The organism is Candidatus Pelagibacter ubique HIMB140 (assembly GCF_025558165.1).
In the GTDB taxonomy this organism is placed as follows: domain Bacteria; phylum Pseudomonadota; class Alphaproteobacteria; order Pelagibacterales; family Pelagibacteraceae; genus Pelagibacter; species Pelagibacter ubique_T.
In genome coordinates this window covers 1,207,844-1,323,186 of record NZ_LAMZ01000001.1, presented here as the reverse complement: position 1 = coordinate 1,323,186, position 115,343 = coordinate 1,207,844, and the positions used below count along the sequence as shown (strand labels likewise).

Here is a 115,343-nt window from a genome sequence, read left to right as displayed (position 1 = left end):
AATGTGATCATCAATATGATTTTGGTCTTTAAAAGCACCACGTTCTATAAGTCTATCTTTTCTAAAAATAATTAAGTTAATCATCTTGTTGTAAGTAATTTCTGGATGATACTGAAGGCCCCACACATCACAATTTCCAATTTTAAAATTTAAACCTTGAACGTTATTAATTGGGTTCGAAGCGAGCAGTGTTGAATTTTCTGGAAGAGTTACAACTTCATCAAAATTAAATGCTGGAGTATTAAACTTTTTATTTTTGTTTTTATATAATGGATGATTTAAACCATTTTCATTAATCTCAATATCTCTCGCAATCCCTCGGTGTGACCCCTTCTCAGCTTTTTTTACCTCACCACCAGCGGCAGTTACTGCAACTTGCATTCCCCAACAAATCGCTAGAACTTTTTTAATTTTTTTCTGACACTCTTTCATAAATTCTATTTGTCTTAAAATTTCAGGTGTCTTGTTATAAATATTTAAACTACTTCCACCCCAAATAAGACCATCATAACTTTCTAATGGATCAATATTCTCGCTTATATTTTCATCTGAAGATGGATTAACTACATCTATATTTAGTTGATCAGTAAAATGAGAAAGACTATGTTTTAAGCTTTCAGTATGAGTTTGAATACCTGCTTCTGTAAAACTTTGATTTTCCTCTTGTAAATTACCTTCTACTACCAAAATTTTCTTCATTAAAATAATTCTCCTGAAATACTTTTTTTATACATCTCTTTTAAATCATCTTGTGTTATTTTTTTTGGATTGCCTCCTGTAGATGGATCTTCAAATGCCATTAAAGAAAGTTTTTCTAAATCAATTTCATTACAATCCATAACATCTGAAAGTTTATGAGGAATATTTAATTCTTTACGCAAATTTAATATCCATTCTAAAAAGTTTTCAAATGTACTATTTAGATTAAGATAATTACAAATAGACTTAATTCTGTTTTCAATAACTGATTTATTAAAAGTTAGAACATAAGGCATAAATATAGCGTTACTTAAACCATGATGTACATCAAACTGTGCATTTATTGGATGACTTAAAGAATGTATTGCACCAAGACCTTTTTGAAAAGCAGTAGAACCCATGCTAGATGCCGCTAACATTTCAGATCTAGCTTCTATGTTCTTACCATTTTTATAAACTTCTATTAAAGAATTTTTAATTAATCTCATACCCTCAAGTGCAATTCCATCTGCCATTGGATGAAATCCAGGTGCACAAAAAGCCTCGAGATTATGAGCAAGTGCATCCATTCCTGTTGCAGCTGTTATTCTTGGAGGAAGATCTTTGGTTAAATTTGGATCTAAAATTACAATAGAAGGTAAAATTTTTGGATGAAAAATTATTTTTTTTATTCCTGTTTCTTCATTAATGATGGCTGAAGCTCTTCCTGTTTCTGAGCCTGTTCCTGCGGTAGTTGGAACCGCTATAATTGGAGAAATTTTATTTCCATCAGCTCTTGTCCAATAATCACCTATATCTTCAAAATCCCATATAGGTCTTTTTTGACCGCACATAAAAGCTATTCCCTTTCCAACATCTAATGCACTACCTCCACCAAAGGCAATTACTCCATCACATTTTTTTTCTATATATAAAGAGACCCCATCTATTACGTTTTTTCCAGTTGGGTTTCCTGAAAATTGTGAAAATACTTGTAAATGATCAAAGTCATTTTTTAATTTTTCAATTACTTTTGAAGTCATTGAAAGATTTAAAAGATCCTTGTCAGTTACAAAAAGTGGACATTTAATTTTTAAGTTCAAACAGGCGTTTGCAAGATCTTCTATTTTACCTGCTCCACACCAAATAGTAGTAGGATAATTCCAATTCATAATATTTATTTAAAAAGAATATATTTATTTGATTAATTAATCACTTAAAAATTAATCATTTATTAAATCTAAATATAATGCAGCAGACCAAGAAAAATTATTAGCTCCATAAGGAGTTCCTGATTTACAACTGTAGTATTCATGAAAATCCTTTTCATGCATTAAATCCAATGTATGTGATTTTATTTTATTGGCAAGTTCAGGATCTTTTTCTAACAATCCTTTGTATAAAATCCAATTACAGTTAATCCAAACAGGTCCTCTCCAATATCTTATCTCCTCAAAATATTTGTTATCAGGCTTTATTGACGAAAAGAAATATTTTTCATTAGAATTATACATTTTTAAACTTTGAATTATCGAATTATTAATTTCTTTATTTTGAATATCTGCAAACAAAATAAAATAATTTGTAATAGAAGGGATTTCTAATGTTTGCTTATTTAAAACATCATATGAGTAAAATGAATTATCACCTTTGTTATATAAACTAATTAATTTATTCTCAGTTTGTGTTATTTTTTTTTGTATAAATGTGCATTCAATATTATTTTTTGTTGCAATATAGACTAGATCTTTGCAAGCTTTCAAAAATAAAGAGTTAAAACCTATATCAGCAACATTAAACATTGAAATATCATAGAGTTTTTCAGGATTATATTTTTCATTTCTGAACTGATTTAAAAGAGTAATGTAACAATCATAGTCCCTTTTAAGTGGTCTTACATCACTACTTGAAACATCTAAATCTCTTCTTTTGTATTCAAGATTTTCTTCAATTAAAATTTTACTTAAAGGAAAATCCCATAAAGGTGAATTATCTGTGCCACTTTCCCATGGATGCAATATAGAAACTAAACCAGTATCATTTGGGTCTCTATATTTATAAAACCATTCTAAATAATTTTTTGTTTTTTTTACTAAATTCAAAATTCTTTCCATTTCACTAGAACTAAATTCATGCTTATCCAACATTAATTTTAAAATACTTGAGACAATCGGTGGCTGAGTAATTCCAGATGATGGAATTTTTTCACCACACTGCCAAGTATTATGATTTGGAAAATAATTTTCATCCTTATGATGAAATAAAATATGAGGAACCATACCATCAGACCATTGTCCCTCGAACAACTTTTCTAGCTCAACTATTGCGTATTCTTTATTAAAATAAGAATAACCTAGTGCTATATATGCTGAGTCCCAATTCCATTGTGCTGGGTATAACTTGTTATTTGTAGGCAGAGTATATCCCTCACGCCTATTATTTAATAAAATATTTTCAGCTTCTCTTTTTAACAAACTCATTAACCCTTAACGCTCCCTGATGTTAATCCACTAACTAAATATTTTTCAAAATAAACAAAAATAAATAAAATTGGCAAGGTTACAACAACTGAACCAGCCATCAAATATTGTCTAGGCGTTTCAGCTCCTACATTTAAAAACTGTATTGCTCTTGATAATGTAAATGAGCTAGGGCTATCTAAAAACATTAGTGAAAATAAAAATTCATTCCAAGCAATCATAAATACATATAATGCTACAGAGGCAATTGCTGGTAAGCTTAAGGGTAAAATGATTTTAACAATAATTCCAAACCAATTTTGTCCATCCATTATACCCGCTTCTTCAAGTTCTTTTGGTATACTTTTGAAATATCCTTGGAGCATATAAATTGCAACTGGCAGTGTTGTAGCCGTATAAATAATCAATAATCCAAATACTGAATTACGTAGACCTAATTGACTAAAAACGGTGTACAGTGGAATCACGAGCACTATCGCAGGAAACATATATATTATTAAAATAGAGGTAGACAAAAAGTGTTTTCCAAAAAAGTTCAATCTTGCAACCGCATAAGCTGCTGGGATCCCAAGTAATAAAGTAATTATAACCGTACCTACTGAAACAATTGAACTATTAAGCATGTACCTGCCAAAATTATATTCAGTAAAAACTATAATATAGGATTTGAATAAAGATTTTATATTTTGTGTAAAATCGATACTGAAATCTAAAGGATTAATTAATAAAAGAGCTTGAGTTTTGAAACTTGTTACTAACATCAAGTAAAATGGGAATAAAATTACAAAAGAAAAAAAGATTATTCCAAATAAGGTTAAAAAATCAAAAAATATAATTTGTGCAGAAAAATCATAACTAAAATGTTTCTTGTTATAATTAAATAGCTTATTAACAAAAAATAATAGTATAAGAAATGTACCTATATAATGCCAAATAGGTAAAGAACTATTAATAAAATAATCAACTAAAACAAACACAGATGCTAATAAAATTACTTTAAATAACTTGTTTAATTTTTCACTTAAGAAAATTGAAATAATAGAAATTATAATTCCACTTAAAAAATAAAAATTGAAATTTAAAGTTTTAAGTTCAATTCCTTGTAATGTGGATAAAATTTTCCAAATAGAAATTAGAGAAAATAAAAAAAATGAAGAAATTAAACTGAAAGTAATAATTGATTTAACTCTCATTGGCTCTCTTTCCTATCAGTTTAAAATAAATTAACATGAAAAATAAAAGTAATATTACAATCACAATTGATACTGCCGATCCCATACCAATATTTCCTATTGAAAATCCCTGTTCATAAACATTAATTGGAAGTGTTCTGGTACCTGATGCACCACCTGTTAATAGAAAAATATCCTCAAACTTGTTAAAATTCCAAATAAATCTAATCATAAATAAAATTGAAATCACTGCTGTAATCTGCGGCAATGTTATATTCATAAATTTGGTGTAAGGACCTGCTCCATCAATATCTGCCGCCTCATAAAGTTCTTTAGGAACTGCTTGAAGTCTTGCTAAAATAAAAAGGAAAGCCAAAGGAAAATATCTCCAGATTTCAAAAATAATAACAGTTGTTAACGCTAATCTTAATTTAAATTCAAAACCGAAAATAAAAATAGATACATACTTTTGACCTAACAAATTTATTGGCTTATCTATAATATTATAATTCAGTAGCAGGTTGTTTAAAGTACCACTATTAGGATCTAATAGAAGTTCCCATGTAAATGCCAAGGCCACAACTGGAGCTACATAGGGAAACAATAACGTACTTCTAACAAAGCTTCGACCTCTAAACTTTTGATTTACCATTTGGGCTGACAAAATTCCAAAAACAATTGCACCCACTGTTCCAAAAAAAGTATAATAAAATGTTGTTAATAATAAATTTTTAAATTCATAGTTTGTGATTACTTTTTTAAAATTTGACAAAGTAAAATCACTTGTCAAAAGAATGTTATCTGCTTTTCCTTTTAAATTAGGTTTATTTAATTTAAATTGTTTTTTATCAATTTTTTCACCATTTTTTGTTTCAAAAAAAATTACAAATTGCTCTCTGTATTTTTTTGACCAATTACCAAAATCACACTGAACTTTATTTGAAGTGAACTTACATCTCTCATCTAAATCAATTGGTTTAACATTGCTTGGGAATTTATCGTGGAATTTAACATTTCTAATATCTTGAATTAAGGAACTATTTCTTAATTTATAGATAATCTTAATTTTTGTATCTTCGTTTTTAATTGATTTGACTATTTTTTTTGCTCTTGGCTCTGGAATTCTTATATCTTTTAATTGAACTTCTTTAAAACTAATCCAAACGTTTGAAAATATTGGAAATAATACTATTGCAAATACAATTAGAACTGCTGGCAAAGTTAAAGCATAAGCAGTTCTTTTTTCTATTTTTGAAAGTGAATTACTCATAAAAAAAGCGGATAATTAATATTATCCGCTTTTTTATAAAATTAAAATTAATTGAACTGTGCTAATGCAGTATTGATCATATCAACTGCCTCATCAACATCAATTTGATCATCAATATATAATCTTGTTATTCTATTAATGAATTGAGAATTGATAACTTTAGAAGCTCTAGAAAGTTCACCTTCTTTAACTCCCCATCTGCTAGCAGTATCTAAACCAGCTACAATGTTATCTATAACATCTGCTGAATAAAGATCAGTTAATGGAGCCTTTCTATCCACTCCTACTGGAAGTTTTGACCAAGCTTTAGTATATGCAGCTGGATCACTTGCATTACCTCTTCTTACAGGAAATTTCCCTTCAGGAGCAATTGCTAAAGTTGAAGTATATCCTTCATCCATTGAATAAAGGATAAACTGTTTAGCTTCATCCGTATCTGCATCGGCTGTTATACCAAAGTATCTTACGTCTGCCCAAGCAGCACCTTTTTTATTGTTCGGTCCACTAAAGTTTGTAATGAAACCAGTTTTTGATGCTAACTCACTTGAAGTTGGATCGTCATTTATTGTTGGAGGAGCTGAATCTCTTAATCCCGCTAACTCATCCATAATAAATGGAGACCAGATAATCATTGGAGTTTTACCTGCAAAATAAAGTTCTCTAGATTGCTTCCAGTATAATTCTCCTTCTGGACTAGCTTTTGCAATTGTTTTGTAAAACTCTAAAGCTTTTTTAAGTTTGTTTCCTTGTTTTTTGATACCACCTTTTTTAACTACGTTAACTCCATTAGCCAATAATACATGTTCTAAAACCTGACTCATAAAGTTTTCATCTGTTTTTGTAGCAGCAACAAATCCAAACATATCATTTGAAGATAGTGTTTCTATTGCTTTGGTGATATTTGCATAACTAGTTGGTGGCTCTAAACCAGCTTTCTCAAAAAGATCTTTTCTATAAACGATCATTTGAGTCCAACCATCAACTGGAACAGCAGCAATTTTTGATCCTTGCTTAGCCATATTTAAAGCACCAGGTGCAAAAGTTTTTTTACCTAATTCTTTAACAACATCATTGTTAGCATCAACATCTAAAATTCCTGCTTCAGCCCATGGCAATACATATTGTAGTGTATGATAAATTACATCAGGTAAATCACCTGCTGCAGCTGCAGCTGTTGCTCTTTTACCTAGTTCTTTTTCGTCGATTGGAATAACTTCAACTGCAATACCAGTTTTTGCTTCGAAGGCTTTAGCCATATCTTCTTGCTTCGCCATTCTTGCTGGTTGAGTTTCAGTTGTCCAAAACTTGATATCTGCAAAAGCAACATTGTTTATAAAAAATGTTACAGCAGATAATAATATTAAAGTTTTTTTAAACATAATTACCTCTTGTTAATTATTTTTTTTTTAAACCTTAATATTTTTTATAAAAAATTTCTTATGCAATAGTGTCATCCCTGCAATGGGTTAATTTCAAGAATTTTTAAAAAAACCTTTATTTAAAGGCTAAATTATTGCTGTCGAATAAATGGCATTTGCTTAGATCAAATCCCAAACTAAGACTATCTCCAACGTTGACTTTACTAGCACCATCAGTTTGGACTACTAATGGCTCTCCCTCTTTTTCTAGATATAAAAAAGTAGATGAACCTAATTTTTCAATCACAAATACCTTACTCTCCCAACATTTTTCACCACTATTTATTAAGATATGTTCAGGTCTGATACCAATCTTTACATTATCTCCAGGTGAAACTTTATCTGAAGTTTTTGGAACGATAATTTTTCCTTGTCCTGAAATTTCAACTTCAGTTCCAGAATTATTAGAACTTATAACTTTAGAATTAATAAAGTTCATCTTTGGTGAACCAATAAACCCACCTACAAATAAATTTTCAGGTTCATTGTAAAGTTTTAAAGGCGATCCTTTTTGAGAAACAATACCTTGATCTAATACAACTATATCATCTGCAAGTGTCATTGCTTCTGTTTGGTCGTGTGTAACATAAATCATTGTTGCATTTAATTGATCATGCAATTTAGCTAATTCTACTCTCATCTGAACTCTTAAAGCTGCATCTAAATTAGATAAAGGTTCATCAAACAAAAATACTTTTGGTTTTCTTGTAATGGCTCTTCCTATTGCAACTCTTTGTCTTTGTCCACCTGACAATTGTTTTGGTTTTCTCTCTAAGTATTCTTCAATTTGAAGAATTTTAGCAGCCTCCATAACTCTTTCTGTAATTTCTTCTTTAGATTTTTTTTCAATCTTTAATCCAAAAGCCATGTTATCAAAAACAGTCATGTGTGGATACAATGCATAAGATTGAAATACCATTGCGATATTTCTTTCTTTAGGAGGAAGATCATTCACAACTTGTCCATCTATTGAAATTGTTCCTGAGTTGATCTCCTCTAAGCCTGCAATCATTCTTAACATTGTTGATTTACCACATCCGCTTGGTCCAACTAATACAGTGAAAGATTCACTCTTAATATCTAGAGACACATCTTTGATCACATGTGTAGATCCAAAAGATTTATTTATGTTCGAAATATTTATCTCAGCCATCTTAAATTAATATTTATATTGTATTTTCAGTTTATTTTTGATTATATTTATTTAGCATATTTATAAACTGGAGAAAACACAATGAGCAAAATTGCAATTATTGGAGCAGGACCCTGCGGTCTATCAATGTTAAGAGCATTCGAACACTTAGAAAATAAAGGTGAAAAAATTCCTGAAATAGTTTGTTTTGAAAAACAAGAAGATTGGGGAGGTTTGTGGAACTATAATTGGAGAACAGGTAGTGACCAATATGGAGATCCAGTTCATAATAGTATGTATAGATATTTATGGTCAAATGGGCCTAAAGAATGTTTAGAGTTTGCTGATTATTCTTTTGATGAACATTTTGGACAACCAATTCCTTCTTTTCCGCCAAGAGAAGTTTTGCAAGATTATATTCTTGGAAGAGTAAGCAAAGGCAAAATTAAAAATAAAATAAAACTAAACACAAGAGTTACAAATGTAACTTTCAGCAATGAAAAATTTGAAATAACCTACCAAGACAAAGTTAAAGATGAAATTTCAAAAGATACATTTGATTATTTAGTTGTTTCTACTGGTCATTTCTCAGTTCCTTTCATTCCTGAATATAAAGGAATGAATTCTTTTCCAGGAAGAATAATGCACTCACATGATTTTAGAGATGCCGAGGAATTTAGAGGAAAAGATGTGATAGTTTTGGGAAGTAGTTATTCAGCTGAAGATGTTGCTTTACAGTGTAATAAATATGGAGCTAAAAGTGTAACTATTGGATATCGGAATGCACCTATGGGATTTAAATGGCCTGAAGGTATGAAGGAAGTTCATTATCTGGATAGATTGGAAGGAAAAAAAGCAATTTTTAAAGATGGTACTGAACAGGATGCAGATGCAATAATATTGTGTACTGGTTACCTGCATCATTTTCCATTTTTAGATGAAAGCATAAAGTTAAAAACACATAACAGATTATATCCGCCAAAATTATATAAAGGAGTTATCTGGCAAGATAATCACAAACTTTTATATCTTGGCATGCAAGACCAATTCCATACTTTTAATATGTTTGATTGCCAAGCTTGGTTTGCAAGAGATGTAATTATGGGAAAAATTAAAATGCCAAGTGCTGATGAAATCAATAAAGATATCAATAAATGGGTTGCTATGGAGGAAAAATTAGAAAACCCAGATCAAATGATTGATTTTCAAACTGAATATACAAAAGAACTTCATGATATGTCTGATTATCCAAAAATAGATTTTGAACTAATCAGAAAACATTTCAAAGAGTGGGAACATCATAAAGTAGAAGATATCTTAACTTACAGAAACAAATCGTTCTCATCACCTGTTACAGGTTCTGTTGCACCTATACACCACACTCCATGGGAAACTGCAATGGACGACTCGATGAAGACATTTTTAAATAAATAATTAATAGTTAACTTTTAATTTTTTATTTTTTGTGATTGCACTTAATAGTACATTCATAAGTGGTATTTTATTTTTATTAATTTTTTTCAATATATAGGGTGCTATCTCTCTAGCAAGATCTGCGCCCTCAACTGTATCATTTTTCATAAATTTATTTTTTGCAACTTTAAAAGTAAAACCTTTTCCTAAATATTCACCCATTTTACTGTTTCTACCTCCAACTGCACTAACATATAAGTCACCCACTCCAGCTAACCCATGAACTGTTTCTTTTTTACCTCTAAAATATTTTATTAAGTATTCCATTTCATCTAATGATTTTCTAAATAAAGCTGAAGCAGTATTTTCACCTTCACCTGATCCAATAATCATTGAATATATATTTTTAATTGCAGATGAAAATTCAACGCCTTTTACATCGCTTGAATATTCTGTTTTGTAATATTTAGTTGAGATTAATTTTCCTATGTTTTTTGCGATATTAATATTCTTATTTGCTATCACAGTGTAACTTTTGATTTTTTTTGCCAATTCTTTTGCTAAACAAGGTCCTTTTAATACTGAAATATTTAAATTTTGATTTCCTTTGCTTAGTTGTTCCGACATAGTAATAATTTTTTTATTATTTCGATCATATTTAAGACCTTTGGTCAAAACGAGAATAGAAACTTTTCTTTTTATATTTTTTAAATGCTGTCTAACCATATCAATTCCAATAGAACTTACTGCAACAACAACTAAGTCCCATTTTTCATTAAATAGTTCTGATGAAAATTTTTTGATAGAAACTTTTTTTGATAATTTAAGTTTTAATCCTGGATGAAATTTTTTTTTTGTTATTAATTTATTTAAGAGATCTTTGCTGTAAGGCTCGGTTAAAGTTACTCTATGATTATTGTCAGCAAGGGGAAAAGTAAATGCAGCACCCATTGCGCCCGCTCCTATTATTAAAACTTTTTTCATGAGACTAATTACGCTAAAGTTTTTTTAATTGCTAGTTTCCACCCCGCCAAAAGTTCGTTTCTTAATGTTTTTTTAATATTTGGAGAGAAAACACGATCTTTTTTCCACATATTTTTGATTTGATTTAAAGATTTATATTCTCCTATTTGAAGTCCAGCTAATAAAGCTACACCCAAAGCAGTTGTCTCTAATATTTTTGGTCTAACTACTTTTAAATTAATAATGTCAGCTAAAAATTGTGTGAACCAATTATTTGCAACCATTCCACCATCTACCTTAACTATTCTTGGTTTCAAACCATCCTTGTTCATTGAATCAAACAAATCAAAACTTTGATAACCAACAGACTCTACCGTTGCTCTTACTATACTTTTCCAATCACTGTCTCTTGTTAGTCCTGTGATTACTCCTCTTGCATCTGGTCTCCAATAAGGTGCTCCCATTCCGCTAAAAGCTGGTACAACAAAAACACCGTCATTAATTTTAGATGATTTTGAAATTTTTTCAGTTTCAGGTGCTTTTTTGATCAATTTTACTTTATCTCTTAACCATTGTACTCCTGCGCCAGCTATAAAAATTGAACCTTCTAAGGCGTAAGTATTTTTATTATTTAATCGATAGCAAATAGTAGTCAGTAATTTATTTTTTGAATTAATTTTCTTTGGACCGGTATTCATTATAACAAACGCACCAGTACCATACGTGCTTTTTATAGATCCTTTTTCAAAACAAGTTTGTCCAAATGCTGCAGCCTGCTGATCACCAAGAACTGCAGAAATTGAAATTTCAACCCCTGTAATTTTTTTATCTGTTTTTCCAAAATTATCTGCTGAGTTTTTGACTTCTGGTAAAATCTTAAGTGGAATATTTAGTTTTTTTAAAATTTCTTTGTCCCATTTATTGTTATTAATATTATACAGCATTGTCCGACTTGCATTAGATGCTTCAGTTAAATGCTGCTTACCTTTTGTTAATTTCCAAATTAAAAATGTATCTACAGTCCCAAACAATAAATCATTTGAACTAAGAAGTTTTTTGGAAATTTTAACATTGTCTAAAATCCATTTAATTTTTGTTGCTGAAAAATATGGATCTATAAATAATCCAGTTTTATTTCTAAATAGATTTTCATAATTTTTTTTCTTAAGCAATTTACAGTAATCTTGGGTTCTTCTATCTTGCCATACAATTGCATTATAAATTGGCTTTCCTGTTTTTTTATTCCATAGAATTGTTGTTTCCCTTTGATTTGTAATTCCAATTGTAAGTATGTGACCTTTTAATTTTTTGGCTTTATTTATTACTTGTTTTAAAGCTTTAAGTGTTGTGGACCAGATCTCATTTGGATTATGTTCTACCCAACCATTTTTTGGAAAATATTGTTTAAACTCATATTGTGAAACAAAAACAATATTACCTTTTGTGTCAAATAAAATTACTCTTGAAGATGTTGTACCTTGATCAATAGAAATAATAAATTTTTTCAATGGACTAAGCTATGCCTAAGTGTTTTTTTCTTTTCTCAACCCAAGTTCTGATTAAATTATCAAAAATCAATCCTATGAAAGCAACACAGATACCTAGAGTTAGACCTATTCCAGCTCCATTTTTATCTGACAATGCCTTTAAAATGTACTGGCCCAGATCTTCTGTTCCAATAAAGGCTCCAATAATGACCATAAATAAAGCAAATACGATTGTTTGATTTATTCCAAGCATCATATGTGGGAAAGCTAATGGAAATTCAATCTTAGTTAATCTTTGAAATTTATTAACACCAGACATAGTTGCTGCCTCATGCAAACCAGCAGGTACACTTCTTAACCCTTCAATAGTATATCTGGTTGCTGGAATTGTTGCGTAAACAATTACTGCAATTAAAACTGAAGTATCTGTAATTCCAAATAGCATCATTACTGGAATTAAGTATACAAACGATGGGAATGTTTGAAAAATATCACAAACCCCTAACATAAATGCTGCAGACTTTTTGTTTTGAAAACATAAAGTTCCAACCGTAAAGCCTATTAAACAAGAAACGACTACTCCAAAAGTTGCCATGTACAATGTAACCAATGCTCTATCCCACCATGGGCTTAATGCTATAAATAAAGTTAAAGCAGCAACAACTAATGCTGATCTAATTCCTCCAATTAGATAACCAGCTCCTACAGCTAATACTAAAGTGGCAACAGCTGGCATTCTTAAATATAAAGCTCTCATTGGTTGAAGCACTTCTGTAATTAACCATGTATTAAATGCTTTTATGTAAACAAAGAATGTATCAAAAATCCAATCAACACCCTTGTTCCAAAAATCAGCTGTTGAAAATCCTTTGTTGTGTGGAACTTCAAATAAATAATTAAACGTATCTTTAAAAATAAATGTTCCGATATAAGCAAGAATAGCTCCAACAACTACTGATCCACCAAAAAATATAATATTTTTATTTCTTTGGAAAAAAGTAAGATTGCCGAAATAATCTTGTTGTTGATTTGCCCACGCTAATGACATTTTATCTAATAGAATTGCAATCAAACTAATACATAAACCTGCCTCAAGAGCTAACCCAATGTTAAGTTGGTTTAAAGCAAGCAATAGATTAAATCCTAATCCTTTAGCACCAATAAAAGCAGAGATCACTGCCATAGAAAAACAAACCATAATAACTTGGTTAACACCAATTAAAATATCTCTTCTTGCGGTTGGGATAAGTACTTTCGTCATTAACTGCCAGTTTGTGCAACCACTCATTCTTCCTGCTTCTATGACTTCTGGAGGAACTGCTCGTAGTCCAAGAATGGTTAATAAAATCATTGGAGGAACTGCAACTACCATTGTAATTATTACAGCTGCATGATCACCAACGCCAAATAAAACAAGTGCAGGAACTAATACTGCATATTGAGGCATAGTTTGCATCACTAAAAGAATTGGATACAAAGCATTTTCAACTCTTTTACTTTTGTAAGCAGCAATACCTAAACTGATACCGAATGCAAATGATAGAGGAACAGCTACTAATATAAAAGAAAGTGTTTGCATTGAAGGTTTCCACTGACCAAAGATTGAAATATAGACCATTGTTAAACCTGCAAACAAAGCAAGTCCTATACCACTCAGTTTATACGCAAGTATTGTCGCTCCGGCTGCAACGATAGTCCAAGGTAAACCTGGTAATTCTAACCAAGGATAAGCATCAATAAAATCCCAGCTAGTGAATGCTACTATAGTTTCTAATCCACCAAGCAAAATTTCTCTAATCAACTCAATCAAAAACGTCATAAAAGACGTTAAATTTCTACTAATCTCTAATAAAAGCGGTCTTGTTTTAAACTCTTGAGTATCTTCATTCCAAAACTCCATTGGCATCCACTCGTTCATTAAGAAAAATAAAGAGTCGTTTATCCAAATAGGCAACCAACCAAGTAAAGGTGGTAATCTCCAAAACACATCAAACGCATAATATCTGACTTCTTTACCTAGAAAAAAATAAACACTTTGGTTAGGATCTTTTACAAATTCTGCTTGGCCTCTTATAAATTTATAAGTTTCAGGAACATCTATTGCAAAACAGAGAGCAAAAAATACAACCAGCAAAAATATCCATTGAAACAACTTTGGGTATTTTTTTAAATATTCCATGGTCTAGCTACTATTTTTTCTTCCTCCAAAAACTGTATCAATGATTGTTGAAGGTTTTATTGAACCAATAATATTGTTATTGGAGTCAACTACACCTACAATTTTTTCTTGAGTAAGAATTTTTTCTGCAACATTTTCGATAATGTCATCTTTTGAAACTTTTAAATCTCCTAAATTATTTTTATTTGAACTATCCATTACATCCTCAATCACTAAAACTTTTTCTCTTGGAACTTCTTCAGTAAATTTTCTTACATATTCTGTAGCTGGATTTAAAACAATGTTAGCAGGTGTATCTAACTGTTCTATAACACCATCTTTCATGATCGCAATTCGATCTGCTAATTTTAAAGCTTCATCAAAATCATGAGTAATAAACATAATTGTTTTTTGTAATTTTTCTTGCAATCTTAAAAACTCGTCTTGCATTTCTTTTCTTATTAGTGGGTCTAATGCTGAAAACGGTTCGTCTAAAAACCAAATATCAGGTTCGACTGCTAAAGATCGAGCAATCCCAACTCTTTGTTGTTGACCTCCTGAAAGCTCTCTTGGAAAATAATTTTCTCTTCCATCAAGTCCAACTAGCTTAACCATTTCCATTGCTCTACTAATACTATCTTCAGTCTTAATACCCTTTATCTGAAGTGGGAAAGCAATATTTTCTACGACTGTTTTATGAGGCAACAAGGCAAAGCTTTGAAAAACCATTCCCATTTTGTTTCTTCTAAGCTCAATTAATTCTTTATTATTCAATTGAAGTAGATCTTGACCTTCTATGAAAATTTTTCCTCCAGTTGCGTCTGTTAATCTTGAAATACATCTTAGTAATGTTGATTTACCTGAACCAGATAAACCCATTACTACTAGCATTTCTCCTTTTGCAACTTCAAACGAAGCGTTGTTAACTCCAACTATGCATCCGTTTTCTTGAAATGTTTTTGCGTCTACATTCCCGTTAGATTCCTCAAGCATTTTTTTGGAATTCTCACCAAAAATTTTATAAACTGACTCACACTTAATAACGGTCTCAGACATAAATCTTTTCAAAGTTATATGAAATTTAATAAAATTTAAATGTTAATTATTGTAACCTTTCATCATTAAAAATTCTTAATATAGTAAACTCTTGTATCAATACCTGTACTTAAAAAACTCAAAGCTTCGCCACTAACTGTAATAGTTTCATCTACCCCAACATTGTTTCCGCTTACTGTAAAACCTGCATAACACTTGCCTTTTTCTTGATCCCATTTGACAAAAGTTTCATCAATTTTATTTCCGTTTATTGTGTAAATCTCATGTGCTCTAAAATTTAAAAAATTGGCACCCATAATTGCTCGTTGTGGAATTAATTTCGTAGCTTTACATACTTGCTCATATACCTCATCAGTTAATCTATAGTGGTCAGTTCCATCGAAGGATACTAAAATTCCTGAAGGTAATTTAGATATCAACTCACTTAGTTTTCTCTCTTCAGCAATTCTTTGTTCTTCCAATTTCATTTTTTCTACAAGCTCGTCTCCCCCTCCAAATATTCCATTTAAAACAGCAAAAAAAGCTATCACTATTGCAGTAACAATAACTAAACCAATAAATTGCTTCGTTGAGTTTGAATTGTCTTCAGTTTTATTTAAACTATTTTCTTTTGACATTACTCTTGTAACTTTCCGTTTACCCAAGTGCCTGATTTTTGTTTTCCATCTGCCCAAGTAAATGTTCCTTGTCCATTCATAAAACCTTTGGACCATTCACCGTCATAAGTAGATCCATCTGGAAAAGTTAAAACTCCTTTTCCGCTCCATTGACTATTTTTAAATTCACCTTTGTAAATATATCCGTTTGGCCATGTCTCAACTCCTTGACCTTCTTTTTTAGTTGCAACCCACTCACCTTCATAAGTTGTCTTATCGGTATAAATCCATTTACCAAAACCATTTTCACAGTTTCCTTCTTTACATCCTGTACTTCGGCCAAATGCAGATGAGTTAATTAAAGAAATTAAAAATATGAAAATTAGAAATTTTTTCATTTTGTCACTTTACACAAATTAGAATAAAAAAAAATCCCCCCCAAACAAGTTGGGGGAGATTTTAATTTTTTAACTTTTACCCTTATTTAGTAAAAGGTTTCCAAACTGACTCATTATCAGCTAACCATTTTTTAGCTGCATCTTCGTGAGTCATTTTATCAACATCAACTAAAGCTGCCATCGCACCAATGTGACTTGTTGAGAATGACATCTTTTTAAATGCTGCTGCTGCGTCTGGGTGAGTTTTTGGGAAATCCTCATGAACTGCTTTTTTCAAGTATCCATCAGGAGAACCACATTTACCATCACCACCATCTTCTGGTCTGCAACCTGCTGTGTATGGAGGGAAGTCAATAAATGTAAAACCAGCACCATCTGTAAAGTTTGGTGTCCAGTTAAAGATTATAGTTCCTCTTCCTTCTTTTTCAGCCGCTGCTAATTCAGCCCAAAGTGCATCTGCACCTCCAGCAAATTTAACCCACCAAAGATCACCTAAACCTAAAGCTTCAACTCTTTGCGGTATTAAATCACCATGCCAACTTTGAGGTCCTTCCAACATTCTTCCTTTTCCATCTGGTGAGTCAGGTGTTGTAAAGTTTTTAGCACAGTCTGGATTTTTTAAAGCTGTCCAATCTGGTAGACCTGGGCATAAACCTTTTTCAACAACCCAGTTTGGGTAACCCATATCTTCAAGAGTTCTTGCCTCATGATCACCCCAGTCAAGTAAACCACCTTTGTCTAAAGCAGTAGTAAATGACTTACCGAATGCAGACTCCCATACTTCGTGAGAAATAGTTACGTCTCCAATTCTGATTGATTCATAAACTGCTTGTGAGTCAGCGTTTACATATTTTACGTTGTTACCCATGCTTTCAAAAATTCCACCAATAACGTAAGCCATTACAATTTGAGATGACCAGTTATGAGTTGGGATTACGATGGGCTTTTTGCTATCAGCGTTAGAAATTCCTGAGAAACTTACTACAGAAATAACTAGAGCAGATAATAATGACATTATTTTTTTCATTTTTTTCCCCTCTATTAATATTAATAACAACACTCTATGTTAAAACGAATAGCTAGGTAAAGAATTATTAGTTCTAAAAAATATATATATATTTAATCAATAAAAATGGTGATAAAAAATATATCAATATTAAAAAATTTTAAAAATGTTTGGAACAAGTAAAGACATTAAAAATCCTGGACTAAATATTTTACCACCTGGAGTTGAACGACATATTGTAAATGGCGGTGCTCTTACTGCTTTTCAAATTTTTCCAGATGATGAAATAGAAATAATCAACGATGAAGGAAATCAAATTTGTGAAATAATTTGTTTTAATAAAGATGGAAAGTCAGAATTAGGAATTTTAAATTTAAAAGAAAATAGTCAAAAAAATTTCATAAGAGATATTTTAAGTGGAAAAGATGAAACAATCTTAGCAACAAATTATCAATTAAAAAAAAGAAACTTAAATATAAAAGAGTCTAAATCATCAATAGTTTTTGATCTTGATACAAAAGCTGAAGAAAAGATAAAACTTAAATCAAAAGATAAATGTTATGCAATCTTTGCTGCACCAGGTGAAGATATGGATGTTACCAAACAAAATCCACCAACAGATTTAACAATATTTATTAAAAGAGCGAAGGTAATAAATGATAAAGAGTTAAGTGTTATCCCTGATCCAGTTTTTGAACCACTTTATGAAGAAAACATAGATAAAGAAACTTCAACATCTTACCAAGTTAAAGAAGGAGATTATATTCAAGTTATAAGTCCAACTGGAAGACAATGTTCAGACTTTGTAGCATTTGATACAAAAAAATTAGAAAAAGGAATAGAAAAAGGATTGGATTGGCAAACAACTAGAACTTTTATGGGAAATACTTTTCCTGGTCCTGGATTGCATTCAAAATTTTATGATACTGATCATGAACCCTTGGTAGAGGTAATAAGAGATACAGTTGGTAAGCATGATACTTTTAATCTTGCATGTACTTCAAAATATTATGAAGATGCTGGTTACTTTGGTCATCCTAATTGCTCTGACAATTTAACTGAGAGTATGTCTAAATATGGAGTTCAAAAACAAAAAGGATGGCATGCAATTAATCTATTTTTTAATACATCTGCTGCTGGATTAAACTCAGTAATATCAGATGAATCTTATTCTAGACCAGGTGACTATGTAATGTTTAGAGCGTTAAAAGATTTAACAATTGGTACTACGGCTTGTCCTAGCGATATTGATGCTTGTAATTCATGGAATCCTACTGAAATTTTTGTTAGAACTTATGACAAAAATAAAGAATTTAGAAAGTCATTTGCTTTTCGGATGAAAACAGATTCAGAAAAAAAACTAACTAGAAATTCAGGTTTCCACGAACGAACATCTCAACTAACTAGAAATTATGTTGATGCAAGAGGTTTTTGGCTTCCAAATGATTATACAAAACACGGTATAGTAAATGAATATAATGCCTGCAGAAACGATGCGGTATTAATTGATTTATCTTCACTTAGAAAATTTGAAATAATAGGTCCAGATGCTGAAGAATTATTAAACTACACACTTACTAGAAACATTAAAAAATTATCAGTTGGTCAAGTTGTATATTCTGCAATGTGTTATGAAAATGGAATGATGTTTGATGATGGAACATTATTAAGATTAAGTGAAACAGGATTTAGATGGATATGTGGTGATGAGTATGCTGGAGAATGGTTAAAAGAAATAGCGAAGAAAAAAAATTTTAATGCAAATGTTAAAAATTCAACCGACCAAATTAGTAATGTTTCTATACAAGGTCCAAAAAGTAGAGACATTTTAAAAAAGATAATTTTTACACCACCCACTCAACCATCTATTGATGAGCTTGGTTGGTTTAGATTTACAATTTGTAGAATTGAAGAATTGCAAGGTATTCCGCTAATCGTTTCTAGAACAGGTTATACAGGTGAGCTTGGTTATGAAGTATGGTGTCATCCAAATCATGCTCCTGAAGTTTGGGATAAATTAATGGAAGCAGGAAAAGATGATGGTTTAATTCCTGCTGGTTTTGCAGCTCTTGATAAACTTAGAATAGAAGCTGGGTTAATTTTATTTGGAAATGAATTTGATGGTCAACAAGACCCCTTTGAAGCAGGGATCGGTTTTGCGGTTCCCTTAAAAACAAAAGAAGAGGATTTCATAGGTAAAGAAGAATTAATAAAAAGAAAAAACAATCCACAGAAAAAATTAGTTGGATTAGAATTAATTGGAAAAGAAATTGCAGGTCATGGTGATTGTGTTCATATTGGTAGAGCTCAAGTGGGTATTGTTACAAGTGGATGTCTATCATCAACTCTAAATAAAAATGTAGCTCTTTGTAGAATTGATTCTCAATATTCAGAAATTGGAACAGAAGTTGAAATTGGAAAAATAGATGGTCACCAAAAAAGAATTGATGCAAAAGTCGTAGAATTTCCATTCTATGATCCAACTAAATCAAGAGTAAGATCTTAAAAAATGCCAAAAGAAAAAAAAACCCTATTAGATTTCTGGGAAGAACAAATGAAACAATCCCATACTTCTAGTAATTATTTTTTCAGAAAGTCACCTTCTCATTATCACATGATGTTATTAGTTATGTCAGCTTTTAAAGAAGGTACAAAATTATCTGTTGAAGAATTAAAAACAAAATTATTTAAAACATCTAGGCCAAAATCAGCTTTGATAATTACAGAGGCTTGTGAAAAAGGATTCTTTAAACTGGAAAAAACTTCAACTGACCAGCGAATTAAAAATATAGTCCCAAGCGAGTCATTTATTAAAGAGTTTAATGACTATTTAGATACGCTCAAAAACATAAGTTATTAAATAAATTTTGATAACTGAAAATAATATCTAATTTTTATATATAAAATTTACTTCTATAAATAATTATATTAATTGCTCGCATCAAAAAATAGTGTTTTGGTATGACGACATTACCTTCAAAAGCAAAAGTAGTGATAATCGGTGGTGGAATACACGGTTTAAGTACTGCATGGAAACTTTCAGAAACTTACAAGAATCCTGGTGACATAGTTGTATTAGAAAAAAAAGATACAGCTGCTGGTGCAAGTGGAATTGCATGTGGAGTTGTAAGAAATAATTATTTTCAGCCGGCAATGAGAGAATTGATGGCACATTCAGTTTCAGTTTGGGAAAGTGATCCTAAAGCATTTAAATATAATCCAGTTGGATACTTACAAATATCTCCAGAAGTAATGCACGAAGATGTTGCAAGTATATATGAACAACAAAAAGCAATTGGATATGAATCAGTTTTTATTGAAGGTGAAAAAGATTGCACAAATTACATGAAGGGAATTTTTGATGATTGGCAAGCTCAAGGTATCACTTCTGTACTTCATGAAAAAAAAGGTGGATACGCATTTAATAAAGATTCAATTAAAGCCCTAGAGAACAAATCTACATCTAATGGTGTCCAAGTCATGAAAGGTGTAAGAGTGACTGGTTTTAAAAAAGGAAGTAACAGTCAAGCAGTAACTGGTGTTGAAACTGACAAAGGAACTATTGAGTGTGAACAAGTAGTTGTTGGTGCAGGACCATGGGCAAGAGATTTTTGGAATATGTTAGAGTTACCAAAGACAGCTCACATAAAAGGTAAAGATGGTAAGATGCATGAAACTGATATGTGGACTTACTGGATGCTTCAAGAAGGAGTTATCGGTGTTGAGCCAGATTTCTTAAAAACAAATGATGGTAAGCAACCACCTGTAGTTCACGTTGACTCAACAGCACCTCTATACTCTGACAAAACAAAAAAATTATTAACAGATAAAATTTGGGGAATTTATTATAAACCTGATATCGAAGGTTTAGGTGTACAAGGTGGAACTTCTCCTTACATTGTTAAAAAACATTTTGATCAAGTAAATGTTGATCCTTATGGAATTGAATCTCCAGAGTATCAAACAACAGATGCTTTTAGTGAAATGTGGTGTTCAGCACTTGCGCACTGCCAAAAAAGATTTGAAGGAAAATCAGATTTATACAGAAAAGGACCATCAGGTGGTTTAGGATGTATGACACCTGACTCTTTTCCTATCTTCGATAGATTTTTTGAAAACGTTTACATGATTGCTGATGCTAATCACGGATATAAAATGATTGGTGTTGGTGAACTTGTTGCAAAAGAAATTCTTGGTACTGAAAGTGATTTATTGAAGCCGTTTAGATTCAACCGTTACGAGAAGGGTGAACTTCATCCTACTTCTAACAGTCCGTTCCCTTGGAGTTAAACTCTAAGCCTAGACACAAATAAAGTTTTCAGCTACGCTTGAATAATTAATAATTCATTGAGGGGTGAAAATGACGGATCTAGAAAAACATGTTAACCAACCAGGTAGAGCAAAACTAGTAAAAAAAGTTCGAGAAAAAATTAACGAACTTGGAATAACTTATATTTATTATCAATTTATTTCTGTAACAGGAAGAGTTGTAGGTAAAGGTATACCCGCAGATCACTGGGAAAGAACAGCAGAAAAAGGATTTCAATTAGTTTATGGAGCAACAGCAAACTTATTTTTAGATCGCCACAATAATTACATTGGTTATGGTCCAGAAGCTATGGAGCTTGTTGGAATACCTGATCCAGAAACTTTTGTGCAACTACCTTGGGACAAAAGAGTTGGAAGAGTTTTTGTAACATGTTTTAGAAACAGAGAAGAAAGACAAAATCCAGGCGGTCACTTAACTTCAGACTGTAGAGGAAATCTAAGAATTTTCATGGATGAATTTAAGAAAAAACATGGTCTAGAATTAAGAGTTGGTACTGAGCCTGAAATGATGTGGTTAACAAAAAATGAAGATGGTACCCCTACAGGTAAAGGTTTTTCTAAACCATTCTGTTATCACATTGATCAATTTGAGTCGTTAAGACCAGTATTTATGAAGGTAATTGAATACGCAAAAGCAATGGGACTTGATATGATTCAAGGAGACCACGAAGATGCACCAGGTCAATTAGAATTAAACTGGACTTATGATAACGTCTTAAGAAACGCAGATAGATTATCAACATATAGACAAATTTGTGCTCAAGTTGCAAGAGAGCATAATTTGATAGCCTGCTTTATGACTAAACCTTTCATGGGAGTTTCTGCAAGTGGATGTCATACAAATATGTCTTTATGGAAAGGTGGAAAAGTTAAAGTAAACAAACTTGGAAACAAAAAACTTCCAGGTGTTGAAGAAGTGTTTAGTTACGTTGAAGGTGGAACGAATACTTTTATGCCTGATACTAAAGATATGCAGTTACCAGGTAAAATTGGTTTACAATCAATTGCAGGTATCATGGAACACTTACCAGCACTAACAGCATTAGGATCTTCTACAGTTAACTCTTATAGAAGATTATGGGATCAAGGTTTCTGGGCACCAGTTTATGCTGACTGGGGATACCAAAATAGAACATGTGGATTAAGAGTTTCTGCACCAGGTAGATTTGAATACCGATCAGTAGACTCTATGCATAATCCATACTTATTAGGTGCAGCGTTACTAAAAGCATGTGATCATGGAATTAGTAAAAAATTAAAACCAGCTGCTCCTGAGTCTAGAAATATTTACGAAGCTCAAAAGGCTGGTAAAGATGTTAAAAAACTTCCATTAAGTCTTGGTGAAGCTTTGGCTAGACTTGCAGAGGATGAAGTAATTAAATCTGCAATGCCAGATGAAATGTATAAAGTTTTCCATTGGTACAAAAACGATGAGTGGGAAAGATTCTTGGGTGCTACAACTCAATGGGATCTGGATACTTATCTTGATTGCTTACCGTAGGTCATAAAATAATAGAAAGGGTATAAAAATATGTGTGGGATAGCAGGATTAATTCATAGAGGAAAATCCTCAAACGTTGGAAGCGAATTACAAGGAATGCTTCAGGCGTTAAAACATAGAGGTGAAGACTCAACTGGATATGCTTTGTATGGAGATACAGATGGCAAAAATTTCATCATGCGTTTTAAAGTTGGTGAGAACGTTGGAGAAGGAAGTTCGTCTGTTATGGAAGATGTTTCTGTATATGATGAAAGAAAAAAAGTTGTAGATCAAACTCTAGCTGAGATGGGAGCAAAAGTTATTAAAGAAGAAAGAACGCTTCCCTATTCTTTAAGATATGAGATTGATTATAACACAAAAGATTTGTTAGATTTTTCTCAAAGAATAGAAAGTATTCCAGGTGTAGAAATTTTATCTATGGGTAAATCATTAGAAGTTATTAAAGATTTAGGTAACGCAAAAATGGTTTGTGATAGATATAGTCTAGATAAAGTTGTGGGAACTCACGCAATAGGTCATGCTAGAATGGCAACTGAATCTGGTGTTGATATCAAATCTGCCCACCCTTTCTGGGGCTATCCTTTTAGTGACGTTTCTGTAGTTCACAATGGTCAGTTAACAAACTATTGGAACAATAGAAGAGTATTAGAAAACAAAGGAATGAGATTTATGTCTGAGTGTGACTCAGAATTAATCGCAGTTTATCTTGCAGAAAAAATGAGAGATGGTGCAACTTTAGAAGAAGGCATGAAAGAGAGTTTAACTGGTTTAGACGGTGTATTTACTTACTTCGTAGCTACAAAAGACTCTTTGGGAATGGCTAAAGACACTATGGCTGCAAAACCTTTAGTTTTATATGAGTCAGATGATTTAGTTGCAATGGGATCAGAGGAGATAGCTATTAGATCTGTGTTACCACAAGAAATAGACACATATGATCCATTTGATGGGGAGGTTAAAGTATGGCAAATCTAAAAACAGTATCAAAAAAATCTAAAGCCCAATCAATGGGTATGCATACCGAAGTTCTAACAGGAAGAACTCAACAAAAATTCTTTAACCCAGATGAGGCAGAGAATTTTTATTACTTCGGTACTTATGACGTAGACTTTAACAAAAGAACTGACCTTGATGTTAAAGATATGACTGCTGCAGAAGCTAATAAAGAAATTGATAATTTAATGAGCCAAGGTTACGGAACAATTGTAATCAAAAACCCACAAGGAAAACATAGTTTGGGTGTCGGTATCCTTAATAAATTAAATTTAATTTTTGAAGGAAGTTTGGGTTATTTTGGAATTGGTTCGTGTGATGGACCAATTGTTAGAATCAATGGAAGAGTTGGTTGGTCTTGTGCAGAAAACTTGATGGCCGGTAAAGTTGTAATTGAGAAAAACGCTGGATCATGTTTTGGTGCAGCAATCAGAGGTGGAGATTTAATCTGCAAAGGTAGCGTTGGCGCTAGAACTGGTATTGATATGAAAGGTGGAACTATCATCATTGGTGGTGATGCTGGTGCTTTTACTGGTTTTATGATGCAAAGAGGAAGAATAATAATTCTTGGAGATGTAGGAATTAACCTGGGCGACTCAATGTACGATGGGACAATATTCGTAGGAGGAGAAATTGGATCTTATGGTAGTGATGCTGTAGACGCTGAATTAACAGCAAGCGACCAAGATTGGCTAAAAAGAAAATTAAAAGTTGCTGAAATTGGTGAAAATTTTGACGTAAGTAAAATGAAAAAAATTGTAGCTGGTAAAAAACTTTGGAATTACGATAATTTAGAACCTACAGAGAAGAAGGGAGCAATTTAATGCCTAAGAAAAAAAGTAAAAAGAATGGTAAAGGCGTTGGTGGAAAAGCTGACGTTCATGTTCATGAAGAAGGTAAAAGAAATAAAAGTCTACTAGGACATAATGCTATTTTTACTCCTGAAGTAATAGACGACATTCACATCAAATCTCAATTAGGAAGATACAGAATGCGTGGAATGGCATTAATGAAAAAAATTCCAACATTTGATGATTTGGTATTTTTACCTGGAACACTTACAAGATTTGTAATCGAAGGTTACAGAGAAAAATGTGAAACTAAAACTGTAATTGGTCCAAGATGTGAAAACCCAATTGAGTTAGATATACCTGTTTACATTACAGGAATGAGTTTTGGTGCACTTTCATATGAAGCAAAAACTGCTTTAGCAAGAGGAGCTACTATGGCAGGAAGCGCTACTTGTTCAGGTGAAGGTGGAATGATACCAGATGAAAGAAGATATTCAGAGAAGTGGTATTACCAATGTATTCAATCAAGATATGGTTTTAATCCTCATCACGCTCAATTAGCTGATGGAATTGAAGTATTTATTGGACAAGGACAAAAAGTAGGTATGGGTGGACACTTAATGGGTCAAAAAGTAACCGACCAAGTTGCAGAAATGAGATCACTACCATCTGGTATTGACCAAAGATCACCTGCAAGACATCCTGACTGGTTAGGTCCAGATGATTTGGCTCTAAAAGTTGAAGAGTTAAGACAATTAACGAAAAATAAAGTTCCAATTCAGTTAAAACTTGGTGCATCTAAAGTTTATGATGATGTGCGTATGGCTGCAAAATGCGACCCTGACTCTATTTATTTAGATGGTATGGAAGGATCTACTGGAGCAGGACCACACATTGCTGCTGCAAATACTGGAATTCCAGGAATTGCTGCTATTAGAGAAGCAAGAAGAGCAATTGATGATGTAGGTAAAACTGGAAAAGTAACGTTAATCTACGCTGGTGGTGTAAGAGATGGTGCTGATATGGCTAAAGCTTTAGCTCTTGGAGCTGATGCAATTGCTATTGGTACTGGATCGATGATTGCACTTAACTGCAACAAAGATATTCCAGAAGCTGATTTCGAAAAAGAAATGGGTGTAAAAGCTGGGGAGTGTTATCACTGCCATACTGGAAGATGTCCAGTTGGTGTTGCTACTCAGGATCCAAAATTAAGAGCAAGATTAAATCCTGATGATGCAGCATTGAGAGTATATAACTATCTACACTCAATGACTTTGGAGGCTCAATTATTAGCTAGAGCTTGTGGTAAGACGAATATTCATTCGTTAGAACCAGAAGATTTAGCGGCTTTAACTTCTGAAGCTTCTGCATTAGCGAAAGTTCCACTTGCAGGTACAAACTACACTGTTGGTGTTGATAACTATCATAAAATATAAGAGGTAACGATGGCTAAAAAGAAAACTAAAAAAACTAAATCGAAAGCTAAAGTTTCAAAAGTTAAGTTTGGAGTAAAAAAACAAACTGCTAGAGAAAAAATGATAGGCCAGTCGATTGGTTATAGATATGACGTTAACCTGTTGCCTGATTATAAAAAAATAACTCCATTCTTAAAAAAATATATTGAGGCAATGGGATGGGATGATTTAAATTGGTTGGAAGATGTACACATGGGTTACGAAGAAGGAAGACCTGCTGTATTTTGCAGAAATGCAAATGGATGGGTGACAATTCCAAAATCAATTAAACTACCTAACAATCAACAAGACAGAGACATGATTGCAAGAGAGCTTTTAGTTAAATTTCAAATGTCTCCAAAACATCCTCTTGTTGATTTGAAAAAAGCATACCTAAAATTTTAAATAACAATCAATAGTTGATTTCAATTCTAAAAACCTAGTGACCACACTAGGTTTTTAGTCTCTCTTTATATTTGTAACTAACCTAATAATTTTATAGGGTTTAGGATAACAAATATGGAGAGAGAATATGACTGATCAGTTAGCTGCTCTTACTACCATATTTACAGAGTTCTACTACTGGGTAACAGTGGTGCTGATGTTTTTAATTCACGTTGGATTCTGTATGTATGAAGTTGGAGCTTCTCGATACAAACACCATCAACATACTCTTATGAAAAACACAATGCTGATACCTTTGGTAACAGTAACTTGGTTTTTATTTGGTTGGTGGATTTACTGGGCTTTTCCAACAGGACCTGGATTAGCACCTTCAATAATGAATGAGAGTACTGCTCTAATCACAGACGAGTCTGCGTTTAGTGCTACTTGGTATACAGCTACAAGTGAACTTATGGCTATCAATCTAGGAGATCATATTTCTGGTGTCTTCTGGGCTGCTTTCCTTCTGTTTTCTTGGACAGCTGCTTCTATCGTTTCAGGAGCAATCATTGAAAGAATTACAACTTTTGCATTTGGTATTCTAGCAATTGCAATCGGATCTGTATTTTGGACAATTGATGCTGCTTGGGGATGGCACTTTGATGGATGGATGTTAAAACTTTTAGGATATCATGATGCATATGCATCAGGAGTAATTCACGCAATTGCAGGTGGATTTGCTTTAGGTGTTCTTGTGGTTTTAGGTCCAAGAATTGGAAAATTCTCATCAAGTGGTGAACCTAGAAACATAGGGCCTAGAAATCCTTGGTTAGTAACAGTTGGATTGTTTTTAATTTATACTGGTTTCTGGGGATTTTATGCTGCATGTAACATTCCAATTTTCGACTTAGGTCCAGAATATGGAATGGAAGGTATATCTTATTGGACAGCTACAAACATTTACGTAACTCCTACTACACTTAGTGGTATTACCTTTAACTTCTTGATGTCATTATCAGGAGGATTACTGGCTGGATATTGGATTGCTAAAGGTGATCCTTTCTGGACTTACTCTAGTGGACTAGCAGGTGTTATCTGTGCTTCAGCTGGAAATGACTTATATCATCCAATTCAATCAATGATCATTGGTATGATCGGTGTTGTGATTGCATACAAACTACATTACTGGGTTGAACGTAAGTTCAAAATCGATGATGCGGTTGGTGCAGTAGCAGTTCACGGTTATGCAGGATTTGTTGGTCTTGTAATTTGTGGTTTTGTTTTATGGGGATACCCTTCATCTGGTTACAGTGTAGGTGCTATGTGGGATGGAACTACTTATGCAACAATCAATCCTCTTGGACAGTTCATCGGAGCAATAATTATGTTTGTTGTTCTTGGACTAATACCAGGCTATGTCATAGCTAAAGTGCTTCACGGTATGGGTAAATTAAGAATCCCTCGAGAAGTAGAAATAGCTGGACTAGATTATGAAATGATGGAGGCTGCTAAAGAAGATGAAAAAGCAGTTTCATCTGCAACCAGGTAAAGGAGAAATATATGGCTACAGTAACAAACTGGATAGATCACCTTAACAAACCAGCTGAAGAAGTAGTTGGTGCTGTTTACCCTGGTGCTGGATCTAGTGAAGGAATACTAGTAATCATTGCTGTAATCTTATGGATTGGTTGGCATGTCTTAACTGCAAAATCTGAAAGTGAAGAACTTTCAAGATTAGCAAAGAAGAGACATAGTGCTAATGACCATAAAAGCAATATTACCGATTGGTAATTAAACTTTAAATTTGGGCGCTATTTTAATTAATAGTGCCCTTTTTAATTTAAACTTTTATGACAGATGAAAATGAAGAATTAAGACCCTCAAAAATGAGGGGAGTTGCATTTCCTAAAGCTAAATACGGTGTAATTTTAGCAATAATAATTATTATAGTTGTAAATCTAATTTATTATAAAGAAACTATCTTATCTTTTTTTAAATAATTATGTTAAGCTAAGCAATGGCTAAAGACTTATTTAAAATTGCAAAACAAAAAAAAATTAAATATTTTTTAATTAGCTTTGTCGATCTTTTTGGAGTTTTAAGATCAAAACTTGTTCCAGCTCATGCGATCAAAGAAATGCAAAGTGCAGGCGCTGGTTTTGCTGGTTTTGCAGCATGGCTAGATATGACACCAGCAGACTCTGATATGTTTGGAATCCCCGATCCTGATAGCTTAATTCAATTACCTTGGAATAAAGAAGTTGGATGGTTAGCATCTGATTTATGGATGGACGGTAGACCAGTAGAAGCATCGCCAAGAGTAATGTTAAAAAATCAAATCAAAAAACTTAAGAAACAAAATTTAACAATGAAGTCGGGTGTTGAATGTGAATATTTTTTAATATCACCTGATGGAGATTCAATTGCAGACCCAAGAGATACACAATCAAAACCTTGTTACGACCAATCTGCGCTGATGAGAAGATATGATTTAATAAAAGAAATTTGCGACTGTATGATTGAAATGGGATGGGGCCCATATCAAAATGATCATGAGGATGCAAACGGACAGTTTGAAATGAATTGGGATTATTCTGATTGCTTAGAAACTGCAGATAGACACACATTTTTTAAATACATGGTGAAAACAATTGCTGAAAAACACGGATTAAGAGCAACCTTCATGCCTAAGCCATTTAATAATTTAACAGGTAATGGATGTCATGCTCACGTATCAGTTTGGCAAGGTAAAAAAAATATATTCTTAGATAAGTCTGATAAACTTGGATTAAGTAAAATTGCTTATAATTTTTTAGGTGGAGTAATTAAAAATGCATCATCGTTATCAGCATTTTTTAACCCAACAATTAATAGCTATAGAAGAATAAATGCACCACCTACGAAATCTGGAGCATCATGGTCACCAAGTAGTATTTCTTACACTGGAAACAACCGAACACATATGATTAGAATTCCTGATCCAGGAAGGTTTGAATTAAGATTAATGGATGGATCAGCAAATCCATATTTATTACAAGCTAGTATTTTAGCGGCTGGCTTAGATGGTTTAAAAAATAAAATCGATCCAGGTAATCCTTTGCATTGTAATATGTATGAAGACTTTGCAAAATATCCTGACTTACCAAAATTACCAGATGAACTAGATCAATCACTTTCTCAATTAAAAGATAATAAAAGTATGAATGAAGCTTTTGGATCAGATGTTATTTCAAGTTATATAAAATTAAGAGATACAGAAATCAAAGAATTTAAATCAAAAGAAAGTTTTGATAAAGCCAAAGCAGTTACTAAATGGGAAAAAGATAACACATTAGATTGTTAGTTTATGAGTATTTTATCTAACGGTCATCAATGGAAATTGACTGAATTTGCTGATAATAAAAAATATTCATTTGATAGAGATCAAATCTTAAGCTCATTAACCTCAAAAGATCTAGATGATGCTTATAATTCTATCTCAAAGTGGGAAGGATACTCCCCTACACCATTAATTAAATTAAACAAATTAACTAAAGAATTAAATTTAAAAAATATTTTTTATAAAGACGAAAACAAAAGATTTAATTTAAAATCCTTCAAAGCTTTAGGAGGAGCATATGCTGTCGAAAAAGTTACCAAAGGAAATAAAGAAATAGTCGTAGCGACTGCTACAGCTGGAAACCATGGTAGATCTGTTGCTTGGGGTGCAAAAAGATTAGGTTTAAAATGCAAAATTTTCATAAGTGAATTTGTAAGTGATGCAAGAGGTAAAGCTATGGAAGCACTTGGTGCAGAAGTTATAAAAGTTAAAGGCAATTACGAAAATTCTTTGATTGAATGCATAAAACAATCTACAGAAAATAATTGGCAAATTGTTCAGGATGTTGCTTGGAAAGATTATATGCTGGTTCCTAAATATACAATGGCTGGTTATTCAGTAATGATGAGAGAAATAGCTGAACAAATTAGTGATGAAAAAATTTCTCATATTATTCTACAAGCTGGAGTCGGTGGTATGGCTGGTGCAATGGTAGCTGGAATAGCAAGATATCTAAATAATATTCCTACGATAATTGTAGTAGAACCAGATAGTGCAGCTTGCGTAATGGAAAGTATTAAAACTGGAAAAATTGAAAAAATTGATATTAAACGAGAAAGTTTAATGGGTGGGATGTCGTGTGGAGAAGTGTCACTTGTGCCATGGGAAATCTTAAAAAACTCAGTTAAACACTGTATAAGTTTACCTGACGATGATATTGCAAAAACTATGAAATTACTTGGAAATGCAAGCTTTAGTGAAGAGAGTATAATTGCAGGTGAAAATGCTGCACCAGGTGTAATTAGTTTAATTGCAAGCTGTGAAGATGAAACAATTAAGACAAAAATTGATCTTAATGAAAATTCTAATGTATTAATTTTTGGTTGTGAGGGTGATACCGATCAAGAAATGTATCAAAAATTAGTAAATCAAAAATAATTATAATGAAAAGCACTGGAATATTTTGGATTAGAGAAGATTTTAGAATTGATAATAATCCAGCTCTTTCCTTTGCAACTAATAATCATGAGAATGTGATTGCGTTATATATTTATAACAATAATGAATTTGACAACAAAAGAGAAGCTCAGAAATGGTGGTTATTTAAATCATTAGAGTCAATAAAAACAGAACTTTCAAAATTTAAAATCAATCTAGAAATTTTAAAAGGTGATGAGTTAGATATTTTTTCAAAGCTTAAAAAAAAAGATAATGTATGTATCTATTGGAATAAAATTTATGAACCAGATGTTATATCTAAAGGAAAAAAAATAAGAGATCTATTTATAAAAAACGAAATAGAATACAAATATTTTAAAGGAAATATTTTAAATGAATTTCAAGAAGTAACTAAAAATGATGGTACACCATTTAAAGTATTTACACCTTTCTGGAGGACTGCTGAAAAAATTTATCTAAATCAACCTCCAACTAAAAATTATACTATAAAAAAGAAAACTAAAGCCATCAATTATTTTAAGAATTCTATAGATCTCAAAAATATTTTACCTAATAAAAAATGGTATGAAAAATTTGATAAATATTGGAAAGTTTCAGAAAATGATTCTCAAAAAATTCTAAAAGATTTATTAGAAAATAAAATTAAAGATTATGGGACTAATAGAGATATCCCTTCTATAAATGGTACTTCTAGGTTGTCCCCATATTTAAAATTTGGTCAAATTCATGTAAATACAATTTGGAAAAAGTGTAGTGAGCTAAAATCAAAAGGAATAGGATATAGAAAATATATAAATGAACTTGGTTGGAGAGAATTTTCTCATAGTCTAATTAATTATTTTCCTGAGTTTTTAAAAGGCAACTTTAGAAAAGAATTTGATAAATTCCCATGGGCTAAAAATGAAAAATTTTTGAAAGCATGGAAAAAAGGTATGACAGGGTATCCGATAGTTGATGCTGGTATGAGAGAATTATACGAAACTGGATGGATGCATAATAGAATTAGAATGGTTGTAGGATCCTTTTTGGTAAAACATTTGAGAATTAATTGGATAGAGGGAGAGAAGCATTTTAGAAATTGCTTACTTGATTTTAATAAAGCTAATAATGTAGCACAATGGCAATGGGTTGCAGGTTGTGGAGCAGATGCTGCGCCATACTTTAGAATTTTTAATCCTATTCTTCAGGGTGAAAAATTTGATAAGGAAGGAATTTATGTAAAAAAATGGGTTCCTGAATTAAATAAAGTTCCTGCAAAATTTATTCACAAACCTTGGGAAATGGAAGTCAAATATCAAGAAGCTATTAAAACAATTATAGGTAAAGACTATCCACAACCAATAGTTGTTCATGAAAAAGCAAGAGCTGCTGCATTGGATGCATTTCAATCTCTGAAGAAAAAATAACTTATTCTCCCAAAAAATGGTGAATTATAGATCTTTTTTGAGACACTAATCTATGTTCAAACAGATAGAGACCTTGCCAAGTTCCCAGTAATAATTCTTTATTTTTAATACTAAGAGAAATTTGATTATTTGTTAAAGCAGATTTTATATGAGCTGGCATATCATCTTTACCTTCAGTTGTATGAATATAAAGCGAATTATCCATTGGTGCTAACTTATCAAAATATTTAATCAAATCAGTTTGTACATCTGGGTCGGCATTCTCCTGTACAATTAAAGAAGCACTTGTATGCTGAATACTTAAATTTAAAATTCCATTCTTAAAATTATTTTCATTTATCCAATTAAGAGTTTGATCTGTAAATTCATATAACTTTTGACCATTTGTGTTTATTTGAAGATTAAAAAATTCTTGTTTCATGAATTCATCACATTAGATGTTAATTCGTATAATCTACTGATTGTTCTCTCAAATGGTTTTTTTAATAGTTTTGATGATGTAAATTTATCCAAACTTTGATTAGCTGTTACTGCAATTGGAACACTATTATCATAAATTATATCTAATAAAGTTATAAATCTTTGTTGTTGGTTAGAATTAAAATTATCAAACTGTGGTATTTGATCGATTACTATAAAAACACAATTTTTAATAATTTCTAAATAATCTTCTGCACCTAAATTCTGGTCACATAATGTTTTAAAATCAAATCTAGCCACTCCTTCATAAAAATTTTCTATTTTAAAATTTCTTCCTTTTACATTAATTATTTTCTCAGTTTTATTTTTATCTTTAGTAATAGTTCTAAAAAATTTATTTATTTTAAAATTGGTTTCTTCATCAAGTGGAAAAAAGTATCTATCTTGAGAATTATTAGATTTTCTATAGTCATCTTCTATTACAAGTTCGTATTGAAAAGATTGATCCTCCATTATTTTTATAAATGGTTTGAACTGATCTCTTTGAAGACCATCTTTGTAAAGCTCAGAGATTTTAGTATTGGAAGTTACAATTATTTTTATATCTTCTTTGAAGATTTGATCAAATAATTTTCCTAAAATCATAGCATCAACAATGTTGGTTACTTGAAACTCATCAAAGTAAATTATCAATGCTTTTGATTTTAAATCTTTAACAAATTCATTAATAATATTTTCTTGATTACCACCTTTTCTTTCGTGAACAAAATTATGAAAACTCAACATAAACTCATTAAAATGTGACCTTAGTTTCTTATGATCTAATTGATCAAAAAAGAAATCTAAAATCATTGTTTTGCCTACACCAACATCACCATATAAATAAAATCCTTTTTTAAAAGATTGGCTTTGAAAAATTTTTGATATTAATGATTGAAAATTACCCTCGTAGTATTCTTGTAATTTTTTTACTAAATCTATCTGACTAGGATTAATTTCTAAATTTTTTTTTTTACAGTGAGATATAAATTCTTTTTCAAAAGGTAAGGCCATTAACTTCTTTTAGTTTTAAAATCGATACCATATTCTGATCGTGGTCCTTTTCGTAAACCAAATGGTCCTGGAATAAATATTGTCATTGGTTTTGTGCCTGGTTCTAAATCAACTCTATGAAAAGCATTTGCCGATCTAAAACCAATGTATCCAGGCTTTCGCCAAAATCTTCCATTTTTTGTTGTTTCCCAGTACCCTCCTCTTAATATTATAGTAATGTATGGGCATAAATGATTATGCACCCCATCACCATGATCATCATCTAACATTTCATGAATCAATATATTAAACGGAAACCATTTAGGTCTATTTCTGAATATCACATAATATCTATTCATCCACGGTTTTGCTTGATCAAATTTTGGGTGTGACGGTCCTCTATCTAGAACTACTTTTTTTCTTCCGATCTTTTCTAAAAATTTCAAGATCATATTTAATTGTACTGTACGATAGAACCGTTTCTAACTACATACAAATTATTATTAAATATAAATGGTTCTGAAACAATATCTCCAGAAACTTTTTCTACGTTTAAAACTTTTCCTTCACTTAAATCAGCAATTATTATTTTTCCATCAGAATTTGTTAAATATAGATTGGTATTACCTATAACAAGACCAACTGGTTCAATTTCTTTTCTTTTTTTAATTTTATAATTTTTAAAAAGATCTGTAATTCTAAGAATGTTGCCTTTGTTTTTTTCAACTACATACAAATATCCATCATTAGAAACTGTAAAAATCAAATTACCAGTAATTATAGGAGTAATGTTAGAATTTAAATCATTTATCCAATTAACTACTCCTGTTTTAACATCTACTGAATAAAATTCATTTTTATTGTTTGAAAAAAAGATAGATTTTCCATCTGATACTAGTTTTGATATTTTAAAATTATAAGTTTCATTAATAATACTGCTGCTTTGAGTTGGTAGCTGCCAAGTGATTAATCCAGTCTCAACATCAACTGCCGTGATATCTCCAATTGAGTTACTAAACACCACCATTTCATCAATTACAATTAATGAATATTTTGCATTTGATATTGTAAAAGAATCTTCTGTTTGTAAATTCCAACATTCAGATCCATCTTCAATTTTATAACATCTCAAAGTATTTTTATAATCAACTACAAAAATTTTGTTTTTATAACTTTTGATATCTGAATTAAATGGATAGGTGTTATTTTTTGTCCAATTCAATTCACCTGTTTCAAGATTAATCGAATAATATTTAGCAATACTGTCCGTTACTAAAATATTGTTTTCTTTAATTGCAAAATTTAACTTAGGTCTTAATTTTTTTTCTGACTTAGTGTAATGATTTTTTTTCCATAACACTTTTTTATTATTATCGTATCTAATAATTGTACCCTTTTTATCAAAGAAAATTAATCCATCTGATAGGAAAATTGGCTTGTAATTAAGATTATTTATTTCATCTAACTTTGAAAATTTAAAACTACCAATTTTTTCTAATTGACCCTCATAGCTTTGAGCGCCGTAGTTATTGGTATTATCTATTATTTTGTTGGTTGTTCTTAATCCAGATAAATCAAGTTTAACTTCTTGATTAAATTCAGAGGCTTTTACCTCTTCCTCTGCAAATATTTTTTTTACATTTTCTTTTTCTGATAAATCTTTTTCCTTGTCTTTCCAAATTCTTGAATTTTCATTGAAAGAACAATTATTTAGAAGAAAAAATGTAATAAATAATGCTAATAGTCTAATCACTCAAATCTCTGTTTAATCTTTTCTCTGATTCTATTCTTATATCTGGATTTGGATTTTCTAAAGTCGTTATTTGTTGAAAAAATTCTTTTGCTTTTTGTTTTTGATCTTGTGCATAAAAATATTCGGCCATTAAGTATAATGCGTGCGATTTCCATACACTTTCTGAATTAATTAATGGATTTAGCATATTTAGTAAATCAGCTTCATTTGCCTGATCTGCATTAAATAGTGCTTTTTTATAGATAACTAAATTTTTAATTTCTTTATCTAGTGATGTTTCATCGATTATGACATCAAATAATTTATTAACCTCGCTTTGATCTGAAAGGAGATTGTTATCAATTATAAAATAAAGAGAGAGCGGAGAATAAGTTGGATCTTTTTGATTAATTATCTCTAACAATTTATTTAAAGTTGTGTCTTTAGAATTTTCAGAATGATCGATCGTAATTGCATTAAAATTATCAGATATCTGTTTTTTTTTATCAGTTGTATATTTATCGTAACTGTAAACACCTATTACAACCAAAACTAAAACAATAACTGAAGAAATTAGAACCTTTTTGTTATTTACAAAAAAGTTCTTAATTTTTTCGTTTCTAGTATTTGCATTTATTATTGATAAATCTTCATCCATATCAAATCATGTTCCTTAGCACATATTGGAGAATTCCTCCATTTTTATAGTACTCCATTTCATTTTTAGTATCTATTCTAGATAAAGTCTTCACTTTTTTAATTTCTCCAGAGATATATTTGATCTCTATAACAACTTCATCAGAAGGATTTATGCCTTTTTCAATATCAACTACACTTATTAGTTCTGAACCAACTAAATTTAAGCTTTTTCTGTTTTCTCCATCTTTAAATTGCAGTGGTAAAATTCCCATTCCAATTAAATTTGATCTATGAATTCTTTCAAAGCTTTCAGCAATAACTGCTTTTACTCCTAAAAGTTTAGTTCCTTTAGCAGCCCAATCTCTCGAAGAGCCAGTTCCATATTCTTTACCACCTATTACTACTAAATCAGTTCCTCTTTTTTTATACTCAACAACTGCATCATAAACAGGCATTACTTTTTCTTCAGGATATAATTTTGTAAATCCACCTTCAGTTCCTGGTGCCATTTCATTTCTAATTCTAATATTTGCAAAAGTTCCTCTCATCATAACTTCATGATTTCCCCTTCTTGAACCGTAAGAATTATAATCTTTAGGTAAAATTTGATGTTCCATAAAATATTCTCCAGTCGGACTATCTTTTTGTATGCTTCCAGCTGGTGAAATGTGATCTGTTGTTATCATATCACCTAATATTAATAACGGTCTTGCATCTTTAATTTCTTTAAATCCTTCTGGCTCATCAGACAAACCTTCAAAGAATGGAGGTTTTTTTACATAAGTTGAACCTTCATCCCATTTATAAATACTGCTTTTTTCAGTTTTAATTTGTTGCCATTGAGTAGGACCGTCGGAAACATTTGAGTATCTTTGGATAAACATATCAGCATTCAAAGATTGTTTTAAAGTATCCTCTATTTCTTGATTTGATGGCCAAATATCTTTCAAAAATATATCTTTCCCATCTTTACTTTTTCCAAGAGGGTCTTTGTATAAATCAAACTCCATATGTCCAGCAATTGCGTAAGCAACCACTAATGGTGGAGAAGCTAAATAGTTTGCTTTAATATGTGGGGAAATTCTTCCTTCAAAATTTCTATTTCCTGATAGTACAGAAACGGCGTGAATATTTTCTTTTTGGATTGCCTCTACTATATTTTCAGGTAATGGTCCTGAGTTTCCAATACAAGTAGTGCATCCGTATCCAACTAAATTAAAACCTAATTGATCTAAATAAGTATTTAAACCAGCTTTTTCTAAATAGTCAGTCACTACTTGAGATCCAGGTGCTAATGATGTTTTAACCCAAGGCTTAACTTCTAATCCATGCTCAACAGCTTTTTTAGCAAGCAAACCTGCTCCAATTAAAACATTTGGATTTGAAGTATTGGTACATGAAGTTATAGCAGCAATTAAAATTGAACCATCTTGAATTTCATAATCAGTATTTGAAACTTTTGATATTGATTTTTTATCTTTATTAGTTGCTTCAGATAAAACTTTTTTAAATGAAGTTGGTGCATCAGTTAACAAAACTTTATCTTGAGGTCTTTTTGGACCAGAAATAGTTGGTACAACTGTGGACATGTCCAAAGAAATTACATCAGTAAACTCTAAATCGTTACTTGCCCACAAACCTTGTTCTTTTGCATATTTTTCAACTACTTCAACAGTGTGCTGATCTCTTCCTGAAAATTTTAAATATTTTAAAGTTTCATCATCTATTGGAAAAAAACCACAAGTAGCACCGTATTCTGGAGCCATATTTGCAATAGTTGCTCTATCTGCAAGAGTTAGATTTTTTAAACCATCTCCATAAAATTCTACAAATTTTCCAACAACACCTTTATCTCTTAACATTTTAACCACTGTCAAAACAAGATCTGTTGCCGTTGTACCTTCGGGCATTTTATTTTTAACTTCAAAACCAATCACTTCAGGTATCAACATAGATATAGGTTGGCCTAACATTCCTGCTTCTGCTTCAATACCACCTACTCCCCAGCCTAAAACAGAAAGTCCATTAACCATCGTTGTATGGCTGTCTGTGCCGACAAGTGTATCTGGAAATATATATTTCTCACCTTTAAATTCTTCAGACCAAACTACTTTAGATAAGTATTCTAAATTTACCTGATGACAAATTCCTGTTCCTGGAGGGACAATTCTAAAATTATCAAAAGCTTGTTGTCCCCATTTTAAAAATGAATATCTCTCACCATTTCTATTGAATTCAATATCTACGTTTTTTTCAAATGAATCTGCTTTTGCAGATTGATCAACTTGAACAGAATGATCAATTACAAGATCAACTGCTGATAATGGATTGATTGTATTGGGATCTTTATTTTTTTCTTTAACAGCCTCTCTCATTGCAGCTAAATCTGCAACAGCAGGAATTCCTGTGTAATCTTGAAGCAAAACTCTAGCAGGTCTATATGCAATTTCAGTTTTTGATTTTTTTGTTTTCAGCCAATTTTTAATTGCTTCTATTTGAGATTTTGTAACACTCAAATCATCTTCGTATCTTAATAAATTTTCTAATAAAACTTTTAGAGATTTTGGAAGTTTATTAATTCCATCTAGCCCATTTTTTTCTGCTTCGCTTAATGAATAATAATTATACTCTTTCTTGTTGATGTTAATTTTTTTAAGAGAATTATAAGAATTTTTGTTTCCTGGTGTCATATTTTATAAATAAAAAGTTATTATGCTTGTTAAAAGAAGCAGTGACATAGCATAATTAAAATAATTAATAAATTTCTGATTTGTCGCAAATTTCCTAAAGAATTTACCCAAAAATGTCCAAAGAGTTATACTCGTTACAGAAACTAGTAAAGCCATAACAAGAATTTGAGTCGTATAACTCATAAATGTTTCTCCTGGGTTTATATAAGTAGATACAAGAATTATAGATGCAATTACACCTTTTGGATTTAGAAACTGAAAGATAAAAGTTTCATGAAATTTAATCGGATTTTTATTTTTATTTTCTTGATTTGATGGACCTGAAAAAGAAATTTTATAAGCTAAATAAATCAAAAATAGAGTTCCTAAATATTTTAATATTTCTTGAATTAAAGGATAAAGCTTAAATATATTAATCAATCCTAAAGCTAGGCATAATAACAAAAATGGAAAACCTAGTGTAACCCCGATTATATGTGGAAGTGTTCTAACTATACCAAAGTTAAAACCAGAATAAAAAGCTACAAAGTTATTAGGACCAGGTGTAAATGCAGCAACAATTCCAAATAAAGTTATCGAGAGAATTTCAGGATGCATTACTAAGCAATTGGTAAACCATTCTCAGCTTTTTGTGATGGGTGTACTAAAGTAACTTTCCCTTCAGCATCTATTGCTCCTAAAACCAATACTTGTGAAACTACACCAGCAATATTTTTCTCAGGAAAATTACAAACTGCCATGACCTGCTTTCCTTTTAAATTCTCCTCATTGTAATAATGAGTAATTTGAGCTGATGATTGTTTGATGCCAATTTCACTTCCAAAATCTACTTCAACTACTAAAGATGGTTTTCTAGCCTTTTCATTTTTTTTAACTGAAATTACAGTGCCAACTCTAATATCTACTTTGTCAAAAATGTCATAGGTAATTTGCTCTTTAATCATAATATAATATAGTGTTTTAAGTATATGAGTATAGATAACAATTTATATGAAAAATCAATCAAGATTTTAACTGACTTAATTGCATTTAAAACTATCTCAGGCCAAGATAATAGTAATTTGATTGATTATTGTGAAAACATTTTAAATAACATCGGAATAGATACTTTCAAAGTTTACGATGATGATAAAAAAAGAGTTAATCTTTTTGGAACTTTAAAAGCAAAAAATCAAAGTACAAAAAAACCAATCATTCTATCAGGACACACTGATGTAGTTCCAGTTTCTAAAGGTTGGAGCACCGATCCATTCGTTGCAACAATTAAAAAAGATAAACTTTATGGAAGAGGCTCATGTGACATGAAAGGTTTTATTGCATGTACACTTGCTTATGCGCCAATCTTTAAAGAAAGTAATTTAGATAGAGACTTACATTTCTGTTACACTTTTGATGAAGAGACTGCATGTATTGGTGCTCCTCTGTTGATAGAGGAGTTAAAAAAAAGAGATATCAAAAATGGAATTTGTATAATTGGAGAACCAACTACAATGAAAATAATAGATGCTCACAAAGGCATGAATGAATATACAGTTCACTTTGGAGGACTAGCAGGACACAGTTCAAAACCACATTTAGGAGTAAATGCTGCAGAATATGCCACTAGGTATGTAGGAAAACTTTTAGAGATAAGAGAAGAGCTAAAAAAAAGAGTTAAAGAAAATAGTATTTTTGATCCTCCACATTCAACTTTATCAATTGGAGGCATTAAAGGTGGTATTGCTCATAATGTCATTGCAGACAAATGTAGTGTTGAATGGGAAACAAGACCAGTTGTCAAAGAAGATGGAGAATTTGTAACAAATGAAATTGATAAATATGCAAATGAAGTACTTCTACCAGAAATGAAAAAAGTATTTCCAGATTCTTATATTAAAAAAGAAACAATTGGTGAAGTGGTTGGTTTTAATAGATTAGATGAATCTGAAGCATGCGAATTTGTATCAAATATAACTGGTGATAATTCCAGAGAGGTAGTTTCTTTTGGAACGGAGGCTGGTTTATTCCAAGAATTAGGAATCAGTACTGTTGTTTGTGGACCTGGATCTATAGAACAAGCTCACAAAATTGATGAGTTCATAGAATTAAATGAAATGAAAAAATGCCTTAAATTTTTAGAAGGTGTAAAAGATAAATCGGTAAATTAACTCCAACCACCTACAGCTTTTACCTCTAAAAATTCTTCTAAACCGTGTTCACCTGCTTCTCTACCAATACCAGAGTGTTTAAAACCTCCAAAGGGTGCATCAACTGCAATACCGGCTCCATTAACATCCACCATTCCAGATCTTAATTTTCTAGCAACTCTTTGAACTTTTTCAGAGTCTTGGGTTTGAATATAGTTTGTTAATCCATAAGAAGTATCATTTGCAATTTTAATTGCCTCTTCTTCTGTTTCAAATGGGATAACAGATAGAACAGGTCCAAAAATTTCAGTTCTTGCAACATCCATATCATTATTTACATCTGCAAATACAGTTGGTTTAACAAAGTAACCTTTGTCTAATCCATCAGGTTTGCCTGTTCCTCCAGCAACTAATTTTGCTCCTTCATCAATACCTTTTTGAATTAAAGTTTGAATTTTATTGTATTGAGTTTCTGAAATAACTGGACCTATGTGCTCTCCTTCTTTTTTAGGATCACCCACTTCAAAATTTTCAGTATATTTTTTTAATCTCTCTATAGCTTCATCATACATTGATTTTTCAACCAACATTCTTGTTGGGGCATTACAAGATTGTCCAGAATTTCTAAAACATCTTAAAGCACCTCTTTCAATTGCTTCTGGATCAGCATCTTTAAAAATTATATTTGCGCCTTTACCACCTAATTCTAAGCTTACTCTTTTAAAATCTTTAGCAGCATTTTGAGAAATCAAAGCTCCAGCTCTTGTTGAGCCTGTAAAAGAAATCATATTAATATCTGGATGGCTTGTGAGAGCATCACCTGTTGTTGCTCCATCTCCATTAACTAAATTAAACACACCTTTTGGAAATTTTACTTCATCAATAATTTCAGCAAGTATCATTGATGAAAGTGGCGCTAATTCTGATGGCTTTAATACCATTGTGCAACCTGCAGCAATTGCTGGCATTACTTTTAAACAAACTTGGTTCATTGGCCAATTCCAAGGTGTTATTAATGCACAAACACCTTTAGGTTCATAAATTAATCTTTGGTTAGGAGCGTGTTCTCCCAATGGTTTTTCAAATTCGAAATTTTTCAAATATCTGATAAATGATTTAATATGACTTGCTCCTGTTCCTGCTTGTAATTTTGTAGCAAAATCTTTTGGTGCACCCATTTCAAGAGTTATGGCTTCTGCAATATCTGCCCATCTTTTTTTATAATTTTCATAAAGTTTTTCTAATAATGCAATTCTTTCTTCTTTAGAGGAAAAGGCCCAAGATTCGTAAGCATCTTTTGCTGCAGCAACTGCTAAATCAACATCTGCTTTATTTCCCAAAGTAATTACAGCACAGTTATCTTCTGTAGCTGGATCGATTACTTTAATTTCTTCAGTACTGTTTGGTTTAACCCAAGCACCATTAATATAAAAATTCTTTTTATCTAACATGATTTAAAATTATCCTTTCCTTATGATTTTGCAAATAAATTTGTTAATTCGTAAACTATTGTTGCAGCTGCAAGAGATGTAACTTCAGCATGATCATATGCTGGTGAAACCTCTACTACATCAGCTGAAACTAAATTTAATCCAGACAACCCCCTTAAAACATTTACCATTTCTCGTGTGGTCATTCCCGCTATCTCTGGTGTTCCTGTACCAGGTGCAAAAGCTGGATCTAACACATCAATATCTATAGATAGATAAAGTGGATTATCTCCTACTCTTTTTCTAATCCTTTCTGCAATTTTATCTGTTCCTTCAGTTTGAAATTCATCACAGTGAATTATTTTAAAACCAAAACTTTCATCATTTTTTATATCATCTCTACTGTAAAGAGGTCCTCTTATTCCCACATGCATTGAGGCATCATCTAAAAATAGACCTTCTTCTCTTGCTCTTCTAAAAGGAGTTCCATGTGTATATGGAGCACCGAAATAAGTATCCCAAGTATCTAAATGAGCATCAAAATGAACTAAAGAAACTGGTCCTTTATTTTTTTTATTAATTGCTCTTAACAATGGTACTGCAATTGTATGATCGCCACCTAAACTAATTATTCCACCTACTTTGTTTAATAGATCAGTTGCTCCCTCTTCTATTTGTTTAATAGCTTCATCAATGCTAAACGGATTACACGGAATATCTCCTGCATCTGCAACTTGTTGAATTTTAAAAGGTTCCACATCATAACTTGGATGATAATTTGTTCTTAAATGTCTAGATGCTTGTCTTATACTCTGAGGACCAAATCTCGCTCCTGGTCTATAACTGGTTCCAGCATCAAACGGAACACCAACAATCGCTACATCACAGCTCTCAACATCTCTTAATTCTGGTAATCTTGCAAAAGTACTTGGGCCAGCATATCGAGGTACTTTTGTTCCACTTACTGGTTGAATAGGATTTTTGTTTCTTTCTTTTGTCATTTTTTAATAATCTAAGATAATATTATCTAATCTAATTCGTCTATAATAAATTAATGAAAATTATTATTTTATTCATCTTAATATTTCAGTTTTCACAGGTAAATGCTGATGAAATATATAATCTAATCAAAATTCCGAACTTGGAAATCTATAAACTAAAAAATGAGAACAATATACGTTATTTAAATGCAAAAGGAGATTTTAAAATAGGAGTAGATGACAACATTACTTGCAATAAGACAAATCAAGAAAATCTTAATACAAAATTTCCAGTCATTGAGAGAAATATTAAAAGATATAATTCTAAATTTCTTAAAAAAATAGATTTAAAATATGTTGTATTTTGTGAAGGGTTATTTATTTCGAACATCAATACTGGCGGAATACCAGACAACAAAAATAGAACTTTAATATTAGATATAAACTTTAACGAAAAATATTTTGAAAGAATGATTCATCATGAGATTTTTCACATGATTCAAAATAGTTATGAGGATGATTTTAATGATCAAAAATTTTCTTTATTTAATAATTCTGATTTTGAATATGCTGAATGTTCCACTTGCTCAGATAGATTAAATTTAGATTTATATAAAAATACTAATGGTTTTTTAACAGAATACTCTAAATCAATTCCATCAGAAGATATGGCTGAAATCTTTTCTTTTTTAATGGTTAATAAAAATTTGATTGAAGAGAAAATAAAAAACGACCCTGTATTAAATAATAAGGTTAATTTTATTAAATTAAATATATCTAAAATTGATGAAAATATTTTATGATTAAAACAATTAAAGCATCAAAATCAGAAAAAATTTTATTTATTTTTTTAATAGTTTTGGCCGTTTCTGCTTTTTCATCTTTTTTTTTATTAAAAAGTAAATGTCTATTTATAGACAGCAATGATTTAAAAACATTAAACTTTAAAAACCCAGATAATATTGCGGTAATGAATTTAGAATGTGGAAATGTTATTATTGAGTTATATCCTGAAATCTCTCCTAAAGCTGTTAAAAGATTTAAAATATTAATTGAAAAAAAAATGTATGATGGCTCAGCTTTCTATAAGGTAGTTGAAAATACTTTAGTACAAGCTGGTGATATTGAATTTGGGAACATTAAATATTTAGATTACTCAAAAATTGGAAGTGGAAAATCAGGATTAGGATTATTAAAATCAGAACTTAGTGATGATTTTGAATTTACTGAAGGTAGTGTTGGTTTTGCAAGATCAACGGAATTTGACTCTGAAGATAGTGAATTTTTTATTACCTTGAAAGATATCCCAATTTATCAAGGAGAATATACTCCGATTGGAAAGGTAAAGTTTGGTCTAGATATTCTTAAGAAAATTAAAACAGGGAATAAAGCAATCTATGTACTAAGACCTGATTATATAAACACTTTTAGAATGTTAGAGACTAATTAACTAAAGGTTTTCCAGTTGAAAGAGTGTGTTTAATTCTTTCTTGAGTTTGCTTGGTTTCTATCAATCTCATAAAAGAATCTAACTCTAATTTATATAGATCATCTTCTGATAAAGTTTTATCTAAATTTGTATCACCACCACTTAAAACATTTGCTAGTTCAGTTCCAACATGCATTCCATGATCTAATATTATTTTATCATTATATAATTTCTCTAAAACTTTAATCATCTTTTCTTTCAAAGGTTTTCCAGATAAATTAAATTTGCACTCTTCTGGAGGAACAAAATCATTGTTTTGATGAATAAGTTTTTTCGCCTCTTCAAAAAGACTGTTTCTATTCATGATTTTTTTATCCTCAGGTTTTAAGTATTTTAAAGGCTCAGCTTCTACAGGAGAAGTTGCCGTTTTTGCGTATCCAATAATATCAAATACTTTTAAAGGAGCATAATCAGGATCAGATTTTGCCTCATTAGTTTGTGACCATCTCCATAACATTTCTTTACATCCACCTCCAGCTGGCACCAATCCAACAATTGTTTCTACAAGACCAACCACAATATTTGTGTGTGATGCGACAAAGTTACTTTGAACTAAAACTTCAAAACCACCGCCTAAAGTAAGACCTGAAGGTGCAGAAACTACTGGGTACTTAGAATATTTTAATGTTTTGCAGGTATCCTGAAAGTATTTAATAAATTTTTCTATAGATTTGAAATCATTCTTGTCTGCAAAATTCATCGTATAACTCAAATTCACACCTGCAGAAAATTGCATACTTTCATTCATAACAATAAGCGGTTTGTCAGTTGCATTTTTTAATGCATCCATTGAGTCGTAATCTAATGCACAAGCTTTTGTAGTAAATTCGACAATATTAAAATCTTTAAAACGATGAATTTCAGCAGAATTATTTTTATCTACTTTTATTGCTGTTGGTCTAATTTTTCCTAGTGTTTCAATATCAGTATATAATTGTCTTTCTCCATAAAAGTTTTCATCTTTTGACTTAGATAAATTTTGTAAAAATTTATTATTTTCAAAATTATCTATCCTTGAAAAAAAGTTTTCTACTCCAATTGATTTTAACATTTCAAAAGGACCCAATGCCCAATTGAAACCAAGTCTCATTGCTTCATCTATATCGTTGAACTTATCTGTAATTCCTGGAACAAGAGAAGACGCATATTTAATTATTTTAGAAATTACTTCCCAAGCATATTCTCCATATTTATCTTTTTGATTAATTAAATTATTAATATCTACAGTCTCAATTCCTAAATCTATTTTTTTTGAGGTTGTATATTCTCCTGTTTCTAAATTGATAGCTTCTAATACTTTTTGGTTTCCGCTTTTATTCATTCTATAAAAACCACCTTTTCCTTTACGTCCAGTGTAACCAGTATCGATCAATTTTTTTACTAAGGGAATTTCTTTTGCAACAATTTGAAATTCATCATTATCAGAAAGCTCTTTAATAAAGCTTTTTAAAACATCAGCCATCAAATCAATTCCAATTAAGTCATATAAGCCAAAAACTCCTGTTTTAGGTATGCCCATTGGTCTCCCAAAAACTGCATCGGCTTCTTCAATTGATAGTTTCATCTTGAATGCCTCAGTCATTGCTACCTGCATTGCATAAACACCTATTCGATTTCCTAAGAAACCAGGTGTATCATTACAAACGATAGCACCTTTACCTAATTCAATTTCACAAAATTTTTTGAGAGAATTGATTTTATTTAAATCATTATTTTCATTTTTTACAATTTCAAGTAACCCCATGTATCTAACTGGATTAAAAAAATGAGTAATACAAAAATCTTTTTTTTCCTCATCAGTTAATTTTTCTGATAAAACTTTAATTGGGATAGATGATGTGTTTGATGAAACAATTGCTCCCTGTTTTCTATTCTTAAATATTTTTTCATAAATATTGTGCTTTATATCAATTCTTTCAACAACAGCCTCAACAACCCAATCAGCTTCTTTTACTACATCAAAATTATCATTAATATTTCCAACTTTAATGTTTTCAATTTTGGTTTTATCTAAAAGTAATGGAGGTCTTGATTTATGAATTCTGTCTCTAGCTTTTTCGGATATTTCTGTTGTTAAATCTAAAAGAGTTACAGGTACATTTGCGTTACACAGGTGTGCTGCAATTCCACTACCCATCGTACCGGATCCAATAACAACTACTTTTTTTATATCCATATATGACAAACTTTTATTGAATTAATCAAAAACTTGAAATAAGACAAATTTCCTGATTAATTAAATTGGTAAGCTATATAAATTAACACAATATTAAAGAGAAAAATGTACAATTCAGTAATAGTTGGTTATTCCAGATCACCTTTTGCAATGGCAAATAAAGGGAAATTAATAGATGTAAAACCAGTTAATCTGCTAGCTGAAGTAATTAAAAATCTTGTTTCACAATCAAAAATTAATCCAAAAGAAATTGATGATGTTGTTGTTGGGTGCGCTTTTCAAGTTGGTGAACAGTGTTTCAATATTGGAAGATTAGTAACTTTTTTATCAGATCTAGATATGAGAATTCCAGGTATGTCTGTAGATAGATGGTGCGGATCTTCAATGGAAGCAATTCATATCGCAGCCGGGAAAATAGCAATGGGATCAGGTAAGATATTTATTTGTGGAGGTGTTGAAAGCATGACAAGAGTTAGAACTGGCTTTGATCCTTTGCCCTACCCTTATTCTAATGGAGCAAAACAAAATCCACATTTATATTTATCAATGGGAATTACTGCTGAAAATGTTGCAAAAAAATATAATATTTCAAGGACAGAGCAACAAGAGTTCTCATTGGAAAGTCATAGAAAAGCAAATGAAGCCCAACAAAAAGATAAATTTAAAAGTGAAATTACTAAGATAGGTGATTGTGAAACAGACGAAAATATTAGACCCAATAGTACAATGGAAAAACTAGATAGTTTAAAGTTAGTATTTGATCAAAATGGAACAGTAACAGCTGCAACTTCATCTCCTCTAACTGATGGAGCTGCTGCAACTCTGATATGCGAAGAAAATTTTGCTAAAGAGAATGATTTAGAAATTCTTGGGAGAATAAAATCTACTGCTGTTGAAGGATGTGATCCAAATTTTATGGGATTAGGACCAATTTCAGCGACTAAAAAAGCTTTGGAGAGAGCTAAACTTTCAATAAAAGACATTGATATTGTGGAGTTAAATGAAGCTTTCGCATCTCAATCACTAGCTTGTATCAAAGATTTAGAAATAGATATTAATAAAGTAAATTTAGATGGTGGTGCAATTGCTTTAGGACATCCTTTGGGTGCAACAGGTGCAAGGATAGCAGGTAAAGCTGCACAACTTTTAAAAAGAGAGAATAAAAAATACGCTCTTGCTACTCAATGTATTGGTTTAGGAATGGGGATTGCAACTATAATTGAAGCAGTTTAATTTTATCTATTAATTCCTCTTAATCTTTCAGATCTTCTTCTTAATAATTCTGCACTAATTAATATTAAAGTTGAAAGAATAATTAAACATGTTGCAACAGCTAAAATTGTTGGACTAAGCTGCTCTCTTAAACCAGTCCACATTTGTACTGGAATTGTAGTATTTTCTAAACCAGCAAGAAACAAAACTACAACTACTTCATCAAATGAAGTTACAAATGCAAATAAACCACCAGAAATTACACCTGGTAATATCAATGGAAGAGTAATTTTCATGAACGTATTTACAGGGTTACTACCTAAGCTAGATGCCGCTCTTGTTACACTATGATCAAATCCTGATAATGTTGCAGTTACTGTAATTACAACAAATGGAGTTCCTAGGATTATATGAGCAAAAACTATTCCTGTATGTGTTGCTGCTAAACCAACTTTTGCCATGAAAAAAAATATCGCAACACCTGATATAATTAAAGGAACAATCATTGGTGAAATTAAAGTAGCCATTATAATTCCCTTATAAGGCATGTGCCTACTGCTTAAACCTAGCGCAGCCAATGTTCCAAGTATTATCGATCCTATCGTTGCAAATATTGCAATTATAAAACTATTTTTTGCAGCTAGTCCCCATGGGTTTTTGGTTCCATAGACCATATCCTTGTACCATCTTAGAGAAAAGGCATCAGGATCAAGATTTTTCATTCCTTCAGAAAAAACTAAAAATTCTTCAGCATTAAATGATAATGGAAATATTACGAATAAAGGCGCAACTAAAAAGAAAAATACAAATGCACAAATAGCTAAATAAACATAATGCCAAATTCTATAACGCGTTTCTGTATAACTTGGTAATGCCATCTTTATCCTAATTTAATATTATCAACTCCAACTAATTTGTTATAAATCCAATACACAACTAAAACTCCAGTTAACAACATCAATCCCATTGCAGATGCAAAGCTCCAGTCTAAAGTTGTTTTCATATGATATGCGATCTGGTTACTTATCAAAGTTCCAGAAGCACCTCCTACCAATGCTGGGGTAATGTAATATCCAATTGCCAATATAAATACTAATAAACATCCTGCTCCTATACCTGGAATAGTTAATGGGAAATAAACTTTCCAAAATGCAACAAAAGGTGTTCCTCCTAAAGATTTTCCAGCTCTCATTAAGCTTGGAGAGATTGTTTTCATAACACTGTAAAGTGGAAGAACCATAAATGGTAATAATATTTGTGTCATTGCTACATATGTTCCAACTTTATTGTACATCATTTCAGGCCTGTTATTGTCAGCGACTAATCCTATCATCACAAAGAAGTCATTAACGACACCTTGTTGCTGTAATAAAATCATCCAGCTCGCTGTTCTGACTAATAATGAAGTCCAAAATGGTAGAAGAACACAGATCATTAATAGATTTGAGTACTTCATTGGTAATGTAGCTAATAAATGAGCAATAGGATAACCCATTGCAAAACAAAATAGAGTTACAAAAAAAGCAATTTCAAGCGTTCTTAGCCACAAAATTCTATGAATTCTTCGATCCTCATCTACTTGGGCAATACTTCCATCGGCCGCATAATACATATCCATACCTTTTAAATACTTAGCCAATGTATATGGTGGAGCTGTTCTTTTAATGGCTTGCCAGTACTCAACTTTTCCCCAATTTTTATGGACCTTCATCATCTGCTCTTTAATACTTGCGCTTTCTTCAATCTTTTTTCTTTTAATATTTCTAAACAACCTTTTGGTTGTTGAATTAAAACCATTTTTTTCTTTATTTAATCTTTGACCTAGTTTTCCATGTTCTTGTTTTTCAACAAGAGCTTTGTAGTCATAATAAAAAGCAGAAAAAACTTCCTCAGGAGGTAGTTCTTGTCCGTCCCAGTTTTCCATTTCCTTAAATGTTTTAGGAAGCATATTTGTAATCATTTTGTCATCAATACTTCTCGTAAACATTTCTCCAATTGGAAATATATAAGTGATGACTAAAAATAATAATAAAGGAGCTACTAGAAGGAAGGCTTTAACTTTATTCTTCCGTTCTGCTTTCTTCAAACTGACTTCTAGTGGTATTCCATCAGTTGTTAAAATTTGTTTTGTTTCAGAGCTCATAAAAAAATAGGGCGGTTAATTAATAACCGCCCTAAATATATTATATAAATTCAGTGATTAAAACTGAAATTATAGGCCTGCTTTGAAAGCTTCCCACTTTTCACCAATCTCTGTTCCATAGTCAGCCCAGAAGAATGGGTCTACTAAGAAATAGTTTTTAGTGTTAGCAGGAGCTGTTGGCATTTGAGGCATCATTTCTGTTTTACCATCTTTGTACCATGGCTCACCAGCAGTGATTACATCAAGAGAAGATTTTCTCCATGGAGCATATGCAATGTACTTTGCGCTACCAGCTAACATTTCAGTGTTAGTCATCATAGCTAAAGCTTTTTTAGCATTTGCTTCATCTGGACCACCCTTAACTAAAGCAAAGTATTCGTAGTCAAGACCTTGACCATCCCATACTTGTTTAATTGGAGCACCTTCACCAACTTCAGCATTAAAGAATCTTCCGTTCCAACCAGTTGCCATTACAACTTCACCAGCAACTAATAATTCAGGTGGTTGAGCACCTGCAGACCAGAATACACATCCACCATTTGGATCTGTACATAGTGTTTTAATTTTAGCTAACGCTCTGTCGATTCCACCATCTGATAAAAGTTTTCTATAAACTCTTTCACCGCCGTCACCTAACTTCACGCCATCCGCAGCCAAAGCAATTTCTAAATTAGTTAAAGCACTAGTGTAGATTGCTCTTTTTCCTGGGAATTTTTTAGTGTTAAAGAAGTCTTTAATAGTTTTAGGCTCTTTACCACCGAATGCTCTTGTATCAAAAGCATAGTTCCAAGAATACAAGATGTTTCCTACAGCACATTCACTTGGCATTTCTGTGAAAAAGTCTTCACTTGCAGGAGTTCCATCTGGTGCAGCTGGGAAGTCTTTGTCAAAATCAAATTTAACAAATAAACCTTCATCACATCCGTTAATTGTATCGAATGCAAATAAGTCTATGATATCCCAAGTAATAGCACCCGCTTCTTTTTGTGCTTTAATTTCTGATAAACCACCAGAGTAATCAACCCAGTTGATTTCTACTCCTAGTGCTTTAGCAGTTGGATCACCATACCCTAACTTTTGAGATTCTGTATAAGCTCCACCCCAAGATGCAACAGTAACTGCAAATGCTGATGAAGTTATTGAAAGAGCAAAAGAAAGAGCAAGTAATAATTTACTTAATTTTTTCATTATTCCTCCGTTTAAACGTTAATATAAATTAATTTATATAATTAAAGTACACCAAAATGAGCAAGTGAAGTCAACAGCTCATTTTATCTAATGTTATTTTGGATATTTATTTGAAATTATTTAGGATCTAAAGCTCTAGCATCAACACTGTTCCAACCAATTTTGATATCTTCTTTTACTTTTAGCTCAAGGTTAGAGGTGCTGTTTGGTACTTTTAAAATAAACTCAGAACTACCAAGTAAATCTAATCTTACTCTTGTATGATCACCATGGTAAATTACTTCCTCAATTTTTCCAGTGAACATATTATCCATTTTATCAGTTGGATTTATCAATGCTCTTTCTGGTCTTAAAGATACTGTAGTTTTTTCACCTTTTGATTTTACCGAAATAGGGTTAGCTAATATTTCTGCATTACCTAATTTTACTTTACATTTATCTTTATCTATATCAGAGACCTCACCATTAAATGTATTATTTTCACCAATAAATTCTGCAACAAAAGAGTTTACTGGTTTCTCATATAGCTCTGCTGGATCAGATAACTGTTGAACTTTACCATCGTTAAATACAGCTATTCTGTTTGACATAGTAAGAGCTTCACTTTGGTCATGAGTAACGTACACAACAGTAACACCAATACTTTCGTGGATATGTTTAATTTCATACTGCATGCTCTCTCTTAAATTTTTATCTAATGCACCAAGTGGCTCATCCATTAAAACAACAGCGGGATCAAATACAAGCGCTCTTGCAACAGCAACCCTTTGTTGTTGTCCCCCAGAAAGTTGCGCTGGCATTCTAGATTCAAATCCATTTAAAGAAACCATAGACAAAGCTTTGTCTACTTTTTTATCAATTTCATCTTTTTCAACTTTTCTTACTCTTAAAGGAAAGGCTAAATTTTCATAAACTGTCATGTGTGGAAACAATGCATAATTTTGGAACACCATTCCAATTCCTCTTTTGTGAGGTGGGATGTTTGAAATAATATTTCCATCTAATAAAATTTCTCCATTAGTTGGGGTTTCAAATCCAGCTAACATCATTAAACAAGTTGTTTTACCTGAACCAGATGGTCCAAGCATCGTTATAAATTCACCTTCAGCAATATCTAATTGAAGATCTTTAACGACGAGTACTTTACCGTCATAACTTTTATCTACTTTATCAAATTTTACGAATTCTGGATTTTTAGACATAAAGTTGATTATTAAACATTTGTGAAAGTAGATTTCAATAGTAAATTAACTCTTGATATGAAGCTCTTTTGGAAAATTACAAAATAACTCTGAACCGTTTTCTGTAACCCTAATAGCCTCAGACGCTTCAACGCCCCAGTCACCAAATTGCATAACAGCAATCATATGAAAACAAACATTAGGCTCAAGTACTGTCTTGTCTCCTTTGTATATATTAAGAGTATGCTCTCCCCAATCAGGAGGGTAACCAATCCCTATTGAATAACCAGTTCTTGATCTTTTTTCGATACCATATTTATCGAGTATTTTCCAAAAAGCTTGAGCAACATCATCTACCGTATTTCCTGCTTTTATTGCGCCAATACCAGTGTTTAAGGCTTCAATAGTTTTATTCATCGTATCAATTTTTAATTGATTGGGTTTTCCAAGTAAAACTGTTCTAGCCATTGGCGCATGATACCTTTTATAAACTCCAGAAAGTTCAATAATCGTTGCTTCTCCCTCAACAAATTTATCTTGTGTAGCGGTCAAATGTGAAGCAGAAGTACCTTTTCCTGTTGGAAGAAGAGTTGCAATACTTGAATATTCACCACCAAATTCCTCTGTTCCATAAAAAAGTGCTTTTTGAATTTCACCAACCGCATCACACTGCCTTACACCAGGTTTAATAACTTCCATTGCAGTTTTCATTCCTTGTTCTGAAATTTTTGCTGCTGACTTCATGTAATTTATTTCTGCGTCAGATTTTGTAAATCTTGCCCAATTCACCAATCGATCACTGTCTTTGATTTTGGCATTTGGCAAACCTTGTTTTATTTTTTCATAACAAAAAGCTGTAAAATAGTGAGCATCCATCTCTAGTCCAATTGATAGATTATCCCATTTTCTCTCTTTAATTATTTCGACCAATCTATCATAAGGATGTTTTGGCCAAGTATGAATGTACTCTTCATCATACACTAAAATATTTTCATCTTTTAAATAAGTTTTTATATAAGCACCACCTGCATCTTGAGCTCTTACAAAACATAATGGTTCGTCTGCATTTACATGAACGATTGCACATTGAGCATAATAGAATGACCAGGCGTCATAACCAGTTAGATAATATAAATTATTTGTGTCATGAGAAATTAAAAGTTCGATGCCTTTTTCTTGCATCATTTTTTGAACTTTTTTTAATCTTTGTTTGTATTCTTCTTTAGTAAATGACATTAGTTTGCCTCAAATAGTTTTCCAAATCCCTCAACAGAGTTATTTTTATTTATTTTTACAAGCGTATCCCAAATTAATGCTTGATTACTAGATAAAACTACTGTGTTCAATTTTTTTTCAAGTTTATCAATTATTGGCAACACGGGTAAAGCTGTACACGAAACAAACAAAGCCTCTGCCCCATTTAAATCAATTTTAGATAATACTTCATATAAATAATCTTGATCTACTTTACCAATGTCATAATCAGCCTCGATATCAAAGTAAGAATTAGAGGTAATTTCAAATCCCTCAGTTTTAAAATATTCTAAGACCTCATCATTTAGTTTTTTACTATATGGTGTGAACAAAGAAATTTTTTTTATATTTAATTTTTTTAAAGCTTTAATTGCTGCAGTGCTAGGCGTTGTAACGTCAGCCATTGGTTTTGCTGCTTTTACTTTTTGTTCAATAGAATTATATCCAGCTGCAATGGTCCCGGAGGTACAGCCATAAACAACACAATCAATATCTTGATCTGGTAAAATATCTTTTGCAACTTCAGTTACTTTATTAGACATTTTAATCAGGTTTTCTCGAGTTAATGGATTGTAACACTCAATACGGTTAACAAAAAAATCAATTTCCCTATCTTTTATGACATTAATGAAATCTCTCTCAATCATAAAGTCACTTGCAAGAGCTATTAAACCAACTCTTGGATTTGATTTACTAATGTATTTTGGATCTATTTTTGTTGAATTCATATTTTAAAAGATGAATATACCAGAAGTTCTTTAATAATCATTAATATTAAATTAACGACATGAATTTAAAAGATACCTTCATTGCATCGCTAGTTCCGATTTTTTTAGGCTTTGGTTTTGTCATTGCAAAACCAGCTTTCGATTCTTTTCCACCAATTTTATTAATGGGTTTAAGATTTATCTTTGCAGCTTCAATTTTAATTTGGTGGTTTCCAATACCAAGGGGCTACTTGCTAAAAATCTTCATAGCTTCTTTAATAGCTAATACTTTGCAATACAGTATTACTTACTCCGGGTTAGACTTGATTGATGCTTCATCTGCGGTTTTGTTAGTACAAATGGAAGTACCGTTTGGAGTTATTTTTGCTTACTTTATGCTTAAAGAGAAACCAACAGTTAGAGCTTTAATTGGTATTGGTATAGCATTTATCGGTGTTTATGTTTTAACTGGCTCACCAAATTTAGATGGAAAAATTATTGGTATTGGATTGACGATACTAGGCTCTGCTATTTGGGCTCTTGGGCAAGTAATGGTGAAACCTTTAAGTAAAGAAATTAATCCTTTAGCATTGGTTGCTTGGATGGCATTATTTTCTGGTCCAATTTTAATATTACTTTCAGCAATCATTGATGGAAATACTATAAATTATATCTCTAATGCAAAAATTGATCATTGGATTATTGCAATCTACATTGGTTTTATAATGCAGCCTGTAACATATGGTTGCTTTTATTATGTCATAAAAAATAATCCTATTTATAAAGTTCTACCTATTGTAACCATGGGAATTCCTCCAACTGGATTGTTGGCTGCAATTTTTCTTTTAGGAGAAGAGCCAACCAAAGAACTATTCATTGGTGGAGCAATAATAATTGTTGGTGTCATATTAATAGTTTTTACAAAAAATAAAAAAGAAGAGGTAAAATAATGAAGATAGGTTTTATAGGTCTAGGAAATGTAGGTGCTAAACTTGCAGGAAGTTTATTAAGAAATGGATTTGACTTAACAGTAAGAGACGTAGATCAAAATTTAACAAATCAATTTAAAAGTTCTGGAGCAAAAGTTGCAAATTCTGGAAAAGAACTTGCAGAACAAGTTGATCTGGTAATTACTTCTTTGCCATCGCTAAAAGTAAGTGCAGAAGTTATGGAAGCTGAAGATGGAGTACTTCAAGGCCTTTCTGAAAATAAAATTTGGCTTGAAATGAGTACTACTGATGAAGCTGAGGTAAAGAGAATTGGAGAAAAAGTAATTGCAAAAAACGCTATACCTTTAGATGGCCCAGTAAGTGGTGGTTGTCATAGAGCTGCAACAGGAAATATTGCAATTTTTGTAGGTGGTAAGAGAAAAGCATTTGAAAAAATTTTGCCTGTTTTAACAGTCATGGGAAGAAAAGTGTTGCATACTGGTGAATTGGGTACAGCAAGTACTCTTAAAGTAATTACAAATTATTTAGCTTCAGTGCATTTGGTAGCTTTAGGAGAGGCTTGGACAGTTGCTAAAAAATCTAACCTAGATCTTGAAAAAACATTTAAAGGGATTGCCGCATCCTCAGGTAATTCATTTGTTCACGAAACAGAAAGTCAAGTAATTTTAAATGGTTCTTATAATATAAACTTTACAATGGATTTAGTTTTAAAAGATACAGGATTATTTGATGATCTTGCCAAAAAGTTAAATGCTCCACTGGAGATATCTCCAAAAGTTGTTGAAATATTTAAAGATGGACAAAAAAAATATGGATCTAGAGCGTGGTCTTCTATGATCGTAAAAAGGATGGAAGATTTAAACAATATTGATTTTAGAGCCAAGGGTTTTCCAGAGGAATTAGTTGATAATGAGCCCGAGGAAAAAGGATATGAAATTTAAATAGTATGCTAAAATAAAATTATGTTAGATAAAAGAAAATTTTATATTGATGGTGAATGGGTAGATCCAATTAAGAGGAATGACTTTGATGTTATCAATCCATGTAATGAAGATCCATGCGCAGTAATTTCTCTAGGATCCACTGAAGATACAAATAGAGCTGTAAAAGCTGCAAAAACAGCATTTGAAACTTGGAAAGAAACCTCAAAAGAGGAACGAATTAAATTATTAGAAAAATTATTAACTATTTACAAAAAAAGATTTAATGAAATGGCAGAAGCTATTTCATTAGAAATGGGTGCTCCAATGGATTGGTCGAATGATGTTCAAACGGCATCAGGAAGAGATCATTTAGATGATTTTATACTAAGACTTAAAAACTTTAACTTTGAAGAACATTTTGATGAAAAATCAAATAATCATATTTGTTATGAACCAATTGGAGTATGTGGATTAATAACTCCTTGGAATTGGCCAATAAATCAAATTGCTCTTAAAGTTGCTCCTGCATTTGCAACTGGTTGTACAATGATTTTAAAACCCTCAGAAATTGCTCCAATATCAGGAATGTTATTTGCTGAAATGATTGATGAAGCTGGTTTTCCAAAAGGAGTTTTTAACTTAGTAAATGGCAATGGGGCTGGAGTTGGAACAGACATTTCAAGTCATCCGGATATTGATATGGTTTCTTTTACCGGTTCAACAAGAGCTGGAAAGTTAATTTCTAAAAATGCCGCTGATACAATTAAAAGAGTTTGTCTTGAGCTAGGTGGCAAAGGTGGAAATATTGTTTTTGCTGACAGTTATAAAGATGCAGTGAGAGATGGTATCAGAAATGTAATGAGTAATTCAGGTCAATCTTGTGATGCACCTACAAGAATGTTGGTTGAAAAATCAATTTATGAAAGAGCAGTAAAAGAAGCTGTTGATGAAGCAAATAAAATTAAAGTTGATCAAGCAACTAAAAAAGGAGATCACATTGGACCTGTAATTTCAAAAATTCAATACGATAAAATTATAAATCTTATTGAAAGTGGAATTTCTGAGGGCGCAACTTTAGCTGCTGGAGGGCCAGAATTACCAAACGGTTTAAACAAAGGATATTTTATCAAACCAACTATTTTCACAGATGTTACTAATGAGATGAGAATTGCAAAGGAAGAAATATTTGGCCCTGTTTTATCAATTATTCCATTTGATACTGAGGATGAAGCAGTGAAAATTGTGAACGATACTTCTTATGGTTTAGGAAATTATCTTCAAACTGATGATAAAGAAAAAGCTCATAGAGTTGCAAAAAAACTAAGATCAGGATGTGTCTATGTAAACGGTAATGCAGCAGATGTTGGAACTCCTTTTGGTGGTTATAGACAATCTGGAAATGGAAGAGAAGGTGGAGTGTGGGGCCTCACAGAATTTCTTGAAGTAAAAAATGTTACTGGTTGGAAGAATTAATACTTTTAAATTCTAGCATATTTTCAAAAGTACAAACAGTAGGATCTTTTAAAACTATTTTTGGAATTTTTTTAACAAACTCATCTAATAAATTTTTGTTAACTTTTAATAAATTATTTATTTCTTCTTGAGTAAGTTTTCTCAAAATATAGGCTAGAGTAATATGAAAAGTATATTTTTGATGATTTTCAAATTTTATTTTTAGCAATTTACTTAATTCATCTCGGCAATTTCTCAAAATACTCTCATCTTCCTCTGAGAAAGGTTCTAAAATCATACTGTATCCTCCATAAAATTTTTTTAACTTTAAGTTAACCTTGTTGGGCAGTGAGTAGTTTTGAATTCTCTTGTTTAATTTGATTGCAATTTCGTTGTAATTTAGATTTTTGTTAACGTTTTTTGGCCAATACTCTGTGTTTTTTGTATTAAAATTACAACAGTCAAATAAAGTCATATGAAAACTGCTTCTAGGTAAATAAAAATAGGTCTTTGGTGGATTTAATTCTCTCAACTTATTCTGAAATTTAAATATTTCACTTGATAAATCTGTATCCATTGGAATATTAAAAATAATTGTACAACCAGGGAAAAATAAAGGATTACCTTTTTCATCAAATTTATTTTCAGCCCCTGTTAAACTATAACCCTTAAGCTTATCTTGAAGGAAAATCACTTCGTTATTAACAAGATCAACGTCCATTAAAAATTTTTAAAACCACTTAATATTTTTTTTGTCACACAATTCTTTGAGCTTAAGTGGATAATCAGTCATTATACCGTCTACTTCATATTCAATCATTTTTAACATATTATACTCATCATTAACGGTCCAAACATTTACTGGAAGATTATAATCGTGTGCGTCTTGTATAGCTTTTTTATTAATATCTTTGTAATAAGGATGCCAAGCACTACCACCTAATTCTTTTATAATTTTAGGAAGATCGTAAACAATTGTAAGAGGAATATGATCTATCCAAGGAGATTTACTATAAATTGTTTTTTTGATCTTCATTCCTTTTTCCTGTTGAAAAGTTAAATAAGCTCTAGAAATTTCAGGACTTTGATTTTTAACTTCTCTTAAAATTCTCCAATCAAAAGATGAAATTATTATTTTATCTTGTAAATTTGATTTTTTAATATCATTTAAAACTATTTGAACCATTTCTTTAGGATTAGGTGTAAGATTTTTTTCATCTGGAGTAGATTTAATCTCTAAATTTATTATTGAAGCTTGAGATAAATTTTTTGAAGATAGTTCAAGTAATTCTGAAAGTTTTGGAATTTTTTGATTTTCTAAACTTCTCTGATTAAGAAATCTTCTTCCATATCTTGTTAATTTATTAAGTGAACCAACATCAAATTTTGAAATTTCATTATATGTTAAATCAAAAATTTTAATATTTTCATCTGTAATCCAATCTCCCTCTTCATCTTTAGTAAAACTTGGATCTAATCTAAAATCATGGGTAATAACAGGTATAAGATCTTTTGAAATTAAAATATCAGTTTCGTAGGCGTTAATATTGTTTTCAAATAAATATTTAAAACTATCTAAAGTATTTTCTGGTAGATCGCCTCTAGCTCCTCTGTGACCATAAATTTTTATATGATTTGGTTTGGTTAAAATCAAATTTAGTTTACTCTTTTGCCTGTGCTTTTATCAAAAATAAAATATTTATTTTCCTCTATATTTAAACTTAGAGTATCGCCTTTTTTGATTGTTTGATTTCCTGGAGATCTGTAACAAAAATCTTTTATATTTTTAATTTGGCCATAAACAAGATTATCTGAACCTAATTGTTCTACTAATTCTACTTTTAAATTTATCAAACCATTTTCAGACTCTATTAAATGCTCCGGTCTTATTCCCAAAGTAACTTCACCATTATAATCGCTATTTATATTTTTAATTTCAAAATTTTCTGCTGATAAGGTTTTGTTATTTAAATTAGCATCTAAAAAATTCATTTGTGGAGAGCCGATAAAACCAGCAACAAATAAAGATTTTGGATTATTATAAATTTCAATAGGAGTTCCAAGTTGTTCAATAATTCCATTATTTATAACAGCCAATCTATCTGCAAGCGTCATAGCCTCGACTTGATCGTGTGTAACAAATATACTTGTTACTCCAACTTTCTGCTGAAGTTTTTTGATTTCAAGTCTCATTTGGATTCTTAGTTTTGCGTCCAAGTTTGAAAGAGGCTCATCAAATAAGAATATTTTAGGGTTTCTAACAATCGCTCTACCCATTGCAACTCTTTGCCTTTGACCACCAGATAACATTGATGGTTTTCTCTGTAAAAAATCTGAAATTTGGAGAAGTTTTGCTGCATCATTAACTTTTTGCTCGATTGTTTCTTTGTCAATTCCTCTGTTTTTTAAACCATAAGCTAAATTATTATAAACATTCATATGTGGATATAATGCATAGTTCTGGAATACCATTGCCACATCTCTTTCAGATGGATCAACTTCATTTATTAATTTTCCATCAAGATTAATATCACCTTCAGTTATGTCCTCTAATCCTGCAACCATTCTTAACAACGTTGATTTTCCACATCCACTAGGCCCTACAAAAACCATAAACTCTCCTTCATCAATACTTAATGAAGTTTCATGTACTGCTTTTGTGCCGTTAGGGTAAATCTTAGTTACATTTTTTAAATCTAAAAAACTCATTTATTTCTCCGTTTGAATTAATCCTTTTATGAACCATTTTTGTAAAAATACCACCACTAATACTGGAGGGATCATAGACAAAATAATATAGGCAAATCTTTCTGCAGTTCTTGGTAGTGCAACTCCTTCATAACTCTCAGTGTAAATAATTTTCATCCCCATCACAACTGTCCAATATTCTTCGGCAGTAGTCATAATCAATGGCCATAAATATTGGCTATATCCATAAACAAACATAAAGATAAACATTGCAGCTATCATAGTTTTTGATAGTGGGACTAAAAAATCTATGAAGAAACTCCAACCATTTGCTCCATCTAATTTTGCAGATTCCAAAAGTTCATCAGGAATTGTTTTGTAAAATTGTCTGAAGAAAAAAGTTGCAGTAGCTGAAGCAACCAATGGAAGAATAAGACCTGTATATGAATTGGTTAAACCTAAATCAGATACAATTTTATAACTTGGAAATATTCTTACCTCTAAAGGCACAAGTAGAGTAATGAAAATTAACCAAAAAATTGGAACTGCTAATTTAAATCTATAATAAACTAAAGCGTATGCAGACATTGCTGAAATAGCTACTTTAAGTGTAGCAATTCCCAAAGCCATTATAAAACTGTTAATAAACATTTTTGCAGCAGTTACTTCCTCAGACCAACCACCTTTTTCATTTAAAACTTCATTATAATTTCTTGAAAATTGTTCGCCCAATGTAAATCTCATACCTTCTGTAAGGATAGATACATTTTCATGCGTGGAACTTGCAAAAGAAATCCAAATTGGGAGAACCATTAACAGAACACCTATTATTAAAATAATATGCGCAACAATTTGAAGTGGTTTTATTTTCATTTATCTTGGAAAACTCCTTTAATAAAATGTTTCTGTAAAACAATTATAATTAAAATTGGTGGAACCATAGACATCATTACAAATGCAAAACGATGAACGATTGAGCCTGACATCATCTTTAGTCCCATCACTACTGTCCAGTATTGTTCTGAACTTGTTACTAATAATGGCCATAAATATTGGTTATATCCAAAAACAAACATAAATATTAACATCGCTACAATCATTGTTTTTGATAATGGAACTAAAAAATCTACGAAAAATCTCCAAGTATTTGCTCCATCAAGCTTTGCTGATTCAAGTAATTCCTCTGGAACAGTTTTATAAAACTGTCTAAAAAACAAGGTTGCTATCGCAGAAGCTGAGATTGGCACAATTAATCCAAAATAAGAATTTACTAGATTTAATTCAGCCATTACTGAATAAGTGGGAAAAATTCTTAACTCTAATGGAACTAAGATTGTAACAAATATTAACCAGAACAATAATGTTGCGTATTTAGTTCTATAATAAACTAAAGCATATGCTGCCATTAAAGATGTAATAACAGATAATATTGCAACTCCAGTTGCCATTATAAAGCTGTTTAAAAACATTTTTAAAGCAGTTATCTCTTTGAAAAAACCACCCTGATACAGCAAAACTCTCAAATAATTTTCATAGAAGCTATCTCCTAAAAACATTTGAAGACCCTGGGTACTAATCGTTAAACCAGTATGCGTTGAACTTGCGAAAATCATCCATACAGGAACGATCATAATTAATATTCCTATGAATAAAATAACATGAGAAAATCCTGATGTGATTAATCTATTCATTAATTATAATGTATTCTCCCCTCTATGTACCTAAATTGAAAAATTGTAATAACTAGTACAATTAACATCATCATTATTGATTGAGCGCCTGCGCTTCCTAAATCTAATCCTCTAAATCCATCCATATAAGCTTTGTAGACTAAAGTTCTTGTTTCACCTGATGGAGCACCAATAGTTGTGGTATCAATGATGCCGAATGTATCAAAAAATGCATAAGTAATATTAATAATTATCAAAAAAAATGTTGTTGGCATTAACAAAGGAAAGGTAATTGTCCAAAATCTTCTAATGCTATTCTTGCAATCTATCATAGATGCTTCAATCACAGATTTTTGTATAGCTTGAAGACCTGCCAAAAAGAAAATAAAATTTGCACTGATTTGCTTCCAAGATCCAGCAATGATTAAGTAAATATACGAGTCAAATACACTTTCATACCAATTAAATCCCCATAGATCATTAAACAAATGGTAAAGTAGTCCAAATCTTTCACTAAAAAAATAATTTGCCATTACACCAACAACAGCAGGAGCAATTGCGTAGGGCCAAATTAATAATGTTTTGTATGCACTTTTACCATGCATAACATTGTTTGCCTGAACTGCGAGCAACAAACCAATAGAAGCTGTGATTAGTGTTATTACGAAACTATAAATAATAGTAAATTTAAAAGCTATCCAATAAGCAGGATCATCAAAGATAAATAAAAAATTATCAAACCATACAAACTGAGTTCCAAATCCAAATGCATCCTGCATTGTAAATGCATCTCTAAAAGTTTGAATGATAGGCCAATATAAAAAAATCAATAAAATTCCTAACTGTGGAGCTAAAAATAAATATTGAGAATAACTAGATTTAAATTGGACTTTTTTCATAAAATTTAAATAAAAATAAGGAGGGTAAATTATTACCCTCCTTAATTAGATTATTGTTTATAAAGTTTTAGCAAATTGTTTTAACAATTTAGCTGCACCTTTATCCATATTTCCTAGTGCTTTTTCTACAGATATTTTACCATTTAACATAGGCTCAACATTTTCATAAATTACTTCACGAATTTGTGGCCAGTTACCAGCTCTATATCCTCCAGGAATAGTAGATCCTTCTAGGCTTAATTGTTCACCAACTGCTTTGTGGTAAGGAGAAGTTCTATAAAAATTTATAGTCTCAGCTAATTCAATACCACCTTTAGTTACAGCAGAATAACCAGTCATGTTATGGTAATACAGATCCATTTCTGGAGAACCCATAAATTCTATAAATTTAGCAAGTCCTTTATACTCTTCTTCTGAATGACCATTTAATATCCAGTTAGCAGCACCACCAATAAATGTTGGATACTCTTTTCCACCTGTTACTGAATCCCAATATGGAATGTGGTTTACTGAAAAATTTGGAACAACACCTTTCATTCCACCAAATGATGCAGCAGAACCAAACCAAAATGCAGCCTCACCTGCTATAAACGGAGCTTGGTTATCTCCCCACGCTCTACCTTTATAGCCATAATAACCTGCATCATACCACTCTTTAACTTTTTTCCAGTGCATAACAAAAGCATCTGTTTCAGCAAATAAAGTCTTTTTTGGAACGGCGTCATAACCATTATTTCCATCTAACATTAATAAATTATGTCTAGAAAAGAAATTTTCAGTCCAAATCCAAGGACTATGACTTTGAACTAAAGGAATGTATCCAGCAGCTTTGATTTTTGGAGCCATAGCCTCAAATTCTTCATAAGTTTTTGGCACTGACTCGATTCCTACTTCTTTTAATATATCCATGTTTGCATACATCAAGCATGTAGAACTATTAAAAGGTACACCAATCATTTTTCCATCAGAGTCGGCATAGAAATTTTTAATTCCAGGAATATAGTTGTCTGCGTCGACATTAATTCCATATTTCTTAGCCATTTCTTCAAAACCGATAACAACACCATTTTTTACTTGCGCTACCATGATTGCAGCACCGGCATCATAAACCTGCGAATAGTGTGGCTGATCTCCTGCTCTAAAAGCAGCGATTGTTGCAGCCATGTTATCTTCGTAACTTCCTTTTCCTGTAGGAATTACTGTGTATTGATCTTGTGAAGCATTAAATCTATTTGCAATTTCAATAATTACATCACCAAGAAAACCACTGTTTCCATACCACCAGTGAATTTCTGTTTTTGAGTAACTGTGCGATGTAAAAGAGAATGTAAATAGAATTGTAAAAATACTTAGTATTTTTTTCATTTTTTCCCCCTCTTATTTTTTTTATTTTTTACAAATTTGTAAAAGTTAAACAATAAGATAACGTTAAATTAACGTTACTTAAATGTTTAAATTTATAAATTTTCTATGCTGAGTTGAATCTGTTAATAACTTTTTAAATATTTTAATCTTCCAATTATTTCATCTCTGTCCATGTAATATCCTTGAAGATGTCTATGTCCTGAGTTTGGATTAAATTCAGTTCTTCCATGAAGCACTCTTCTATTATTAAAAGAAAAAATATCACCTGGTTCTAATCTAAAATTAATTTGATATTTGGGATCATGAAGTAAATTTCCAAATCTGTGATGCGCTTTGTAAGCTTTTTCCATTACCTCTGGGCTACAATCTAACACATCCATTGTTGCAACGCTAAATCTTACATCATTGAAATCACCATCTTTGGTTAAAGTTATCGATGGTGCATGAAAGTGTCTGTGAGCTTCTTGAGTATAATCTGTGTCTTTAAATTTAAATGGGATCTCTACTAAAGTATCAAATATTTCTTTCTCATTTTCCCTTAAATAACTTGCAACTTTAAATGCGTCTATTGCAGAAGAATTTCCACCTTCTGCAGAATTTATTAGACAGTGAAGAAATTGATATCCAGGAGGATTTTCAAACCATGGAAGATCCATATGATTTCTCAAAGCATGTGCTGTATAAGCAGAATTGTTTGGTTTTGGAATATTAATTACCTCAAATGGAGTTTTAAAAAAAGTTTCTCTAGTATGACTAATTCTATTTAAAACTTTAAATCCAGAGTTCTCATCTGTCGGTGCATTTTTTACAATTGCAATTCCAGTATGATGCAAAAGTTCCAACCATTTAATTAAGCCTTCATCTGAATTAACGATTTCGTCATGATCAATTTCTACAGATTTTAAATGATCTTGAAGAGAATTATCCCAAAGCTTGTAGGGTGATTTGTATTCCAAATTGTTTTTAATTGTATAACAATTATCTCTCAGCCATTTTTGATCATAATAACTAACATGATCTCCCTCACTCCACTCAATTTGGAGTTTACCATCATTGTTTAAAGAAAATTTTTTAGGATTTATATCTTTAGATACTTTGAGAATGTTAAACATTCTATGACGAGAATCTTTATCGTGTGCTGTAGGACAATTATCTCTTAACCACAAATAATTAAACTTACTTTTTTTTCCATCACTCCAATCAACTTCTAAATTAGTAGAATTTTTAGTTATATTTTCAATTTTATAATTTTGTTCCATCAACTTTTATAATTTGAATTTTCACGATCTAATTTTCTTAATAATGCAGCCCACTCTGTTTTTCCATCATAATTATAATCATCTGAACTACTCATATTATCCCAAAAATAAGCAGCTTTTTGTTTGTCTATTTCATGTTTATTTAATCCCATAGATAAGTTTTTAACTTGAACAGTACATGCTTGTTCTAAATAATATGCTCTAAAAAAAGCTTCTGCAGCAGTTTTACCTACAGTGTAGTATCCATGATTTCTTGTAATTAAAATATCATGCTTACCTATAAGGTCTTCAAATTTTTTTCCAAAATCTTTATCTTCAACAAATTCATAATCAATATATCCAATTAAATGATTTAAATAGACTGCTGCTTGTGAAAGATACATTAATCCTTCTTTTGTTCCTCCAACTGCCATAACATCATTAGCATGACCATGAACATAAAAATTAACATCAGAGCGTGAATTAAAAATCCATTGCGCAAGATTTATACAGCCATCATTTAACCATGGTCCTTCTGAATTTATCTTTCTTCCATTTTTATCAATCTTTACTAAAGACGATGCTGTAATTTCTTCATAAAACATTCCATAGGGATGAACAAAAGAACAATCTTTATCCTCGGCTGATCTAGCTCCTGCACATTGATTGGCCAAATCAGTCATTCCATACATGTGTAAAATTCTATAAAGTGCCGATAGTTCACATCGAACATTTTGATCTGATTTGGACATTAATTAAATGATTATTTAAATGACTACTAAAATCAAATAAAATCGAATTTTTGAAAATCAATTCATAGTTGTATAGAAATTGTTTTACATTATGCTCAATGAACTGTTAGAACTTAATTGATGTCGAAAATCGAAATTAACAACGTATACAAAATCTTTGGTAATAATCCAAAATCAGTACTTCAAATGGTCAAAGAAGGTTCAACTAAAGATGAAATATTAGAAAAGACTGGGCACACAGTTGGCTTAGATAACGTATCTCTTAAAATTGAAGAAGGTGAAACGTTTGTTTGTATGGGTCTTTCAGGCTCAGGAAAATCAACATTAATTAGACATTTAAATAGACTTATAGATCCAACTGATGGTGAAATTTTGGTTGAGGGTACGAATGTGATGTCACTTGATAAAGAAAAGCTGATTGAATTTAGAAGACACAAAATGAGCATGGTCTTCCAAAGGTTTGGTTTGTTCCCGCATAAAACAGTTTTACAAAATGTTGGATATGGTTTGGAAATGCAAGGTAAAGAAGAAGATGAGAGAAACAAAATCTCAATGGAAAAAATTGATGCTGTTGGATTAAACGGATTTGAAAATCAATATCCAAATCAATTATCTGGAGGAATGCAACAACGTGTTGGTTTAGCGAGAGCATTAGCAACAGATACGGACATAATGTTAATGGATGAAGCTTTTAGTGCTCTAGATCCACTTATAAGAAGCGATATGCAAAAACAACTTATTGATCTTCAATCAGAATTAAAAAAAACAATTGTATTTATTACTCATGATCTTGATGAATCATTGAGGTTAGGTGACCATATTGGAATTTTAAATTCAGGAAAATTAGTACAAGTTGGAACTCCAGAGGAGATTATAATGAACCCAGCAGATGATTATGTAAAAGCTTTTGTTAAAGATGTTAATAGAGCAAAAGTAATCAAAGCAAAAATAATTATGAAAAATTTAAATGAGTCTGAAAATATCGATAAATCAAACGTCATTAAAGTAAATGAAGATCAATTTATTGAGGAATTTTTACCTCAAATAGTTTGTTCAGATTCAAATTGTGAAGTGGTTGATAAGAATGGTAATATCAAGGGTTATATTACTAATCAAGAACTACAGTCTTCTTTAACTAAATCTTAAAATAATATTATTTAGCAAATCTTTTATATTTCGGAAGTTTGTCATTAATTTGATAAAAATCCGACTTTGAACCAACAAATATATTTCTAAAAGTTTTTAGTTTTGTTTTACCATCAAGCATTCCTGCAGAAATTGAAACATTGTCAGATTTGTCAACTTTAAAAAATATACTTGCTCCACATTTATTACAAAAACCTCTCTTAGAATTCTTGGACGACTTAAACCACTTTAAGGTAGTTTTGTTTAAAAATTTAATTTCTTTGTCTTTTATATTTGTATAGGCACCAAATACACCATGAGTTTTTCTGCATTGAACACAATGGCAATTTGATACACTTCTAAGTTTATTAAGTGTTTTAAACTTTACACCTTTACATAAACAACTAGCTGTTAATACTTTTTTCATAAAACTTTATTATATGATATTAATATTAAATTAAATTATTAAATGTCTGTTTTTCTTAAAAGCTTTAGTATCATAAATAATTGGGTTGATTATAACAATCACATGAACATGGCTTACTATGTTTTAATATTTGATGAAGCATGGGAAGTAGCGCTTGAAAAGTTTAAAATGGGAGCAAGTGCAGCAAAAAATCTTAACAGAAGCACGATGGTAGTAGAGACTAATACTAAATATCTTAATGAGGTTAAAGAAGGTGAAACTGTTGATATAAACCTCACTTATTTTGACCATGATAAAAAACGATTACATTTAAAAATGGAAATGATTGCAAAAGAGACTAAAAAAATTTCAGCATCGATGGAATGGATATCTCTATATATTGATCTTAGCAAAAGAAAGGTAACAGAATTTGAAGAAGAAAAGTTGAAGTTGATGGCTTCTTTTATAAAGGAAAATGAAGCTAAATTTTCAAGTGAAAATCTTTTGTTTACTTCAAAACTTAAGAAATAATTAAATATTATTCATTATCTTATTTTGGTATAGGTGCGAAATGAGTACTGATAATAACTCTAAAGGAATTGTTCTTATTATTATTGCAATGACTTTATTTGCAATGCAGGACTCATTAATCAAATTTATATTTGAAAAAGCAGCATTATATGAAATCTTTTTTGGCAGATACTTTGTTGCTGCAATTTTACTCTTTTGCTACATCAAATTTAAAAAGCAAAAGGTTAGTTTAAAAACATACTATCCAATATTAACCTTGGTAAGAGTAGTTTTGCACTTTATGGCTTTTTCAGCATTTTTTATTTCTCTAACTTACATGCCATTAGCAACAGCTAATGCACTTTTTTTCTCCTGCCCTTTTTTTGTATCAATCTTTGCCAAATTTTTTTTAAAGGAATTTATTGGTATTAGAAGATGGTCTGCAATTGTATTTGGCTTCGTAGGTGTCTTTATAGTTTTAAATCCAAATTTTTCAGACTTTGAATACAAAAGTCTACTTCCTGTTGGATGTGCATTTTTTTATGCAGCCTCTATGACAATTACAAAATATACCTCTGACAAAGATGATGTAAACACTCAACTATTTTACTTCTATTTAATTGCTCTCATATTATGTGGAATTATTTATTTGTTTATGGGGAATGGTCAGTTCAACAATTCTAATTTTGATTCAACAACACAATTTATTTTTAGAGATTGGTTTTCTAATATTGAATATACGTGGAAGTTTATATTGTTTTTTGGAGTTGCGGCATCAATAGCTTTTCTTTGTATTTTTTCAGCATATATTGTTGCTTCACCATCTGTAGTATCATTATTTGAGTACTCTTTAATTATAATGTCTATGATACCAGGGTATTTTTTATTTGATGAAGTTCCCTCGACTAGAACATTCTTAGGAGTTGGATGCATCATCGCTGCTGGTATATACATATATTTTAGAGAAAGAGTCAGAGAACAGTATATAGCAAGTGAAACACCAGTGAGACGATGAGTATAATAAATATAATAAAATTTATATTATGAAATATGATTATTTAATAATAGGAGCAGGAACGGCTGGTTGTGTTCTTGCAAATAGATTAACTGAAAAATCTGAAAATAATGTTGCTATTTTTGAAGCTGGCAGACCAAGTGATATTTGGAAAGTAAATATGCCTTTAGCAATTTTATACGCCATGCATGATCCAAAATATAATTATAAATACTATTCTGAACCAGAACCTAATTTAAATAATAGAAAGCTATTTTGTCCAAGAGGTAAAATGATTGGGGGCTGCTCAGCGCACAACGGAATGGTGTTTGTCAGAGGCAATCCAAACGATTACCAAAGATGGGCGTCTTTTGGATTGAAAGAATGGTCTTATGAGAAAGTACTTCCTTATTTTAAAAAAATTGAAACATGGTCTGAGGGAGAAAATGATTACCGAGGTGGTAGTGGTATATTGCCAGTAAACCAATCTAAAAACGAAAACCCTTTATTCAAAGCATTTATAAACTCTGCTGGTGAAGCTGGTTACAAAAAAAATAAAGACATGAATGGTAAAGAACAAGAAGGTTTTGGAATGTATGACGTCACAATTCATAATGGTGAACGTGCTAGTGTTTCTAAATATTATTTAAATCCAGCAAAAAAAAGAAAAAATTTAAAAGTATTTACTGAAGCTTTTGTTGAGAAAGTAATTTTTGATGGAAAAAAAGCCATTGGAATTGAGGTTAAAATTAATAATAAAGTTGAAAAAATCTTTGCCAACAGAGAAGTAATTTTAAGTGGTGGCGCAATTAATTCACCTCAGCTACTGATGTTATCAGGAGTAGGTCCAAACCATCATCTTAAAGATAAAGGCATCAATGTTATTCAAAACTTGGAGGGTGTTGGAAAAAATTTACAAGATCATTTAGAAACTTATGTACAACAAGAATGTAAAACAAAAGACACTTTATATTCCTATGTTAATAAGCTTAATATGCTCAGAATTGGTATTCAGTGGTTTTTAAATAGAAGTGGTCCGTGCTCTACTTCTTTCCTAGAAGCGGGTGGCTTTTGTAAATCATCACCAGAGAGAGAATACCCTAATATTCAATTTCACTTTTTTCCAGCTTTTGTAATTGATCATGGGTTAGTTGATCCTGATAGACATGGCTATCAGTTGCATGCAAGTCCAAACCATCCAAAAAGTAGAGGTCATATAACTTTAAATAGTTCAAATCCATATGATTATCCAAAAATTCAATTTAATTATTTAGAACATGAAGATGATTTAAATCAAACAATAGAATGCATCCATGTGGCTAGAAAAATTTTAGGACAAAATTCATTAAAACCTTTTGCTGGTAAAGAAATTGGACCTGGAGAACATGCAAAAACTAATGATTTATTAGAAGAATATATCCGATCAAAGGCTGAAACAGCTTACCATCCTTCATGCACATTGAAGATGGGAACAGATAAAATGTCTGTAGTGGATGAAAGATTAAAAGTGAGTGGATTACAAAATATCAGAGTTGTGGATGCATCTGTAATGCCAGAAATTACAAGTGGAAATTTAAATGCACCAACCTTGATGATTGCTGAACGAGCTGCAGATTTTATAAAAAATAGTAATTAAAGTGTCTAAAAATTATATTCCAACAATTAATATCACTTCGCTAATTAAAAATAATTTTGAAACTCAAAGTGCCTATAAAAAAATTAAAGAAATTGAAAAAGCTTGTGTAAATATAGGTTTTTTCCAAGTGACTGGACATGGACTTAATTTGAAAGAAATTAAGAAAATATGTGGAATAGGTAATAAATTCTTCAATTTATCAGACAGTAAAAAAAAGAAACTATCACCAAAAAAATGGAATAAAAAAAATAAAAATCTCTATAGAGGATATTTTCCAAGTGACGTAAATGGTAAAGAAGGATTGGATATAGGAGATTTAAAAGTTACCAAGAAATATTCAACAAAAACCAAAAACCAATACATTGAATATTTAGATCTAAATACATGTTTTAACAAAAATTCTATTGAGGCCTTAAATAAATATTTCGAAAATATTTATAATTTAAGTGAAACTTTGTTTAAAAGTGTCATTAAATTAAACAAACTTAATCCAGATCTTTCAAGAAAAGCATTTTCAAGATTAAAAACACTAAGCACTTTAAGGTTTAATTATTATCCAAATCAAACGAAGCCAGTAGAAATTTCAAAACAAGATGGGGTTGCACTTGGATGTGAAACGCATGTTGATAGTGGAATATTTACAGTTCTATACCAAGATAAAAAAGGTGGTCTTCAGGTACAGAATAGAAAAACAAAAAAATGGCATGATGTACCATTTAACAAAAAAGCTTTGGTCGTAAATACGGGAAGAGCTTTAGAATTTTTAAGTAAAGGTAAATTTAAAGCTACAAACCACAGAGTGCTATGGAATAAAAGCAAGAGACTTTCTGTTCCATTCTTCTTTGAACCCTCTTATGACTTTAAAATGAATAAATCTTTCCTTAATTCCAAAAAATATTCTAACACAGGTCAGATTTACGAAAAATTTCTAAATCAATCTTTGAAAAAATTTATTGAATATCAACGTTAGAATAATTTAAGTCGTTGAAAATTTATAATTACATTTTATAAACAATCTAATTAAATGTCTAAAGTATTTGATTTATTCATAATTGGTGGTGGTATTAATGGAGCTGGTATCGCAAGAGATGCCGCTGGTAGAGGTATGTCAGTATGTTTAGCTGATAAAGGAGAAATAGGAGGTGCAACTTCCTCTTGGTCAACAAAATTAATTCATGGTGGTCTTCGTTATCTAGAAAATTACGAATTTAAATTAGTAAGAGAGTCTCTTAAAGAAAGAGAAATTGTTTACAAAATTGCAAAAAAAATCTCAAAACCAATTCCATTTATTATTCCTCATACTGATAAAATTAGACCAGCATGGTTAATTAAATTTGGTTTGCTTTTGTATGATAATTTAGGTGGGAAAACTAGTATTCCAAAATCAAAAACATTAGATCTTAATAAAAAATTTCCAAATATTCTTAAGGAGAAATACAAAACTGGTTTTCAATATTATGATATTCAAATTGATGATAAAAAATTAACAAAACTAAATGCTCAAGATGCAAAAAAAAATAAAGCCAAAATACTAGAATACAATAAAGTTAAAAAAGCTGAAATTATTAATAATGAATGGGTCATTAGTCTTCAAAATAGAAAAAAAATAAAATCAAAAGTTTTAATCAATGCATCAGGACCATGGATAAATGAAACTTTGCATAAAAATATAAAAATAAAATCTAAAAATAAAATCAGATTAGTTAAAGGTAGTCACATAATTACAAAGAAATTATATAAAGAAGATGTTGCATTTACATTTCAAAATATAGATAAAAGAATAATTTTTGTAATTCCCTACAAAAAGAAATTTTCATTAATTGGAACAACTGAAGTAGAGGTTAAATCCCCAGAAAATACTGTAATATCAAAACAAGAAACTCAATATTTAATTCGATCAGTAAATAATTATTTAAAAAAACAAATAAGCAAAAAAGATATAGTTGATACTTATTCAGGAATAAGACCTCTAATAGAGGATTTTAAAGAGGCCTCAAAAGTTACAAGGGATTATGTTTTTGATTTAAACATTGTAAAAAAATTACCTCTTTTAAACATTTATGGAGGAAAACTTACTACATACAGAAAGCTGTCTGAAAAAGTCCTATTAGATCTTAAAAAGTTTTTACCCAAAACAAAAAAAGGTCCATGGACAGATAAAAAGAAGCTTTTTTAGATTTCCACTGCTATTAAAAAGTGATATCGTTATTTATAAAGCGATACATAACTCGTCGTTTAAATCAAAGATTTACGAAAGTGGGATCGGTCGTCTTTAAATTAATTTTTAAAGGAGGCTTTATGAACTTTGGATATTTTTGTAATACTACCAACTGGGATAAGAAACCTTATACTCAGCTTTTAGACGAAGCTAGAGAAATCACAGAATATTGCGACCAAAATAATTGGAATTCTATTTGGTACACAGAACATCATTTTAATCATGAGGGGATGGAGTCCTGTACTAATCCTTTAATGATGTGTACAGATGCTGCGGCCAGAACTAAAAATATTCGTTTAGGGCAAGCATGTAACGTAATCACATTTCATAATCCAATAAGACTTGCCGAAGATATCGCTACACTCGACCAAATGTCTAAAGGTAGAGTTGAGGTCGGTATTGGTAGAGGTGTTTACGGTAGAGAAGCAATCAACATGAATAAAGAAGCTGACCTAAAAGATCAGGCAAAAAATTTTAGACTTTTTTCAGAAACATTAGAAATAATGAAAAAAGCATGGTCTGAAGACTTTTTCTCTCATCAAGGAGAATTTTATACTTATCCATCTCCTAATTTTATTTGGCAACACGACATGAGTCCTCCCAAAGAAAATGTTGTGGATTTAAAAACAAACGAACTAAAACAAATATCTGTATTACCAAAACCTTATCAGAAACCATTTCCACCAATATCACAAGTAGTTGATGGAGAAAGATCAATTCAGTGGGCAGCAGAAAATGGACTTAATACAATTATGTGGATCCCAACTGTAAAAGCTTTGAAAAAAAGATTTGAAATTTTTAAAGAAGCAAAATCTAAAGCTGAAAACAGAGATGTTCCTTTAGGTGAAGGTATAAGTTTGGTTAGAGACATGTTTGTTGCAGAAACTATGGAAGAGGCAGAAAAAATGGCTGGAGAACATATTGTAAATTATATGAGATGGGTCTGCCATTGGAGGGGATTAGGAAACCATATGGATCCAGATGAAAAGTTGCCTGAGACTAAAAATAAATTGGATTTATTAAATTATGAATTTCTTCATAAAAGAAATCTTTTATTTGGAACACCTGAGTTTGTAATAGAAAAAATAAACGAACTTCAGCAAGAATTAAATCTTCAAAATTTACAAGTTTGGTCTAACTTTCCTGGTATCAAACATGAAGACTGTATGAGAAGCATCAAATTATTTACAGAAGAAGTAATTCCAAATATAAAACCTATTAATTCTAATATACAAAAAGCTAGTTAACATATGGATCTAAAACTTAGAAAATTTGCAAAATTTGTAGATAAAACATTTATTGAAGGTGGAAAAAAAGCAAATGAACCTGTTTTGTTAGTTTCTGTTGCAGCTGTTATAGAAAATCCTTGGGCTGGAAAAGGTTTTGTAGAAGATTTAAAAGCAGAAATATTAGATCTTGCACCTCAATTAGGAGACCTTTTGGTACCAGAATTAATCAAAGAAATTGGATCAGGTGAAAAAATTTTAGCCTACGGTAAGGCAGCGATGGTAGGATTAAATGGTGAAATAGAACACGCCTCTGCATTTATTCATACTCTTAGATTTGGAAATAAATTTAGAGACGCTGTCGGTGGAACTTCTTATTTAAGCTTTACAAATACAAGAGGTCCTGCAGGAGCAAAAATTTCAATTCCAATGATGCATAAAACTGATGCTGGATTAAGACCTTTTTATTTAACCCATGAATTTACTATTCATGATGCGCCTAATGAAGATGAAATAGTTGTTGCTATAGGTGGAGCTCCAACGGGAAGAGCTCATGCAAGAACTGGTGATCGATATCAAGATATGAAAGAGATGGGCATTGATAATTAATTGATGTCTTATAATTTTGATACTAATCAAAATCATTATTATTTTAATAATAAAAATTCTTTACCTTTGATCTTTATTCATGGTGTTGGTTTAAATCAACAAATGTGGAAACCACAAATTGAATTTTTCAAGGACAATTCATTTATAACTTACGATCTTTTAGGACATGGGAAAACACCCTTTAAAGAGCCAAATTTATCAATGGAAAATTTTACCAACCAATTGTCAAATCTAGTAAATAACTTAAAAATAGAGAAATTTAATTTAATTGGATTTTCTATTGGATCATTAATAGCAATAGAATTTGCATCAAAATTTGAAAATTATTTAAATTCCTTAACATTGATTTCCACTACATACAAAAGGACAGATTTGGAAAGACAAAATGTTGTTGATAGGGTCAATTTAGCAAAAAAAAATATGCCTATTTCTCAAATGGCAATGAAGAGATGGTTTTCAGATAAGTACCTTGAACAAAATCCTGAATTATATGATGAGTTTATGAAAATTCTTAACAAAAAGGGAAACGACCAAGAAAATTTTATAAAAGCTTATGAGTTATTTGCGAATTACAAAGATAATCTTGAAAATGTAAAAAATATTAAAACTAATACATTAATAATTACAGGCTCAGATGATCCAGGATCTACACCTGATATGTCTAAAAATTTAAATAAAGATATTCAAAACTCAACATATATTGAAATTAAAAACGGAAAGCATTTGTGTACTATTGAATATGCAGACGAAGTAAATAATGCAATAATGAAACATATAAATAATGTCTAAATTAAAAAAATATCAAATGTTTATAGATGGTGAGTGGGTAGACTCTGATACAAAAAAAACTTTTGAAACTTTAAATCCAGAAGATAATAAGCCATGGGCTGTAGTTCCAGAAGCTAGTGCAAACGATGTAGACAGAGCTGTAAAAGCTGCGCAAAAAGCTTTTGAAGGTGAATGGCCAAAAATGCTTGCAAGAGATAGAGCAAAATTTTTAAGAGCTATTGGAAACAAGCTTAGAGAGAATTCTGAATTGCTAGGTAAGATTGAAACAATTGATACAGGAAAATTGTACAGAGAAACTTATCAACAAGCAAAATACATTGCTGAATATTATGATTATTACGCAGGATTAGCTGACAAAGTTGAGGGAACAGTTCTTCCAATAGATAAACCAAATATTCAAGCAATCACAACTAGAATTCCAATAGGAGTTATTGCAGCTATCATTCCTTGGAATTCTCAAATGTTTTTAACTGCAACAAAAGTTGCTCCTGCTTTGGCTATGGGTAATACGGTAGTAATCAAATGTTCTGAATTAGCTCCAGCAACAATGTTTGAATTTGCAAAACTTGTTGAGGAAACTGGAATACCTAAAGGTGTAATTAATGTAGTTTCTGGTTTTGGAGATCCATGTGGTAAAGCATTGACTACTCATAACTTAGTTGAGAAAGTTGCTTTTACTGGAGGACCTGAAACAGCAAGACATATAATTAGAAATTCTGCTGAGAATTTATCTGAAGTAAGTTTAGAGTTAGGAGGAAAAAGTCCTGTTGCAGTCTTTGATGATGCTAAACAAGAAAATGCTATTAATGGAATTACTGCTGGAATATTTGGAGCTAGCGGTCAAAGTTGTATAGCAGGTTCAAGATTATATTTACAAAAAGGAATTTATAACGAATTTTTAGACAAGTTAGCAGCTAGAGCAGAAAAAATTAAAATTGGCACTCCAATGGACTCTAATACTGAGATGGGTCCATTAAGTAACTTTAAACAATTAGAGGTAATAGAAAAAAATATTAAATTAACTATTGAACAAGGTGGTAAAATTAAATGTGGAGGTAAAAGACATTCTTTTTCAAATGAAGGTTATTATTTTCCTCCAACAATTATTGAATGTGAAAATCATAACTTACCAGTAGCTGAAAATGAATTATTTGGTCCAGTATTATCCGTTATGAAATTTGATACTGAAGAGGAAGTGATAAAATTAATGAATGATAATCAATACGGTCTTTCTTCAGGTGTGTACACCAGTGATCTTGCAAGAGGCATGAGAGTATCCAATGCTATTAGAGCAGGAATTACTTTTGTAAACACTTACAGATTAATTTCACCGTCAGCTCCATTTGGAGGTATCAAGGATAGTGGATACGGTAAAGAGGCAGGAATTGACTCAATTAAAGATTACACAAGAGTAAAAACAACTTGGTTCTACACATCAGATGAACCATCTTTAGACCCATTCTCTATTAGATAATAGTTTAAAATAAGCCAATTTTGTCATTGAATATTCAGATTATTCATACTTAAATTAGATTTTATAAATTGTTAACAATAAAGAGGAAGATAATGAGAAAACTATTTATCGCTGCATTTATGTTTGTATCAAGCTTTGGTTCAAACGTTATGGCAGACGGACATTCGATCAAAATGGGAATCATTTTAGGATTTACAGGTCCTATTGAATCTCTTACTCCAGCTATGGCTGCATCTGCAGAGCTTGCATTTAAAGAAGCTTCAGATTCAGGTTCATTACTTGGTGGAAAAAAAATTGAAGCAATGAGAGCAGACTCAACTTGTGTTGACTCAGCAGCAGCAACAGCAGCAGCTGAAGGTTTAATTTCAGGTGGTGTAGCTGCAATTATGGGAGCTGACTGCTCAGGTGTAACAGGTGCTATTGCAACAAATGTTGCTGTACCAAACGGTGTAGTAATGATTTCACCTTCAGCAACTTCTCCAGGATTAACTACTCTAGATGATAATGGATATTTCTTTAGAACTGCTCCTTCAGATGCTAGAGGTGGTCAAATCTTAGCTGACATTACTAAAGACAGAAAAGTAAAAAGTGTTGCAATTACTTATACTAACAATGACTATGGAAAAGGTTTAGCTGATGTTTATAAAGCAGCAGTTGAAGCTCATGGTATTAAAGTTACAACTGTAACTGCTCATGAAGATGGTAAAGCAGATTACTCATCAGAAGTAGCAACTCTTGCTTCTGCTGGTGGTGATGCAGTAGCAGTTATTGGTTATCTTGACCAAGGAGGAAAAGGAATTATTCAGGCATCTTTAGATTCTGGTGCATTTGATACTTTCGTTTTATCAGATGGTATGATTGGTCAATCATTAGTTGATACATTTGGTAAAGACTTGAGCAAATCATTTGGATCTCTACCAGGTTCTACTGGCAAAGGTGCTGGCGTATTTGCAGAAGTTGCAAAAGCTGGTGGTATAGATTCATCTGGTCCCTACACTGGAGAGTCTTACGATGCAGCTGCTTTAATCGTTCTTGCAATGCAAGCGGGTAACTCTGCTGATAGAGCATCTATTGCAAAAAATGTAATGGATGTTGCTAACGCTCCTGGTACTAAAATCTACCCAGGTGAATTAAAGAAAGGTCTAGACTTACTAGCAAAAGGTAAAAAGATAAACTACGAAGGTGCTACTGGAGTATCTTTTACTGAAGTTGGTGAAGCTGAAGGTTCTTTCTTAGAGCAAGAAGTTAAAGGCGGAAAATTCAAAACTAAAAAACAAAGATAATTTAAATCTTATTTTAAAAAGCCCTGGTAAATTAGTTTGCTGGGGCTTTTTTTATATCTGCTCTTAAAATTACAAATAAAATAATTATCAAAAAAGGAATACACATAAAATTTACTATTTTCCAACTCAACAATGAAATTAAAATTCCTGCTGATAAACTTCCAATTGCTGTAGCAGAAAAAACTATTAGATCATTAAACCCTTGGGCTTTAAATTTTTCTTGCTCATTGTAAGTGGTTACTAACAAGCTAGTTCCTGAGATATATAGAAAATTCCATCCTATACCTAAAAATATCAATGAGGCAAAATAATTTATAAAAGTCGGTTCAAATAAGCTTAATGATATTGTCAAAGCATAAAAAAATACTCCCATGTACATTATATTTGAAAAACCAAATCTCTTTATTAGATTACCTGTGAACAATGATGGAAGAAACATTCCAAGTACGTGAAATTGGATAACCAATCCAACTTTGTCTACACTTAATTTATGAACATAATGCATACTAATTGGAGTAGCTGTCATTAAAAATGCCATAACCACATAGCCAAAAGTAGCAGCTACCATTGCTTGTAAAAATTTTGGATCAGAAACAAATTCTTTGTAAGTCCTAACATTGGAATATGTTGAATTATTTTTGTTAATAATTTTTGAATTTTTATAAAAACTTAAAAAAATTGCAGGCATAATAGTAAGACATGCTAATGCGATATACGATCCAACATAAACATGATCGCTAATTAAATCTTTTGTTTTATTTGCTAAGGTAATTCCTATGAATGCAGAGACAATTCCAGCTAACAAAAGCATAGAAACTGCCTTGGGTGCTTTATCTTTTTCAACTGTTTCAGCTGCTGCAAATCTATACTGATGTATGAAAGCCATTCCAGTGCCAAGCAAAAAACAAGAAAATGAAAATATTATAAAGCTATTAACGAAAATTGAGTAAGCAGCAAGTAAACAAGCTAAAGAGCTACCTATAGATGCCAAAACAAAACCTAAACGTCTGCCAATAATTGACATAACTTTCGCAGCAAAAATAGTAGAGATTGCTATACCAACTACATAAATTGAAGGAGGAAAAGTAGCTAATGATTTAATAGTTGAAAGCTGACTCCCGATTATTCCACTTAAAAAAACTGTTACATTGGCTGCTGTGAAACCAAAAACCTGGCTTGAAATAAGAAGAGAAAGATTTCTTTTCATTAAAACATATACTTGTCAGCCATATACATAGCCCAAGCAATAGCAGCACCTAAAATAATATATTTCATGTTTAATTATTTTATTTCTATTTTTTCTGGAAGTATACCTTTAGGTCGGTACCTCATTATGAATAACAAACCTAAACCCATCAATAAAAATCTAAAATAAGGAACACTTTCAATAAGATGAGCTTTGATAGCATTTGTTTCAGGAATACCTGCTGTAAAGAAGTTAATTAAAAACATTGAAATTGGTGCTGCTTCGATCCATAAAAACCATACAACAAAGCCACCTAAAATTGCACCAAAGTTGTTTCCACTTCCTCCAACTATGACCATTACCCAAATTAAGAATGTATATCTCATTGGTCTATAACTTCCTGGTGTAAATAATCCATCCTGAGTTACTAGCATTGCTCCTGCAATTCCAACAATTGCTGAACCTAAAATAAATATTAGCAAATGTTGTTTCACAACATTTTTACCCATAGCATTTGCTGCTTCTTCATTATCTCTTATTGCTCTCATCATTCTTCCCCATGGAGAATAAAGAGCTTTCTGCGTAAGAATTAAAAGTATTATAACGACAACTAAAAATAAACCTGAGTAACAAAGTTTAACAAATATTGAAGAGCCCTCTATTACGAATTGATTTAACGCTGCTTGTCTTTCGGATAAATCAGTAATTAGATCTAACTTACTAGATTTAAACTTTTCTACTAAATTTATAAACCAATCAGTGGTCTGCAGATCGACCTCATATGGAGCTGGCCTCTTTAAGCCAATAACATTTTTAACACCTCTAGTTAACCAGTCCTCATGCTTAATTATTGCTATTACAATTTCTGAAATCAATAGTGTTGCAATTGCTAGATAATCAGCTCTCAAACCTAAAGCAACTTTTCCAACTATAAAGGCTAAACCTCCAGCAAATAATGCACCTACGATCCAGGAGAAAATGATAGGTAAACCAAACCCACCGAGAAAACCAGTAGTTGCAGGATTTACAGCTTCAATTTTTTCAATACCTGGTTCTGCTGTAACTCTGATAATTATGATAGCTGCAATAATTAGAGCTGCAATACTGTAAGTTCTTAATTTTGATTTTTCAAAATTTTTCAAAATAAATCTGATAACTAAAACCATTACAATGATGAGCCATAAGCACATTAAAATATCAAATCCACCAGCTCTCCATGCTTCTTGAACTGGATCAACTGAAATTATTACTGCAGCAAGACCCCCTAAAGCAGTGTATCCCATTATTCCAAAATTAATTAAACCAGCATAACCCCATTGTATATTTGCACCCATGGTCATAACTGCTGAAATTAAGCAAAGATTAAATATTGATAAAGCGATATTCCATGATTGAAAAATTCCAACTAATAGGATTAGAACCATCATGATACTGTATGCTGCAATAACGTTTAAATTTTTTCTCACAATACTTTCCCTTTGAATATCCCTGATGGTCTATAAAGTAACACAATCACCAAGATTGAAAATGAAACTGCAAATTTGTAATCTGTCGAAAGTAATTGAACTAAGCCCTCTGGCTCCATACTTTCAGATAATATGTACATAAAAAATTTCTTATATGCATATGTTAATAAAATTTCTGAAAAAGCAATCACATAGCCACCTAAAAATGCACCGAAAGGATTTCCAATTCCTCCAACGATTGCTGCAGCAAAAATAGGAAGCATATTATTAAAGTAAGTGAAAGGTTTAAAACTTTTATCTAAACCATACAAAGCTCCTCCAATAGTAGCTAAAATTCCTGCAATTACCCAAGTTACCAATACTATTTTTTTAGGATCTATTCCTGAAAGCAAAGCAAGATCTTCGTTATCAGAGTAAGCTTTCATGCTTTTTCCTGTTTTAGTTTTATTTAAAAACCAGAATAATAAAGAGACTAAAACTATTGTAACAAAAATAGTAATGACCTGAGTAGATTTAAGGGCAAGTCCTTCGTTTAAACCTGTCATTTCTTTAAATTCTCTAGCCTTGATAATAAATTTTTCTCCATCAAAAAACCTTCTATCTCCTGGACCTATTATAATTCTAACAACTGCTTGAGTTACAAACATCACACCAATACTAACCATAGCAAACTGAACTGGTGGACTTTTTTGAGTTCTGTAATACTTGAAAACAAATTTATCAATTGTAAGCATGTATAAAATCATAAATAAAATACCAAATGGAAGAGCGATTAATGCTGTAGGCAGAACTCCAAGAGAAATACCTAAAGATTGAAAATACCAAGTGAATAAAATTGTCATCATGGTTCCAAATGACATCATGTCTCCAGTTGCAAAATTAGCAAATCTCAGAATTCCATAAATTAGAGTAACGAAAATTGCACCCAAAGCTAATTGAGAACCATAAGTAAGTCCTGGAATAAAAATATAATTTAGTAAAAGAATTATTGCATTAATAAGATCCATACTATCCTCCTAAGAAAGAGCTTCTTACTCTTGGATCGTTCAATAATTCTTTGCCAGTCCCTGAATAACGATTTTCTCCAGTAACTAATACATAGCCTCTATCAGAAATATTTAATGCTTGTTTAGCATTTTGTTCTACCATTAAAATAGCAACATTAGTTCTTTTTACTTTAACGATATGATCAAACAATTCATCCATAACAATTGGTGATACCCCTGCAGTTGGTTCATCTAACATTAGTACTGTTGGTTTAATCATTAACGCTCTTCCAAGTGCAACTTGTTGTCTTTGACCACCAGATAATTCACCTACCATTTGGTTTCTTTTTTCTCTAAGGATTGGAAATAGTTCGTAAATTTCCTCAATAATATTTTTTATCTCAGAGTTTACTAAAAAGGCGCCCATTTCCAAATTTTCCTCAACGGTCATTCCCGCAAAAACATTTTTTGTTTGAGGAACAAATGAAATTCCTTGTTTAACTCGATCTTGTGGAGAAAGTTTTGAAATATCTTTACCGTCAATTTTAACTGATCCAGATTTCAAATTTAATAAACCTAACATTGCTTTCATAGCTGTAGATTTTCCAGCTCCATTAGGACCTAGAATAGAAACAATTTCTCCTTTATTTACTTCAACAGAACAAGAATTAATTATATCTGGTCCATTTCCATAACCACCAGTCATCTCTATTCCTTCAAAATATGCCATTAAACTTCATCCTTTAATTTTGATCCTCTGCCAAGATAACTTTCTATTACCTTTTCATCTTTTTTAGCTTCCTCAACAGAACCCTCAAATAAAACTGAGCCTTCAGCCATAACAATTACAGGATCACATAATCTTCCTATAAAATCCATATCATGCTCAATCATGCAAAAAGTATAACCTTTTTCTTTATTTAGCTTTTCGATTGCAGTGCCGAGATCTTTTAATAAAGTTCTATTTACCCCTGCTCCCACTTCATCCAATAACACCAATTTTGCATCAACCATCATGGTTCTTCCAAGCTCTAACAATTTTTTTTGTCCCCCAGAAAGATTACCTGCAAGCTCATTTGACAGATGTCCTAAATTTAAAAATTCAACTACTTCTTTTGCTTTTTCTTTAACTTCTGCTTCCTCTTTTGCAACTAACCCTGGTTTAAATAATGCTGTCATTAGCTTTTCACCTGATTGATTTCCTGGAACCATCATTAAGTTTTCTAGAACAGACAAATTTGAAAACTCATGTGCTATTTGAAAAGTTCTAAGTAATCCTTTTGAAAATAATTCGTAAGATGGAACATCTGTGATATTTTCTTCATCAAATGTTACACTCCCACCTGAAGATTTTAAATTTCCAGCAATTAAATTAAATAAAGTTGTTTTACCAGATCCATTTGGACCAATTATACCTGTGATAGTTCCTCTTTTAACTTTAATAGAACAATCAGAAACTGCAGCAAGTCCTCCAAAATACTTTGATAAATTATTTATCTCTAAAATATTTTCAGACATTTATTTATCTAATCTTTTATAAATACTATTTAAAGTTTTCTCTAATGATTTATAAAAACCAGCTTTTGTCAATTCATTGACACCCTGCTCGTTTAATCCCTTAGGTGTTTGCGATTCTTTAACTAACTCTCTTAAGTTTTCTTTAGAATGTATAACAGCATCTTCTGACAAAGCTAAAAACAAAGAAGTTATATATTTTTGAGCATTATTTCTTTTTACCCCTTTTTTAACTAACCAATCAGACATTACTCTTTGCATTTCATAAAAAGGTGCCATCATTCCAGAAGTAGACCAAAAGTTTATTGAAGATTTTTCATTTTTGATTTCTACAGTAGTTCCTAAATGATTAAAAAAAGCTTTCACTTTTAAATTCGGAGGACAAATTGGAACTGGTCCTTTCTTTAATGATATTGGTGGCAAAGGAATTGCTCTTACTATTTTTGCTTTTACTTTAATGGCTTTTTTTAACTGTGATAGAGTTATTGTAGATATAAAGCTAACAATTGTTTGACTAGACTTAAATTTTAAATCTTTAATTATCTTCTCTCCCACCGTAGGTGTTATAGATAAAAATACCCAATTAGATTGATCAACAATTTGCTGATTATCTTTAGCAATAACTATTTTTTTGAACTTTTTTTTTAAACTTTTGGCAATCTGTTTATTCCTTGGAGAAATTATTATTTTTTTAAATTTGAGATTAGATTTACATATTCCAGTTATTACTGAAGATGCAATTTTACCCGTACCAATAAAACCTAAAATCATAATATTTTGATTACTTTATATTGATTATATTGAATTAATTAACAAAAAAAGAACCTCTAATCCGCAACAATTCTCTGCTTAATTCTTTATTTTCTTTAAAAGGTTTTCTTCCATGAAGCCAAAAATAATTGTTTGCAATTATAGAACAACCAACCGGTAGCTTTGTAATTACTTTATTTTCACTTCCTTCCAGAGCATCAGATAATCTTTGTAAAAAATTACCCTGTTCCATGTTTTTTGGTTCAGGAAATTGGTCAATATATGAAATATGTGGTCTTCCTTTATCATCTGAAGAAAAAACTGGATGCTCAACTTTATAATCTACATTTTTACTCTTAGGTGAGCTCCAAAGAAAATCTTGTTTACCTACAGGATCATTTGATAGTTCTTTGCAATGTTCCCAATCATCTAAATGCAACATAGCAGTTTCTCCACCTTCTACGTTTTCTTCTTCTAACTTTGTCATAATTAACCAGTCTGTAATTTCCTTAACATAAGTTCCATCTGTATGAAGATCCATATTACGGTAAGCTTTTCTTAAATAAGAGTCACTCGCGTCTTCGTGTTTAACATGGAAACGAGCATAGTATTTTCCTGCCATTGAGTCATGGTTAGGATTTCCAATTAAATAGGCAATGGCAGTTGATAATTTTACTAAAAATTTATCATTAATTTTTGGTGAAATATTTTTTGGTCCAATTATAAAACAACCAGTTGAACGATCTCTAATTATTGAGTTCATTAGTTTACTAAGTTTATTTTCTGTTAAATCATCTAAACTTTTTGCTATTGTAAACCTTGTAAAAGGCTTTAGTTCTAAAGCTGTTAAGTCGAATTTATTAAATGGAAAAACTAATTTCTTAATAATCTCATCAGCAATTTTAATATTCAAAATTCTTTTTGATTTATCATGTTCTTGAATTTCTAAACCAGGTATTTTTTCCATAAGAAACTTTAAGTTAACTTTTTTAATAAATCAATTTTATTTAGAAATAATTAACTAATATTGCCATACTTATGGCAGAGAAAATTGTGGGATAAACATAATTTTTTTTAGAAATAAAAAAAACAATTAAGGATAGTACAACAACAACAAATCTTACTAAGTAGCTTGAGTCATCCATTACACCAACTGGAAAAATTATTGTTCTTGCAATTAGAGCTGCTAAAGTTGCATAAGCTAAACAGTTGAACCATTTAAATATCTTAGAAGTTTCTTTAATACCCTCTGAGCTTACTGCCCCAAGAAATCTTGATAAAAAAGTTGCAAGGGATGTCACTAAAATTGCTAAAACGATACTAGTTGACATTTTTTTCTCCCACTAAATAAGCAATAGTCCCACCAACTACTCCACCTAATAAAATAGACCATTCTGGTGAAAAAAAATAAAAAATAGGTCCCAAAATAATTCCAAGTAAAACTGATAAAGTAACTTGTCTTGTCTTAGACGCTCCTACCATCATGCATAAAAAATAAACAGGATTTAAAATAGCTAAACCCATCATCATTTCTTTGTTTAAATATTCTGAAAAATAGAAACCTATTAAAGTCCCAATTACAGCAACACTCCAAGTTGCGCTTCCGATCCCTATCCAATAATCAATTCTATATTTTTCTGGAATAGTCTTATAATTACTCTTCATAATCAGCCAAGCTGATACAGCTATGAAATGGCATGAAAAATAATATTTCCACTTTGGTTGATCCTCATGCATCATTAATGGAAACAAAGAAACAGCCATTGGGTATAAACGAGCATTAACAAACCATACTGCTAGAAAAATATTTAATAAAGAAGCACCAACCAATAAAGACTCTGCCATAACTAGAGATCCTGGCAATGCATAAGTCAGCATGGTAGAAAAAATGCTTTCTTGAATATTGAAGCCAAGATTTTTTAAAAGAGCTCCTATAGCAATAAAACAACAACCTAAAGCTATTGCTGGGCTATCGTGAGCTAGTATTGATTTATAGCCTTTAAAAAAGAAATCTTTATTTATCATTAGCCACCAAGGAATAGTCTACCAACATCAGGGTTTTGCAATAACTCATCCCCTTTGCCAGCAATTGCAGTTTGTCCAGATACTAATACATATCCAATGTCTGCAAATTCTAGTCCTTTTTTGGCATTTTGTTCAACTAATATAATAGTTTTCTTTTCATTTTGTTGAAGATCTCTCAAAATTTCAAAAACCATGTCAATATATCTTGGTTCTAAACCAATTGAAGGTTCATCAACTAATAGAACGGATGGTTTCATAACTAAAGCTCTAGAGATTTCTAACAATCTTCTTTCACCACCTGATAAAACTTTAGCAGGCTGATTTCTTCTATTTCTTAATCTCTCGTATTTTTCTAAAATTCTTTCAGCTTCTTCAAAAGACTCTTCCGTTTTATCTTTAATATATCCACCCATTAATAAGTTTTCTTCAACTGTCATATCTGGGAATACAGAATTGTCTTGTAAGATATATGCGATTCCAACTGATTTTAATTTTTCAGCTGGTGTAAGATTTGTAATTTCTTTTCCTTCTATTTCAATTTGACCAGAGAAAATGTTTGTAAATCCATAAATTGAGTGAAGAATTGTAGATTTACCAGCTCCGTTTGGTCCAATCAAACACAATGATTGTGCTTTGTTCACGAATAAATCAAAATTATGTAAAATTTCCATTTTACCATACCCAGCATTTAAATTTTTAATTGTCAGATGTATTTCATTTGGAGATAATTTTTTTAAATCTTCTGGTGTTGGAGCTTTTCCTAAAACTTCATATTGATTTGACATTATTGGGCTCCTAGGTATGCATCGATAACACGCTTATCGTTTTTAATTTCATCTGGTGAACCATTTGCTAACATTTTACCGTGAGCTAAACAAAATATATTCTCCGCTAATTGCATGATCACTCTCATATTGTGTTCAATAACTAAAAGAGTGATACCAAAATCTTGATTTACTTTTATCAATCTATCAATAATTCCATTGATTAAAGTTGGATTTATTCCTGCTGTTGGTTCATCTAGTAAAAGCATTTCTGGTTCATTCATTAATGCCATAGCAAGTTCTAAAAGTTTTTGTTGTCCAAAAGATAAATCACCTGCTCTAAGTTTTCTCTTTTGATATAAACCAACAAAATTTAGTAAATTTTCTGCTTTTTCTGTAAGCTCTTGAGGTATTTTTGAAAACAGTTTTAATATATTTTCATCACTACCCTTATGGCTAATTAGCATATTATCAATGCAGTTCAGTTTTCCATATATTCTTGTTTGTTGAAATGTTCTTAATAAACCTAGCTTTGCTATTACGGGAACAGGAAGTTCAGAAACTTCTTTTCCATTAAATTTAATTGAACCCTGGTCTATTGGATAAGTGCCTACAATTGAATTAAATAAAGTTGTTTTTCCTGATCCATTTGGGCCAATTAATCCCACTATTTTACCTTTTTCAACTGACATGGAGATATCAACATTAGCTTTTACTCCTCCAAAAGATTTACTAACATTATTAACTTCTAAAATACTCATTTTATCTCTACCTGAGCCTTTCGATCAGCTTCATCAACTACCTCTCCAAATCTGTGAGGATATTTTTCTCTTAACCATCCCATTAATCCCTCAGGGAAATAAATGACAATCACCACAATTAATACGCCCAAGGCTACATACTGCCAGCCTAGGAAGAATGTCCAAAATCCTTCTTTAAAAATATGGAATATTGTTGCACCGATAACTGGTCCCCAAAGAGTTCCTTTACCACCTAATATTGCCATTAAAACCATGAAAACTCCCATTTCTCTTCCATCAAAAGCAACATCTGTTGAGTCGATATATCCAACTAGTCCACCCATTATTCCTCCAGCTAAACCACAGAAAAATGCAGAAATCATCCAACCAATAATTTTATATTTCATTGTTGCAATTCCCATAGCTTCAGCCTTGTCTTCATTGTCTCTGATTGCATTAAGGATTAACTTAAATCTAGTAGAGTAAATCGCTTTCACAGTTATAAATGTCAAAACTAAAACTATAAAACTTAAAAAGTAAAAGAATTCTCCTCTAGCTTCTAAGCCTCCTACATTAGGAAATGGTGGAGTTGTAAAACCTTGTCCTGCTCCAATAATTTCAATTCCTCCAGAAATTTCACCAGCAGCTACTCCTAATCCTAGAGTACAAATAGCAAAATAGTGGCCTCTCAATCCTAATATTGCATAACCAATTAAACCAGCAACAATAGTTGGAACCACTGCGGCAACAACAAGTCCCATTGCCATACCTTGGAAAAATTGGGTAGGAGTATGTACAAATGTTTTTTCACCACCACTTTCTGTCCACTCTGCTAATGGAAAAAACATTCCAACTTGAACTGAAGCACACAAATACATACCCAGTCCATAGAACAAAATATTTCCAAATGTATTGTATCCCATCTCCCCTCCTTGGATATTCCAAGTAGTTGCAAGAACAATTAGAATACAAAGAATAGATAATTGAACTTTAAATGCTGGAAATATAAATGGTGCTGCTAAACCAAATATTAAAATTCCTATATAAAGTATTAAATTATTTTTGTTCATATAGACTATTAATTTTTTCTCTGAAATTTTGATCAACTGTAAAATAATGACCATCTTCATCATGTACACTTGAGCCTGATGAATGATATTCATCTAAGTGTTTTTTAAATTTATCTATATCAACTTCAACTGATTGACCTTGATTATCATTAATTTTAACTTTCCTCATTTTAAGTACTCTCTTTTTCTTGAAAGTTTAAATCTTCGATAAACTAAAATTAAAACTAGTAATAAAAATACTGATCCAATTCTAAATTCTGTTCCTAAAATATAATCTGCAAATTCCTCAAAAACTCCTAATCCCATTCCTGACATAGCAACACCTGGTAAGTTTCCTAAACCAGCAACAATAACAATCATAAAAGATCTAATCGTATAAGGTAAACCCATATAAGGATGAATAGTGAATGTTATAGAGATTAAAGCTCCAGCTACACCACATAAAGCAGCATTAATTCCAAAAGTTGCTGCGTATACTTTTTCAGTATCTACACCTAAAATTTTTGCAGCACGTGCATTTTGAGCAGTTGCTCTAATTGCTCGTCCAAGCTTAGATTTTTTCATATAAATCACTAAGCAAACTGCAAATAAAATACTGATAAATGCTGAAAATATTTTTGAATTAGGAAGAACAACATTATTATCAAACAACATTGTTGTACCGTAATGAGAGTTTGCAAGCACAACATCTGCACCAAATGCAAAGTTCATTAATTGCATGAATAAAATACTTATTCCAAAGGTAGCTAAAATTGAGATAAATAAATCTCTATCGACTACTTTATTTATAACCAGTTTATAAATCGCAATACCTACGAAATACATTATAATTGGAGCAACAATTACTCCCCATGCTGGATGAATACCGTAAAGATACATAAAGTACGCAATGTATCCTCCTAATATAACAAGATCTCCTTGAGCAATATTAATTATGTTCATAACACCCCATTGAAGTGCCATTCCATAAGCAATTAATGCGAACAATACTCCTAAAAGAATACCATCCAAGCAAGCTTGAACAGTTATCATTGGGTATTGAAATACAAGAAAATCCATAAAATCTTTTTTGGTTTATATAAAAAAAAGCCCCCTATTACCAGGGGGCTCAATTTTTAATTATTATCTTTCAGACCACTTAGGCATTGGGTGAATTAACTTAGCAGATGCCCATTTTAATGGAGCAACAACTTTGTTTTCACACTTACCAGCATCATCACACATTACTTGGAAAAGTACCATTGGCTTATCAACGTTCTGACCGCCAGGTGCAAATTTAATATTTCCATAGAATGTTTGCATGTTAGTAGCTGCAAGAGCATCTCTTACTTTCTTTTGATCAAAAGAATTGGCTCTTTCAAATGCATCTTTGAACACCAATAACGCAGCCGAAGACTCAGCAGATTGGTATGGTGGATCATATCCAAACTCTTTCTCAAAGTCTGCAGCATAGGTCATTCCATCTTTAAAGAAATCATCTTTATAAGTCAGAGATTTATGCCATTGAGAAGCACATAGTGCATACTGAGAATTAGCACCATGTTGTTTTGATAATTTCGCTGCATCACAGTGAGTCATAGCCAACATTGGAACATCAACCTTCATTTCAGCAATTTGTCTTACTGCAGTCAATGCACCTTTAGTATGACCTGATACAACTAAAACATCTGGTTTCATTTGTTTAACTTTAACCAAAGTTGCAGCCATATCATTTAACTCTTTAGGCAGTTTGTCATCGATGATGATTTCAGATCCAGTTCTTTCTGCGGCATCTAAAATACCTAATCTAACATCCTGTGAAAAAGCATCTTGTTCAAATGCTTGAGCAATTCTTACTGGTTTTCCACCATTTAGCTCAACTGCTGTTTCAATTGCTACATCAAGATATAAGTTTGCCGGAGCTAATACTGCAAATAGATATTTGTAACCTTTGGTAAACAAAGATCTAGAAGCACCATTCGCCTCTACCATTGGAACACCATATTTTTCAGTTACAGGTGCAATAGCTTTTGTAAGACCTGAACTGTATGGGCCAAGCATAAACTCAACACCATCTTGTGAAATTAATCTTTCTGCAAGCTGTGCAGCTCTCTTAGGGTTTGATTCATCATCGTAATAGATAATGTCAAACTTATAAGTTTTTCCACCAACTTTTACACCACCCATGCTATTAATTCTGTCAACGGCCATGTTATAACCATTTTGAGTATGAACACCATTTGATGAGTACTTACCAGTTAAGGAAATTGCAGCACCTAAAATAATTTTGTCACCAACTACTTTTGCAAAAGATGCAACAGAAGTTGAAAATAAAATTACTAATGCAGAAACAAAACTTAAAATTATTTTATTTAACTTCATTTTATTTCCCCTTTAATTAATTAATTAATGACTAATTAAATAAACAATTTTCACACAATGCAAGTAGGAATAAAGACTTAGTATGAGTTTAATACTGTTGTGTAATAACAATAATTCCAGCAATAATGACTAAAACACTCGCTGAAATTGTATTAATAGTTTTCGGATTTGCAGTAATCCATTTAATCAATTTTTGTGCAAGTATTGCATAACCAATCAGAGATAAAAAATCTAACACAATGTAAGTTGTAATTAAAATTATAAATTGACTTAAAAGATTAGAACTAAAATCAATAAATTGTGGAAATATAAAAGGAAAAAACATCCAAGCTTTAGGACTGGTTCCTGCAACTAAAAATCCATCTCTAAAAAAAGATAAATTACTTTTTGTGACTTCTTCCTTATCTTTTAAATTTTTTGGACGAGACTTATAAATATCATAAGCAAGATATAAAATGTAAAGAACTCCAATCCATTTAAAAATATTAAGGATTAATGAATTTTCTGAAAAAAAAGAACCTATTACAAAAATTACCAAAGTAGCTTGAATTAAATTTGCAGTAACATCTCCAAGCGCTGACCAAACACATTTCCCTACACCATAATTCATTGAGTAAGAAATTATAACTATTCTAGGAGTGCCGGGAGTAATGAATAAAAAAATAATGATTTGTAAATAAAGTATGAATTCTAAAGGAAGCATATTTTTAGAGAAGATAGTCCTTAAAAACCGGGAGCTAAAGATGGCTAAGAAGGACTATCTAAATCATAATATCAGAGGGTAAAAAAAATGCATTAAATTTTTTTTTCAAATATAAAGGATTTATGAAAAAAAAAGGCTACACCCCAGTAACTAAAGTTAAAAATCCTGAACCCAGTATTGATGACCCAGACTGGGTAATTTGGGCGGCATGGGCAGACAGAATTACTTTTGAGGAAATTGAGAAAAAAACGGGGAAGCGAGAATCTGATGTAATTAAAATTATGAGAAGATCTTTAAAACCATCGTCATTTAGATTGTGGAGAAAAAGAGTAAATCAAAAAAGTATCAAACATAGAAAAAAATTTGAATATTCTAGAAAAGAAATCACTAGTAAAATTAAAAAAGGTGACTATCTATAAGTTATGAAAAAAATTACCATGTATACTGGCCCCCTATGTAACTATTGTGAGGCTGCAAAAAGATTATTAACAAGAAACAATGCTCCATATAATGAAATTGATATTTCAAAAGTTGAAGGTGCAATGGATGAAATGATAAAAAAAGCAAATGGAAAAAGAACAATTCCACAAATTTTTTTTGATGAGCAGCATATAGGTGGCTATGATGAAGTAAGGGCTCTAGAAAAAGAAAATAAACTTCAAGATTTATTAAAAAATTAAAATTATTTTTAAGCTTTTGGTTTAAAAACTAAACAGACACCATTATTGCAATATCTTTTTCCAGTTGGCTCTGGACCATCATCGAATATATGTCCGTGGTGACCACCACATTTTTTACAATGATACTCTGTTCTTCCATAACCTAAATGATAATCTGTTTTTGTTTCAAAAACATCTGGTAAAGATTCATAAAAAGATGGCCAACCAGATCCACTTTCATATTTAGTATTTGAGTCAAATAACTTCTCACCACAATTTGCACAATGAAAACTTCCTTCTCTTTTTTCATGATTAAGTTCACTTGATCCAGCAAGTTCTGTGCCTTCCTCAAATAAAATTAATTTCTGTTCAGCGGTTAGGTTGGGGTTAATTTTTTTTGTCATATTCAAATATACTTAGCACAAGTTTGATGCAACAAAGAGTGCAATTCCACTAATTTTTCAAAATCTTTATTGTATCCTCCTCCTAAAACTCCACAAAAAGGTATTCTTTTTGAATAAAAATTTTCTACAACAAGCTCATCTCTCAACTTTACACCTTGATCAGAAATATTTAATTTTCCTAATCGATCATTAAAATGAATATCTACTCCTGCGATATAAAATACAAAATCAAAATTTTCTTGATTTAACTCTGTTAAATAGTGCTTTAAAGTTTTGATGTAAATATCATCCTCTGTGTTGTCTTCTAACTCTACATCTAAATCACTAATAGATTTTTTTGCAGGATAATTAGTTTTTGAATGCATACTAAATGTAAAAACGTTTCTATTTTCTTTAAAAATATCTGAATTGCCATTTCCTTGATGAACATCAAGATCTACAATTAAAATTCTATTGGCCAGACCCCTGTTAAGTAAATAATGAGCTGCAACTGCTACATCATTAAATACACAGTAACCAGCACCACCATTGTAATTTGCGTGGTGACTCCCTCCAGCCGTATTACAAGAAATTCCATAATTAATTGCAAGTTTTGATGCCAACACAGTACCCCCTGTTGCAACCAAAGATCTCTTAACAACACTATCTACCAAAGGAAAACCTATTTTTTTAACACCATCTTTATCTAAAGTTTTATTTTTGATATCACTTATATATTTTTCAGAGTGAGCAAACTTTAATGTTTCAGATGAGCATGGATAAGGTTTGTGAAACTTTTTGACTACATTTTTTTTAATTAAATAATTTGCAAGTTCACTAAATTTATTTATTGGAAATTTATGATCATCTCCAATTTTTGCAAAATAATCTTCGTGATTTACAACTGGTAACTCCATGGCTACTCTAAAACTCTAATTGGCTTTCCATTAACACAAGCCTCTAATCCCTCAATCATTTGATTGTAAAAAATACTGTAATTTTCTGCTGTTACATATCCTATATGTGGAGTTAACAAAGCGTTAGGTAAAAATCTTAATTTATTATTTTCAGGCAAAGGTTCTTTTTCATAAACATCGATTCCAGCTCCAGCAATTACATTAGTTGATAATGCTATAATTAAATCATCTTCATTAACTATTGGACCTCTCGAAGTATTAATTAAAAAAGCTGTCTTCTTCATATTGTCTAACTCTTTTAATGTTATGCAATCTTTATATCTCTCTCCACCTTGCACATGAATAGATAAAACATCTGAGTTCTTAATCAAATCATCTTTGCTACATGGCAAGACATCTAGCTCTTTGCATTTATCTAAACTTAAATTTTCACTCCAAGCCATAACTTGCATTCCAAAAGCTTTTCCAATTTTTGCAACTTCACTTCCTACTCTTCCCAATCCTATTAATCCTAATATTTTTCCTTTTAGCTCAACACCAATAGTAGTTTGCCAGTATCCTTGATACATATTATCAAACTCTTCTTTAAAATTTCTAGCTAAGCCAAGAATTAATGCCCAAGTTAGTTCAGGAGTAGGATTGATATTAATATCTGTCCCACAAACTATAATTTTTCTTTTTTTAGCAGCTTCTAGGTCTATAGATCTATTTCTTAATCCACTTGTGATAACAAATTTTAAATCACTTAAATTATCAATTAGATTTTTTGTAATTGGAGTTCTTTCCCTCATTATCAAAAGAGCCTCAAAATCAGCTAATTGATCAATAGCATCTGCCTCATCTACGAAAGGTTCACTGAAAATTTTAAATTCATATTTTCCAGATAATTTTTCTAAATCAACAAATTGTTGAGCAACATTTTGGTAATCATCTAATATAGCTACTTTAAGCATTTTTAATTTTTTTGTTTGATAAAAATAGACCTAATATAATTAAAATAGACCCAATTAAATGAAAAAATAAAAATTTTTCATTAAAAAGTATGATTGCAAAAATTGTACTGAATAAAGGAATTAATGATAAAAAAATTCCTGCCCGATTGGCTCCAATAATCGCCACAGCACCTGCCCAACAATAGTAAGAGCCAATACTTGGAAACAAAGCAATATAAAATAAAATATAAAAAAAGTTACTATTTATCTCTACAACTTTATCTTGAATTATATCGATAAAAAATAAAGGCAAAAGAAATATTAGGCCAAACGTGCATATGATTTGCACAAGGGCAAGTAGAGAAACATCAAAATTTCTTTTTCTTAAATATGCTGAATAAACTCCCCATGCAATTATCGCACCTATCATAAATAAATCTCCTTTATTAAAATTTAAAGAAAGCAAAATATTAAGATCCAATCGTGTGATAATAGCTAAAATACCTAATACAGAAATAAACAGGCCTGATAATTGAAAAATATTTGTTTTTTCAATTTTTAACAAAAAACAAACTAAAATTATTGTAACTGGTATTGCAGTATTAAAAAGAGATGCATTGATTACTTGGGTATGATTTAAAGCATTATAAGTAAATGAAGTAAATATACAAACACTGGTAAAACCAAGGATAAAAAATAAAGATAAATTTTCTTTAATTTTATACTTTAATTTAAATATTTCCTGATACGTAAAGGGAAATAAAATTATCCATACAAAACACCATCTTAAAAATGAAAGAGTATTTGGTGGTATGTTTTGGAAGTATGCAAACTTCGCAATTGTAAAATTGCCTGCCCAAAATAATGTTGCACAAACCAACATTAAATATGCTTTGGCGTTCTGACCCACTTAACTAAATCTTAACGAACTGTAAGGTTTTAAATCTAAGTTTGTATTTTCGTTCGCAATCATTCCTGAAACAATCTTTCCAGAAATTGGGCCTAAAGTCCATCCTAAATGATGATGTCCAAAACAATAATAAACATTTTTATAATTTTTTGATGGCCCCATGACAGGTAAAAAGTCTGGTAAAGTTGGTCTAAATCCTAACCACTCATCCTCATGCTCGGGTAAATCACCAAGCATATATTTTGCATTATTAATTAAATTTTTAACTCTAGATTTTGACAAAGGATTTTCTAATCCACCAAATTCAACTGTACCCACTACTCTTAATCCTTGTTCCATTGGTGTAATTCCAAAACCACGGTTTGAAAATATTACTGGTCGGCTTAATAAATGATCACAGTTTTTAAAATGAACATGATATCCTCTTTCAGTATCTAGAGGAATTTGTTCATCTAAATTGTCAGTCAATTTTTTAGAAAAAGCGCCACAAGCAATTACTGCTTTATCAAAAACATAACTTTGTGTTTCAGTTTTAAAAATAGGTTTTTCATCATCAAATTTTATATCTTTAATATTTACTTTGTTAAACTTTCCACCTTTTTGCAAAAATAGATCAAATAATTTTAAAAGGATTCTTTTTGGATTTCGAGCATGTCTTGCATAAGGATAGTAAACTCCAGCATGATAGAAAGGTTTAATATGGGGTTCTAAATCATGAATTTCAGCTTTATTAACTAGTTGCTGCTTTACTCCCAATTCATCTCTAACTCTTATTTCTAATTCCCTACTTTTTAGATCTTGATCATTCCAGATATAAAGTATTCCTTTGTTTTCCACTAATCCTTCAAGATCTATTTCATCAAATAATTCATCATACGCCGGTAGAGCTAAATCTAAAATTTGATGCATATTTTTTGCAGTATGCATCATCTTAGTTTTTGTAGTGTTCATGATAAATTTCATGAACCATGGAATCATTTTTGGAACGTAATTCCATTTTAAAGCTAGAGGACCAGTTGAACTTAATAACATAGCCGGAACATCCGCTAAGACATCAGTTCTATTTAAAGAAAGTGAAGCATAAGGCGAAAAATGTCCTGCATTTCCATAAGAGGCTGCTTGGCTTCCTGGATTATCTCTATCAAATATTGTTACATTAAATCCCTTTTTTTGAAGGAACAATGCATTTGATACACCTTGAATACCTGCACCAACTATTCCAACCTTAATGTTCTTATTCATATGAACGTTATACAATTAAAAAATTAAAGTTTCATAGTGACAAATTATGCTTAATTAAATTAAATATTTTAAGCAATCATCTGTTTATGATTTATCTTGGCGCTAAGAACAATACCAAACCCGATCATAGTTGCTAACATAGAGGAACCTCCATAGGACATTATCGGTAATGGAGAACCGACAATTGGCAATAAACCCAAGACCATCGAAAGATTTACAACAATATAAATGAATATTGCAAAAGCAAATCCAAAACAGAATAACCTTGAAAAATTACTTCTTGAGATAGCACCTATTCTCAAAATTCTGATAATGATAATTGAATACAAAACCAATAATCCTATTGATCCTATAAATCCAAACTCTTCAGAAAATAAAGTGAATATAAAATCAGTATGTTTTTCAGGTAAAAAATCCAAATAACTTTGTGTGCCTTTTAAAAAACCTTTGCCCTCTAAGCCACCAGAACCTATTGCTATTTTTGACTGAATTATTTGATAACCAGCGCCCAATGGATCTCTATCAGGGTCTAAAAAAGTCAATATTCTCAATTTTTGATAAGGCTTTAAGAAAGAAATTACAAAAGGTAGTGATATTAAAAAAACTATCAAAGAATAAATAAAATATTTTATCTTAACGCCTCCCAACCATAAAACAATTATTCCACTTGATGCAATGAGAATTGAAGTTCCTAAATCTGGTTGTGAGAGCACCATAATAATTGGTATTAAAATAATAGTTATAACTGTCATGATACTTGTAACTGAGTTTACATTTTCAATTTTAACCCTGTGATAATATTTTGCTAAGCAAAGTATAATTGCTATTTTCATTAACTCGGATGGTTGTAAATTAAATAAATATAAATCCATCCATCTTCTTGAGCCTGATGATTTTATTCCAAAAAAAGAAACATAAATTAGTAAAAGAATTACAGCTATATAAAACAAGTATGAAAAGTTGTGCCACCATCTAATATTAAAAAACGCAATTAAAATCATTAAAGGAAAAAAGACTACTATTTTACTAAAATGACTTTTTGTATGAAATAGAATTTCTCCTCCATCTGTTGAATACATCACAAATAAACTTAATATTGAAAGTAAAAATATACTTATCAGTAAAATATAATCTAACTCTTTAACCTTTTGCCAAAAAGTAAGTTCGTTATTTAATCTATCGTGTTGAAACATCAAATTTCTATTTCCTCAAAATTTTTTTGTTTATTTCTTAAATCGTTTCTATCAATTATTAATTTGAACAATTCTTTTGCAATTGGTGCTGCAGTTTTACTTCCTGAGCCACCATGCTCAACTATAATACTTAATGCGTATCTTGGATTAATATACGGACCATAAGCAACAAATAATGCGTGATCTCGGTCTTTATAAGGGATTTGCTCAATTTTAAGATCAAGTTCTCTTTCTCGCATGCTAATTCTCTTAACCTGCGCAGTACCAGTTTTGCCAGCAAATTGATATTTTGGATCGTCTATTCTAGACTTGTATGATGTTCCGTATAATTCATTAGTTGAACTAAACATGGCCTCTTGGACAATTTTTATATTTTTGGGATTCTCAAATAATTGTTTTTCTTCAGAAAATAAAGACTCTTCTTCAAATTTATTTTTAGCTTCTTCGAAAGAAACAGTATTATTATCAACTATTATTCTTGGTTTTATAGAGTAACCTCCATTAGCAATCTGAGCTGTCATAAGGCATAATTGAAGTGGAGTTGTTTGCGTATAACCTTGACCTATTCCAGTTATTAATGTTTCTCCAAGCACCCATCCTTTTCCAAGATTATTTTTTTTCCATTTAGTGTTTGGAAACAAACCTGGTTTCTCAAAATCAAAATAATCTCCTAACACTTTTTTACCAAGTCCAAATTTTTCAGCTGTAATATTTAATCGATCTACTCCTAGTAATCTTGCAACTTCATAAAAATAAGTATCACATGATTGTTTCATTGCATTTTTTAAACTTACAAATCCATGACCTTTTTCTTTCCAACAGTGAAAAGTCTGTCCATAGAGCTCCATCTTACCAGTGCATTTAACTTTAAAACTTGGACTAACAATTTTGTTTTCTAAAGCAGATAAAGCTACAATTGGTTTTATTGTAGATCCTGGAGAATAAAGTCCTGCAAGTGTCTTATTTACTAGTGGTTTTAATGGATTATTTCTAATTAATGACCAATCATCATTACTTATTCCAAATAAAAATTTGTTTGGGTCATAAGAAGGGGAAGAGTACATTGCTATGATATCACCCGTATAAATATCCATCACACTTATAGATCCAGCTCGGTCATTTAAAAGTTTTCCACAAGCTTTCTGAACCTCCGTATCAACAGTTAATCTTACTCTTAAACCTTGTTTACCTTTTTGATGCTCAAGTTGATTAATCCTTTTTCCATAAGCATTTACTTCATACCTTTGGATGGCATTTGTGCCAATCAAGTAATTTTCTAAAGTTTTTTCTAGACCTAATTTTCCAATTTTCATACCTGGAACAAATCTTTCTTGAACAGTTTCATTAGCCAAAATCTCTTCTTCATTAGGTTGACTGACATATCCTAGAATATGAGTATAAGTTTCGCTAAAAGGGTAGTTTCTTGAAATGGTCATAACTGGTTTAACACCAACTAAGTCGTATAAATAATTATTTATTTTTAAAAAATCACTCCAAGATAAATTTTCAGAAACAATAATACTTTCCCAAGGTTTTAATTTATTTTTTGATTTTACAATTTTTTCTATTTTTTTATCACTCAGGTTAAGTAGAGTTTTTAATCGAGTTAACAAATAATTGAAGTTTTCAACTTGTTCTGGAATTATATGAAGTTGATATACTTTTAAATTTCCGGCTATAACATTGCCAAAGTAATCCACTATATCACCTCTTATTGGTGGCAACTTCCACTCTCTAATTCTATTTTTATCTGAAAGAGTAAGATATTTTTTATTTTCGTTAACTTGCAGAGAAAAAAGTCTAGCTATAATTCCTGTAAAAATAATTATTTTTGCAGCACCAATAATAAACATCCGTCTATTAATTACGTCTGTTTTTCTAATACCTGAATTACCGCTAATCATTCTGTTTATTTGAAATTTTGCTATTTAAAATGTTAAATAAAATAAAAAATAATGGGTAAAATAGAAAAGTAAAACCAGAGTTTATTAAGTAGTCCATAAAATCTACCTGATATAAAAATACTAAGTCTAAAATTATTATTTGAATTGAATTGATAAGCAAAACAGCAATAATAAATGAAAGCCAATCATTTATAAATTTTGGACTTAGTGTAATTTGTCTAATATATGAGGTAATGGCACAGATTAGTAAATAACAAAAACTGCTTATTCCAATTGGAATACCAATTACTACATCGTTAATAATTCCTGCTAAGAAAATTGAGAAATATCCTAGGTAATCTGGATTTCTTAAAGTCCAAAAAAAGATTAAAATGAAAATGAAGTTGAATGAAAAATAATCTAACTTTAAATAATTAAAGTCAAATTCGTTAAACACTGAAAAAAACAGGAGAATAATCGGCAAATAAGAGAGGAACGATCTAAAAAATGTACTTTTATTCAATGAAGCCATTATTGACCCTCTCCTATTTTAAATTCTACAATCTTTACAAAACTTAATTGTCCAAAATCAGAAAAAAAACTTAGTTGCTCTGAACTATTTGTTATTTTACCAACTGGAATACCTGGCTTGAAAATACCAGCAAGACCAGAGGTATACACAACTGCCTCATTTTCAATCTGATTTTCTTTATACTCATCTTTGGTATATTCAATTATTCCATGATCCTTGCCAGTTCCAGAAGCTACAGCTTGTAAAAATGGGGGCTGAATTACTACTGGTATTTTGCTATTTAAATCTGACAGAAGTAGAGCTCTAGAATTTGAATAATTTACCTCAATAATCTGACCGACTAAATAATTTCGATCCATTACTGTCATTCCCATCTTTACATTATCTTTAGTTCCTCTATTCAAAACTATTGATTTTAAATATGGACTCTTTTTATCAATTAAAACTCTTGCAAATATATCTTCTGAATTTATGCTTTCATCAATCAACTCTCTAAGTCTTTTATTTTCAGCAGTTAAAATAGTATTTAATACTTTAATCTCATCTGCATTCTCGATTTTAATTAATTGGTTTTGATGATTTTTATAAAAATCAAGGTGTGATTTAAATTTAGCTATTGCCTCTTTAATTTTATTTTCTGGCACTGATACAACATAAGAAGATCTATATATTACTTCGTTAATTCCTAACTTAACAAGTTGAATTGGTTTAAAATTAAAATTACTTAAAATTATTATAACAACAGATAAAATAATTAAGCTTATAAGCGAAAACTTTTGTTGATCTTTCTTTTTTAAAAAAACTGATCTTAAGGCAATTACAAAGTCGTCTCTGCCTTTTACCATCTTTTAATATTCAGATAACATAGTAGAAAAAGTTTCTTCTTGATCCAAAGCTTTACCAGTTCCAACCGCAACGCAAGACAATGGATCATCAGCAACATGTACTGGTAAACCTGTTTCCTTTGAGAATCTTTTATCAATATTTTTTAATAAAGCTCCACCACCTGTTAAAGTAAGACCCATATCTACTAGATCAGCAGATAATTCAGGAGGAGTATTTTCTAAAGCATCTTTGATTGCACTAACCATTTCTTTCAATATATCATTTAATGCTTCAGCAGTATCTTCCTCGGTAATATTTACTTCTTTAGGAGTGCCTGATCTTAAATCTCTACCTTTTACTGGGTAAGTGTTAGTTCCTGTTGGAACAGCTGTACCCATTTCCTTTTTAATTTTTTCAGCAGTAGTATCTCCGATAAGCAAATTATATTCTTTTCTCATATAATTAACTATTGCTGTATCCATTGCATCACCCGCAACTCTCAAAGATTTAGAATAAACCAATCCACCTAGGGACATGACTGCTATCTCACTGGTACCACCACCTATGTCAACAATCATTGACCCTGTGGCTTCAGAAATTGGAAGTCCAGCTCCAATAGCAGCAGCAATTGGTTCTTCAATTAATTGAACTCTTCTTGCTCCCGCAGCTAATGCGCTGTCTTGAATTGCTTTTCTTTCAACTGGTGTTGAACCAGTTGGTACACATATTAAAATTCTAGGATTAGCGAAAGTACTTCCTTTATGAACTTTTTTTATAAAGTGTTTGATCATCTCTTCTGTAACTATAAAGTCTGCTATAACACCATCTCTTAAAGGTCTGATAGCACTAATATTCCCAGGTGTTCTTCCAAGCATTGTTTTGGCTTCATCTCCAACAGCTAAAACATTTTTCTTTCCGCCTTGATCAACAATCGCAACAACAGAAGGTTCATTAAGAACAACACCTTTTCCTTTTAATACTACTAGTGTATTTGCTGTTCCAAGATCAATCGCCATATCTTGGCTCCATACCTTTTTAACGCTATCGAATAATCCCATTATATTCCCCTTACCTTTTGACTTTCTTGCTCCATTGGAGCTGTTTTATCTCGTTTAATTATCATTTTATTTAAAGCATTTATGTAAGCATTTGCAGAAGCAACTAAAGTATCAGTATCTGCTGCTTGACCTACAGTAGTTTTTCCATTTTCCTCAATTTTTACACTAACAGTAGCTTGAGCATCGGTACCTTCGGTTACAGCATGTACTTGATAAAGCTGTAAATTTACATCATGAGGATAAAGAGTTTTTATACATTTAAATATTGCATCAACTGGTCCATCCCCAGTTTCTGAAGCTTGTTTTACATACCCGTATACATCTAAAGTCATCTCTGCTTTTTGAGGTTCTCCTGTACCGGCAAATACTTTTAATGATTTTAAATTAATTGCACTAACTTTATTATCAACAATTAAACTATCATCAACTAGTGCAATAATATCTTCGTCATAAACATGTTTTTTCTTGTCCGCTAAAACCTTAAACTTTGCAAATGCATTTCCTACTACATCGTCTGTTAAATCTGGATAACCCAAACTATTTAATTTATCTTTAAAAGCATGACGTCCAGAATGTTTACCCATTACTAATGAGGTTTGTTTTACTCCAACACTCTCTGGGGTCATAATTTCATAAGTCTGTCTATTTTTTAACATTCCATCTTGATGAATGCCTGCCTCATGTGCGAATGCATTTTTTCCAACAATTGCTTTATTATATTGGACTGGAAATCCAGTAGCATTTGAAACTATCTTTGATGCCTTGCTTAATAAAGTTGTATTAATTCCAGTATTGTAAGGCATTAAGTCTGGTCTTGTTTTAATTGCCATTACAACTTCTTCTAATGCAGCATTACCTGCTCTCTCACCTAAACCATTTATAGTACATTCAATTTGTCTGGCTCCTGCTTGAACGCCAGCTAAAGAATTAGCTACCGCTAAACCTAAATCATTATGACAATGAGTAGATAAAATTGCTTTATCAATGTTAGGAACTTTATTTAAAAGCGTTTCAATGATTGTTGTGAACTCAGAAGGTATTGTATAACCAACAGTATCTGGAATATTAATTGTTGTTGCTCCATTTTTAATTGCAAGCTCAACTGTTTTACACATATAATCCATATCAGTTCTTGTCCCATCTTCACATGACCACTCAACATCATCAGTAAATTTTCTTGCATAAGAAACGTGTTTACCAATTGACTCATAAACATCCTCAGGTGACATATTTAATTTATGCTTCATATGTAATGGACTTGTAGAAATAAAAGTATGTATTCTAAATCTAGGAGCATGCTTTAGCGCTTCATAAGCTCTATCAATATCTTTTACTGAATGTCTAGATAATCCTGCTGGTATAGAATTTTTTAAAATCTTACTAACTTCAGAAACTGCCTCAAAATCTCCTGGTGATGCTATAGGAAAACCTGCTTCGATAATATCAATTCCCAGTTCATCAAACACTCGAGCAATCTGAATTTTTTCTTCCAAACTCATTGATGCGCCAGGTGATTGCTCACCATCACGCATAGTTGTATCAAATATAAAGACTCTATCTTTGTCGCTCATAATAAAAATTTTTGGAAAATCTATAATACAATCTATAAGAGAGATTGCAAAATAATTAGTATAAATAGCTAAATTTTTTCGTCCATTTTAGGTGATACAAAAATTAATTATAAATAGACTCAATTTTAGGCATCAAGTGTAAAAGTTCCTTTGTGTATTCATGGGTAGGGTTCAAAAATAAATCCTCAGTATTTGAAACTTCACATAACTTGCCATCTTTTAGAACTCCAATTCTATCACACATTTGTCTTACAACCGGTAAGTCATGGCTAATAAATAAAATAGTTAAATTTAATTGCTCTTGAAGATCTTTTAATAAATTTAATATTTGTGCTTGAATACTAACGTCTAATGCAGATGTGGGTTCATCACAAACTAAGAGTCTTGGCTGGGTTGCTAAAGCTCTTGCAATTGAAATTCTTTGTCTTTGACCACCAGAAAATTCATGTGGATATCTATCTGCTGATTTTTGAGACATTTCAACAGAATCTAATAAATCATAGACATAATTATTTAGATCAGAATTAGATATCGAAGGATTGTGAAGCGTAATAGGCTCAGCAATAATATCTTTTACTTTCAATCTACCATTCAGTGATGAATAGGGATCTTGAAAAATCATTTGTATTTGTTTTCTAAATTTCATTAGTTCTGATCTATTTTTTATTTTTGTAATACAAGTATTATCAAAAAATATATCTCCTGATGAAGGTTTAAATAAATTTACAATCATTTTTGCAATAGTTGATTTTCCACTACCACTTTCACCTACTAATCCAAATGACTCACCTTCTTTTATTTCGAATGAAACATTATTTACTGCTAACACAGAATTTTTAGAATTTTCTGTAAAAAAATTGTCATCAAAACTTTTATTTAAAATTTTTACTTGAACTAAATCTTGATTGGTAATTTCTTTTTTAGTCCATCTATTCAAAATTTTGATGTTATTTTCTTTATTTTTATTTTCTTTTTCTACTATTACAAATCTTGAAATTTTCTTATTGGTAGGTGGAACCGAGCTTACAAGACTTTTGGTATAACTTTGTTGAGGAGTTGTTAATATTTTTTTTGTTTCTCCAATTTCAACTAAATTTCCACTTTTCATCACAGCTACACGATTGGCAGTTTCAGCAATAACACCCATATCATGAGTGATTAAAATCACAGCTAAGTTTCTCTCTTTTGTGAGTTTTTTAATTAAATCTAAAATCTGAGATTGAATAGAAACATCTAAAGCAGTAGTAGGTTCATCAGCAATCAATAATTCTGGTTCGCAACATAAAGCCAAAGAAATAACCACTCTTTGTCTCATTCCTCCTGAAAACTGATGAGGATAGTCATTAAATCTTTTTTCAGCATCCTTAATACCAACTTCTTTTAATAAATTAATAGATTTATTTTTTGCTTCCTCTTTATTTAAATTTAGATGAGTTTGTATAGTTTCAATTAATTGTTCGCCAACTGTTAATATTGGATTTAAAGATGTTTGTGGGTCTTGAAATATTAATCCAATTTTATTACCTCGATATTTAATTATACTCTCTGAGTTTTCATGAATATTTAAGTCTCCCAAAATTACTGAACCACTCGAGACTTTTCCTGGCTCATCAATTAAATTAATTATAGCGTTTCCAACAGTGCTTTTTCCAGAACCAGATTCGCCGACCAATCCTAAAATTTCACCTTTATTTACCTCAATATTAACGTTTTTGGCTGCGTAAACAGTCTCTTTACGCATTTTGTAATCAACACTTAAATTATTTATTTTTAAAAAACTCATTTTTTTAATTTTGGATTTAAAGTGTCTCTCATCCAATCTCCTAATAAATTAATGGAAAAAGCTAAAATCACCAAAAAAATTGCTGGAAAAAATGTAATCCACCATTCTCCTGAAAATAAAAAATCATTTCCTAATCTTATTAATGTACCTAAAGAAGGAGTTGTTGGTGGAACCCCAACACCCAAAAAACTTAAAGTCGATTCTGCTAAGATAGCAAGAGCTAGACCAATTGTACCGATGACCAAAACTGGTCTCATAATATTTGGTAAAATATGTTTAAACATAATTACTATATTTGAAACACCAATTATCGTTGAGGCAGAAACATAGTCTTTATTTTTTTCTACCAAAGTTGCTGCCCTAGATACTCTTGCAAACTGTGGCCATTCAGAAATTCCAATAGCAAATATCAAAACATATATCGCCATTTCATCATGCATTTCTCTTGAAATTAATCCTCTTGCTATTCCATCAACCAAGAGTGCCATCAATATACTTGGTACAGTCAACTGAACATCTGTAAGTCTCATTACTACCATTTCATATTTGCCACCAAAATATCCAGCTGTTAATCCTAAACCAACACCAAGAACTAGACTAAATATAATTGCAGCAAAACCTACAATAAGAGATATTCTACATCCATATAAAATGGTTGATAACATATCTCTTCCTTGACCATCTGTTCCTAGAATAAATTGTGCTAAACCATCTTCTGTCCAAGATGGTGGTGTAAATGCATCCATCAAAGATAAAGATGATGGATCAAAAGGAGTGTAAGGAGTTAAAAATTCAATAAAAAAAGAACAGAAAAAAATAATAAATAAAATTGCAGAAGATATAATTGCTGTCGGAGATTTTATGAAGCTATGATAGATATCACTATCCTTGATTCTTTCCCATCTTGTTAAATTTAAATTATTATCCACTTGCGGCATCTCCTTTAACTCTAATCCTTGGATCAATAAAATAATAAAGAATATCAACTATAAAATTTATCATCACAAAAACAAATGCAATGAAAACTAAATAAGCCGACATAATTGGTATATCTACAAACTGAACAGCTTGAATAAACAAGAAACCCATTCCAGGCCATTGAAAAACGGTTTCAGTTATAATTGAAAACGCAATTAAAGTTCCAATATTAATTCCAGCAATTGTTATTACAGGTATCAAACCATTTTTTAACGCATGTTTATATTTTATACTGTCTTCACTAATTCCACGTGCTCTGGCAAATTTTATATAATCAGTTTGTAAAATTTCCATCATTTCAGCTCTTACTAGCCTGATGATATATGTCATTTGAAAAAGACTTAATGTAACTGATGGAAGAATTATCGCTTTAAGACCTGAAACTGTTAAAAAACCTGTTGTCCAAAATCCTATATCAACAACTTCTCCCCTACCAAACGAGGGGAGCACTCCTAGAATTACAGCAAATAAATAAATAAATAGTATCCCAATTACAAATGTGGGCAGTGACACTCCAAGCAATGAAATTGCTAAAACAAAGTCGCTTAAAAAACCCTTTCTATTTATTCCCGTATAAACTCCTAAAAAAGTTCCTGTCACTAATGCTATCAAAGCAGAAATTACAACAAGCTCAATAGTAGCTGGCAATCTCTCAACAATCAGTTCAGACACAGGTCTTCTTAATTGATATGAGATACCAAACTCTCCTTTAGACGCATTAATTACAAATCTTGAAAATTGAACATGAATTGGATCCATTAAACCCAATGTTTCTCTTAATTCAGCTCTTTCTTCATCTGAAGTTTCTTCTCCTACCATGTTGTTTATTGGGTCTCCAACAAAATTAAATAAAGAGAAAGAAACAAAGGCAACAACTAGCATTACCAAAGCTGATTGAAATAATCTTTTAAAAAAATACTTTATCAATTTATGAGGATTTTAAATTTATAAGCCCCTTATAAATTTAAGGGGCTTACTATAATTTTAATTTAATTTACGCTAGCAGCTCTAAATAACGGTTCGTTATTAGGTCTGATAGGAACGTTCACGTTACTTTTAGATGCCCAAGAAATTACTTGGTGGTGTAAAGGAAGATAAGCAATATCATCTTTTACAATTTTCCAAGCATTTGCAATTGCGGCGTTTCTTTTATCTAAATCAACTTCACCTTCCATAACTCTAATTGCAGCATCTACATCAGGGTTACTGAAGTTAACTTTGTTCCAACTAGCACCTGTTTCATATAAATAATGAAATACGTAATGACTATCTAAAGTTGGTACACCCCATCCAAGCATATAAAAATCACCTTGGTCATCTTTTAGCTCTTTGAAGTGTTTACTTTTTGTTTGAGCAAACAAGTTAACGTTAACTCCAATTTTACCCAACATACCAACAACAGCTGTACAAATTGCTTCATCATTTACATATCTATCGTTAGGACATCTTAGTTCAACATCAAACCCATTAGGATAACCTGCGCTAGCTAAAAGTTTTTTTGCTGCATCAACATCATAAGGTAATCTTTTATCAAGTTCTGCTGTGTAACCATTTACTCCTGGGAATGTAATTATTCCAGCTGGCTCACTTAGACCTCTCATTACTTTTTTCTTGATAGCCTCAATGTCAATTGCTTGATAAAGTGCTTGTCTAACTTCTTTTTTCTTGAAAGGATTATCGCCAGTGTTTCCAGTTCTTAATTTATCTGCTGCCTGATCCATTCCTAAAAAGATTGTTCTCATCTGCGGTGTACTTACAACTTGATGTCCTGAAGAAGAACCAATTCTTTTTAAATCTTGAACAGGTGCATCAGTCACTAAATCAATCTCACCAGACAGTAAGGCAGCTACTCTTGTTGCAGCATTTTTAATTGGAAGTAACTCAATTTGCTTTATGCCATCATCTTCCATATCACCCCACCAATGCTTATTTCTTTTAAAGACTGTTTTTGTGTTCGGTTCTCTCAAAGTAATTTTAAATGGACCCGTTCCCAAAGCATTAGTTGCTGAAAAGGTTTCTTGTCCTGCATCCCAATTCTGAGGAGACATTGCAAAGTTTGCCTCTGACCAAGCTCTAGACATTATAAAAATATTTGACAGTTGATTTAAAAGTATAGGATTAGGTTTGCTTGTTGTAATTTTAACAGCATACTCCCCAACAGCTTTAACATCAGATATCGTGCTGATATATTCTTTGAAATCAGATGTTCTTTGTTTAGCTCTTAATATACTAAATACAACATCAGCTGATGTCATTTTAGAACCATCAGAAAATTTTACATCTTCTCTTAAATTAAAGATCCAAGTATTAGGATCTGTAGCTGTCCATTTTCTTGCTAACGCTGGTTCAATTTTCATATCTACTGCTCTTTGAACAAGAGCTTCATAAACTTGTCTAGATACTTGAGTAGTTGGACCTTCGTTTTGTGCGTGTGGATCTAGTGTAAGACTGTCTCCTTGCATTGACCATTTGATAGTTTTTGCCCATGCTGAAGAAAATCCAAATACTAGAACTAATGATAGTAATATTCTTACTAAATTTTTAGCCTTCATAATTAACCTCTTTTTTAAATTTATAAAAAAATTATAAGTGAAAAAAAAAGATTATTACAGATATAAAATTATATTAATAATTAACTTTTATCGCTATCTACTAATTTTTTCTTACTTATCCAAGGCATCATAGCTCTTAATTCTGCTCCAACTTTTTCTACAGAATGTTCAGCCAATTTCGCTCTGGTTGCTAAGAAGTTTTTTTGACCAGTTTTGCACTCATCCATCCACTCTTTGGTAAATTTACCTGATTGAATATCCGCCAAAACTTCTTTCATTCTTTTCTTTGTTTCTTCCTTATTGATAATTCTTGGACCAGATTGATACTCACCATATTCAGCAGTATTTGAAATTGAATAATTCATATTTGCAATTCCGCCTTCATAGATCAAATCAACAATTAATTTAACTTCATGAACTGTTTCGAAATATGCCATCTCTGGTTCATACCCAGCTTCAACTAAAGTTTCATATCCATTTTTAATTAGTTCAACTAAACCCCCACATAAAACAGTTTGTTCACCAAATAAGTCTGTTTCAACTTCGTCTTTGAAAGTAGTTTCAATAATACCTGATCTACCTCCACCTACTGCTGAAGCATAGGAAAGAGCTAAATCTCTGGCTTTACCAGATCCATCTTGATGAACAGCAAACAAACATGGAACCCCACCACCTTTTTCATATTCGCTTCTTACTAAATGACCAGGTCCTTTTGGAGCAACCATAAATACATCTAAATCTTTTCTTGCTTTAATTAAGTCATAGTGAACATTTAAACCATGAGCAAAAGCAATACTTGTTCCTTCTCTCACTCTTTGTTCAATATGATTTTTATAAATTTCAGCTTGTAATTCATCTGGAGTTAATATCATAACAACATCTGCCCAAGCAGCTGCATCAGATAAATTCATCACTTTTAAACCTTTTGATTCAGCTTTAGCAACACTTGATGAACCTTCTCTTAACGCAACAACAATTTCTTTAACTCCACTATCCTTTAGATTAAGTGCATGAGCGTGACCTTGGCTCCCATAACCAAAAATCGCAATTTTTTTATTTTTAATTAAATCTACATCTGCATCTTTTTCATAAAACATTTTCATAATTTATCTCCTATTAATTAGTTAAAAATTTTTGCACCTCTTGTCATTGCAACAGCCCCTGTTCTTGAAGTGCTTATAAGTCCCAAGGGTTTTAATTTTTTGCTCATTTTATCAATCTCTCGTCTAAGTGCTGTTATTTGAATAACTGCAGATGATTTTGTTTCATCCAATACTACTGGGTTAAATTTTTTACAAGCATTTAAACATTTTTCAATTTTATTTTTTTTACCTACAATTTTAAATAAAGCCATCTCTTTAAAAATCACGTCTTTATCGTCTCTTTTAAATTCAGCAACTTTGTGCACAGGAACTAATTTGGTTAATTGCAGTCTAATCTGGTCAATTACTTGTGGTGTTCCAGTTGTTACAATTGTTATTCTGGATATGTTTTTGATAGCATCAATTTCTGCTACCGCTAAAGACTCAATATTATAACCTCTGCCAGAAAACAGGCCAACCACTCTTGCAAGAACACCCGCTTCATTATCTACCCAAACTACAAAAATGTAGGTATCTGATTTTTGTTTTATAGATGGAGAGCTATAAGCTGACTTTGATTTTGGCATTTTGATTAAACTAAGGCTTTGCCTTTTCCTTTTATTTTATTCTCTTCTTGATCGTTTGGTCCTAAGATCATTTGATTATGAGGTTTACCTGAAGGTATCATTGGGAAACAGTTTTCATTTGGATCCACATGACAATCAAAAATAACAGGGCCATTATGGTCAACCATTTCTTGAATTTTTTCATCTAGCTCTAATGGATTATCAGCCTTAATTCCTTTACAGCCATAAGCATCAGCCATTTTCATAAAATCTGGTAATGCTTCTGAATAACTTTCAGAATAATTTTTTTCATGAAGCAGCTCTTGCCACTGTCTTACCATTCCCATGTACTGGTTGTTCAAAATAAATATTTTTATTGGCAAATTATATTGAACAGCCGTGGACATCTCTTGCATTGTCATTAAAACTGATGCTTCTCCTGCAATATCAATAACTAATTTTTCTGGATGAGCTACTTGAACTCCAACAGCTGCTGGTAATCCATAACCCATAGTACCTAATCCACCTGAAGTCATCCATCTATTGGGTTTGTTAAATTTATAATGTTGAGCAGCCCACATTTGATGCTGACCTACTTCTGTTGTTACATAAGTATCTTTATTTTTTGTTAACTGATAAAGTCTTTGAACAGCATGCTGAGGTTTTATGCTATCTTCACTGTTAATAAAATTTAAAGAGTCTTTATTTCTCCATTTTTGAATTTGTTCCCACCATTTTGCAATATTTGGTTTATTTGATTTACCATTACCATTTTTCTTTTTAACAATTGTTTTGTTTGCTTTATCAATTACTTTCGTTACATCACCTACGATTGCAAGATCTACTTTAATAATTTTATTAATTGATGATGGGTCAATATCAATATGAACTTTTTTTGAATTAGGAGAGAACTCATCAATTTTTCCAGTAATACGGTCATCAAATCTTGCGCCAATGTTTATTAATAAATCACAGTCATGCATTGCATTGTTTGCTTCATACGTTCCGTGCATTCCTAGCATTCCTAAAAACTGATTATCGTCTCCAGGATAAGCACCTAGACCTTGCAAAGTTGAAGTAATTGGAAATCCTGTTAGCTCAACAAATTTTCTAAGAGCTTCACTTGCTTTTGGTCCTGAATTAATTACGCCTCCGCCACTATAAATTATTGGCTTCTTTGCTTTACTAATTAAATTAATTAATTGGTCAATTTCATCAGTTGAAAACTTATTGTGAGATTTGCCGTTTAAACTTTTTTCTTTTTTTGGTTTTTTATATTTTGCTTTTGCAAATTGAATATCTTTTGGAATATCAATTAATACAGGACCTGGTCTTCCAGTTGTTGCAACTTTAAATGCTTCATGCATAACGTCTGAAAGGTCGTTGATATCTTTTACTAACCAGTTATGCTTTGTGCATGGTCTTGTAATTCCTGTTGTGTCACATTCTTGAAATGCATCCGTACCAATAAGGTGTGTTGGAACTTGACCCGAAATACAAACCATTGGAACTGAGTCCATGTATGCATCAGTTAAAGCTGTAACAACGTTAGTTGCACCAGGGCCTGAAGTAACTAAAACAACACCAGGTTTACCAGATGATCTGGCATAACCTTCAGCTGCATGACCTGCACCTTGCTCGTGTCTTACAAGAATATGTTTAATAGATGGATGATTTTTTAACTCATCATATATTGGCAGTACAGCACCACCAGGATAACCAAAAATATGGTTTACCTCTTGGTCTTCAAGACACTTAAATACGATTTCAGCTCCGGTTAATAATTTTGGCATTTCGCAATCTAGCTGAAGTTGTGCTGATTGGTCAAGGTTAAGTATGGAAAAATTAAATTTTTTTTAAAAAATTATTAATCTCAGATGGCTTAAGTTTTACCCAATCACTCATGTTTCCTCGAGCCCACGTGCTTTGTCTTTTAGCGTATTGTCTAGTTTTTATTGATATTTTTTCCTTGATTTCATCAATTTTTTTTTCTTTTGCTAAATATTCCTGAATTTCATTTATTCCAATTGCTTTACATGCAGTCATTTGATCATTAATTTTTAGTTTTAAAAATCTTTTAACCTCTTTCACGGCACCCATTTTAATCATTTTTCCAGTTCTTTGATGAATTCTCTTAACTAACTCTGCACGAGGGTAATCAATATAAATTTTTAAAAAATCCTCTTCTAAATAATTTGATTTAGTATTTTTAAACCATTCATGAAGAGATTTCTTTGTAAATTTTTTAACTTCAAAAGCTCTAATTGACCTTTGAGTATCAGTTGGATTAATTTTATTTTTTGAAAGAGGATCCATTTTTAATAATTGCTTATAAAATTTATTTTGACCAATTTTTTTATTTAAATTTCTAATTTGATTTCTAAACCTTACTGGAATGTTAGGAATTTGAACCAAACCATCAGTTAATGCTTTAAAATAAAGTCCAGTACCTCCAACAAGAATTGGAATTTTTTTTCTATTTTTAACTTCAATTATTTTTTTATTTGCAATTTTAAGCCAATCACCGGTTGAAAAACTTTTCTTTGCATCTTGGAAACCATATAGATGATGTTTTATTGACTGATAATTTTTTGGGCTAGGTCTTGCTGACAAAATTTTAAGTTGTTTATAAACTTGCATACTATCTGCATTAATAATTTCTCCATTAATTTTTTTTGCAAATTTAATTGCAAAATTTGATTTTCCAGATGCTGTAGGTCCTGAAATTAAAATTATCTTGGATTTCAAATCCATTACTAATCTAATTTAACGCCAATATATCTTCGTTGATTTTGATTGTTATAAATTGCAATTAAAATAGTTTTTTGATTTGAGTTTATTGCTTTCTGAGTGATATCTCTTAAATCATCTGCTGATTTAATTTTTTTCTTCTGAGCTTCAATAATAATGCTATTGATTTCAATTGAGTTTACTAAAGGACTGTTATTAGCCATATTGGTAATTACTAATCCTGTAGTTTGGTTTGGTAATTTACGGTTTTTTATATCCTCTTTAGTTAAAGGTCTTACTGATATTCTTAAACTCTCTACAATTTCATCTAAATTATTTTCATCTTGTTTTGGATTTTCACTTACTTTGAAGTCATCAGAGGTTTCTAATCTTCCCAACAAAACCTTTTTAGTTATTTCTTTTTTATTTCTCCAAATTTTTACATCTACATTTTTTCCAACTTCTGTTCTTGCAACAATTGCTGGCAACTCTTTCATTTGCTTAATCTCAACTCCATTAAACTCTAAAATAATATCTCCAGCCTGAATTCCTGCTTTTTCAGAAGGACTATTTTCAGCAACACTTGCAACTAAAGCGCCTCTTGGTTTATCTAGTTCTTCAACCTCAGCAATTTCTTTTGTTACATCTTGAATTCTTACACCTAGCCAACCTCTTTTTGTTTCGCCAAACTCTATAAGTTGTTTAATTACTTGTTGAGCACTATTTGATGGAATTGAAAATCCTATACCAATAGAACCATTTCTTCCTAAGATGGCTGTATTAATTCCAATT

Annotated in this window: 112 protein-coding genes (2 of these 112 running past the window's edge); 35 read left to right on the top strand and 77 right to left on the bottom strand. The window is 31.2% G+C overall.

What is annotated here, in order from left to right; all coding sequences use genetic code 11:
• From VP90_RS07060 to VP90_RS07030, 7 genes are all read right to left on the bottom strand, one after another.
• Positions 1–699, bottom strand: the 5' portion of a protein-coding gene (locus VP90_RS07060) for a type 1 glutamine amidotransferase (RefSeq protein WP_262590410.1). Its footprint begins 90 nt before the window's first position; the window shows 699 of its 789 coding nt (coding positions 1–699); the start codon lies at positions 697–699; the stop codon falls past the left edge of the window.
• Entirely contained in the window at positions 699–1,850 is a 1,152-nt protein-coding gene (locus VP90_RS07055) for an iron-containing alcohol dehydrogenase (RefSeq protein WP_425321973.1), read from the bottom strand. Before VP90_RS07055 ends, VP90_RS07060 begins: the two co-directional genes overlap by 1 nt.
• Positions 1,851–1,901: 51 nt before the next feature.
• Positions 1,902–3,158, bottom strand: coding sequence for an MGH1-like glycoside hydrolase domain-containing protein (locus VP90_RS07050; RefSeq protein ID WP_262590409.1), 1,257 nt, complete (start codon positions 3,156–3,158; stop codon positions 1,902–1,904).
• Positions 3,158–4,351, bottom strand: coding sequence for a carbohydrate ABC transporter permease (locus VP90_RS07045; RefSeq protein WP_262590408.1), 1,194 nt, complete (start codon positions 4,349–4,351; stop codon positions 3,158–3,160). Before VP90_RS07045 ends, VP90_RS07050 begins: the two co-directional genes overlap by 1 nt.
• A complete protein-coding gene (locus VP90_RS07040) occupies positions 4,341–5,600 on the bottom strand; it encodes a carbohydrate ABC transporter permease (RefSeq protein ID WP_262590407.1) in 1,260 nt (419 codons plus the stop codon). Before VP90_RS07040 ends, VP90_RS07045 begins: the two co-directional genes overlap by 11 nt.
• Before the next feature lie 47 nt (positions 5,601–5,647).
• Positions 5,648–6,979, bottom strand: coding sequence for an ABC transporter substrate-binding protein (locus tag VP90_RS07035; RefSeq protein ID WP_262590406.1), 1,332 nt, complete (start codon positions 6,977–6,979; stop codon positions 5,648–5,650).
• A 115-nt stretch (positions 6,980–7,094) separates the two neighbouring features.
• Entirely contained in the window at positions 7,095–8,171 is a 1,077-nt protein-coding gene (locus tag VP90_RS07030; protein WP_262590405.1) for an ABC transporter ATP-binding protein, read from the bottom strand.
• 81 nt (positions 8,172–8,252) lie between these two features.
• Here VP90_RS07030 and VP90_RS07025 point away from each other — a divergent pair, with 81 nt between their 5' ends.
• Positions 8,253–9,584, top strand: a complete 1,332-nt coding sequence (locus VP90_RS07025; protein WP_262590404.1) for an NAD(P)-binding domain-containing protein — start codon at positions 8,253–8,255, stop codon at positions 9,582–9,584.
• Here the strand turns inward: VP90_RS07025 and VP90_RS07020 are convergent, their stop codons facing one another.
• From VP90_RS07020 to VP90_RS06990, 7 genes are all read right to left on the bottom strand, one after another.
• Positions 9,585–10,547 carry a 2-dehydropantoate 2-reductase N-terminal domain-containing protein gene (locus VP90_RS07020; protein WP_262590403.1) on the bottom strand — a complete coding sequence of 321 codons (963 nt, stop codon included), beginning with the start codon at positions 10,545–10,547 and terminating at the stop codon, positions 9,585–9,587.
• Positions 10,548–10,555: 8 nt separating this feature from the next.
• Positions 10,556–12,034, bottom strand: coding sequence for a glycerol kinase GlpK (glpK, locus tag VP90_RS07015; RefSeq protein WP_262590402.1), 1,479 nt, complete (start codon positions 12,032–12,034; stop codon positions 10,556–10,558).
• Between the two features lie 4 nt (positions 12,035–12,038).
• On the bottom strand, positions 12,039–14,192 hold the full coding sequence (locus VP90_RS07010; protein ID WP_262590401.1) for an ABC transporter permease: 2,154 nt from the start codon (positions 14,190–14,192) through the stop codon (positions 12,039–12,041).
• 3 nt (positions 14,193–14,195) lie between these two features.
• Entirely contained in the window at positions 14,196–15,227 is a 1,032-nt protein-coding gene (locus tag VP90_RS07005) for a quaternary amine ABC transporter ATP-binding protein (protein WP_262590400.1), read from the bottom strand.
• A 65-nt stretch (positions 15,228–15,292) separates the two neighbouring features.
• The gene (locus tag VP90_RS07000; RefSeq protein ID WP_262590399.1) at positions 15,293–15,844 is read right to left on the bottom strand and encodes a hypothetical protein; all 552 of its coding nucleotides are present in this window, start codon (positions 15,842–15,844) and stop codon (positions 15,293–15,295) included.
• Positions 15,844–16,221: an MORN repeat-containing protein gene (locus tag VP90_RS06995; RefSeq protein ID WP_262590398.1), complete on the bottom strand. Its 378-nt coding sequence runs from the start codon at positions 16,219–16,221 to the stop codon at positions 15,844–15,846. Before VP90_RS06995 ends, VP90_RS07000 begins: the two co-directional genes overlap by 1 nt.
• Positions 16,222–16,303: 82 nt before the next feature.
• Complete coding sequence (locus tag VP90_RS06990; protein ID WP_262590397.1) at positions 16,304–17,248, bottom strand: ABC transporter substrate-binding protein; 945 nt, start codon at positions 17,246–17,248, stop codon at positions 16,304–16,306.
• Between the two features lie 145 nt (positions 17,249–17,393).
• On the opposite strand from VP90_RS06990, the gene gcvT reads away from it, so the two are divergent.
• From gcvT to VP90_RS06920, 14 genes are all read left to right on the top strand, one after another.
• Positions 17,394–19,733: a glycine cleavage system aminomethyltransferase GcvT gene (gcvT, locus tag VP90_RS06985; RefSeq protein WP_262590396.1), complete on the top strand. Its 2,340-nt coding sequence runs from the start codon at positions 17,394–17,396 to the stop codon at positions 19,731–19,733.
• Positions 19,734–19,736: 3 nt separating this feature from the next.
• Positions 19,737–20,087 (top strand): hypothetical protein, encoded by a 351-nt coding sequence (locus VP90_RS06980; protein ID WP_262590395.1) that lies wholly within the window; start codon positions 19,737–19,739, stop codon positions 20,085–20,087.
• Between the two features lie 101 nt (positions 20,088–20,188).
• Positions 20,189–21,517 carry an NAD(P)/FAD-dependent oxidoreductase gene (locus VP90_RS06975; protein WP_075506192.1) on the top strand — a complete coding sequence of 443 codons (1,329 nt, stop codon included), beginning with the start codon at positions 20,189–20,191 and terminating at the stop codon, positions 21,515–21,517.
• A 70-nt stretch (positions 21,518–21,587) separates the two neighbouring features.
• Complete coding sequence (locus VP90_RS06970; protein WP_262590394.1) at positions 21,588–23,057, top strand: glutamine synthetase family protein; 1,470 nt, start codon at positions 21,588–21,590, stop codon at positions 23,055–23,057.
• Positions 23,058–23,087: 30 nt separating this feature from the next.
• Positions 23,088–24,032: a glutamine amidotransferase gene (locus tag VP90_RS06965; RefSeq protein WP_262590393.1), complete on the top strand. Its 945-nt coding sequence runs from the start codon at positions 23,088–23,090 to the stop codon at positions 24,030–24,032.
• Positions 24,020–24,874 (top strand): GXGXG motif-containing protein, encoded by an 855-nt coding sequence (locus VP90_RS06960; RefSeq protein ID WP_262590392.1) that lies wholly within the window; start codon positions 24,020–24,022, stop codon positions 24,872–24,874. The genes VP90_RS06965 and VP90_RS06960 overlap by 13 nt, the downstream gene beginning before the upstream one ends.
• Positions 24,874–26,277, top strand: a complete 1,404-nt coding sequence (locus VP90_RS06955) for an FMN-binding glutamate synthase family protein (RefSeq protein ID WP_262590391.1) — start codon at positions 24,874–24,876, stop codon at positions 26,275–26,277. The genes VP90_RS06960 and VP90_RS06955 overlap by 1 nt, the downstream gene beginning before the upstream one ends.
• A gap of 9 nt (positions 26,278–26,286) precedes the next feature.
• A complete protein-coding gene (locus tag VP90_RS06950; RefSeq protein ID WP_075506197.1) occupies positions 26,287–26,700 on the top strand; it encodes a hypothetical protein in 414 nt (137 codons plus the stop codon).
• Between the two features lie 127 nt (positions 26,701–26,827).
• Positions 26,828–28,228 (top strand): ammonium transporter, encoded by a 1,401-nt coding sequence (locus VP90_RS06945; protein WP_262590390.1) that lies wholly within the window; start codon positions 26,828–26,830, stop codon positions 28,226–28,228.
• Between the two features lie 11 nt (positions 28,229–28,239).
• Complete coding sequence (locus tag VP90_RS06940) at positions 28,240–28,470, top strand: hypothetical protein (protein ID WP_262590389.1); 231 nt, start codon at positions 28,240–28,242, stop codon at positions 28,468–28,470.
• A 59-nt stretch (positions 28,471–28,529) separates the two neighbouring features.
• On the top strand, positions 28,530–28,679 hold the full coding sequence (locus VP90_RS06935) for a hypothetical protein (protein ID WP_262590388.1): 150 nt from the start codon (positions 28,530–28,532) through the stop codon (positions 28,677–28,679).
• A gap of 17 nt (positions 28,680–28,696) precedes the next feature.
• Positions 28,697–30,022, top strand: coding sequence for a type III glutamate--ammonia ligase (glnT, locus tag VP90_RS06930; RefSeq protein ID WP_262590387.1), 1,326 nt, complete (start codon positions 28,697–28,699; stop codon positions 30,020–30,022).
• 3 nt (positions 30,023–30,025) lie between these two features.
• The gene (locus tag VP90_RS06925) at positions 30,026–31,156 is read left to right on the top strand and encodes a diaminopropionate ammonia-lyase (RefSeq protein WP_262590386.1); all 1,131 of its coding nucleotides are present in this window, start codon (positions 30,026–30,028) and stop codon (positions 31,154–31,156) included.
• Positions 31,157–31,161: 5 nt separating this feature from the next.
• Positions 31,162–32,583 (top strand): cryptochrome/photolyase family protein, encoded by a 1,422-nt coding sequence (locus VP90_RS06920; RefSeq protein WP_262590385.1) that lies wholly within the window; start codon positions 31,162–31,164, stop codon positions 32,581–32,583.
• Between the two features lies 1 nt (position 32,584).
• Here VP90_RS06920 and VP90_RS06915 read toward each other — a convergent pair whose 3' ends face one another.
• Genes VP90_RS06915 through VP90_RS06880 form a run of 8 tightly spaced genes read right to left on the bottom strand, consistent with a single transcriptional unit; the run spans position 32,585 to position 40,037 of the window.
• On the bottom strand, positions 32,585–33,004 hold the full coding sequence (locus tag VP90_RS06915) for a secondary thiamine-phosphate synthase enzyme YjbQ (RefSeq protein WP_262590384.1): 420 nt from the start codon (positions 33,002–33,004) through the stop codon (positions 32,585–32,587).
• On the bottom strand, positions 33,001–34,056 hold the full coding sequence (zapE, locus tag VP90_RS06910; protein WP_262590383.1) for a cell division protein ZapE: 1,056 nt from the start codon (positions 34,054–34,056) through the stop codon (positions 33,001–33,003). Before zapE ends, VP90_RS06915 begins: the two co-directional genes overlap by 4 nt.
• Positions 34,056–34,487 (bottom strand): hypothetical protein, encoded by a 432-nt coding sequence (locus VP90_RS06905; RefSeq protein WP_262590382.1) that lies wholly within the window; start codon positions 34,485–34,487, stop codon positions 34,056–34,058. Before VP90_RS06905 ends, zapE begins: the two co-directional genes overlap by 1 nt.
• 2 nt (positions 34,488–34,489) lie before the next feature.
• Positions 34,490–35,788, bottom strand: coding sequence for a PQQ-binding-like beta-propeller repeat protein (locus VP90_RS06900; protein ID WP_262590381.1), 1,299 nt, complete (start codon positions 35,786–35,788; stop codon positions 34,490–34,492).
• Positions 35,781–36,425, bottom strand: a complete 645-nt coding sequence (locus VP90_RS06895; RefSeq protein ID WP_262590380.1) for a tetratricopeptide repeat protein — start codon at positions 36,423–36,425, stop codon at positions 35,781–35,783. Before VP90_RS06895 ends, VP90_RS06900 begins: the two co-directional genes overlap by 8 nt.
• Position 36,426: 1 nt before the next feature.
• Positions 36,427–39,096, bottom strand: a complete 2,670-nt coding sequence (gene acnA / locus VP90_RS06890; protein WP_262590379.1) for an aconitate hydratase AcnA — start codon at positions 39,094–39,096, stop codon at positions 36,427–36,429.
• A gap of 3 nt (positions 39,097–39,099) precedes the next feature.
• Complete coding sequence (locus VP90_RS06885; RefSeq protein ID WP_262590378.1) at positions 39,100–39,693, bottom strand: LysE family translocator; 594 nt, start codon at positions 39,691–39,693, stop codon at positions 39,100–39,102.
• A gap of 2 nt (positions 39,694–39,695) precedes the next feature.
• Positions 39,696–40,037, bottom strand: a complete 342-nt coding sequence (locus tag VP90_RS06880; RefSeq protein WP_316963664.1) for a tRNA-binding protein — start codon at positions 40,035–40,037, stop codon at positions 39,696–39,698.
• Between the two features lie 27 nt (positions 40,038–40,064).
• Here VP90_RS06880 and argE point away from each other — a divergent pair, with 27 nt between their 5' ends.
• Positions 40,065–41,243, top strand: coding sequence for an acetylornithine deacetylase (gene argE, locus VP90_RS06875; RefSeq protein WP_262590376.1), 1,179 nt, complete (start codon positions 40,065–40,067; stop codon positions 41,241–41,243).
• Here the strand turns inward: argE and VP90_RS06870 are convergent.
• Positions 41,240–42,673: an aldehyde dehydrogenase family protein gene (locus VP90_RS06870; protein ID WP_262590375.1), complete on the bottom strand. Its 1,434-nt coding sequence runs from the start codon at positions 42,671–42,673 to the stop codon at positions 41,240–41,242. The two genes, argE and VP90_RS06870, sit on opposite strands and share 4 nt — an antisense overlap.
• Before the next feature lie 20 nt (positions 42,674–42,693).
• On the bottom strand, positions 42,694–43,653 hold the full coding sequence (speB, locus tag VP90_RS06865) for an agmatinase (protein ID WP_262590374.1): 960 nt from the start codon (positions 43,651–43,653) through the stop codon (positions 42,694–42,696).
• A gap of 53 nt (positions 43,654–43,706) precedes the next feature.
• On the opposite strand from speB, the gene VP90_RS06860 reads away from it, so the two are divergent.
• Both VP90_RS06860 and VP90_RS06855 read left to right on the top strand, forming a co-directional pair.
• On the top strand, positions 43,707–44,435 hold the full coding sequence (locus tag VP90_RS06860) for a putative zinc-binding metallopeptidase (RefSeq protein WP_262590373.1): 729 nt from the start codon (positions 43,707–43,709) through the stop codon (positions 44,433–44,435).
• Complete coding sequence (locus VP90_RS06855; protein ID WP_262590372.1) at positions 44,432–45,082, top strand: peptidylprolyl isomerase; 651 nt, start codon at positions 44,432–44,434, stop codon at positions 45,080–45,082. Before VP90_RS06860 ends, VP90_RS06855 begins: the two co-directional genes overlap by 4 nt.
• On the opposite strand, the gene VP90_RS06850 is transcribed toward VP90_RS06855, so the two are convergent.
• Positions 45,075–47,297, bottom strand: coding sequence for a 3-hydroxyacyl-CoA dehydrogenase/enoyl-CoA hydratase family protein (locus VP90_RS06850; RefSeq protein ID WP_262590371.1), 2,223 nt, complete (start codon positions 47,295–47,297; stop codon positions 45,075–45,077). The two genes, VP90_RS06855 and VP90_RS06850, sit on opposite strands and share 8 nt — an antisense overlap.
• Before the next feature lie 105 nt (positions 47,298–47,402).
• Here VP90_RS06850 and VP90_RS06845 point away from each other — a divergent pair, with 105 nt between their 5' ends.
• Positions 47,403–48,530 (top strand): thiolase family protein, encoded by a 1,128-nt coding sequence (locus VP90_RS06845; protein WP_262590370.1) that lies wholly within the window; start codon positions 47,403–47,405, stop codon positions 48,528–48,530.
• Positions 48,531–48,532: 2 nt separating this feature from the next.
• Here the strand turns inward: VP90_RS06845 and VP90_RS06840 are convergent, their stop codons facing one another.
• From VP90_RS06840 to VP90_RS06815, 6 genes are all read right to left on the bottom strand, one after another.
• Complete coding sequence (locus VP90_RS06840) at positions 48,533–49,387, bottom strand: ABC transporter permease (RefSeq protein ID WP_262590369.1); 855 nt, start codon at positions 49,385–49,387, stop codon at positions 48,533–48,535.
• A 2-nt stretch (positions 49,388–49,389) separates the two neighbouring features.
• Positions 49,390–50,652, bottom strand: coding sequence for an ABC transporter permease (locus VP90_RS06835; RefSeq protein ID WP_262590368.1), 1,263 nt, complete (start codon positions 50,650–50,652; stop codon positions 49,390–49,392).
• Between the two features lie 69 nt (positions 50,653–50,721).
• Entirely contained in the window at positions 50,722–51,840 is a 1,119-nt protein-coding gene (locus tag VP90_RS06830) for an extracellular solute-binding protein (RefSeq protein WP_262590367.1), read from the bottom strand.
• A 116-nt stretch (positions 51,841–51,956) separates the two neighbouring features.
• Complete coding sequence (locus VP90_RS06825; RefSeq protein WP_262590366.1) at positions 51,957–53,042, bottom strand: ABC transporter ATP-binding protein; 1,086 nt, start codon at positions 53,040–53,042, stop codon at positions 51,957–51,959.
• A gap of 45 nt (positions 53,043–53,087) precedes the next feature.
• On the bottom strand, positions 53,088–54,257 hold the full coding sequence (locus tag VP90_RS06820) for a M24 family metallopeptidase (protein WP_262590365.1): 1,170 nt from the start codon (positions 54,255–54,257) through the stop codon (positions 53,088–53,090).
• A complete protein-coding gene (locus tag VP90_RS06815) occupies positions 54,257–55,003 on the bottom strand; it encodes a maleate cis-trans isomerase family protein (protein ID WP_262590364.1) in 747 nt (248 codons plus the stop codon). The genes VP90_RS06820 and VP90_RS06815 overlap by 1 nt, the downstream gene beginning before the upstream one ends.
• Before the next feature lie 59 nt (positions 55,004–55,062).
• On the opposite strand from VP90_RS06815, the gene VP90_RS06810 reads away from it, so the two are divergent.
• The 3 genes from VP90_RS06810 to VP90_RS06800 are packed head-to-tail and all read left to right on the top strand — an operon-like array spanning position 55,063 to position 58,328.
• A complete protein-coding gene (locus VP90_RS06810; RefSeq protein ID WP_262590363.1) occupies positions 55,063–55,932 on the top strand; it encodes a DMT family transporter in 870 nt (289 codons plus the stop codon).
• Positions 55,932–56,873, top strand: coding sequence for an NAD(P)-dependent oxidoreductase (locus VP90_RS06805; protein ID WP_262590362.1), 942 nt, complete (start codon positions 55,932–55,934; stop codon positions 56,871–56,873). Before VP90_RS06810 ends, VP90_RS06805 begins: the two co-directional genes overlap by 1 nt.
• A 21-nt stretch (positions 56,874–56,894) precedes the next feature.
• On the top strand, positions 56,895–58,328 hold the full coding sequence (locus VP90_RS06800; protein WP_262590361.1) for an aldehyde dehydrogenase family protein: 1,434 nt from the start codon (positions 56,895–56,897) through the stop codon (positions 58,326–58,328).
• Here the strand turns inward: VP90_RS06800 and VP90_RS06795 are convergent.
• The 9 genes from VP90_RS06795 to VP90_RS06755 all read right to left on the bottom strand — a co-directional run bounded on the left by VP90_RS06795 (position 58,309) and on the right by VP90_RS06755 (position 66,919).
• The gene (locus tag VP90_RS06795; RefSeq protein WP_262590360.1) at positions 58,309–59,028 is read right to left on the bottom strand and encodes a DUF1868 domain-containing protein; all 720 of its coding nucleotides are present in this window, start codon (positions 59,026–59,028) and stop codon (positions 58,309–58,311) included. The two genes, VP90_RS06800 and VP90_RS06795, sit on opposite strands and share 20 nt — an antisense overlap.
• A gap of 9 nt (positions 59,029–59,037) precedes the next feature.
• A complete protein-coding gene (locus VP90_RS06790) occupies positions 59,038–59,961 on the bottom strand; it encodes a glycerophosphodiester phosphodiesterase family protein (RefSeq protein WP_262590359.1) in 924 nt (307 codons plus the stop codon).
• Between the two features lie 2 nt (positions 59,962–59,963).
• Positions 59,964–61,016: an ABC transporter ATP-binding protein gene (locus VP90_RS06785; RefSeq protein WP_262590358.1), complete on the bottom strand. Its 1,053-nt coding sequence runs from the start codon at positions 61,014–61,016 to the stop codon at positions 59,964–59,966.
• Positions 61,017–61,862 (bottom strand): ABC transporter permease subunit, encoded by an 846-nt coding sequence (locus VP90_RS06780; RefSeq protein WP_425321982.1) that lies wholly within the window; start codon positions 61,860–61,862, stop codon positions 61,017–61,019. It lies immediately after the preceding gene.
• A 2-nt stretch (positions 61,863–61,864) separates the two neighbouring features.
• The gene (locus VP90_RS06775) at positions 61,865–62,686 is read right to left on the bottom strand and encodes a carbohydrate ABC transporter permease (RefSeq protein WP_262590356.1); all 822 of its coding nucleotides are present in this window, start codon (positions 62,684–62,686) and stop codon (positions 61,865–61,867) included.
• Positions 62,686–63,564 (bottom strand): carbohydrate ABC transporter permease, encoded by an 879-nt coding sequence (locus tag VP90_RS06770; protein ID WP_262590355.1) that lies wholly within the window; start codon positions 63,562–63,564, stop codon positions 62,686–62,688. Before VP90_RS06770 ends, VP90_RS06775 begins: the two co-directional genes overlap by 1 nt.
• Positions 63,565–63,621: 57 nt before the next feature.
• Positions 63,622–64,929: an extracellular solute-binding protein gene (locus tag VP90_RS06765; protein WP_262590354.1), complete on the bottom strand. Its 1,308-nt coding sequence runs from the start codon at positions 64,927–64,929 to the stop codon at positions 63,622–63,624.
• Between the two features lie 122 nt (positions 64,930–65,051).
• Complete coding sequence (locus VP90_RS06760; RefSeq protein ID WP_262590353.1) at positions 65,052–66,188, bottom strand: TauD/TfdA family dioxygenase; 1,137 nt, start codon at positions 66,186–66,188, stop codon at positions 65,052–65,054.
• Entirely contained in the window at positions 66,188–66,919 is a 732-nt protein-coding gene (locus tag VP90_RS06755; RefSeq protein ID WP_262590352.1) for a class II aldolase/adducin family protein, read from the bottom strand. Before VP90_RS06755 ends, VP90_RS06760 begins: the two co-directional genes overlap by 1 nt.
• Positions 66,920–67,039: 120 nt before the next feature.
• Between VP90_RS06755 and VP90_RS06750 the strand changes: the two genes are divergently transcribed.
• Positions 67,040–68,065, top strand: coding sequence for a quaternary amine ABC transporter ATP-binding protein (locus tag VP90_RS06750; RefSeq protein WP_262590351.1), 1,026 nt, complete (start codon positions 67,040–67,042; stop codon positions 68,063–68,065).
• 7 nt (positions 68,066–68,072) lie between these two features.
• Here the strand turns inward: VP90_RS06750 and VP90_RS06745 are convergent, their stop codons facing one another.
• Entirely contained in the window at positions 68,073–68,471 is a 399-nt protein-coding gene (locus tag VP90_RS06745) for a GFA family protein (protein WP_262590350.1), read from the bottom strand.
• 42 nt (positions 68,472–68,513) lie between these two features.
• On the opposite strand from VP90_RS06745, the gene VP90_RS06740 reads away from it, so the two are divergent.
• From VP90_RS06740 to VP90_RS06695, 10 genes are all read left to right on the top strand, one after another.
• Positions 68,514–68,981, top strand: a complete 468-nt coding sequence (locus VP90_RS06740; RefSeq protein WP_262590349.1) for a thioesterase family protein — start codon at positions 68,514–68,516, stop codon at positions 68,979–68,981.
• Positions 68,982–69,021: 40 nt separating this feature from the next.
• Positions 69,022–69,975 carry a DMT family transporter gene (locus tag VP90_RS06735; protein ID WP_262590348.1) on the top strand — a complete coding sequence of 318 codons (954 nt, stop codon included), beginning with the start codon at positions 69,022–69,024 and terminating at the stop codon, positions 69,973–69,975.
• Between the two features lie 28 nt (positions 69,976–70,003).
• A complete protein-coding gene (locus tag VP90_RS06730; protein WP_262590347.1) occupies positions 70,004–71,590 on the top strand; it encodes a choline dehydrogenase in 1,587 nt (528 codons plus the stop codon).
• 1 nt (position 71,591) lies between these two features.
• On the top strand, positions 71,592–72,560 hold the full coding sequence (locus VP90_RS06725; RefSeq protein WP_262590346.1) for a 2OG-Fe(II) oxygenase family protein: 969 nt from the start codon (positions 71,592–71,594) through the stop codon (positions 72,558–72,560).
• 54 nt (positions 72,561–72,614) lie between these two features.
• On the top strand, positions 72,615–73,766 hold the full coding sequence (glpD, locus tag VP90_RS06720; protein ID WP_262590345.1) for a glycerol-3-phosphate dehydrogenase: 1,152 nt from the start codon (positions 72,615–72,617) through the stop codon (positions 73,764–73,766).
• Positions 73,767–73,888: 122 nt separating this feature from the next.
• On the top strand, positions 73,889–75,055 hold the full coding sequence (locus VP90_RS06715) for an LLM class flavin-dependent oxidoreductase (RefSeq protein ID WP_262590344.1): 1,167 nt from the start codon (positions 73,889–73,891) through the stop codon (positions 75,053–75,055).
• A 3-nt stretch (positions 75,056–75,058) separates the two neighbouring features.
• On the top strand, positions 75,059–75,643 hold the full coding sequence (locus tag VP90_RS06710; protein WP_262590343.1) for an amino acid synthesis family protein: 585 nt from the start codon (positions 75,059–75,061) through the stop codon (positions 75,641–75,643).
• Positions 75,644–75,646: 3 nt separating this feature from the next.
• Entirely contained in the window at positions 75,647–76,432 is a 786-nt protein-coding gene (locus VP90_RS06705; RefSeq protein WP_262590342.1) for an alpha/beta fold hydrolase, read from the top strand.
• On the top strand, positions 76,425–77,906 hold the full coding sequence (locus VP90_RS06700; RefSeq protein WP_262590341.1) for an aldehyde dehydrogenase: 1,482 nt from the start codon (positions 76,425–76,427) through the stop codon (positions 77,904–77,906). Before VP90_RS06705 ends, VP90_RS06700 begins: the two co-directional genes overlap by 8 nt.
• A 92-nt stretch (positions 77,907–77,998) precedes the next feature.
• Positions 77,999–79,189: an ABC transporter substrate-binding protein gene (locus VP90_RS06695; protein WP_262590340.1), complete on the top strand. Its 1,191-nt coding sequence runs from the start codon at positions 77,999–78,001 to the stop codon at positions 79,187–79,189.
• A 31-nt stretch (positions 79,190–79,220) separates the two neighbouring features.
• On the opposite strand, the gene VP90_RS06690 is transcribed toward VP90_RS06695, so the two are convergent.
• The 16 genes from VP90_RS06690 to VP90_RS06615 all read right to left on the bottom strand — a co-directional run bounded on the left by VP90_RS06690 (position 79,221) and on the right by VP90_RS06615 (position 92,755).
• Positions 79,221–80,396, bottom strand: a complete 1,176-nt coding sequence (locus tag VP90_RS06690) for an MFS transporter (protein ID WP_262590339.1) — start codon at positions 80,394–80,396, stop codon at positions 79,221–79,223.
• Positions 80,397–80,470: 74 nt separating this feature from the next.
• Positions 80,471–81,802: a branched-chain amino acid ABC transporter permease gene (locus VP90_RS06685; RefSeq protein WP_075506298.1), complete on the bottom strand. Its 1,332-nt coding sequence runs from the start codon at positions 81,800–81,802 to the stop codon at positions 80,471–80,473.
• 35 nt (positions 81,803–81,837) lie between these two features.
• Positions 81,838–82,848 (bottom strand): branched-chain amino acid ABC transporter permease, encoded by a 1,011-nt coding sequence (locus VP90_RS06680; protein WP_262590338.1) that lies wholly within the window; start codon positions 82,846–82,848, stop codon positions 81,838–81,840.
• A gap of 1 nt (position 82,849) precedes the next feature.
• Entirely contained in the window at positions 82,850–83,557 is a 708-nt protein-coding gene (locus tag VP90_RS06675) for an ABC transporter ATP-binding protein (protein ID WP_262590337.1), read from the bottom strand.
• Entirely contained in the window at positions 83,557–84,345 is a 789-nt protein-coding gene (locus tag VP90_RS06670; protein ID WP_262590336.1) for an ABC transporter ATP-binding protein, read from the bottom strand. The genes VP90_RS06675 and VP90_RS06670 overlap by 1 nt, the downstream gene beginning before the upstream one ends.
• Entirely contained in the window at positions 84,346–85,113 is a 768-nt protein-coding gene (locus VP90_RS06665) for a pyrroline-5-carboxylate reductase (protein ID WP_262590335.1), read from the bottom strand.
• Between the two features lie 34 nt (positions 85,114–85,147).
• Positions 85,148–86,059 (bottom strand): glutarate dioxygenase GlaH, encoded by a 912-nt coding sequence (gene glaH / locus VP90_RS06660; RefSeq protein WP_262590334.1) that lies wholly within the window; start codon positions 86,057–86,059, stop codon positions 85,148–85,150.
• A gap of 40 nt (positions 86,060–86,099) precedes the next feature.
• Positions 86,100–86,423, bottom strand: coding sequence for an AzlD domain-containing protein (locus tag VP90_RS06655; protein WP_262590333.1), 324 nt, complete (start codon positions 86,421–86,423; stop codon positions 86,100–86,102).
• Positions 86,413–87,117 carry an AzlC family ABC transporter permease gene (locus tag VP90_RS06650; protein ID WP_262590332.1) on the bottom strand — a complete coding sequence of 235 codons (705 nt, stop codon included), beginning with the start codon at positions 87,115–87,117 and terminating at the stop codon, positions 86,413–86,415. The genes VP90_RS06655 and VP90_RS06650 overlap by 11 nt, the downstream gene beginning before the upstream one ends.
• Positions 87,117–87,902, bottom strand: coding sequence for an ABC transporter ATP-binding protein (locus VP90_RS06645; protein WP_262590331.1), 786 nt, complete (start codon positions 87,900–87,902; stop codon positions 87,117–87,119). Before VP90_RS06645 ends, VP90_RS06650 begins: the two co-directional genes overlap by 1 nt.
• Complete coding sequence (locus VP90_RS06640) at positions 87,902–88,642, bottom strand: ABC transporter ATP-binding protein (RefSeq protein ID WP_023854239.1); 741 nt, start codon at positions 88,640–88,642, stop codon at positions 87,902–87,904. Before VP90_RS06640 ends, VP90_RS06645 begins: the two co-directional genes overlap by 1 nt.
• Positions 88,639–89,691 carry a branched-chain amino acid ABC transporter permease gene (locus VP90_RS06635; protein WP_075506244.1) on the bottom strand — a complete coding sequence of 351 codons (1,053 nt, stop codon included), beginning with the start codon at positions 89,689–89,691 and terminating at the stop codon, positions 88,639–88,641. Before VP90_RS06635 ends, VP90_RS06640 begins: the two co-directional genes overlap by 4 nt.
• Entirely contained in the window at positions 89,678–89,860 is a 183-nt protein-coding gene (locus VP90_RS06630) for a hypothetical protein (protein WP_262590330.1), read from the bottom strand. Before VP90_RS06630 ends, VP90_RS06635 begins: the two co-directional genes overlap by 14 nt.
• Entirely contained in the window at positions 89,857–90,750 is an 894-nt protein-coding gene (locus VP90_RS06625; RefSeq protein ID WP_075506246.1) for a branched-chain amino acid ABC transporter permease, read from the bottom strand. Before VP90_RS06625 ends, VP90_RS06630 begins: the two co-directional genes overlap by 4 nt.
• 63 nt (positions 90,751–90,813) lie before the next feature.
• Complete coding sequence (locus VP90_RS06620; RefSeq protein ID WP_075506247.1) at positions 90,814–92,052, bottom strand: amino acid ABC transporter substrate-binding protein; 1,239 nt, start codon at positions 92,050–92,052, stop codon at positions 90,814–90,816.
• 88 nt (positions 92,053–92,140) lie between these two features.
• Positions 92,141–92,755 (bottom strand): LysE family translocator, encoded by a 615-nt coding sequence (locus VP90_RS06615; protein ID WP_075506248.1) that lies wholly within the window; start codon positions 92,753–92,755, stop codon positions 92,141–92,143.
• Positions 92,756–92,877: 122 nt separating this feature from the next.
• Here VP90_RS06615 and VP90_RS06610 point away from each other — a divergent pair, with 122 nt between their 5' ends.
• A complete protein-coding gene (locus tag VP90_RS06610) occupies positions 92,878–93,174 on the top strand; it encodes a TIGR03643 family protein (protein ID WP_075506249.1) in 297 nt (98 codons plus the stop codon).
• 3 nt (positions 93,175–93,177) lie between these two features.
• A complete protein-coding gene (grxC, locus tag VP90_RS06605) occupies positions 93,178–93,435 on the top strand; it encodes a glutaredoxin 3 (protein ID WP_075506250.1) in 258 nt (85 codons plus the stop codon).
• A gap of 8 nt (positions 93,436–93,443) precedes the next feature.
• Here the strand turns inward: grxC and msrB are convergent, their stop codons facing one another.
• The 20 genes from msrB to VP90_RS06505 all read right to left on the bottom strand — a co-directional run.
• Positions 93,444–93,818, bottom strand: a complete 375-nt coding sequence (msrB, locus tag VP90_RS06600; RefSeq protein WP_075506251.1) for a peptide-methionine (R)-S-oxide reductase MsrB — start codon at positions 93,816–93,818, stop codon at positions 93,444–93,446.
• A gap of 2 nt (positions 93,819–93,820) precedes the next feature.
• The gene (locus tag VP90_RS06595; protein WP_262590329.1) at positions 93,821–94,714 is read right to left on the bottom strand and encodes a histone deacetylase family protein; all 894 of its coding nucleotides are present in this window, start codon (positions 94,712–94,714) and stop codon (positions 93,821–93,823) included.
• Positions 94,715–94,716: 2 nt separating this feature from the next.
• Positions 94,717–95,667, bottom strand: a complete 951-nt coding sequence (locus VP90_RS06590; protein ID WP_262590328.1) for a D-2-hydroxyacid dehydrogenase family protein — start codon at positions 95,665–95,667, stop codon at positions 94,717–94,719.
• Positions 95,660–96,529 (bottom strand): DMT family transporter, encoded by an 870-nt coding sequence (locus VP90_RS06585; protein WP_262590327.1) that lies wholly within the window; start codon positions 96,527–96,529, stop codon positions 95,660–95,662. The genes VP90_RS06590 and VP90_RS06585 overlap by 8 nt, the downstream gene beginning before the upstream one ends.
• Before the next feature lie 27 nt (positions 96,530–96,556).
• Complete coding sequence (locus VP90_RS06580) at positions 96,557–97,798, bottom strand: NAD(P)/FAD-dependent oxidoreductase (RefSeq protein WP_262590326.1); 1,242 nt, start codon at positions 97,796–97,798, stop codon at positions 96,557–96,559.
• A gap of 68 nt (positions 97,799–97,866) precedes the next feature.
• Entirely contained in the window at positions 97,867–98,991 is a 1,125-nt protein-coding gene (gene rodA / locus VP90_RS06575; RefSeq protein ID WP_262590325.1) for a rod shape-determining protein RodA, read from the bottom strand.
• The gene (gene mrdA / locus VP90_RS06570) at positions 98,991–100,895 is read right to left on the bottom strand and encodes a penicillin-binding protein 2 (RefSeq protein ID WP_262590324.1); all 1,905 of its coding nucleotides are present in this window, start codon (positions 100,893–100,895) and stop codon (positions 98,991–98,993) included. The genes rodA and mrdA overlap by 1 nt, the downstream gene beginning before the upstream one ends.
• Positions 100,888–101,406 carry a rod shape-determining protein MreD gene (gene mreD, locus VP90_RS06565; RefSeq protein WP_262590323.1) on the bottom strand — a complete coding sequence of 173 codons (519 nt, stop codon included), beginning with the start codon at positions 101,404–101,406 and terminating at the stop codon, positions 100,888–100,890. Before mreD ends, mrdA begins: the two co-directional genes overlap by 8 nt.
• Complete coding sequence (mreC, locus tag VP90_RS06560) at positions 101,406–102,251, bottom strand: rod shape-determining protein MreC (protein ID WP_262590322.1); 846 nt, start codon at positions 102,249–102,251, stop codon at positions 101,406–101,408. Before mreC ends, mreD begins: the two co-directional genes overlap by 1 nt.
• Positions 102,252–102,254: 3 nt before the next feature.
• A complete protein-coding gene (locus VP90_RS06555) occupies positions 102,255–103,289 on the bottom strand; it encodes a rod shape-determining protein (RefSeq protein ID WP_262590321.1) in 1,035 nt (344 codons plus the stop codon).
• Entirely contained in the window at positions 103,289–104,860 is a 1,572-nt protein-coding gene (locus tag VP90_RS06550) for a 2-isopropylmalate synthase (protein ID WP_262590320.1), read from the bottom strand. Before VP90_RS06550 ends, VP90_RS06555 begins: the two co-directional genes overlap by 1 nt.
• 103 nt (positions 104,861–104,963) lie before the next feature.
• Positions 104,964–106,643 (bottom strand): dipeptide ABC transporter ATP-binding protein, encoded by a 1,680-nt coding sequence (locus VP90_RS06545; protein ID WP_262590319.1) that lies wholly within the window; start codon positions 106,641–106,643, stop codon positions 104,964–104,966.
• Positions 106,640–107,572, bottom strand: coding sequence for an ABC transporter permease (locus tag VP90_RS06540; protein WP_425321972.1), 933 nt, complete (start codon positions 107,570–107,572; stop codon positions 106,640–106,642). Before VP90_RS06540 ends, VP90_RS06545 begins: the two co-directional genes overlap by 4 nt.
• Positions 107,565–108,548 carry an ABC transporter permease gene (locus VP90_RS06535; RefSeq protein WP_262590317.1) on the bottom strand — a complete coding sequence of 328 codons (984 nt, stop codon included), beginning with the start codon at positions 108,546–108,548 and terminating at the stop codon, positions 107,565–107,567. Before VP90_RS06535 ends, VP90_RS06540 begins: the two co-directional genes overlap by 8 nt.
• Before the next feature lie 62 nt (positions 108,549–108,610).
• A complete protein-coding gene (locus VP90_RS06530; protein WP_262590316.1) occupies positions 108,611–110,173 on the bottom strand; it encodes an ABC transporter substrate-binding protein in 1,563 nt (520 codons plus the stop codon).
• 80 nt (positions 110,174–110,253) lie between these two features.
• Complete coding sequence (gene ilvC / locus VP90_RS06525; protein WP_075506263.1) at positions 110,254–111,276, bottom strand: ketol-acid reductoisomerase; 1,023 nt, start codon at positions 111,274–111,276, stop codon at positions 110,254–110,256.
• A gap of 17 nt (positions 111,277–111,293) precedes the next feature.
• Positions 111,294–111,842: an acetolactate synthase small subunit gene (gene ilvN, locus VP90_RS06520; protein WP_262590315.1), complete on the bottom strand. Its 549-nt coding sequence runs from the start codon at positions 111,840–111,842 to the stop codon at positions 111,294–111,296.
• Between the two features lie 5 nt (positions 111,843–111,847).
• The gene (locus VP90_RS06515) at positions 111,848–113,614 is read right to left on the bottom strand and encodes an acetolactate synthase 3 large subunit (protein WP_262590314.1); all 1,767 of its coding nucleotides are present in this window, start codon (positions 113,612–113,614) and stop codon (positions 111,848–111,850) included.
• A gap of 52 nt (positions 113,615–113,666) precedes the next feature.
• The gene (miaA, locus tag VP90_RS06510; RefSeq protein WP_262590313.1) at positions 113,667–114,575 is read right to left on the bottom strand and encodes a tRNA (adenosine(37)-N6)-dimethylallyltransferase MiaA; all 909 of its coding nucleotides are present in this window, start codon (positions 114,573–114,575) and stop codon (positions 113,667–113,669) included.
• A gap of 2 nt (positions 114,576–114,577) precedes the next feature.
• Positions 114,578–115,343: the 3' portion of a Do family serine endopeptidase gene (locus tag VP90_RS06505; RefSeq protein WP_262590312.1), read on the bottom strand. Its footprint extends 650 nt past the window's final position; the window shows 766 of its 1,416 coding nt (coding positions 651–1,416); its start codon lies beyond the right edge, outside the window; its stop codon occupies positions 114,578–114,580.

Excerpts from the sequence above, each read along its gene's own strand:
- VP90_RS07055 (WP_425321973.1), bottom strand. The coding sequence starts at position 1,850 with ATGAATTGGAATTATCCTACTACTATTTGGTGTGGAGCAGGTAAAATA.
- VP90_RS07050 (WP_262590409.1), bottom strand. The coding sequence starts at position 3,158 with ATGAGTTTGTTAAAAAGAGAAGCTGAAAATATTTTATTAAATAATAGG.
- VP90_RS07045 (WP_262590408.1), bottom strand. The coding sequence starts at position 4,351 with ATGAGAGTTAAATCAATTATTACTTTCAGTTTAATTTCTTCATTTTTT.
- VP90_RS07040 (WP_262590407.1), bottom strand. The coding sequence starts at position 5,600 with ATGAGTAATTCACTTTCAAAAATAGAAAAAAGAACTGCTTATGCTTTA.
- VP90_RS07035 (WP_262590406.1), bottom strand. The coding sequence starts at position 6,979 with ATGTTTAAAAAAACTTTAATATTATTATCTGCTGTAACATTTTTTATA.
- VP90_RS07030 (WP_262590405.1), bottom strand. The coding sequence starts at position 8,171 with ATGGCTGAGATAAATATTTCGAACATAAATAAATCTTTTGGATCTACA.
- VP90_RS07025 (WP_262590404.1), top strand. The coding sequence starts at position 8,253 with ATGAGCAAAATTGCAATTATTGGAGCAGGACCCTGCGGTCTATCAATG.
- VP90_RS07020 (WP_262590403.1), bottom strand. The coding sequence starts at position 10,547 with ATGAAAAAAGTTTTAATAATAGGAGCGGGCGCAATGGGTGCTGCATTT.
- VP90_RS07010 (WP_262590401.1), bottom strand. The coding sequence starts at position 14,192 with ATGGAATATTTAAAAAAATACCCAAAGTTGTTTCAATGGATATTTTTG.
- VP90_RS07005 (WP_262590400.1), bottom strand. The coding sequence starts at position 15,227 with ATGTCTGAGACCGTTATTAAGTGTGAGTCAGTTTATAAAATTTTTGGT.
- VP90_RS07000 (WP_262590399.1), bottom strand. The coding sequence starts at position 15,844 with ATGTCAAAAGAAAATAGTTTAAATAAAACTGAAGACAATTCAAACTCA.
- VP90_RS06995 (WP_262590398.1), bottom strand. The coding sequence starts at position 16,221 with ATGAAAAAATTTCTAATTTTCATATTTTTAATTTCTTTAATTAACTCA.
- VP90_RS06990 (WP_262590397.1), bottom strand. The coding sequence starts at position 17,248 with ATGAAAAAAATAATGTCATTATTATCTGCTCTAGTTATTTCTGTAGTA.
- gcvT (WP_262590396.1), top strand. The coding sequence starts at position 17,394 with ATGTTTGGAACAAGTAAAGACATTAAAAATCCTGGACTAAATATTTTA.
- VP90_RS06980 (WP_262590395.1), top strand. The coding sequence starts at position 19,737 with ATGCCAAAAGAAAAAAAAACCCTATTAGATTTCTGGGAAGAACAAATG.
- VP90_RS06975 (WP_075506192.1), top strand. The coding sequence starts at position 20,189 with ATGACGACATTACCTTCAAAAGCAAAAGTAGTGATAATCGGTGGTGGA.
- VP90_RS06970 (WP_262590394.1), top strand. The coding sequence starts at position 21,588 with ATGACGGATCTAGAAAAACATGTTAACCAACCAGGTAGAGCAAAACTA.
- VP90_RS06965 (WP_262590393.1), top strand. The coding sequence starts at position 23,088 with ATGTGTGGGATAGCAGGATTAATTCATAGAGGAAAATCCTCAAACGTT.
- VP90_RS06960 (WP_262590392.1), top strand. The coding sequence starts at position 24,020 with ATGGCAAATCTAAAAACAGTATCAAAAAAATCTAAAGCCCAATCAATG.
- VP90_RS06955 (WP_262590391.1), top strand. The coding sequence starts at position 24,874 with ATGCCTAAGAAAAAAAGTAAAAAGAATGGTAAAGGCGTTGGTGGAAAA.
- VP90_RS06950 (WP_075506197.1), top strand. The coding sequence starts at position 26,287 with ATGGCTAAAAAGAAAACTAAAAAAACTAAATCGAAAGCTAAAGTTTCA.
- VP90_RS06945 (WP_262590390.1), top strand. The coding sequence starts at position 26,828 with ATGACTGATCAGTTAGCTGCTCTTACTACCATATTTACAGAGTTCTAC.
- VP90_RS06940 (WP_262590389.1), top strand. The coding sequence starts at position 28,240 with ATGGCTACAGTAACAAACTGGATAGATCACCTTAACAAACCAGCTGAA.
- VP90_RS06935 (WP_262590388.1), top strand. The coding sequence starts at position 28,530 with ATGACAGATGAAAATGAAGAATTAAGACCCTCAAAAATGAGGGGAGTT.
- glnT (WP_262590387.1), top strand. The coding sequence starts at position 28,697 with ATGGCTAAAGACTTATTTAAAATTGCAAAACAAAAAAAAATTAAATAT.
- VP90_RS06925 (WP_262590386.1), top strand. The coding sequence starts at position 30,026 with ATGAGTATTTTATCTAACGGTCATCAATGGAAATTGACTGAATTTGCT.
- VP90_RS06920 (WP_262590385.1), top strand. The coding sequence starts at position 31,162 with ATGAAAAGCACTGGAATATTTTGGATTAGAGAAGATTTTAGAATTGAT.
- VP90_RS06915 (WP_262590384.1), bottom strand. The coding sequence starts at position 33,004 with ATGAAACAAGAATTTTTTAATCTTCAAATAAACACAAATGGTCAAAAG.
- zapE (WP_262590383.1), bottom strand. The coding sequence starts at position 34,056 with ATGGCCTTACCTTTTGAAAAAGAATTTATATCTCACTGTAAAAAAAAA.
- VP90_RS06905 (WP_262590382.1), bottom strand. The coding sequence starts at position 34,487 with ATGATCTTGAAATTTTTAGAAAAGATCGGAAGAAAAAAAGTAGTTCTA.
- VP90_RS06895 (WP_262590380.1), bottom strand. The coding sequence starts at position 36,425 with ATGGATGAAGATTTATCAATAATAAATGCAAATACTAGAAACGAAAAA.
- acnA (WP_262590379.1), bottom strand. The coding sequence starts at position 39,096 with ATGACACCAGGAAACAAAAATTCTTATAATTCTCTTAAAAAAATTAAC.
- VP90_RS06885 (WP_262590378.1), bottom strand. The coding sequence starts at position 39,693 with ATGCATCCTGAAATTCTCTCGATAACTTTATTTGGAATTGTTGCTGCA.
- argE (WP_262590376.1), top strand. The coding sequence starts at position 40,065 with ATGAGTATAGATAACAATTTATATGAAAAATCAATCAAGATTTTAACT.
- VP90_RS06870 (WP_262590375.1), bottom strand. The coding sequence starts at position 42,673 with ATGTTAGATAAAAAGAATTTTTATATTAATGGTGCTTGGGTTAAACCA.
- speB (WP_262590374.1), bottom strand. The coding sequence starts at position 43,653 with ATGACAAAAGAAAGAAACAAAAATCCTATTCAACCAGTAAGTGGAACA.
- VP90_RS06860 (WP_262590373.1), top strand. The coding sequence starts at position 43,707 with ATGAAAATTATTATTTTATTCATCTTAATATTTCAGTTTTCACAGGTA.
- VP90_RS06855 (WP_262590372.1), top strand. The coding sequence starts at position 44,432 with ATGATTAAAACAATTAAAGCATCAAAATCAGAAAAAATTTTATTTATT.
- VP90_RS06850 (WP_262590371.1), bottom strand. The coding sequence starts at position 47,297 with ATGGATATAAAAAAAGTAGTTGTTATTGGATCCGGTACGATGGGTAGT.
- VP90_RS06845 (WP_262590370.1), top strand. The coding sequence starts at position 47,403 with ATGTACAATTCAGTAATAGTTGGTTATTCCAGATCACCTTTTGCAATG.
- VP90_RS06840 (WP_262590369.1), bottom strand. The coding sequence starts at position 49,387 with ATGGCATTACCAAGTTATACAGAAACGCGTTATAGAATTTGGCATTAT.
- VP90_RS06835 (WP_262590368.1), bottom strand. The coding sequence starts at position 50,652 with ATGAGCTCTGAAACAAAACAAATTTTAACAACTGATGGAATACCACTA.
- VP90_RS06830 (WP_262590367.1), bottom strand. The coding sequence starts at position 51,840 with ATGAAAAAATTAAGTAAATTATTACTTGCTCTTTCTTTTGCTCTTTCA.
- VP90_RS06825 (WP_262590366.1), bottom strand. The coding sequence starts at position 53,042 with ATGTCTAAAAATCCAGAATTCGTAAAATTTGATAAAGTAGATAAAAGT.
- VP90_RS06820 (WP_262590365.1), bottom strand. The coding sequence starts at position 54,257 with ATGTCATTTACTAAAGAAGAATACAAACAAAGATTAAAAAAAGTTCAA.
- VP90_RS06815 (WP_262590364.1), bottom strand. The coding sequence starts at position 55,003 with ATGAATTCAACAAAAATAGATCCAAAATACATTAGTAAATCAAATCCA.
- VP90_RS06810 (WP_262590363.1), top strand. The coding sequence starts at position 55,063 with ATGAATTTAAAAGATACCTTCATTGCATCGCTAGTTCCGATTTTTTTA.
- VP90_RS06805 (WP_262590362.1), top strand. The coding sequence starts at position 55,932 with ATGAAGATAGGTTTTATAGGTCTAGGAAATGTAGGTGCTAAACTTGCA.
- VP90_RS06800 (WP_262590361.1), top strand. The coding sequence starts at position 56,895 with ATGTTAGATAAAAGAAAATTTTATATTGATGGTGAATGGGTAGATCCA.
- VP90_RS06795 (WP_262590360.1), bottom strand. The coding sequence starts at position 59,028 with ATGGACGTTGATCTTGTTAATAACGAAGTGATTTTCCTTCAAGATAAG.
- VP90_RS06785 (WP_262590358.1), bottom strand. The coding sequence starts at position 61,016 with ATGAGTTTTTTAGATTTAAAAAATGTAACTAAGATTTACCCTAACGGC.
- VP90_RS06775 (WP_262590356.1), bottom strand. The coding sequence starts at position 62,686 with ATGAATAGATTAATCACATCAGGATTTTCTCATGTTATTTTATTCATA.
- VP90_RS06770 (WP_262590355.1), bottom strand. The coding sequence starts at position 63,564 with ATGAAAAAAGTCCAATTTAAATCTAGTTATTCTCAATATTTATTTTTA.
- VP90_RS06765 (WP_262590354.1), bottom strand. The coding sequence starts at position 64,929 with ATGAAAAAAATACTAAGTATTTTTACAATTCTATTTACATTCTCTTTT.
- VP90_RS06760 (WP_262590353.1), bottom strand. The coding sequence starts at position 66,188 with ATGGAACAAAATTATAAAATTGAAAATATAACTAAAAATTCTACTAAT.
- VP90_RS06755 (WP_262590352.1), bottom strand. The coding sequence starts at position 66,919 with ATGTCCAAATCAGATCAAAATGTTCGATGTGAACTATCGGCACTTTAT.
- VP90_RS06750 (WP_262590351.1), top strand. The coding sequence starts at position 67,040 with ATGTCGAAAATCGAAATTAACAACGTATACAAAATCTTTGGTAATAAT.
- VP90_RS06745 (WP_262590350.1), bottom strand. The coding sequence starts at position 68,471 with ATGAAAAAAGTATTAACAGCTAGTTGTTTATGTAAAGGTGTAAAGTTT.
- VP90_RS06740 (WP_262590349.1), top strand. The coding sequence starts at position 68,514 with ATGTCTGTTTTTCTTAAAAGCTTTAGTATCATAAATAATTGGGTTGAT.
- VP90_RS06735 (WP_262590348.1), top strand. The coding sequence starts at position 69,022 with ATGAGTACTGATAATAACTCTAAAGGAATTGTTCTTATTATTATTGCA.
- VP90_RS06730 (WP_262590347.1), top strand. The coding sequence starts at position 70,004 with ATGAAATATGATTATTTAATAATAGGAGCAGGAACGGCTGGTTGTGTT.
- glpD (WP_262590345.1), top strand. The coding sequence starts at position 72,615 with ATGTCTAAAGTATTTGATTTATTCATAATTGGTGGTGGTATTAATGGA.
- VP90_RS06715 (WP_262590344.1), top strand. The coding sequence starts at position 73,889 with ATGAACTTTGGATATTTTTGTAATACTACCAACTGGGATAAGAAACCT.
- VP90_RS06710 (WP_262590343.1), top strand. The coding sequence starts at position 75,059 with ATGGATCTAAAACTTAGAAAATTTGCAAAATTTGTAGATAAAACATTT.
- VP90_RS06705 (WP_262590342.1), top strand. The coding sequence starts at position 75,647 with ATGTCTTATAATTTTGATACTAATCAAAATCATTATTATTTTAATAAT.
- VP90_RS06700 (WP_262590341.1), top strand. The coding sequence starts at position 76,425 with ATGTCTAAATTAAAAAAATATCAAATGTTTATAGATGGTGAGTGGGTA.
- VP90_RS06695 (WP_262590340.1), top strand. The coding sequence starts at position 77,999 with ATGAGAAAACTATTTATCGCTGCATTTATGTTTGTATCAAGCTTTGGT.
- VP90_RS06690 (WP_262590339.1), bottom strand. The coding sequence starts at position 80,396 with ATGAAAAGAAATCTTTCTCTTCTTATTTCAAGCCAGGTTTTTGGTTTC.
- VP90_RS06685 (WP_075506298.1), bottom strand. The coding sequence starts at position 81,802 with ATGATGGTTCTAATCCTATTAGTTGGAATTTTTCAATCATGGAATATC.
- VP90_RS06680 (WP_262590338.1), bottom strand. The coding sequence starts at position 82,848 with ATGGATCTTATTAATGCAATAATTCTTTTACTAAATTATATTTTTATT.
- VP90_RS06675 (WP_262590337.1), bottom strand. The coding sequence starts at position 83,557 with ATGGCATATTTTGAAGGAATAGAGATGACTGGTGGTTATGGAAATGGA.
- VP90_RS06670 (WP_262590336.1), bottom strand. The coding sequence starts at position 84,345 with ATGTCTGAAAATATTTTAGAGATAAATAATTTATCAAAGTATTTTGGA.
- VP90_RS06665 (WP_262590335.1), bottom strand. The coding sequence starts at position 85,113 with ATGATTTTAGGTTTTATTGGTACGGGTAAAATTGCATCTTCAGTAATA.
- glaH (WP_262590334.1), bottom strand. The coding sequence starts at position 86,059 with ATGGAAAAAATACCTGGTTTAGAAATTCAAGAACATGATAAATCAAAA.
- VP90_RS06655 (WP_262590333.1), bottom strand. The coding sequence starts at position 86,423 with ATGTCAACTAGTATCGTTTTAGCAATTTTAGTGACATCCCTTGCAACT.
- VP90_RS06650 (WP_262590332.1), bottom strand. The coding sequence starts at position 87,117 with ATGATAAATAAAGATTTCTTTTTTAAAGGCTATAAATCAATACTAGCT.
- VP90_RS06645 (WP_262590331.1), bottom strand. The coding sequence starts at position 87,902 with ATGTCAAATCAATATGAAGTTTTAGGAAAAGCTCCAACACCAGAAGAT.
- VP90_RS06640 (WP_023854239.1), bottom strand. The coding sequence starts at position 88,642 with ATGAGTATTTTAGAAGTTAATAATGTTAGTAAATCTTTTGGAGGAGTA.
- VP90_RS06635 (WP_075506244.1), bottom strand. The coding sequence starts at position 89,691 with ATGAACAAAAATAATTTAATACTTTATATAGGAATTTTAATATTTGGT.
- VP90_RS06630 (WP_262590330.1), bottom strand. The coding sequence starts at position 89,860 with ATGAGGAAAGTTAAAATTAATGATAATCAAGGTCAATCAGTTGAAGTT.
- VP90_RS06625 (WP_075506246.1), bottom strand. The coding sequence starts at position 90,750 with ATGGATTTTCTTGTATTTCAATACCCAATGATAACTGTTCAAGCTTGC.
- VP90_RS06620 (WP_075506247.1), bottom strand. The coding sequence starts at position 92,052 with ATGAAGTTAAATAAAATAATTTTAAGTTTTGTTTCTGCATTAGTAATT.
- VP90_RS06615 (WP_075506248.1), bottom strand. The coding sequence starts at position 92,755 with ATGCTTCCTTTAGAATTCATACTTTATTTACAAATCATTATTTTTTTA.
- VP90_RS06610 (WP_075506249.1), top strand. The coding sequence starts at position 92,878 with ATGAAAAAAAAAGGCTACACCCCAGTAACTAAAGTTAAAAATCCTGAA.
- grxC (WP_075506250.1), top strand. The coding sequence starts at position 93,178 with ATGAAAAAAATTACCATGTATACTGGCCCCCTATGTAACTATTGTGAG.
- msrB (WP_075506251.1), bottom strand. The coding sequence starts at position 93,818 with ATGACAAAAAAAATTAACCCCAACCTAACCGCTGAACAGAAATTAATT.
- VP90_RS06595 (WP_262590329.1), bottom strand. The coding sequence starts at position 94,714 with ATGGAGTTACCAGTTGTAAATCACGAAGATTATTTTGCAAAAATTGGA.
- VP90_RS06590 (WP_262590328.1), bottom strand. The coding sequence starts at position 95,667 with ATGCTTAAAGTAGCTATATTAGATGATTACCAAAATGTTGCTCAACAA.
- VP90_RS06585 (WP_262590327.1), bottom strand. The coding sequence starts at position 96,529 with ATGTTGGTTTGTGCAACATTATTTTGGGCAGGCAATTTTACAATTGCG.
- VP90_RS06580 (WP_262590326.1), bottom strand. The coding sequence starts at position 97,798 with ATGAATAAGAACATTAAGGTTGGAATAGTTGGTGCAGGTATTCAAGGT.
- rodA (WP_262590325.1), bottom strand. The coding sequence starts at position 98,991 with ATGTTTCAACACGATAGATTAAATAACGAACTTACTTTTTGGCAAAAG.
- mrdA (WP_262590324.1), bottom strand. The coding sequence starts at position 100,895 with ATGATTAGCGGTAATTCAGGTATTAGAAAAACAGACGTAATTAATAGA.
- mreD (WP_262590323.1), bottom strand. The coding sequence starts at position 101,406 with ATGGCTTCATTGAATAAAAGTACATTTTTTAGATCGTTCCTCTCTTAT.
- mreC (WP_262590322.1), bottom strand. The coding sequence starts at position 102,251 with ATGGTAAAAGGCAGAGACGACTTTGTAATTGCCTTAAGATCAGTTTTT.
- VP90_RS06555 (WP_262590321.1), bottom strand. The coding sequence starts at position 103,289 with ATGGGATTATTCGATAGCGTTAAAAAGGTATGGAGCCAAGATATGGCG.
- VP90_RS06550 (WP_262590320.1), bottom strand. The coding sequence starts at position 104,860 with ATGAGCGACAAAGATAGAGTCTTTATATTTGATACAACTATGCGTGAT.
- VP90_RS06545 (WP_262590319.1), bottom strand. The coding sequence starts at position 106,643 with ATGAGTTTTTTAAAAATAAATAATTTAAGTGTTGATTACAAAATGCGT.
- VP90_RS06530 (WP_262590316.1), bottom strand. The coding sequence starts at position 110,173 with ATGAAGGCTAAAAATTTAGTAAGAATATTACTATCATTAGTTCTAGTA.
- ilvC (WP_075506263.1), bottom strand. The coding sequence starts at position 111,276 with ATGAAAATGTTTTATGAAAAAGATGCAGATGTAGATTTAATTAAAAAT.
- ilvN (WP_262590315.1), bottom strand. The coding sequence starts at position 111,842 with ATGCCAAAATCAAAGTCAGCTTATAGCTCTCCATCTATAAAACAAAAA.
- VP90_RS06515 (WP_262590314.1), bottom strand. The coding sequence starts at position 113,614 with ATGCCAAAATTATTAACCGGAGCTGAAATCGTATTTAAGTGTCTTGAA.
- miaA (WP_262590313.1), bottom strand. The coding sequence starts at position 114,575 with ATGGATTTGAAATCCAAGATAATTTTAATTTCAGGACCTACAGCATCT.